Below are 89,517 nucleotides of genomic sequence, written 5' to 3' on the forward strand. Positions count from 1 at the left end.
GCCGAGAATCCGCTGCGCCCCTCCGGTTCCGTCCCGGCAAAGCGTCCGGGCGTCCCCGCCGAGCGTCCCGGCGTCATCCTGCTCAAGGCCCGCGGGGTGGACCTCGCCGCGGCCGGTGGCGTCGCCGGCGGGCCGTGGGACGGCGGGCCCGAGCGCGTCAGCGTCTGGTCGGACCCGGAAGAGGGCCGCTACTGCAAGATGGTCACGGTGGGCGGCGTCCTGACGGGGTTTTTGGCGGTCGGGATGCCCCGGACGGCTGCGGAGCTGGTGCTGCTGTACGAGCGCGGAAGCGAGCTCCCGGCGGACCGCACCACGCTCTTCCGCCTCGACGACGCCGCACTGCCCGCCGCGGCACCTCCGGTAGGGGAGCACGACGTGCTCTGCCGCTGCAGCGGGGCGACCCACGGGGAGGTCACGGCCGCCGTGGACTCCGGCAGCGACTCGGTCGACGCCGTGGGTAGGGCCTGCCGGGCGGGGACGGGATGCGGCGGCTGCCGGGACCGGATCGAGGAGATGCTCGCGAGGGTGGCCGTTGCCGCGGCCAGATGAGGCGACAAATTACGACACATTGCCTTTGCGTTGTTCTTTCAGGTGCCCCTAAGCTCGTATCCTTGGATACGTCACCCGGCGGCGCGCCCGACGTCACTTCCATGCGCCCCTCCGCCGGATCCCCTTCCGGAAAGTCCGTCCATGAGCACGTCCGCCCTCACCCGCCCCGCGTCGGCAACCGTCGCACCCTTGGCCACCGCCGCGTCCCCGGGCCCCACCGAGCCGCCGCCCGCCACGCTCCGCGGAGTCCCCTTCGCGCAGCGCCTGGCGCACTTCGGCGCGCGCGCCGCCGTCGTGCTCCCGGACCGTACGGTGGACTACACGGAGCTCGCCCGACAGGTCGACGACGTGGCCGCGCGCCTGGGTCCGGATCCGCGGCTCGCGGTGCTCGCGGCGGACAACACGCTGGGCTCGCTAGTCGCGTATCTGGCGTGCCTCGCCACGGGACACCCGCTCGCCGTCGTCCCCGCGGACAAGCCCGAGACCCTCGAGGCGCTGGTCGCGGCCTACGCCCCGGACGTGGTCCTGCGCGGCGGCGGCGAAGCCACTCTGATCGAGGCACGGCACCCCGGGTCGGCACACGACCGGCACCCGGAGCTCGCCTTGCTCATGAGCACGTCCGGTTCGACGGGCTCACCGAAGCTGGTGCGCCTCTCCGCCGCGAACGTGCAGGCCAACGCGGAATCCATCGCCGAATACCTGCGCATCGGCCCCGGCGACCGCGCCGCCACCACGCTGCCGCTGTCCTACTGCTACGGTCTCTCGGTGGTCAATAGCCACCTCCTTCGTGGCGCGTCGCTCGTGCTCACCGAACTGTCCGTCGTGGACCCGTGCTTCTGGGAGGCGTTCCGGGCTGCGGGCGCCACGTCCTTCGCCGCCGTGCCGTACACGTTCGAGCTGCTGGAGCGCGTCGGGTTCGGGGCCATGGACCTGCCATCGCTGCGCTGTGTCACCCAGGCCGGGGGGCGGCTAGCGCCGGAGGTGGTGCGCCGGTACGCGCGCCTGGGCGCAGCCGACGGCTGGGAACTTTTCGTCATGTACGGGCAGACGGAGGCGACGGCGCGCATGGCGTACCTGCCACCACAGCTGGCCGCGGAGCGCCCCGACGCCATCGGCGTTCCGGTGCCGGGAGGGACCTTCCGGATCGAACCGGTGGACGGGCTGGAGGACGGCGAGCTGGTCTACAGCGGCCCCAACACGATGCTCGGCTACGCCGAATCCCCGGCGGACCTCGCCCTCGGCCGGGTCGTCGACGAGCTGCGGACCGGAGACCTGGCGCGCCTGGGCGACGACGGCCTCTACCGGATCGTCGGGCGGCGGAGCCGTTTCGTCAAGATCGTCGGGCTGCGGGTGGACTTGGGCCGGGTCGAGGCACTCCTGGCGGATCTGGGCGTGGACGCCGCCGCCACCGGCGCGGACGAACGGCTCGTCGTGGCCGCCGCCGGGGAGCATGACGGCGGCCTGCTCGCCAAGGACCTCGCCGGGCGGCTGGGGTTGCCCCGCCGTTCGGTCGCCGTGCATCCGGTCGTTGATCTTCCCCGGCTGTCGAACGGCAAGATCGACTACCCGGCGGTGCGGGCGCTGGACGCGCCCTTGTCCGCCCGCCCATGGTCGGCGGGCCCGTCCGACGCCGGATTCGGCTCCCGAGGCGGAGGTCCGGCGGCGCTCGGCCCAGCGGGCCCCGCTGCCGTCGCGTCCGGCCCCGAGGACGTCCGGTCCGTCTTCGCCGACACGCTCGACGTCGATCCACACTCTGTCAAGGACGGCGACTCGTTCGTCTCACTCGGGGGCGACTCGCTTTCCTACGTCGCCGCGTCCATCCGTCTCGAGCAGTTGCTGGGACACCTACCCGCGGATTGGCACGTCACTCCCGTCTCGCGCTTGGTACCGCTGTCGGCCCCGCCGGTGCCCGGGCGCCACCGGAACAGCGACATCGGTTCCGCGGCCGCCCGGGCGCTGCGGATGGCTCCCCTGGAATCCGGGATTGCGCTTCGGGCGGTCGCCATTGTGGCCATCGTTTCCTCGCACGTCGGCCTCTTGGATTTCCAGGGCACAGCACACGTGCTGATGGCCCTGTGCGGGTTCAATTTCGCGAGGTTCCACTTGGCCGGCGGCCGGCTGCCGCGACTGCGCCGGCAACTGGTCAGCCTGGCACGGATCGTCGTCCCGAGTGTCGCGTTCATCGGTGTTGCGGTGCTCGTCTCCCCGGACAAATACGAGTGGTACAACGTGGCGCTGCTCAACGCGTTCCTCGGGCCCACATCGATCGGCAACACCTGGAACTTCTGGTTCATCGAGCTCCTGGTGTACATCCTCGTGTGCATGGCGGCGCTGCTCGCGGTGCCGTGGGTCGATCGGACGGAGTGGCGGTTCCCGTTCGCGGTTCCGGTGGGGCTCCTGGCCATCGGGCTGGTCCCGCGATTCGGCATCCTGGACGTCCCCGCCCCGCACACCATGCCGGTGCTGTGGCTCTTCGCTTTGGGTTGGGCTGCGGCCCGGGCCCGGACCTTGCGGCACCGGCTCCTGCTCACTGCCATCGCCGCGGCCAGCACACCCAACTTCTTCGCGGACGACCCCTCCCGGAACGCCGTGATCCTCGCCGGAATCCTGGTCATGGTCTGGGTCCCCGTCTTCCATTTGCCCGCACTCCTCCACCGGCCGATCGGCGTGCTTGCGATGGCGTCCGTCTACGCCTATCTGGCGCACTGGCTGATCTATCCGCCGCTCGTGCACCATGGTGCGGCGTTGGCCGTCGCGGCGTCGCTGGTCGGAGGCATCGCGTATTGGGCAGTCTCATCGCGTGCGATGCGCCGTCTCGAGAGATTTGCCGCGCGGGCGCGGCCCACGGCCTGACGGTCGCGCCCGCGGTGTGTCAGGATGGGCGCATGTTCAGCTTCATAGTCCGCGTCATCGTCAACGCCCTCGCTCTGGCCGCGGCAGCGTGGCTCCTGCCCGGCATCACCGTCGGGTCCGAAGCCACCGCCGAAGCCACGGGAAACGACACGGCCGGGATCATCCTCGCGTACCTCTTCGTCGGGTTGATCTTCGGACTCGTGAACGCGGTGGTGCGGCCGATCATCGGCTTCCTGTCCCTGCCGATCACGTGCCTGACGCTGGGCCTGTTCGCGATCGTCATCAACGCGGGCATGCTGATGCTGACCTCGTGGATCGCCGATTTCACCCCGATCGGCTTCAACGTGGCGAGCTTCTTCTGGGACGCCATCCTGGGATCGATCATCATCAGCGTCGTCTCCGCGGTCATCGGCTGGGTGGTCCCTGGCCGCGACTAGTGCCTCGGCGCCGGCCGGGGGCGCCGCCGTTGGGGACTCCGCCGACCGGGGCGCGCCCGAGGCGAACGGTGTGCACGGTGGCCACAGCCGCTCCGGCGAACACCGTTCCGAGGGCCGCCCGCGCCTCCACCACCGCAGGGTCCTCCGAGTCCGCCAGCGCACCTGTTTGTTGGGCGTAGTTGCCCAGCCCGTGTGCCGCGCCGAAGCCGCCCGCCGCCCTGTCCGTCTCCGGAGCGTAACCGTCGAAGTACACGGTGACCTGGTTGCGCCCGTTGGGATTCGTGGCTCCGTCCGTCCCCGGCACCGGGTCGTCCACGTGCTCGAGCTGCAGGCCGCGCACCTGCGAAGGCAGCGGGGTCCCGCCCACAGGCGATCCGGCGGTGACAACGTATTCGACGTCGTAGGCCCCGGAAACGCGCGGATCGACCGCGAGGTTCGCGGCGTGGATGCCGCCTTGGCTGTAGCCCGTGAGGACCAGCCGATCCCCCGGTTCTGCTCCGACAAGTTCCAGCGCCTCCAACGCCCCGGCGGCCACGTGCTGGCTCCCGAGTCCCATGCCCTCCACCACGCCACCCCCGTCCCACGGGTTGGTTCCCTCCGCGCCGGACTCCGACTGTGTTCCCGGCAGCGTCAGCACGTGCACCGTACCCCGATCGGTGGCGACGGTGGTCACCAGCATCGCGCCATGACCGGAACGCCCGGGTTCGGCATCCGCCTGGAGGGCCAGCAAGTCGTCCATGCCGCCCCGGAACGGCACGCCCGAGCGCGAGGAATGTCCGCGGATCTCCAACGGCGCGACGCTCACCCACTCCAGGTCCGTGGCCACACCCGCGATCCGCGGGTAGAGCCGCTCCGCCACGGTGGTCTCGAACAACCCCCCGTGCGCCCGGTCGCGCAGCTTGCCGAACTGCGCAGCGACGGGATACGAGGCGGGGAACAGAATCGGCAGGATCGTGCCGACGAGCGCCGGCGACTGGTTGATGAGGTCCTCGGTCGTCGCGGTCCTGGGCCGGAATCCGTTGGTCTGCAGGTCGTGCGCCAGGATCAGCGGGAGCACGGCGGCGCGGGCCTCGTTGACCAGGCGGCGCACCCGCTGTTCGGTCTCCTCGTAGACCACGCGGCTCCGCTCGACGGCCTCGCCCAGGATGCCGGCCTGCGCCTGGGCGCCGCGGACCAGCAGCGATGCCCGCCGGAGCTGCCATTCCGCCGTCGCCGCCAAGGCGGCGTCCTCCGATGCCGCCAGCATCGCCAGGGACAGGAGCGAACCGTCGAGGCAGCCCGCGGCCTCGCCCAAGTCCGACGCCGTGCGGCCCAGAAACGTCCGCGCGCGCTCGAGCTCCGCCAGGCTGAAGTCCGCGCTGGCGACTCCGCCGCTGCTTCGGGCACTCATCGGGGTCCTGCCCCTCCCCATTCCGGCAACCCCATGCCCGGCAACAACGGCCTGGTGGCCGATTCGACCACCTGTTCGGCCGCCGCCGTCAACGCCAGATTGCGCAGGCTCCGGAGGGCAGCCGCCAAGACCCGCGCCTGTTGAACGTCATGCCGGGCCCCGTCCACGCTGCCGGACAGGAGCAGCAGCTCCGCTTGCAGCAGGGCCAGCTGCCGGTGGAATGCCACGCCCGCCGGGGAGACCCAGTCCAGCCCGTGCAGCTCCCCGAGGCTCCGCCGGGCGGCGGCAACGTACTCGTCCGCCTGCAGGGCGCGCCGCTCCATGTCCTCCCAGACCATGTCGTTCCATTCCCCGCCCATTGCCCTTGCCCGCCCCTCCGTCGGCCGTTCGAACCGGTCATCCCACGCTAGAAGGCCACGGACCGCCGCACTCGGCGACCACCCGAAATGTGGATCGCGCCATCCGGGGCGGTCGTGTGGAGGGCATGACACCGACTCTCGACGACGCCGCGGATCGTGGAAGAATGGCCGCATGGCTGATTCCGCGCGCACTTCCCTCGCTTCCGAACCCCTCGCCCTTGGCGCCCTCGACGGGCGCTACCGCGCCGCCGTCGCACCGTTGGTCGACTACCTGTCCGAGGCGGCCCTGAACCGGGACCGGGTGCATGTGGAGGTCGAGTGGTTCATCCACCTGACCGGCCAGTCCGTGCTGCCCGGCACGGAGCCGCTGACCACCGAACAGGTCGAGGGACTGCGCCGGATCGCCACCGACTTCGACGCCGCATCCGTCGCCGAACTCGCCGAGATCGAGGCCGTCACCGTCCACGACGTCAAGGCCGTGGAATACTATATCGGGCGTCGACTCGGAGGCCTCGGGCTCGAGCACCTGACCCCGCTGGTGCACTTCGGATGCACCTCCGAGGACATCAACAACCTCTCCTACGCCGTCGGCGTCCAGGGCGCCGTCGAGGACGTCTGGCTGCCGGCCGCGCGCACGCTCGTGGAACAGATCGCGGCGATGGCCGGGTCCACCCGCGAGATCCCGATGTTATCCCGCACCCACGGACAGCCGGCCACGCCGACGACCCTCGGCAAAGAGCTCGCCGTCGTCGCGTGGCGTCTGGGCCGCCAGCTGGACCGCATCGCCCGAACGGAGTTCCTGGGCAAGATCAACGGCGCCACGGGCACGTACGCCGCGCACTATGCGTCGGTGCCGTCGGCGGACTGGCAGGAGGTCGCCCGCACGTTCGTCGAGGGGCTCGGGCTTTCCTGGAACCCGCTGACGACGCAGATCGAGTCGCACGACTGGCAGGCCGAACTGTATGCCGACGTCGCCCGGTTCAACCGCATCCTCCACAACTTCTGCACGGACGTGTGGAGCTACATCTCGATCGGCTACTTCGCGCAGATCCCGGTGGCCGGTGCCACCGGTTCCTCGACGATGCCGCACAAGATCAACCCGATCCGCTTCGAGAACGCCGAGGCCAACCTCGAGATCTCCAACGGCCTGCTGGACACGCTGGGCGCGACGCTGGTGACCAGCCGGTGGCAGCGCGACCTCACCGACTCCTCCTCTCAGCGCAACATCGGCACCGCGTTCGGCCACTCACTGCTGGCGATCTCCAACGTCGCCAAGGGACTGGACCGCCTGGACGTCGCCTCGCAGGTGCTCGCCGAGGACCTCGACCAGAACTGGGAGGTGCTCGGCGAGGCCATCCAGATGGTCATGCGCGCCGAGGCCGTCGCAGGCGTCGAGGGCATGGAGAACCCGTACGAGCGGCTCAAGGACCTTACGCGAGGGCACCGGGTCGACGCCGCGCGGATGAAGGAGTTCGTCGGGGGACTCGGGCTCTCCGATGGCGCGCGCGAGCGCCTGCTGCGGTTGACCCCCGCCACGTACCACGGCATCGCGCCGGACCTGGTCGACCACCTGAAGTAGCGCATCCCAGGAGTTGTCTGCGCGGGACGCCGGTGACACAGTGGGCCGAATGAAGATCTCCGAACGCATGCGCCACGCGATGGGCGAACGCACCCTGCTGGCCGGCAAGGTGGCCCTGGCCGCGGGTACCGCTTGGGTTCTGGCGCCGTTCATGCCGGGCGTGGCCGCGGAGTTCCCGTACTACGCCCCCCTCGGCGCGGTCATCACCATGCACCCGACCTTCGTGCATTCGTTCCGGGTTGGTCTCGAGACCCTGCTGGGCATCGTATTGGGAATCCTTCTGGCGGGGGCGTTCGTCCTGCTTTCCGTGCCCCCGCTGGCCGGAATCATGTTGGTCACGGGCGTCGGGGTCTTGCTCGGCGGGCTTCCCCGCGTGGGCGCCGGTCGCGACTACCTTCCCATCTCCGCCCTGTTTGTGCTGGTGCTCGGTGGCGGCGACGCCGACGGCTACTCTTTTGGATACCTCGTCCAGATGGGGCTCGGGATACTGGTGGGGATAACGGTGAACTTCGTCGTGTTTCCGCCACTCCGCACGGCGACGGCAACGTTGGATCTGGAGCAGTTCCGGCAACGGCTGGCACGCGACCTGGACGCCATCGCCGACGACGTCGGCGACCGATGGCCGCCCGATGTGGACGTGTGGCACCAAAGGGCACAGGCCCTGCTCGACGACTCGCGACGTGTTCGGGCGGGACTGGACCTTGGCGGCGAGAGCGCCCGGGGGAATCCGCGGGCCAAGCTACTCGGCATCGACCAGAGCGACGACTACGTCACCATGAACGCCTTGGACAGCGTCTCCTTCCAGGTGCACGACCTCACGGAGCTCCTCGTCGGTCCGCTTGTCGGCGAGGGCCTGGACGGAGACTTGCCCGAATCCTTCCGCAGGCTGGTGGCCCGGTGCCTCCGCGACGCGTCGGCGCGCACGGCGGCGGACGGCGAGACGCCGGACGACGCCCCGGAGACGGGGCAGGAGCCGTTCGTCGAACTCGAGGAATGGCTGGTGTCCGAGCCGGCGGCCGGGTCAGACAACTTTCAGGTCCAAGGGTCGGTGGCGAAATGCCTGCACCGAATCCGGGACGCCCTGCACAAGGTGTAGCCCACCGCCGTTTCACCGCCATCGCCCGCGCCGAATGCGTACCCAGAGGCAGCACGGCTGGGTGGAGCCACGCCGAACGCCGTGGCATTCCGGCACCGGGTTCATGACGAAATCGCCGTTCTCGTCGACCGAAACGTGTCTCGGGTTCGGTTGGAACGCATTGAGGAAGACCTCGCACTCGCAGCAGCAGGCGCCCATTCGGGCCAACCGTCGCAGCAGGGCCGTCGACCGGGGAGCCGCCTCGTCACGGTACCTTTCCGTGAACGCGTGTCCCCGGCATCCGAAATCGAGCATCCTGTACAGGTAGCACAGTAGGCACTCCCGCGCTCGTGGACTGGTGAGTTCCGCGGACAGGGACCGCAGTTCGCCCTCCAGGTTGTTGATGTCCAGCTCACCCATGTTTCCGCTCCCTTCGCCGGCGGCTGGTCGTCGCCGTTGCCAGTGAGCATGGCAAGCCTGTTACCTCTCCGGGAATGCTGGCCCCCATTTGTGGATGACGCGGACGTCGTGCCTTCTGTGGAGGCGATACCGGTCGGAAACAGGGGGAGCCCAGATGGCGACAACCACACCCGGCGTCGGGCACCCTGTGTAAGACTGCGACGCGCGAAAGGCACTCAGGACGATGACGTCGAAGTGGCCGGGGACCATGTGGACGATCGGGCATTGGACCTGCCCGCAGGAGGCCGTGGCCAGCACGCTTGCGGCCGCCGAAATCACGCTGTTGGCGGATGTGCGCAAGATGCCGGGCTCGCGTCGGAGCCCGCAGTTCGACGCCGGGGAGATGTCTTCATGGTTGGCGGCGTCCGGGGTCGAATACCTGCACCTGACCGAGCTCGGGGGCCGGCGTCCGCGCCAACGCGGGATCGACCCGGTCGTCAACGGCGGCTGGCACAACGCGAGCTTCAAGAACTACGCGGACTACACGCTCACGCCGGAGTTCGAGCAGGGACTCGAGCGGCTCACCCGTCTGGCCGAAAACCGGAACGTCGTCGTGATGTGCGGCGAACCGATGCCGTGGCGGTGCCACAGGTTGCTCATCTCCAACGTACTGGCCGCCCGTGGGTGGCGGGTGGTGCACCTGACCGTCAACGGCCGGCCGCGCGAACACGAGTTCGGACAATGGGGAGCGACGCCAACGGTGGGCCGCGACGGCGTCGTCACCTATCCTGTCGGCGAGGAGGAAGCCTGATGAGCAGCAAATTCAAGGTAGGGGACCACGTGAGCTGGAATTCGGAGGCGGGACGGGTTTCGGGCACGATCACCAAGATCCACGTCAAGGACTTTCAGTACAAGGGACATCAACGGCACGCAAGCCCCGATGACCCGCAGTACGAGATCGAAAGCGATAAAACCAGCCACGTCGCCGCCCACAAGGAAGAAGCGCTTCGGAAGCTGAAGTAGGCGGAAGGGCCGGGCGCCGATACCGGAAATCGTGTCCGGTATCGGCGCCGCCGACGCAACGTCCCGACTACCGCGGCGTCGTGCCCCGGGGGTCCGTGGTGGGAGGCAGTTTTGCCTCCTCGCCCGGTCCGACCACGGTGATGCCCGCGGCGGGGTCCGTTTCCTCCACGACGACCGGGTCCGGGGCGACGACCGGCGTCACTGGCGGAACCGTGGCCGGCGTCGTGCTTTGGTCCGCGCCCGACTTCTTGCCCGATGCCGCTGCGGCGGCACCTGCGGCCGCTGCGACCCCGAGCCCGACCGCCGCGGCGGTTCCGGACACGCCGGCCTTGCCGCTGTCGCCGCGCGACGCGGCGGCGTCCTGCACCCCGGGGGTGGCGCCGGCTCCCTCGTTGATGGTTCCGCGCCACGCGCCGCTCGCGTAGCCCTCGGACTCGATGAACTCCTTGAAGCGGACGAGGTCCCCCTCCGCCTGCTTCTCGACGACATTGAGCTTGTCCCCGATCTTCTCGACCAGGCCTTCGGGATCGTATTCGAGGGAAAGCCGCACGGACGTCTGCCCGCCGCCGACGTCCTCGAACGTCACCACCCCCGCGTTGGTGGCGCCTTCCGTCGCGGCCCACGCGACTTTTTGGTCGGGGACCTGCTCCACGATCCGGGCTTCCCACTGCCGGCGGACCCCGCCGATCTCCGCGATCCACTCCAGGCGGTCGTCGCCGAGTTGCGTCACTTGCTTGATCGCGCCCATGAATTGGGGAAAGTCCTCGAACTGGGTCCACTGGTTGTAAACCGCGCTCACGGGCATGTTCACCATGATCTGCTTCTCAATCCTCGTGCTCACGACGTCTCCTTTGGCTAGATCCGGAATGAAACTGGGTGGCCCTGGCCACGCCGGAGACGCTACCGCCTGCTCCCACCCGTTGCCAGACAAGGAACCCGCGGTTTTCGAATCCGCCGTAACCGCCGCTTCCCTACTGCTGTTGCCCGAAGATGAACGCCTCGGCGTGCACGACGGCCTTCCGGAACGAGTCGTTCCGTAGCGCTGTATCGTCGGCGTCTTCGACGTATTGCGTGAAACCGGGCCGCAGCGCCCAAATCCCGCCGGCCGGCGGAAGGTAGAAGACAGCGAACGTCCGGTGCTCGCTCCCGTCTTCCCACACCGGCACGACGGCGACCGCCGCCCCGGTGTCGACGTTGATCCATTGCGCGCGCGGCCGCGGTTGGTTCTCGTCGTAGACACTGGGGTCCAGAAATGGTGCCGTGCCCGGGCCCCAACGCTCCTCAAACCGCTCATGAAACACGGGGAAGAGGTTGTCGTCGTAGCGGCGCCATCCGCCGCGGTCGCCGTCGCTGCGTCCACCGAACATTTTGGTCTCCTGTTCTTTCCGGCCGTCCGTGTGGCTTCAGAAAGAAATTGCATCGCGCGGCCGGACTTGTCAAGACCCTCGTATACGGCTGTCACCGCCGTCGTTCCTGGAACCTCACGATGCGTTCGACGGCCTCCAGCACGGCCTTCTGGCCCGCGGCGAAGCTCAGCCGCACAGCGCGGCGCCCGCCCACCGCGTCGAAATCAGCGCCCGGAACCAGCGCCACCCCCTCGCTTTCGAGCAGCGCGGCGCAGTACGCCGTCGAGTCCTCGAAGCCCTCCAACGCCGCACCCAGGTCGGCGTAGAGGTAGAAGGCACCGTCGGCGGGTGCCGCGTCTCCCCAGCCCAAACGCTCGAGGTTCGCCAGAAGGGCCGCGCGGGTGGCCGCGAACTCCGCGACGAAGGCCTCCGCCTCGGCGTACGCTCCCTCGCCGAACGCCTCGATCGCCGCGTACTGCGCAGGGGCCGGCGGGCACAGCGCCACGTTGCCGGCCAGCGCGTCGACCGTGGACACCAGATCGTCCGGGACGATCGCCCAGCCGAGCCGCCAGCCGGTCATCCCCCAGTACTTGGAGAAACTGGAGATGACCACCGCGCTGCGGTCCAGCTCCCACGCGCACACGCCGCGGGCGTCCTGTGTCCCAGCGTCCGCGTAGGTGATTCCGTGGTAGATCTCGTCGCTGACCAGTCGGGCGCCGCGCTCGGTGCACCACGCGGAGAGCGCGGCAAGTTCGGGGCGCGAGACCATGGTTCCGGTCGGGTTGGCGGGCGACGCGAGTACCAGTCCGGACAGCGGGCCGTGTTCGCGTTCGGCGGCGTCGAGCAACGCGGGCGTGGGTTGGTATCGGGACCCCGGTCCGCAGTCCACCTCGACGACATCGACACCCAGTGCGCGCAGGATGTTGCGGTAGGCGGGGTAGCCGGGACGGGCCAGCGCCACGCGGTCCCCCGCGTTGAAGGCGGACAGGAACGTGAGCATGAACGCGCCGGACGACCCGGTGGTGACCGCGACGTTGTGGGCGTTGACCTCGAGGCCGTACCAACTGCGGTAATGCTCCGCGATTGTCGTCCGCAGGACGGCGAGTCCCAGCGCCGGTGTGTAGGTCAGCGGCGTCCGCGAGGCATGGATGGCCTCCGCCCGCTCCGAGACGGCCGTAGGTGCTCCACCGCTCGGCTCGCCCGCGCACAGGGACACGACGTCGCGCCCCTGTGCCCGAAGTTCCGCGACCCGCTGGAGGATGTCCATCACCTGGAAGGCGGGAACCTGTGCGCGGCTGGCGACGGTGGGTTGGGGTTTCACGGAGGCACTCCTGCGGCAGAACGGCGGCGGTCGCCTCCAGCTTTCCACACCCGCCCCGCGTCACCGGTCATGCCCAGAGCCGCTTGTGTTTGTGTGCCCCCGCGGGCCTCTCGTTTCCCGAGCGCAGCCACAAGTCGCACGCCGCCGTGGAACCACGCACCACCTCGTGGCACCACGGCACCCCGTCGACCGGCTTGTGGCACGAGCAATATCCGGTCGGGTCCCAATTGGGCTCGTTGGGTCGATGAACGGAGAAAACAAGTTCCCGGTCCGTGCCGACGCCGGCGGCGAGGAGTCTCTCGATCAGGGTGGTGTCCTTGGACGCGGCGTACGTCCGGTAGAGGCCGGCTAGCTCCAACTGGCCTCCGGCGCCGTGGTTTCGCCACATGCGGTAGACGTAGCAGACGAGGCACTCGCGATGCTTCGGCGCCTTCTGGGCCAGGGGCAGTTCCGCGAGCACCTCCCGCAGTCCCACTTCGGTTGAATGGTCCTGATCTGTCATGGTTTCTCCCTTCCACGACCATGATCCCGGCAGGACGCGCCCGGTGAAGCGGGATACCGGTGATTATGGAAGGTCCGACCCTGCCCGGCTCCTGTGAAGGGAGACTCTCAGCCGCTCCCAACGCATGACGAAAGCGGGCGGGGGCCGATGCCCCCGCCCGCTTTCCTGATACCCGCCTAGCAGAGCCGCCGGTCGGCGTCATCTCCGGAATCAGCCGGTGCACCAGCGTCGGATCGCACTCGGACGTGGGTCTGGAACTCGGGATCCCTGCGGATCTCCAGGATCAGGGAAACCCCGAGCAGCCCGACAATGATCGTGAACGGCAGTGCGGAGAGCATCGCAGCCTGCTGGAGTGCGGTGAGCCCACCGACGATCAGCAGGAGTACGGCACAGGCGCCGGTCAGCACGCCCCACAAAGTCAGGACGGGCTTGGTTGGGCTCAACGCGCCCCTTGAGGAGAGCATGCTCAGGACGTACGTGTTCGCGTCCGCGCCGGAGATGAAGAACAGCGCAACGAGTAGCACGGTGACCACGGCGGTCAGCTCCGGCACCGGAAGCTGGTCCAGCATCGAGAAAAACGCTGAATTGATGTTCGCCGTCGTCGCCTCGCCGATACCGGCGCCGTCCATGTCCATCTTGATCGCCGATCCCCCGAAGATCGTGAACCACGCGAAGAACACGAGACTGGGAACACCGAGCACGCCGGCCACGAACTGGCGAACCGTGCGACCCTTGGAGATCTTGGCGAGGAAGACGCCGACGAAGGCGCCCCAACTGAGCCACCAAGCCATCATGAAGTACGTCCACCACTGCATCCACTGCAGGTCATCGGCCGTCGACGGAGTGTACAGGCTCGTGGAGAAGAAGTCGCTGGCGTATAGCCCCACGGAACGGAAGAACAGGTTGGTGATGAAATTCGTGGGTCCGGCAATGAGTACGTAAATCGCCAAAGCGACCGACAGCCCCATGGTGATCTGGCTGATGTACTTGATTCCACGATTGACTCCAGAGAGCGCCGACAGCGTGAAGAGGGCCGTGATCACGGCGATGATGCCGATCTGAACGGGAAGGGTGGTGGGCAACCCAAGGATCCGATTCAGCCCCTCTGCGATCTGCGATGCTCCCAGGCCGAGCGAAGTGGTGGTGCCGAACAGAGTGGCGATGATCGCGAAGATATCGATCGCCTTACCGAACCATCCGTCAACGAGCTTTCCCAGCACGGGCCGGAGCATCGGCGAAACCAAGCCGGGGCGGCCTTTGCGATGGGTCGAGTATCCAATGGCCAGGCCGAAGACACCGAAAATTGCCCAAGCGTGCGGACCCCAATCGAAGAAACTGAACTGCATGGCCCGCACGGCGGCATCCATGGTTTCCGGATCGGCAAGGGCATGAGGCGGTGCCATGTAGTGGGAGATAGGTTCGGCCACGCCGTAACTAATGAGGCCAATGCCCATGACCGCGGACAGAATCATGGCCAGCCACGCCCAAGTGCTGTACTCCGGGCGGCTGGTGCTTGATCCAAGCCGGATGGTCCCGTAGCGGCCAAGGGCCATGTACAGGAGCAATCCGATGCACATCAGGGGGACGACCAGGTAGCTCCAACCCACCGATGCCGCAGCCCAGTTCATGCTGGTTGTCATGACGGAACCGAGGCTGTCAGGCGATACCGCTGCCCAGACGACGAACGCGACGATAAGTCCGACTGAGAGTAGGAGTACCGCCCCGGGCCCGCTCCGCGGCACGAGTCGGGGCGTGCGGGGTTGGGGTGGAGCTGAAGGATCGAGTTGTTGCACCACGGGTTTCTCCTTTTTCCTGCGATCGGAGGGCCCGCGGGCCCAACGGCTCAAATTTGGGTGAGGTTGTCGCTGTCAAAGAAGCGACCGGCCTTGTAAACGATGGGGCTTGCTCCGGTGACCTCCGCGTGGCGGACGCGACAAATGAACACTGTGTGGGTCGTCGCCTGAAAGCGCTCGCGAATCTCCGCCTCGAGCGACGCCGGGGAACCGTCGATGAGCGGACTTCCGTGCGGACCGGCGTGCCAGTCGACCACCGCGAACTTGTTCGCGGATTTAGAAGCGAATGTGGCGACAGTCTCCCGCTGTTCGGTGCCCAGGATGTTGATGCCCAGGTGGGTGGCCGCATGTAGCGCAGGGTAGGTGGATGACGTCTTCTGAATACAAACCATCACCAGCGCGGGATCCAAGGAAACGGACGCGTAGGAATTAACGGCCAGTCCCTTCGGAACGCCGTTTTCCTGCGTGGTCACGACCGTGACGCCCGTGATGAACTGACGATTGAACGTCTTCATGATCTCGGGGTCCGGATCCCCCGACAGATCGTCGACGACGAGTTCGTCGGGCGTCCGAGCATCGCGCAGGTGGCGCACGCCAAGGCTGTTGAGCAGCTCGGAACCGTCCCAGGTGACCTCCTCGCGATCGATGCGGCCATCGACCAGGGTCACGTGGTTGCACCCCCTGGTCTCAACCCGCTTGTTCGTGGCGGGAACACCGAGGAAGGGCTCGGTGTGGGTTCCCGTCGTCGTCCAGAAGATCGCGGCCGCGTTTCCCTCGGTCACGACGGCGTCGATGGTCGTAGCGAGGTCCGGGAAGCCCGCACGGACCGAAAGAATCTCGTCCTGCAGTTGCGCGAGGGTGGATGACTGGCCGCTGGCCCGGCTGACGCGCACGTAGTCGGGGGTCACGACGGACTGCAGGGCAGCGACGTCGCCGAGATCCCATGCCTGCCGCCAAACGGTAGTAAGTGTGGATTTGAGTTCCTGTTGCATGGCACTAAAGGTAACGCACCTCACACAGCCGCGTCAACGACAGAGGTACTTATTATGTTGAATCCCTTGTTCTAGGGGATTTTGAGGCGAATCAATCCGCCGCTCTTGACGGACTCCCCACCGGGATCTACGGTTTCTTGTATGCAACAGACAACACAGCAGCTTGATGAGATGGATGACCTGACGGAGGCAACACTCCTGGACCGTGTCCGCCGGCTGGTCCTCGGCGGGGACTTTCCCCCGGGTAGTCCGCTTTCGGAGGCGGTCCTCGCGCACCAGTTCGACGTCAGCCGCACCCCCATAAGGGAGACACTCAAGCAGCTGCAGCACGAGGGGCTGGTGGAGATCCGCCCGAAGGTCGGAACCTTCGTCCGCGAACCCACCCGCCGCGAGATCGTCGAGCTCTTCCAGCTCAAGGAGGGCCTCGAGGGCCTAGCCGCCGGCCTGCTGGCGCGCCGTGGGGACGTTCCGGAACTCCGGGTGCTCGAGCGCAATATCGAGGCATCCGAGAAGGCGTCGCTACACGAGGACGCCGCGCGGTACGCGGAACTGGTCAACGAGTTCCACCGCACCATCATCATCGGCGCGGACAACCACAAGCTGATCGAGCAGTACGACCGGCTGATGAACCAGCTGGCCTACCACCGGCTGGTGCTACGGACCGCGGAGCACCCAGGACGCATCAAGACCTCGACGAACGAACACCTCGCAGTGCTGGAGATGATCAAGGCCAAGGACCACTTCGGCGCCGAAGCAGCCATGCGCAACCACGTATATGCCTCCGCACGGGAAGTCCTCACCGACTCCAGAACCGCAAATGACTCGCACAAACACTAACCATTCCGGTCGCCCAGCGGCCGCCACGAAAGGAAACCCCATGCGCTTCTCGATCTTCCACGGACTCGGTGCCCCCGGGGACCTGACCAACTACAACCAGCACATGAAAGACGCCCGCGAGTACGCCATCGCCGCGGAGAATGCCGGTTTCTGGTCGACCTGGTACACCGAGCACCACTTCGGGCACGAAGGCCAGGAGCTCACTCCGAATCCAATCATGATGGGCGTTGACATCGCCGCTCGCACCGAAAAGATCCGGATCGGCCAGGCGGCGGCCATCGTCACCTTCTGGAACCCCTTGCGCCTCGCCGAGGACCTCGCGCTCCTCGACCAGCTCTCCGACGGGCGCCTCGAGGTCGGTGTCGGGCGCGGCCTCTATGGACGCGAAGCACTGAACCTCAACCCGATCGCCAATCCGCGCGACCAGGAACAAAACCGTGCCCTCTTCGAGGAGACCATGGAGGTGCTCGACAAGGCTTGGAACAACGAGTTCTTCAGCCACAAGGGCCGTTTCTTCGAATATCCCGCCCCCGGAGTCAAGTGGAACCACCCGCTGTCCCCCGCCACACCGGAATTCACTAATGAAGACGGGGAAATCACCAAGCTGGCATTGGTGCCGCGCCCATACCAGCAGGACGGCCCGGGCCTTTGGCAGGTCATCGACACCCCGCGTTCGATCACCAACGCCGCCAAGGCCGGCGTCCAAGGCATCTTCTGGCTGCCCCCAGTCTCCGCGCTGAAGGGCCGATTCGAGCTTTACCAAGAAAACGCCTCCGCGGCACAAGGCCGCGAGGTCCCGCTGGGCGAAGGCATTGCCCTGGTCCGCGACGTCTACGTCGCCGACACCATGGAGCAGGCCCGCGAGGAGTTCGAGGCGGCCGTCATGAACACCTACAAGTGGATCACCCACTGGCGCGGCCTCTCCAACCTCATGGAGGAAGGCGAGGAACTCACCGACGAACACACGCTGGACTTCGACATGCTCATGGACCGCAACATGCTGGTCGGTACGCCCGAGTACGTCACCGAAAAGATCCAGGAACTCGAGCGGGAGGTCGGCCTGGAGCACATGATGCTCTGGACCACCCACCCGGGCCTCAAGCACGAGCACGCCATGCGCAGCCTCGAGTTGTTCTCCGAGAAAGTGATGCCCCACTTCGACCGCACGCCGTCCTTGGCCGGCAAGCGGTGACGGCACACGGGGCGGAGACCGCCCACGCCATCCGGAAGATCGTCTATTACCAGGAGGAGGTCCTCCTGGAGAACGGTCTCGGGCCCGCAGTGCCCGCCGTGCGCGCCAGCGTCGCCGCCGTCGTGGCGAACCCCTGGGTCGGGACGTCGCCGTCCACCGATCTGTCCCCCGCCACCGAACTCCTCGCGCCGCAACTGGCACACGCACTCACGGACCGGCTGATGCAGGGCCTCGGCGGCCCCGATCGCATCGAGGCGTTCGGCAAGGCCGCCATCGTCGGGACCGACGGCGAAATCGAGCACGCCAGCGCCCTGATCCACACGCCCTACTTCGGCAACCTAGTCCGCGAGTTCCTCGAGGGCACCTCGATCATCTGCTTCGCCGACGACCGAGCCGACGCCGGCCAGCCTCTGGTAGTACCCCTGTGGCACAAGACGCACGCGGCCACTCGCAGCCACTACCAGACCGTGACCACCCGAGTCAGCGACGGGCCGCGCGCCGACGAGATCGTCGTTGTCGTCGCTGCGTCCACCGGCCCGCGGCCGCACCCCCGCATCGGGGACCGCGCCACGGACCCGGCCGTCACTTCCACCGTCCTTGAAAGGATTCCCGCATGAACCCCCGCAAGATCGTCACGATCGTCGAAGAAATCCTCACCGAGGGCGGTCGGCCAGTCGAGCCCGCAGCCCGCGTCGTCGTCGTCGCCGCCATCATCGACAACCCGTGGGACGGTCAGGGCTTCGTCGACGACCTGAATCCCGGCATCGACGCCACCGCCTCGGATCTCGGCGCGCTGCTCGCGCCCCGCGTCGTCGAGGCACTCGGCGCACCGGTTGAGGCCTACGGCAAGGCGGCTATTGTGGGCCTCAACGGGGAGATCGAGCACGGCTCGGCCCTGATCCACACGCTCAAGTTCGGCGACCACTTCCGCAACGCGGCGTCCGCCACCACGCTGCTTCCGGCCGTCGAGAAGCGCGGACCCGCGGGCACCACGTTCGACATTCCGCTGAAGCACATCACCGACGCGACCATCCGCTCCCACCATCAGAGCCTCGAGGTCCGTCTGGCGGACGCGCCGCACCCGGGGGAGATCGTCGTAGCGCTTGCGGCCGCGGCCCAGGGGCGCCCCCAGCAGCGCCTCGCCACGCTGAGCACGGAACTGTGAGCATGGCCCGACAGCTGCCGATCGTCTTGCTCCATGGCGTGGGACTGGACCACACCATGTGGGAGCCGTTCCGCACCGCTCTGGGCCGCCTCACCGAGGCTCCCGTCGTGGCCCTGGATCTCCCGGGCCACGGCGGGCTGCCACCCCTCACGGGACCGACCAGTCTGGCCGACATGGCCGACGACGTCGCCGCGCGCCTTCCGGGGCGCGCGCATCTGGTCGGGTTCTCACTGGGCGCGCTCGTCGCACAGCACCTGGCCCGCCACCGCGCGGAGCTCGTGGCGTCTCTGGCCAGCGTCAGTTCCGTGTGCCAACGGACACCCGAGGAGGCAGCGTCGGTACAGGCCCGACTCGAGAACGCCGGGACGGACTTCCAGGGAAGCGTGGACGCCTCCCTCCAGCGGTGGTATCCGACGGAAAGCGCGGTCGACCCGCAGCTCGTCGCCAGCACGCAGACGACCCTCCTGGCCAACAGCGTCGAGTCCTACCTCCACGCGTACAACGTGTTCGCCACGGGCGACGCCGAGCTCGGTTCGGAACTGGGCCAGATCACCGTGCCGTCGCTCGCAGTGACCGGGGAACTGGACCCCGGATCGACGCCGGACATGACCCGGCGCCTCGGCGAGGCGATCCCCGGCACGCGCACCGCCGTCGTGCCCGGCGCCCGGCACATGCTGCCCGTCACCGAACCCGGTGAACTGGCCGCCATCATCTACCACTTCATCGAAGAAACGAGACGCGATCCCCATGCCTAAGCGATACGACCACTTCATCAATGGCCAGTACGCCGCACCGGCGGAGAGCCAGTACTTCGACAGCACCAATCCCGCCACTCTGGAGGTCCTCTACGAGGCGGCCCGCGGGACCGCCCCGGACATCGACGCAGCCGTTGCCGCCGCGGCGCAGGCCTTCAACAACCGGCTGTGGCGCGGCCTGTCCCCCACTCGACGCGGCCATCTTCTGCGCGGGCTCGCGGACCTCGTCGGGGAGAATGCCGACGAACTCGCGACCATGGAAACCCAGGACAATGGCAAGCTGCTGCGGGAGATGCGCGGACAGATGGCCACGCTCCCGGAGTACCTCTACTACTACGCGGGCATGGCCGACAAGGTCCAAGGCAGCCAGATCCCCACCAATTCGCCGCTCATGTTGAACTACACGCAGCGGGAACCGCTCGGGGTGGTCGGAGCCATCACGCCGTGGAACTCCCCTCTGACGTTGACGACGTCGAAACTCGCCCCAGCCCTCGCCGCCGGCAACACGCTGGTCATCAAACCGTCCGAGTACACCTCCCGGACGGTGCTGCGCCTGGCCGAGCTCGCCGTCGAGGCCGGCTTCCCGGACGGCGTGATCAACGTGGTCACCGGCTACGGCAAGGAAGCCGGTGCGCCGCTGGTCGCGCACCGCGGCATCGCCAAGATCTCGTTCACCGGGTCCACGGCCACCGGCTCGGCGATCGCCGCCTCCGCCGCCTCACGCTTCATCGGATGCACGCTGGAGCTCGGCGGTAAGAGCCCCAACATCGTCTTCGATGACGCCGACGTCGGCAACGCCGCCATGGGCGTCATCGCGGGCATCTTCGCTGCCTCCGGACAGACCTGCATCGCGGGCAGCCGCGTGTTCGCGCACCGCTCCGTGTACGACGAGCTGCTGGAGAAGGTCGCCGAGCGGGCCCGCAGCATCGTCATCGGCGACCCGTTGCTGGACGCCACCGAAATGGGGCCGCTGGCTTTCGGCGACCAGCAGGACAAGGTCGACTCCTACGTACGGCTCGGCGTCTCCGAGGGCGCCACGGTGCTCACCGGCGGCGGCCGTCCCAGCGTGGACCTGCCCGGATACTTCTACGCACCGACCGTCCTGACCGACGTTAACAACTCGATGCGCGTGACCCGCGAGGAGATCTTCGGCCCCGTAGCGGCGATCATGCCCTTCGACACCGAGGACGAGGTCTTGGCCCTGGCCAACGACACCGACTACGGCCTGGCTGCCGGGATCTGGACCCAGAATCTGGCCCGCGCCCACCGAATGGCCCGCCGCCTGGACGCCGGAACCGTGTGGGTGAACACCTACCGTGCCATGTCCCCGATGTCCCCGCGGCAGGGCTTCAAGAACAGCGGCGTAGGTATCGAGCACGGTTTGGAGTCCATGAACGAGTACACGCGCCTGAAGAGCGTGTGGATCAATACCGACGAGGATCCGGTCGCGGACCCCTTCGTCATGCGCGGCTAAGGGAACGCCATGCCCCTGATCGACGTGTCCATCGCCGCCGGCCGCACCCCCGAGCAACTGCGCGCCCTCGTTTCCGCCCTCCACCGCGCCGCCGAGGAAACCGTGGGCGCGCTGCCCGAGAACACCACGGTCATCATCCGCGAGGTGCTGGCGACACACTGGTCCAAGGCGGACCGGACCATCGCCGAAAGGACCGGCGCCGCCGGATCCTGAGTGCCGCGGCCCTCAGGGCCACCGGAGATAGTAGCGCATCGGGGCGTGCCGGATGGCTTCCGGCAGCCGGGGATAGACGACGGCGGTCGCGGAAAGGACCGCGCGGAACACCCGGTCCCGGGCCGCGGACCACGGCAGGCCGAAGGCCGTCCGCAACTCCGGCGTCAGCAACCCGGCGGTCAACAGCCGAGCCAGCGGCATCAGGAGGCGCGCCCATAGTGGGGCGTTCCGGGCGGCCAGCAGCTCGCGCGCGGCCGAGGCGACGGCGTCGTCCACGCGGAGCGTCGGCAGCATGCCCGCCATGTAGGACGCGAAGGCCTCTCGCGTGGCCGGCCACAGCTCCGCCGGCATCTGCAGCGCCTTGCCCAGCACCGCGTAGTCCCGGTACAGCGCGTCCGCGGCCGCCGGAGACAGCGGCGGGAAAACCGCGCCACGGATGGCGGTCGCGGAATCGTAAAGCGTGGCCGCGACCCACAACTGCAGTTCGGGATCGCGGGCGTCGTAGGCGGGGTGGATCCCGTCCGCCGCCGCGTCCGCCCGCACCGGCCAATGGGCCCGATCGACCCAAGCTCGCGCCGCGGCGGCCTGCTCCGGCGTCCCGTTCGTCAGCGCATAGATGTATCGGAGCGTCCCGTGGAGGCGTTTCAGGGGATCGTGCGCGAACGAGCTGTGCCGGGCGACGCCGTGGCCCACCGCGGGATGCGCCAACTGCAGCAGGATCGCGCGGCCGGCGCCCGCCAACAGCACGGATTCCGGTGCGACGTCGGCAATCCCGCGCACCGGATTCATCGCACGCTCCGGGGGCCTGCGCCTCATGCCACACCCACGGACACGACGCCGCTTCGCTGCCACTCCCGTCTATTCAGCGGCGGCGAGCTGGCCGCAGGCCCCGTCGATCTCCTTGCCGCGAGTGTCGCGCAGCGTGGTCGGGATTCCGTTGTCGATCAGCCGGTTGATGAACTCGCGGGTGACGTCGCGCTCGGACGCCGTCCAGATGGAGCCCGGGGTCGGGTTCAGTGGAATCGGGTTCACGTGGACCCAGCCGCGGCCGCGCTTGTTCAGCTTCTTGGCCAGCAGCTCCGCGCGCCACGGGTGGTCGTTCATGTCCTTGATCAGCGCGTACTCGATGGACACGCGCCGTCCGGTGACGCGGTAGTAGTTGTACGCGGCGTCGAGCGCCTCGTCGACCTTCCACCGCGAGTTCACCGGGATCAGGTCGTCGCGCAACTCGTCGTCCGGCGCGTGCAGGCTCAGCGCGAACGTGACCGGGACGTTCTCCTCGGCCAGCTTGTTGATCGCCGGGACCAGCCCGACCGTGGACACCGTGATGTTCCGGGCGCTCATGCCCAGACCCTCGGGCCCCTCGGCGACCATGCGGTGAACGGCCGTCATCACGCGCTTGTAGTTCGCCAGCGGCTCGCCCATGCCCATGAAAACGATGTTGGTGACGCGCTCGGCGTCGTGCCCGCCGTCGCGCCGGGTCCCGCCGAGTCCGCCCTCGGCGATCACCCGGTTGGCCTGGACGATCTGGTCCAGGATCTCCGCTGCGGACATGTTGCGGGTCAGTCCCGCCTGTCCGGTGGCGCAGAACGGGCAGTTCATGCCGCAGCCGCACTGGCTGGACACGCACAGCGTCACGCGTCCGGGGTAGCGCATCAGCACGGACTCGACCAGCGAGCCGTCGAACAGCCGCCACAGGAACTTGACGGTGTCGCCGTTGTCCGTGGTGAGGCGCTTGATCTCGGTCAGCAGCTTCGGGAACATCGCCCCGGCAAGCTCCCCGCGGCGGTCCTTCGGGAGGTCGCTCATCACCTCCGGATCGGTGGTGTAGTGCTGGAAGTAGTGCACGGAGAGCTGCTTGGCGCGGAACGCCGGCAACCCCATCTCCTTCAGCTTCGCCTGGCGCTCCTGGAGGGAGAGATCCGCCAGGTGCTCCGGCGGCTGGGTCACCCGGGTGCGCGTGCCGAACTGCAGCTGCGGCCGTCCGTCCGGACCCATGGCCTGCTTCCAGCCCTCGGCCGTTGGCTTGACTTGGATGCGGCCGTCGCTGCGCTTCGTGGTCAGCTTCTCCGGCGTGCGCTCGGGGCGGACGGCGTGCGCCCGGGACGTGCCCGTCCGGTGGTGTCCGTCGGCGGGATGGAGGTCGGCCGGCTCGTGGACGGCCGGGGAACCCGGACCGGCGGGGGTGTGCTTCCGGTCCTCGTTGCGGTGCTGGTCTGAAGTCATTACGTCCATTCTCCCACGCGTGTCCAGCCCGGACGCGGCGGTGCGCCGGGAAGGAGGGTCAGTTCATCACGAGCCCGCCGTCGACGAACAGACAGCCGCCGGTGACGAAACCGGACCATCCACTGGCAAAGAACAGCACGGCGCCGGCCACGTCCTCCGGGGTGGCGAGCCGACGCAGCGGCGTGGCCGCCTCCAGCGCGTCGCGCTGTTCGTCGGTCGCGGCCCTGCTCGAATCTGTTGGATACACGAGCCCCGGGGCAACGCAGTTCACCGTGATGCCGAAGGGCCCCAGATCCGACGCGAGGTTGCGGGAAAACCCCCGCAGGGCCGATTTCGCGGTGCTGTAGTCGTGGTAGGCGACGCCCGGCCTTTCGATGAGGTCCGTGACCAGGTTGATGATCCGCCCGCCTCCCGCACCCTTCATCCCGGGCAACACGGCGCGGCAGAGATTGAACGCGCCGCCGACGCTGCCTTCGAACTGCGACTGGTACTCCTCCCAGGAGATGTCCCACGCCGTGCGGCGGGTCAGCGGATCGAACGTGTAGCTCCGCAGCGCGTTGTTCACCAGCAGGTTGACCGGGCCCCATCGTTCGGTGACGTCTTCGACCATCGCTGCGACGGCACTGGCGTCGGTGACATCGGAGGCGTACGCCTCCGCCCGGCCGCCCGTGGCCTCCACCTCCGCGACCACCCGGTGCGCCGCCTCGGCGTTCCGCAGGTAGTTCACGACGACGGTCGCCCCATGGGCGCCGAGCGCTCGGGCGGTCGCGGCCCCGATCCCCCGGCTGGACCCGGTGACAATCGCGACCCGGTCCGCCAGGAGGTTGCTGGTGCCCAGGGCGCGTCCCGGGCCCTCCCGGCTCACGGGCGAATCCCCTGGCTGACGTGGCGCCCAGGAAGCGTCCATTCGGCGTCGTAATGTTCCAGGGCAGCCTCGGCCGCGCCCTCGATGTCGACCCAGCGGACCAGCGACGTGAGGTTTCCGCGTCCGTCGTGGTGCCACCCGGCGGCGGGCTCCGGCATCTGCCCCACGGCACAGATCCGGTCGACGCCACACCGTCCCAGCGCCAAGGACCATGCGTCTAGACGTTCGGGCGAGCACGCGATGCCGACGCTCTGCAGGTAACGGGACAGGGGGCCCGCGAGGCGTACGACGTCCTCGATTCCGTCCACGGGATGCACCCGCAGGAGCCGGTTCAGCGGCGAGGGTTCGAACCGCACCGGCCCTTCCTCGTAGACCACGGTCCAGCTCGTTCCGGATTCGCTGGTGAACAGCCGGACCGATTCGTCCTCGTAGGCCCGGAACTCGTAGTGCGACCTGACCCGCTCGATGCCCGCGCTCTCCTCGAGGGTGAGCCGGGCGCGGGGCTTGTTGCGCTCGAACCGCCCCATTTCGGACGCCACGGCCTCCACGAACGTCCCGGGGTCCACCGCCCCGCCGCGTTCCACGAACACGCAATGCGGGGACAGGCATCCTTGCTGGTCGTACTGCGAGGCGTCGTGCGCCACGCGTCGGGCGGTCTCCGCGTAGCGGTTCAGCGCCAGGGCTTCCCGCCCGACGACGGCGAAGCTCATCTTGTGCCCGTGCGGCACGAACGGCATGCCTGCGGGAAGGCGCTTTGCGACGCTCTCGATGGCCAAGCGGCCACCGGTCGCGGTCACGGCCCCGGAGTGGGCGAAGGCCGCCTGTTCAATCGCGTCGTCCCCGCCGGGCCAGTGCAGGATGGACAGGCACGCGGCGAGGGCGGGGTCCTCCTCGGCCAGGCTGCGCGCAAAAAGCACCGCGAACAATGGTTCCCCGGACGCGGATTTTCCCAACGTCGCCGACTTCACCAGAAGCGCGCACACGAGGTTCCACACCGGCAGCCCCGGAACGTTGCCGGCGAAAAACTGCGTCGTCAGCCCCGGTCCGTAGGCGCGGGAACGTCCCTGCGCCCGGTTCGGCTGGAAGCCGTCGAGCACCAACGGGTTGTCGAAGTCCTGGGCGAGGAAACGCAGCAGTCGGTCTCGACGAAAGGTCTTGAGGTAGTCCTTGAGCCCCCGGCGCACCATGTCCGGCGAATACCCGGTCACTGTGGGCAGCAGCTCCTCGGCCTGCCGCCGCAACGGGTAGTCCGGATCCGACCATTTCGCCACTACCCGTCCGAGCACTTCGACGATCTCCATGACCGGACGCTCGGCCAGGCAATCGACCTGGGCTTGGAGGAGCCGCCGACACACGAGGTCCACCAGAGCCGGAGTCACGACCGGCATGCGGAGATCGACGGCGCCCCACGAGCGGGTTTCCCACGCGAGGCCGTCGAGCTCGGACTGGTTGAGTTGGGGCAGGAAGAAGCCATCGACGGCCGGCCCCGCGGCGGGCGGGCGGCCGGTGGGCGGCGGGACTTGCCGTTGTTCGGCGGCGGTCATGGCGATCAGCTCCGGTTCGCACCGAGGATTTCGTCCAAGGCGATCGAGCATCCGCGGGATTCGGTTCCCTCGGCACGGCCACGGAGGACGAATTCGGTCGCGGCTTCCCGACCGGGATCCGGTGCGACCAGGTGGCCGACGTCCTCGGCCAGAACCGCTAGGCACGATCCCCGGTTGGCCAGATCGTAGTGGACAATCAGGCCCCTCTGCCCAGGCTCCACGGACGCCCCGGTCTCCGGGTCCACCACACGGATCCGCGTCCACGCCGGGACGCCCTTGCGGCGGGTCCGGACGCCGGTTCCCTCCCAGCCGTCGCGGAGTGCGGTGTCGTAGTACTGGGAGCTGATCTCGGTCATCCCGTAGTAGTTGACGCACCGGGACTCGGGAAGTCCGAGGAGCCGCCCGAACCGCGCGCGCAGGTCCTCGGCGGACACCTCCCGGGAGCGTCCCTTGTACCCTCCGGTGTCCAGCAGGCGGCTCCCCGCCGGCAGGCGGAAGGCAAGTCCCTCGTTGTCGAAGGCGTCCAGCAAATGCACGTAGGCGAAGGAGGCGCCCAGCAGCGCGACGGGCTCCCCCGCTTCCTCGGCCTCCCGCAGGACCGCCGCCACGCGCCGCACGTCGAGGCGGTCGTTCTCCATGAAGTGGGTGCTGCCCGTTGCCCCGAAGAAATCAACCAGGCGGCCGAAGAAGTACGCGAGCGAGGAATGCGGCTGCTCCCCGGGGCGGGCGTTGAGCACCAGCAGGCGGATGCGTTTCCGGTCCGGCAGGAAGTAATGCTCAAATCCCGCGCGCAGCGACGCGTCGTACAAGTGGAGGTGCGGATGGTGGTTGCGCCCCCGCTGGGTGGGGTCGGTGCTGCCGCTGGTCATGAAGACCGCCGCCGCGTCCTCCGGTGGCTCGCACGCGAGAGTGAGCTGCTTGAACGCGGCCAACGGCACAGCGGGGATCTGTTCCCAGCTGGTGATCCTCCCCGGTTCCGCGCGGCGCGAGCGGCAAAAGCGCCGGTAGGCCTTGTTGTGGCGGTATTGGTGCTCGAACAACTCGAGCGCGAGTCCCCCGAATTCTGCCTCCGCGTCGCTCCCGCCGGCGCCGCCCCCGCCGCCGGTTTCCGACGGTGCGGCACCGCGTTCGACGAATGCCTGGATCCGCAGATCCAGGCTGTCGCGTTCCTCGGCCGCGGCCGGCTCCGCGTCGGCGGTCATCGGACCGTCTCCGGCGCATCGGCGGCGGATGGCCCCGGCCGTTGCGGCGACGTCAATGGCGTGGCCAACGCACCAATGCCCTCCATGTCCCGGCTCCGTCCGGACGCCAGGGAAACCACGACGGTGACCAGTGCGGAGGCGAACAGCGCGGCGAGGAACGGGGGAAGCGCGAGTCCCTCCGCGAAGGTCGCAACGGCAATGGCCTCGGGAAGGCTACCGCCGACCGCGAAACCGTACCCGAGGGCGGCCACGAGGCCGGCCACCGAACCGCTGACCGCGCCGCCCGGCGTCGAACGGCGCCACAGCCCCAGCAACGCGGGCACGATGGTGGCCGCGCAGAACAGGTCTGCTATGAGGAAAAGACGCAGCACCGAGAAGCCCTGGAACGCGACGAGTACCGGGATGACCGTGAACACTGCCGTTGCGATGCGTCCACCGGTGAGCCCCATGGAAGGGGTGTGCGTGACGGCAACCGCGGCGAGTCCGTTCTGCAGCGTGTCCACGGTGGATGCCACCAGCGCGAGGGTGAGCATGAGGACCAGCGCGAGAACCCATTGGGGCTGGAAATCCAGCAGGGCGAAGAAGGGTGCGGGCGGTTCGCCGAGGGAGACGCCATAGGCCGCCGCGAGCAGACCGACCATGCCCGCGGCGAAAACGACGGGAAAGCGCGTCACGGCCCCGAGGACCGCTCCGCGGCCCAGCGCACGCCCGTCCCGGGCCGCCCACACCCGCTGCCAGTAGCCGTTGTGGAAGAGGGTGGTTGCCGTCACCGCCACGACGAGCGTCAGTGCCGCCTCGACGCCCGTCAGGTCCACGGCGAACAACGCCGGATCCATCGGCGCGGCTTCCCGCGACAGTCCGCCGAAGAGCAGTGCGCCGACGACTATCAGCAGGGGAAACAACAGCCAGGATTGCCACCGGTCGGTCCGGATGGAGGCGCGGAGGCCCCCATAGGCCGTATAGAGAACGGTGATGAGCGCGACCGCGGCAATGCCGACCCGCGGATCCATGCTGGACAGGCGTCCGAGCACGGCGCCAACGGCGGTCAGTTCAGCTGCCAACGCCACCAGCATGTACAAGACGGAGATGCCGAGCACGTAAACGTGCATGGTGCGGCCGTAGCGGATCCGGACGAATTCGATCAGGCTGTGCCCCTCGGGAACCAGCGCCCGCAACCGCCGTCCCACGAAGACGAGGCCGAACAGGGGAACCGTGATCGCCACGGCGTACCCCAGGACGCCGGCCAGCCCCACTGAAGCGCCGACCTCGGGCGCCGCGAAGAGTATCCAGGCCCCGACGCCCGAGGCAAAAAACGACAGCCCCAGTCCAAGTCCGCCCTGGCTGCCGCGTGCCACCGTGAACTGTTCGAGGTCGCGGTCCCGGCCCACGGCCAGCCCAACCCACGCGAAAACACCGAGAACGCCCGCCAAAATTGCGATGGTCGTGGAAACACCAAGCATGAATGCTCATCCCTTCGCCGGCATTACCCGGACAGGTTCATGCGGTCGGCGACGTCGTCATTCGCCCTCTCAGCCCGGTTCGTACCCGAGCTCCCGCTCTACACGACTCGACTGTAGTCGCGCCGCTGCCCGCCTCCAAACCGGAATTCGTCAAGCGTTCGAGGCTTGGGATCGGTTCGCGGGCATGTTACTGGCCTACGCGCCGCTGGCCGTTCCCGGGGACATCGAACCCCGAAAACGGCCAGCGGGCGCACCGCCGTCGCACTGTCTAGCCCGCGGGCGTGAAGTCCCGGACTCCGATGTAGTCCGGGCGCGGCTCGGCCGCGCCGAACGGCTCCACCAGGGTGTTCTCGACGCTGTTGAACACGATGAACACGTTGGAGCGTGGGTACGGCGTCACGTTGCCGTTGGAGGCATGCATGCAGTTCGAGTCGAACATGATCGCCCCGCCGGCCTTGCCCTCGAGGACGTCGATCCCGTATTCGTCGGCGAACCGGGTCAGCGTCTCCTTGTCCGGGGTGCCGGCGCCCTGCATGACCAGCGACGCCTTGTAGTTGTCCTCCGGGGTCTCTCCCCCGCACGAGATGTACTTCTTGTGCGAACCGGGCATGATCATCAGCGGCCCGTTGTAGGAGTAGTTGTCCGTCAACGAAATCGAGACGCTCACCGCGCGCGGGGTGGGCATCCCGTCCTCGGCGTGCCAGGTCTCGAAGTCCGAGTGCCAGGAGAACTCCTTGCCCTCGAAGCCGGGCTTGAAGTTCACCCGGGACTGGTGGATGTAGACGTCCGAGCCCAGGATCTGCCGGGCGCGTTCCACCACCCGCGGGTCGTTGGCGATCTTCCGCATGACCGCGCTGGTGCGGTGCACGTCGAAGATCGAGCGCACCTCCTGCGACTTCGCCTCGACGATGGTGCGGTCGTCGGCGCGGACGGTCGGGTCCTCGGACAGCCGGCTCAGTTCGCCCCGGAGCGTCTCCAGCTCGTCGGCGGTGATGAGCTGGTCGATGGCCAGGTAGCCCTTGGACTCGAAACCCTCGAGGGTCCCCGCGTCCATGGGACCGTCGGTGGCGGATCCCCAGACCACGGGACCGGTCCGGTCCAGCACCTTGTAGTCGCTGCCTGTTCGTGTTGGATACTGGTCGTGTAGGCGACTCAGTGTCTCCGTCATGTCCGTTCCTCCTCGGTTGTTGCCGGTCTGCGCCGTACCGCGCAGACACCAATGTGCCGGACCTTTCGGGCCGGCACATCGTTGCTGCCCAGCCTTGCGGATGGGCAAATCCTTGGGGGCGCTGCCCCGGCGCGGGTTATGAGACCGGCGCGGGCTCCTCGACGATCAGCGGGTAGACGCCGTTCTCGTCGTGCACTTCGCGGCCCGTGACCGGCGGGTTGAAGACGCAGGCCATGCGCAACTCGCTGGTGGCGCGCACCGTGTGCTTCTCGTTGCCGTTCAGCAGGTACATGGTGCCGTCGCGCAGGTCGTGGACCTCGCCGGTGGTCTCATCCGTCAGCGTTCCCTCGCCCTGGACGCAGTACACGGCCTCGATGTGGTTGGCGTAGTGGAACGTCGACGTCGTGCCGGCGTAGATCACGGTGTCGTGGAACGAGAAACCGACGCCCTCCCCGGACAGCACCATGCGGCGGCTGCGCCAGGTGTCGGACTTGATGTCGCGGTCGGTGTCGTTGAGGTCGTTCAACTGGGTAACAAGCATGGTGCTCCTTTGGTTCTGGGGTTCCCGGGCCGCCGCGCGCGGCGGCCCGGGCAGGCGGGTTCCGGCGTCGTGCTAGACCGTGGCGAGCGCGGGGGCGCCCACGGCGACGCGCGTGGCGTCTGTCAGGATCTGCAGGCCGCGGTTCAGGTCGGCGTCGCTGATGGTCAGCGCCGGCATGAGCTTGAGGACCTCGTCGTCCGGTCCCGAGGTCTCCACCAGGAGACCGCGGCGGAACGACTCGGCTGCCACGAGGCCGGCGGTGGACTTGTCCGGGAAGCGCACTCCGGCGAGCAGGCCGCGTCCGCGGACGGATGCGCCTTCGACCGAGGCGGCCAACGCGTCCAGTCCGCGGTGCAGCGTGGCGATGGTGCCGGCGACCTGGTTCTGGAAGTCGTCGTTGGCCCAGTAGTTCTCCAGCGCCGCGGTGGCGGTGATGAACGCGGGGTTGTGGCCGCGGAAGGTGCCGTTGTGCTCGCCCGGGCCCCAGACGTCCAGTTCGCGGCGGAACAGGGTGAGCGCCATCGGCAGGCCGAAGCCGGAGATGGACTTGGAGAGGCACACGATGTCCGGCTCGATGCCGGCTTCCTCGAAGCTGAAGAACGTGCCCGTGCGGCCGCAGCCGGCCTGCACGTCGTCGACGATCAGCAGGATCTCGTGCTTCTTGCACAGGTCGGAGAGTCCGCGGAGCCAGCCGGCGCGCGCGGCGTTGAGGCCACCCTCGCCCTGAACGGTCTCGACGATGATGGCCGCCGGCTTGTCCACGCCCGAGCCGCTGTCCTCGAGGACGCGCTCCAGCCACAGGAAATCTGCCGTCTCGCCGTCGAAGTAGTCGTCGTACGGAATCTTGGAGCTGTTGGTCAGCGGGATGCCGGCGCCCTTGCGCTTCATCGAGTTGCCGGTGACGGACAGCGAGCCCAGCGTCATGCCGTGGAAGGCATTCGTGAAGGAGAGGATGTGCTGGCGGCCGGTGACCTTGCGGGCCAGCTTGAGGGCCGCCTCAACGGTGTTGGTCCCTGTCGGGCCGGGGAACATGACCTTGTAGTCCAGGTTGCGCGGCTCCAGGATGAGGCGCTGGAACGTCTCGAGGAACGTGCGCTTCGCCGGCGTCTTCATGTCGAGCGAATGCACGACGGCGCCGCTCGCCAGGTAGTCCATCAGCGGCGCCAGCAGCTTCGGGTTGTTGTGGCCGTAGTTGAGGGCGCCGGCTCCGGAGAAGAAGTCCAGGTAGTCGGTGCCGTCCTCGGCGGTCATGGTGCTGCCGGAGGAGTGCGTGAACACTGCCGGCCAGCTGCGGCAGTAGCCGCGGACCTCGGACTCGAGCGTCTCGAAAATGTCAGTCATGGGAAATCCCTTCGGTGGTGGTGCGAGTGGCGCCGTGGACGGTGCGGAGGCAACGGCGTCGTACGGCGGTGGTGGAGTGGACGCGTGGTGCGGTCAGCGGGCGGATGCGCCGGTCAACTGCAGTGCGCGCAGGTCCGCGTCGAGGCCGAGCGGGCCGATGCGGTACAGGTACTCGGTGTCGTGGCCGTCCGGGTAGAGATCCGGGGTGAAGAGCGGTTCGCGGTCGAAATCCGCTCCGTGCCGCTCGGCGAAACGGGTGAACAGGCGGTTGGAGGCCGCGTTGTCCGCCGTGATCGTGGTTTCCACGCGGTCGGCGCCGGCCCGGTGGGCCAGTTCGTCCAGCATGGCCGCGGCGAGGCCGCGTCCGCGCTGACTTTCGTCGACCGCGACCTGCCACACCATCAGCGTGCCGGGCTCGTCGGGGCGCATGTAGCCCGTGACGAAGCCACAGGGTTCGTCGGCCGCGGTGGCGACGATGGACGTCGCCGCGAAGTCGCGGCACCACAGGAGATAGGAGTAGGACGAGTTGAGGTCCAGGACCTCCGTGTCGCGTGCCATGCGCCAGAGCGCGTGGCCGTCGGTTGTATCTGGGTGGCGGAATTCTGCCTCGTGCCTCGGACGTGTCTGGGGTTCTTCGAGTTGGTCAGCCATCTATTCCAAGGTAGCGACCTGTGTGAGAACATCAAGCTGGGTCCGGGGTATTTGACACCATTTGGCGATATTTCGGCGGTCCGCGGCTCCGTCGAGCACCCCCGGGGATCGCCGGGTTGGCGCGGCTAGCGCGCTAGCGTAGTCACAACCCGGGCCCGCCTTCGCCATCGTTACCAAGCCGTTATATTTCGTAGCGTTCATCTTGCCGCTGGACGCCCTCACGGGGTAGCGTTCCCGCCCGCTTGCCGGGCAGAGGCGCTTACCGCGACGGCGTCCCGTCCGCCGACGCGCGGACTCGATTCGCGGCTGGTTTCGGGAACGAAAAACCCCTTTGCGTGCCACCGAAGACGCCTAGAGTGTGGGTACGGCGCACCGCCCCCACGGACGGAGTGCGCCGCCGAAGCGGGCGTGGCGCTCGCTGCACGATTCCAGGAGGAGCTATGGAACCCAACACCTCCCACATGCGCCGAGAAGAGGTCGACGTCGCCGGAACGCGGCTGTCCTACCTCGCGGCCGGCGACCCCGCCGCGCCGCCGTTGCTGCTGCTGCACGGCACATTTTGGAGCAGGGTGTGGCAGCCCGTGATGCCCCGGCTCGGGGACGCCGTGGCCTGCGTCGCGTTGGACCTGCCCGGTTTCGGGCGCAGCGACGGAGAGCTCGACGCCGGAACCGCCACCGCGGCGTCGCCCAACATCTCGCCGTCCACAGCGGGCGCGTCGACAAGCTCGTCCTGGTCAATTCGGTGATGTTCGATTCGTGGCCCGTCCCCGCGGTGGCCCGCTTCCGCGACCCGGACGTCCGCGCGGGGACCACGCCCGAGGACCTGCTCGCCGCACGGACGAAGACCATGCAAATGACCGTGGGCCGCGAGTTCAGCGGCGACGAGATAGCGGACTACACGTCCCCTTGGACGAGCCCGGCCCGCTGCCGGTCGTGGATGGCGATGGCAGGCGCAGCGGACGCGCGCTTCACCACGGATCTGGTCCCGGGTCTACTCGAGGCCGCCATCCCCACCCGCCTCGTCTGGGGACGCGACGACGACTTCCAGAAGGTCGCCTTCGCGCGCCGGTACGTCCGCGAGATACCCGGGAGCGACCTCGTGGAGGTGACTGGCCGGCACATCCCCACCGAAGACTCCCCGGAGGCCGTCGCGTCCGCCATGCTCGAACACCTCACGGACTGAAAAGGGGCACGGTGGACGACTCGACGACGAACGAGGGGGCACGGATCCGGTTGTGGTCCGCGGAGGCTTTCGCTGCGCGACTCGACCGGCCGATGGGTTTGCTCGGGGTAGTTTTCCTGTTCGTGGTGCTCGGTCAACTCCTGGTCTCGGACCCGGGCTGGAGCCGGACCTTCGCCGTCGTCGGCTGGGTGTTTTGGGCGATCTTCGTCGCTGAGTTCCTGCTACGCGCCCACATTGCGCGTTTCCAAGGCGCGTTCTGGAAGCGGAACTGGTGGCAGGTGATCTTTTTGCTCGTGCCGTTTCTGCGCTTCTTCCGCGCCCTGCAGGCCGTGCGATTGCTGCGGTTGGGTCGCCTGGCCCGGGTCGGCGGGATCCTGTCCGCCGGGGTCCGCGGGTCCCGCTCGGCGGGGCGACTGCTGTCCAACCGGATCGGGTGGCTGGCGACGATCACCGCCGTCGTGGTCTTGGCGTCCAGCCAACTGCTCTACGCCGTCGGCTCCCACGCCAACTACACCGATGCCCTCTACGAGGCCGCCCTGGCCACCATCACGGGGAGCGGGATCACGACGGACGACGCGTTCTCCAAGGTCCTGCAGATCATCCTGGCGCTCTACTCGGTGGCCGTGTTCGCCACCCTCGCCGGTTCCCTGGGCGCGTACTTCCTGCGGGAGCCGCTGGCGGGTCCGGCGCCTCCCCCGGCTCCGGGAATGCCCCGTATGCCCCCGGGAGAGGGCCTGGGAGACTCGTAGCGAGGCGGCCCGCAAGCCTGACGCCCCGCGCAGCGGGAATCGGCGCGATCCCGACAACGGAAGGAACAGCACGATGTGGTTCGACTCCTGGCCCGAGCTGATGCGGACGCTACTGGTGGGCACGGCGGCGTACGCGTGCCTCGTCGTCGTACTCCGTATTTCCGGGAAACGCACACTGGCGCAATTGAACGCCTTCGACTTCGTGGTCACGGTCGCCCTGGGCTCCACCTTGGCCACCATTCTGCTCAGCAAGGACGTGTCTTGGGCCGAGGGGCTGGCGGCCTTCGCGGTTCTGGCCGGCCTCCAATTCGTCGTGGCCTGGGCCTGCGCACGCCACCCCCGTCTCCGCGGCATCTTCACATCCGAGCCCGTGCTCCTACTCGCCAACGGGGTCATCCAGCCCGCCGCGATGGCACGCAACCGTCTCGCCGAATCCGAACTGCGCCAGGCCGTGCGGCTTCAGGGCCTCGGCGATCCCTCCGCGGCCAAGGCGGTGGTCCTGGAGTCCAACGGCAAGCTCAGCGTCATCACGCCCGCGAAATACGGCGACGGGTCCGCACTTCGCGGCGTGCGCGGAAGCGAGGTCTTGTAACCGGCTCCCGCGATGGGCGCACCCTCCACGGTACCGGGGCCGCGGTTCAGCCGTGGCGGGGCTGGTGGCGGCCGGGGAACGGGTCGGCGCCGAACCGGTTGCCGATCCATATTTTGGCGATGGACCAGCCGACTGCGGCCACCGGCACCGCAAGAATGGCGCCGGTGATTCCGGCGAGGACGGTCCCGGCGGTCAGGGACACCAGGATGACCAGCGGGTGGATGTTGAGGGTCTTGCCCATCACGACCGGTTGGAGAAGATTTCCCTCGAGCTGGTTCACGGCGACGATGACGCCGACGACGATCAGTGCCGCCAGCGGGCCGTTAGCCACCAGCGCGACGACCGCCGCGAGGACACCGGCGAAGGTCGCGCCGATCAGTGGGATGAAGGCCCCCACGAAGACCACGGCCGCAAGGGGTAGCGCCAGCGGGACCTGCAGTATCCACAGGGCGATCCCGATCAGCACGGAGTCGACCAGTGCCACGATGGCCGTGCCCCGGACGTAACCACCCAGGACCTCGATGCTGCGGATCCCGGCGAGCCGCGTTTTCGCCCGCTGCCGGCCCGTGAAGGGTTGAAGGCAAAACACCCACATCCTCCTGCCGTCCTTGAGGAAGAAGAACAGGATGACCGCCATGAGGACGAAGCCGGCGGCGAACTCCGTGGCGGCGAAGATGCCGTCCACGGCGGGGTTCCCCGCGCCGGCGCTGGTGGCGAAGTCCATCGCGGACTCGCGGGCGTCTTGGACCATGACATCGTCCACGGGCAGGGGTCCCTGCCTCAGGAGCGCGTACAGCTGGTCGAACCCCTCCCCCGCTTTGGCGACCAGGGAGTCCCATTGGCTGCGAACGGTCACGACAATACCCGCGACCACTGCCCCGAACACCGTCAGGAGCGCGATAAACGCCGTACCGGTCGCCAGCGCATCAGGCCACCCCCTGCGGCGAAGCCAATTGACCAGCGGGACGATGGCCGCAGCCAGGATCAGGGCCAGCAGGAACGGGATGACCACGAGCCTGACCTGCAACAGCACGAAGATGGCGACGGCCACCAGCGCGAGCACCCACAGAAGTTGGCGGGAGCGTTCCCCGGCCCGGCTTAGGCTGTCTGGCCACCGCATCCCCTCACCGGGGTCCTGCTTGATCTGTGCCACGCGCGCCCTTCCTCTCTGGGGCAGGTCGCGGAACCACGACTCTTGAAGCCCAAACCCGTCAACGGCAACCACCAGCCTACCGATGCTCGGGACGCGGCATTGCCCGGCATCGGTATCGGCAGCAGCCTCCGGGCCTCCAACGCGGACCCGGCTTCAGCGCGCATTCGCTGACGTCCAGCTTCGGTTCAGACAGAAGTGCCGACCACGCCGTTGGCGACCTCGTGCGACTGCGCATACGCCAGCAGCGCGGAGGTGGTCCGTTCATCCGGGAGTGGGGATGGCGCGTCGCGTTCGGCATCGGCGGCGTGCTGGGCGCCTTCGCGCTGTACCTCCGCCGTCGGCTCGATCATGTTCTACACCTGGCTGATCTTCATGCCCACCTACGCTCGGCTCCACCATGGGCAGGACCCGTTCAGCGAGCTCACCACAAGCCTGATCGCGCAGGTCTACTTCCTGGGCGCCGGGCGGCTCGGCGACCGGATCGGGCGCAGGCCCATGGTCATCACGTTCGGCATCGCCTTCGTCCTGCTGACCATCCCGATCCAAGGTCTGGCCGACGGCAGCTTCGGCCGCCTGCTGCTGGCGATGCTTGCGTCGCTGACGATCATGGCACTGCTCTTTGGCGTCAACGGCGCCGTGTGGGCTGAAGTGTTCCCGACCCGGGTCCGCGCGGTCGGCGTCGCGGGACCGCTGTCCCTGGCGACGGCGATCTTCGGCGGAACCGCTCCTCACATCAACGCCGCCCTGTCGCAGGCCGGACACCAGAACTGGTTCCTCTTCTACCTGATCGCCGTTGCGGCGATCACGCTGGCCACCGGCGTCCTCATGAAGGAAACCAAGGACAGCGCGCTCATTCGCGAAAACTGACGATGCCGGGGCGCCCCACGGCGCCCCGGCATCTCCCCCCGGCCGCGGCCCGGTCCCGCGCTCCCCCGGCGCGGGGCCCGGGCCGCCTCGGCGTCAGCCCTGCTTGAAGGCGGCGTCGAAGGACAGGGCCGACGCCGGAAAGTCGAACCTCTTGAGCGCGGCCAGTGCCTCCGGCGCGCCGTGAAAGCGGTCCATCCCGGCGTCCTCCCACTCGACCGAAATCGGTCCCGCGTAGCCGGCCGCCGCGAGGGCCCGGAACGCGTCCTCCCAGGGCACGTCGCCGCGTCCGGCGGAGACGAAGTCCCAGCCGCGCCGAGGGTCGCCCCACGGCAGGTGCGAGCCGAGGATACCGTTGCGTCCCCCGCCCATCCGCATCCGCGTGTCCTTGCAGTCCACGTGGTAGATCCGGTCGGCGAAGTCGGAGATGAACGCCACCGGGTCGATCCCCTGCCACATCATGTGGCTCGGGTCCCAGTTCAACCCGAACGCCTCGCGGTGCCCGATTGCCTCCAGTGTTCTGACAGTGGACCAGTGGTCGTAGGCGATCTCGGACGGATGAACCTCGTGAGCGAAACGCACCCCGCACTCGTCGAACACGTCCAGGATGGGATTCCAACGGTCCGCGAAGTCCCGGTAGCCGGCATCGATGGTCTCCGCCGGGACCGGCGGAAACATCGCCACGTACTGCCAGATGGACGATCCGGTGAATCCGACGACGGTGTCCACGCCGAGCTTCTTCGCCAGCCGCGCGGTGTGCTTGAGTTCCTCGGCCGCGCGCCGCCGCACGCCCTCGGCGTCGCCATCGCCCCAGACGCGTTCCCCGACGATCCCCTGGTGCCGGAAGTCGATCGGGTCGTCGCAGACCGCCTGGCCCTTGAGGTGGTTGGAGATGGCCCAGACCTTCAGCCCGTGGCGTTCGAGGATCTCGAGGCGTCCGGCGACGTACTCGTCGTCGTCCCACCGCCACGCGTCCAGGTGTTCGCCGGAGACCGCGATCTCCAACCCGTCGTAGCCCCAGCCGGCGGCGAGTCGGGCCACCTCCTCCAGCGGCAGGTCCGCCCACTGTCCGGTGAACAGCGTGAAGTTGCGTGCCATAGTCATGCTCCAATCCGAGTGGTGGACCCGCCGTTGCCAGCGCTTGTCTCGATCGCCTCCAGCACCTGTTGCACGACCAAGCCGTCCGCGAACGACGGCGACGCGGGGCGTCCGTCCGCGATCGCACCGAGGAAGTCGGCCGCCTGGTGCGTGAACGCGTGCTCCCAGCCGAGCACGTGGCCTGGGGGCCACCATGCATTTACATAGGGGTGGCCGGGCTCGGTGACAACGACGCGACGGTAACCGGACTCCTCCGCCGGGTTGGCGCCGTCCAGAAACTGCAGTTCGTTGGGGCGTTCGAGGTCGAACGAGAGCGCGCCGGCGCTCCCGTAGACCTCGATCCGCAGTGCATTCTTCCGTCCCAACGCCACACGGGACACGTCGACGCTCGCCACGGCGCCGCCGTCGAGCCCCAACGTCGCCCAAGCGGCGTCGTCGACTGTCACCGGCTCCGGGCCGTCCGGGCCCGGACGCTCCGGGACGAACGTGTGCAGTGTGCCCGAGGCCGTCGTCACCTTCTGCCCGGTGAGGTACTGGACCTGGTCCACCGCGTGGGAGGCAATGTCCCCCAGCGCGCCCGAGCCGGCAGTCTCCTTGCGCAGGCGCCAGGTCATCGGGGCGCCGGCGTCCGCGAGCCAGTCCTGCAGATAATCGGCGCGGACTTGCCGCACGGTGCCCAGCCGTCCTGAATGGATGAGATCGCGGGCATAGGCCAGCGCGGGCACGCGGCGGTACGTGAATCCGACCATCGACACCTGATTCGGCGCCGCCTCCGCGGCGGCAACCATCGCGCGGGCCTCGGGGAGGGTGTTGGACAGCGGCTTCTCGACGAGTACGTGCTGGCCGGCCTCGAGCGCCGCGATCGCGATCTCCGCATGCAGCCAGCCGGGGGCGCAGATGTCGATAATGTCGATGTCGTCCCGCCCCACCACATCCCGCCAGTCCGTGGCTGTCTCCGCCCAGCCGTGACGCCGTGCGGCCTCTTTGGTGGCGGCGGGGTCGCGACCCACCAGAACAGCCTGCCGCACGTCAGGGACGTCGAAGTAGGCGCCCACGTTGCGCCAGGCGTTCGAGTGCGCCCGTCCCATGAAGGCGTAGCCGACGGTGGCAACCCGCAGTTCTTTCATTTCCACGCCCCAGCCGCAGTTTTCCGGAGGACCGCGCGGTCGCGGTTGCCTCCGCACCAGCATGGACCGCAAGTCTTCAAGTTGCCACACGCTTCCGCGACCCGCGGCTCATAACGGTGCGCGCCCGGCGCCGGCGCCCCGTCGCGTCGACGCCGCCCCTGTTCCCCCTTCCTATCCCGTGGGTTAGGGTCGGCCGCGGGGGCCCTTTCGGACCCCGTCGGAGGACGACACCTCGCCCCAAACGAAGGAGAGACCGATGACGCACCACATTGCCGCCATGATCGACACCCACCCCCGCGCCGCGGCAACGCCCGACGCCGACAAGCTCGCCGCCTGCATTGCCGCGTGCTTCGAATGCGCCGCCACGTGCACCGCATGCGCGGACGCCTGCCTGGGCGAGGACATGGTGTCCGGCCTGACCAAATGCATCCGGCTGAACGCCGACTGCGCCGACGTCTGCGCGGCGACCGGGGCGGTGCTCTCCCGACAAACCGAACGGGACGCCGGCGTGGTACGCGCCCTCCTCGAGGCCTGCCGCGCGGCCTGCAAGGCGTGCGGCGACGAGTGCGCGGGCCACGCGGAAATGCACGAGCACTGCCGCGTCTGCGCGGACGCCTGCCGCCGCTGCGAGGAAGCCTGCGCCGAGCTGCTGGCCCTACTCCCCTGAGGCCCCCGGGGCCCTCGCGTTCCCCCGGCGCCAGCGCGGCAGGTCGGGGGTACGCAACAGGTACTCGAGCGGCCCCGTCTTGAACCACTTCAGCCACAGCACGGCGAAGACTATGGAGCCGACGGAGAGAACCGTGGTGATCAGGATCCCGTCGTAAAGGGTGTGCGGCTCGGGCCTCACGAGCGCGGCGAGCACGCCCAGGTGCACGACGTAGATGGTCAGGGACAACCTCCCCGCGGCGATCAGCGCCCCGAGTCGACGGGCCACGAAACGCTCTGCCAGCATGAAGATACCGAGCACGAAGGCCGCGCTGCCCAAGCCGGACACCAGCCACAACGGCATCTGCGAATGGTCCACCGCGGAAACGAGGTGGTCCCACCCCATGCGGTCCGGTGGCTCGCCGAACGCCAGGATGAGCAGCCGGGAGACCACGTAGCCCGCCACCGCCGCGACCGCGCCCCACAGGACCAAACGCTTGTGGAGCGCCCGGCTCCTCAGATCGGCGCGCCCCAGCAGGAGCCCCACGAGGAACGGCGCGGCCCACACCACCACCGGATAGGACCCCGACAGGAACGTCCCACCGAGGACGTCGGCGGGGGTGTCGAGAAGCGTCGGCTGGATGAACCGGTAGGTGTCGCCGGCCGCCACCTGCGCGCCTACCCACAGGAGCGGTCCGGCAACAGTGACCATGCCGGCCGTCCAGGCCAGGACGCGTGCCCGGGCCCGCAGCAACGGAAGGCAGAGCAGGAAGAGCATCCCGTAGGTCGCCAGGATCACGCTGACCTCGTGGTCCAGGAGCTGGAGGGCGAGCCCGGAGACGAAGAGCAGCCCGGCGCGCCAGAGCACGGAGGTCCAGGGGAGCCGTCCCCCGGGCCGGCGCGCGCGGCGCGAGAGGATGGACATCCCGATTCCGGCGAGCATCATGAACAACAGGGACGCGCGTCCGACAGGCAACCCGTAGAGCACCGCGAGCAGTCCGCCGCCGTCCTCCCGCGGGCCGACGTTGACCGCGATCATGCCCACGATCGCCGCCGCGCGGGCAGCGTCCAGGGCCACGATGCGGCCGCCTCCGGCGGGGCGCTCCTCGGGGGACACGGGAACGGGTTCGGTGGCTTGCGCCATGTTCGGCGTCACGCCCCTTCACATGCGGGCGCGGAAACGAAGATGGGGTCGAATGTCACGGTATCCGCACCTCCTCGAAGGTGCCGTCGGCTTCGACAACCCAGACGGTGACCTCCCCGGCGTCGTCCCGGGTCCCGGTCACGGCGGCGGGCTGGCCGCCGCTAGCCCCGGTCTCCGCCCACGTTTCTCCTGAGTCGTCGCTGATGTACACGGCGCCGTCCGGCGCGACGCCGGCCACGGTCCGGGCGTCCACGAAGGCCGCGGTGAGCAGGACGGGCCCGCCGGAGGGCGGAGACCACGAGGCTCCCCCGTCCTCCGATCTCCAGAGGCCATCCTCGGTGGTCGCCAGCACCACGCGGCCCTCCGGAGTGCCGGCCAGCGCGTAGGGCTTCGGCGCGTTCCGGACGGTCTCCCACGCGGTGCCGTCCGCGCTGGTGCGAAGTTCGCCGTCGAATCCGACGATCCCGTCCCGGGTGGTGGTGAGCGCGTGGAAATCGGACTCGCCCTGGCGGGAGAGAGGATCCCAGGTTTCTCCCCCGTCCGTCGACTTCAGGAGTCCCACGGGGTTGGGAAGGTCGACGCCGGGCCCCGGGTGGCCCGAGGCGTAGAAAGTCCCGTTGCCGTCGCCGGTGAAGCCCATGAGATCGACCTCCGGACCTATCCGCTCCGCGGGTTCCCGGGTGGCGTCGAAGAGGCCGTGGTGGGAGGCCAGCAGCAACTTCCCCGTGTCGGGGTCGGCGTGGGCACCATGTACGTGGGCGAGACCGCCGTCGGTCTCGGCGTCACCGGGCGTCGGCTCCGCCGGCTGCGCGGAGCATCCGGCGATGGCGAGCGCGAGGATGGCCCCCGCGGCCGCGCCGACCAGCGCGCGCGGCGCGCCGGGTACGCGTCTCCGCCGGACGGGACGTAACGGGAGAAAAGGCATGATTCGCTTTCTTGGGCCGAGGCCGACGCTACCGGAAATCCGGCAGCATCTCTTGCATGGCCTTGATCTCGGCCTGTTGGTCTTCGACGACCTGCTCGGCGAGCTCCACGGCCTCGGGGTTCGATCCTTCGGCGATCTGGTTCTCCGCCATCTCGACGGCCCCCTCGTGGTGCTCGATCATCCGGGTCAGGAACAGCTCGGCCGCCGCGTCCCCCTCCGCGGAATCGAGGGCGTCCAGATCCTCGTCGGTCATCATGCCTTCCATGGAGTGGCCCATGGATTCGGCTTCCACGGGCTCCCCCCAAGCGCCCAACCATTCGGTCATCGTCGCGATCTCCGGCGCCTGGGCGGCCTTGATCTTGTTCGCCAGGTCCAGGATGCGCGGATCCAATCCGTCCTTGGCGAGCATGATCTCGCTCATCTCCACCGCCTGCTCGTGGTGGGGGATCATCATCTGGGCGAACATCGTGTCCGCCGGCCCGTGCTCCGCGGCGTCGTCCGGCGAAGACTCCGCTGAAGCCGACATGGAACCGTGGTCCATGCCGGATCCGGCGCCCGGGTCGGTTCCGGCGGCGCAGCCGGTCAGCGCGAGCGTGGCGGCCAGCAGGGTGGCGGCGAGTGCTTGGTCTTTCTTCATGGTGTTTTTCCTTCGAGTGCATGCGGATTCACTGGCATTGATCCGCCGTCCGGGGAGCGGCGGGCGCGGCGAAGCACGAACCGAACCCCTGAAGGGTGCGGTCCGTGCGCATTTTTAGGTGCGACTGATCGACAGACGAACCAGCGAAGGTCCCGTGCGGACGGCGGGGATTGGCCTCCAGAGCCGCACCGGCGGAGGTCCGCGCCGGACCAGCGGGGAAGCATTGCGGTAGACCCGGCGGAGGATCAGGCCGCCGGCGAGGAGGGCGATCAGGCACAACCCCGCCATCGCCATCGTCAGGCCACAGCCTTCGCCCACGCACGATCCGGCGTCGTGCCCGTCCGCGGCCAGCGAATCCGACGCGGGCGCGGACGAAGCTGAGAGCGACGCCGGCGCGGCCGCCTCGGACGCGGCCGTGCCGTGTCGATGTGCATCCGCAGGGGAGGAATGCGTCGCGGCCTGGGTGTGGGCCGCATGCGTGGCGGGAACGTGGTCCCCGCCGACGACGTGCACTAGGAGCAGCCCCAACAACAGGAGAACCTTGCCCAGCGCGAGCGTGGCTCCGGACAGCCGGCCGTGCGCTGCGGCGGGGCTGCTGGTCACGGTCGGCCTCCTTCCCAAGGCAATCCCCGTGCGCATCGCTTCGGTGTGCACTCGGCGGGGTGGTGGGTTTTTCAAGATCTACGGTCCATTTTAGATCACTACGCCGCGGTTATCCCGGCGAGGCGCCGTTCCCGGACCGTTCTCCCGCGGGCTACGGTTCGGCGGTCGCGAAGTCCGCCTCCCGCCGGGTGTCCTTGGCGCCGATGATCTTCCCCGTTTCGTAGTCGATCTCCAGCGCCTGCACGGAGCCGAACACGGCCTCCTCGCGCTGCGTGCGCTGCAGTTCCCAGCCCTTGGAGTCCACGAATCCCGTCAGTCCGGCGGACGGATCCCGCTCGACGGCGAGGACGCCGTCCTGCAGGTGGTAGCGGGGCGAATCGATCGCCTCCTGGAGCGGCGCGTCCTGCAGGGCCCACGGCACCAGCACGCCCGCGAGGATGTTCGGGATCTGGTGTCCACCCGGGCTGCCGAGGCCCATGACCACGCGGTCCTCGCCGTCCATGACCAGCGACGGCGCGGCCCAGCTCACGGATTTGCGGCCCGGTTCGGGCTGGTTGTTCGGGGTGTCCAGCGAAGCGAACCGGGAGAGTTGGTTGTTGAGGAAGAACCCGCCGACGCTTTCGGTCTTTCCCCCGCCCCAGAAGTTGGTGATGGTGTTGGTCATGGAGACGGTGAATCCGCTGGAGTCGACCACCGTGAGGTGCGTGGTGTTGCCCGCCTCGATCGGTCCGCCCGCCTGCGGCGCGTCGACGGTCTCCGCGTCGGCGCCGCTGGCCTGCGCGTTGTCGCCCAGCTCCGCGTTCGCCTCGGGGTCGGTGATCCGATCGACCGGCACGTCCACGAACCGGGGGTCGCCGAAGTGCTCGGTCACCGTGGAGTCGGCCACGGACCAGGCCTTGGTCATCCGGTCCACGTACGGCGCGGATCCCGGGGCGGAGTCGGCGATGCCGAGTCCCTCGGCCACCTGAAGCAACTGCACGACGGCGGGGCCGGGCAGCGCGGGCGGAACGGAAACGACGTCGTACTCGCCGAACGCGCCGCGCGCCGGCTTGAGCCGCTCGGGCTTGTAGTCGGCCAGCGAGGCGGCGTCGATGCCGTCGACCTTCGTGAGGTCGGCGACGAGGCTGCCCGTGTAGAACGCCTCGGGGCCCTCGTCGGCGAGCGTGCGCATGGTGGCGGCGAGGTCCTCCTGCACCAGTTCGTCGCCCGACTTCAGCAGCCCGATGCCGGCGAAGGCCTTGAACTGGCCGAGCCCGTCGAGCGCTGCCGGGCCGGCGTCGCTCTTCATGCGCAGGGCGAGGAAGTCGGTGATGGGAAAGCCGTTCTCCGCGAGGTCGATCGCGGGCACCAGGAGCGCCTTCCACTCCAGGGAGCCGTGGTCCTCATGGATGCGGGCGAGGCCCGAGACGAATCCCGGGATGCCCGTGCCGGACTCGGGGATGACGCCGTCGTTGGCGACCACCTCGCGGTAGTCGTAGGCGACGGGGTCGGCTCCGGCCTCGGCGAGCACCGCGGAGCCGCCGCCGCCGATGCCGGAGGCGAAGGGCTCCACCACGGCGACCGCGAACGCCACGGCGACGGCCGCGTCCGCCGCGTTGCCGCCCTGGTCCAGGATCTTCATGCCGGCGTCGACGGCGGCCGGATGCGCGGCCGAGACCCCGTGCTGCCCGAGCAGGGATTCCGCCTCCGCGTCCGGCGTGGTGCTGGCCTCGGCCGAAGCGCTGGGCGAGGGGCTCGCGGAAAAACTCGGGGCAGAACTCGACGGCGCTTCGCTGCTGGATTCGGTCGGTTGCGCCGGTTGCGGCGCGGTGCAGGCGGTCAGTGTCAACAGGGCGGCGGCCAAAGCGGCGGCGGCCCGCATTCCTACGATCGTCATGGTGCGCTCCACGCTACCGGCAATAGCGCGGCGGCCCAACGGGGCTGCGACTTCGCGAGCATGTCCAGATGAGGCACGCACCCCATTTCGCGAGCATCTCCACTGAGTCAACGCGCGACCTGTGCAATCCCAAGTAACGGAGTTACAGTGCATCTACGGTTCCGTTGAGTGCATGACTTTCCATGCTGGAGCCCCGTTGTCCAGACCGGAAACCCCGTCACAGGTGCTATATCGGTTACGGATGGATCGTCTCAGGCATCAGGGAATGCCTTCGCTGGGAGACGGCACAGCGAACAGCTTCCTCCACGGGTCGTCAGGACCCACGAGTGAGGACATGGACATGCTGCACAAGAGAGGATCTTTGGCCATCGCGGCCATCCTGCTGGGCGCCCTGCTCCCTGGCATGATCACTGCAACGCCGGCGGAAGCTGCCGTCTCCGTTTCCAGGGCCGAGGTCGATGGTTCTGATCTGCGGATCGAGGGAACAGCTATCGCCTCCCGGGACATCAGCGTGGACAACGTGGTGATGGGCCGCAGCGACAGCTCGGGCAAGTTCCGCATCGGGCGTGCCTCGTACACAGCACCCGCAGACTGCACCGTGGATCTGCGGGACGGTTCGGCGACGGTGACCACCAGGAGCCTGTCGGGGTGCACCGTGACCCAGACGCCGCCGACGGACACCACCCCTCCCAGTGCACCCACCAACCTCACCGCGTCACTTTCGGGCACCACCGCGAACCTCGCGTGGACAGCCAGCAGCGACAATGTTGGGGTCGTCGGGTATCGCGTGGTCCGCAACGGAACCGTGCTTACGGGCACCGTCACGGGCACGACTTTCGCCAACTCGGGCCTTGCGGCAGGAACCTACACCTACACCGTGGCCGCGATCGACGGCGCCGGCAATGTTTCGGCGGCAAGCAACAGCGCATCGGTGACAGTGCCCCCGCCGACGTCCGACTCCACCGCCCCCAGCGTGCCCGCCAACCTGACCGCGACACTCTCAGGCACCACGGCAGATCTCGCCTGGACCGCCAGCACGGACAACGTGGGCGTTACCGGGTACAGGGTGACCCGCAACGGCGTCGTCATCACCACCGTGCTCAACACCTTCTACAACGACAGCAACCGCACCCCCGGCACGTACACCTACACCGTGGCGGCGGTCGACGGCGCCGGCAACGCGTCCGGCCCCAGCAACAGCGCGTCGGTGACGGTCCCGGAGCCACCCGGATCGGACACCACCGCCCCCACGGCCCCGACGAACCTGGTCACCACCATCGTCGGCACAACCGTCAGCCTCAGTTGGGGAGCCAGCACGGATGACACGCGGGTGGCCGGTTACCGGGTCACCCGCAACGGGTCCCTTTTGGGCACCACGGATTCGGCCAGCTTCATCGACTCCGGCCTCGCCGCCGGCACCTACACCTACACCGTGGTCGCTTTCGACGCCGCTGAAAACACATCCGCCCCGTCCAACAGCGCTTCAGCCACGGTGCAGGGCTCCGAGGAACTAGCCTTCCTTACCCCGGCGCAAATGCCCGACGCGACCGTGGGACAGGCCTATCTGGGTTACATCGTGTGTAGCGATCCTCCCGGCCCCTCCACCTTCAAGTTCAGTCTGGTCTCCGGGAGCGTTCCCGATGGGACGCGCTTCGTCAGAAACACCCTCGAAAACAGGCCCGAGGCCCGGGTCACAGGCACACCGACGCGGGCCGGGACGTTCACTTTCACCGTGGAGGTCAAGGACAACAGCGGCGCGCAGGCACGCAGAACCTTCACGATTCGGGTCCTGCCCGCATAGCGCGGCGCGCGCCACCGGATCTTCCTGGTTAGGCTAAGCGGATGCGCATCTGGAGCCTCCATCCGCGGTACCTGGATTCCAAGGGCCTGGTGGCGTGCTGGCGCGAGACGCTGCTGGCCCAAAAGGTGCTCCAGGGCGCGACGGCGGGCTACCGCAACCACCCGCAACTGGTCCGCTTCCGCGCCTGTCCCGAACCCGTCGCCGCCATCGGCGCCTACCTCGCGGGCATGGCCGACGAGGCAGCTGCGCGCGGCTACAACTTCAACCGGTCCCTCATCGTCGTACCGCCGGCCGGCGTCGAACCCGGCGCGGCGTCGGCCGGCGGCCCGGATTTCCTGACGGTCACGCGCGGACAGATGGACTACGAACGCGCCCACCTGTCCGCGAAACTGGCCGTCCGCGACCCGGAACGGCTCCCCACCTTGGAGTCCGCCGCGCCGGATCCGCACCCACTCTTCAGGGTGGTCGAGGGTGAGATCGAACCCTGGGAAATCCTGGGCTGAACCTCCCGAACCACACGCCCCTTGTCTTCAAGTACTTGAAGTTCCTATCGTTGAGGGAGTGAGCGCACCAACCATCCGGCGGACCTACACGATCAAGGAAGCGGCGGCGATGACCGGCCTTCCGGCCAGCACCCTGCGCTATTACGAGTCAATCGGAGTGATCGCGCCGATCGGTCGCGACGCCAGCAGCAAACACCGGGTCTACACGGAGGACAACCTGGACCTGTTGACCTGGGTGGCATGCCTCAACGCGACGGGAATGTCGGTCGGCGACATGCGCCGCTACGTCGCAAACGGCCAGCACGGTGCGGCCGCCGCGGCCGCGCAAATCGACCTGCTCAGGACGCAACAGGAGCAGCTGTCCACGGAGGCGAAGTGGATCGCCCTGCGGAAGCGCTACGTCGCCCTGAAGATCGACTACTGGGAAGCGGTCCAGGCCGGCGACACCGACGCGGCCGCGCACCTGGCGGCCGAGGCGCGATCCTTGGCCGACGCCCTCAAGAAGACCAAGAAGCAGTAGACGCCACGCACCCCGCGGTCCGCGGATCGGTCGCGCCCCCAAACCCCTCAAGAAGGAGAATCACCATGACCACCACCGTCAACGCCTACGCGTCCCCCTCGGCCGACGGGGACCTGGTTCCCACCACCATCGAACGCCGCGACGTCGGTCCCCACGACGTCCTGATCGACATCAAGTACGCCGGCATTTGCCACTCCGACATCCACACCGTGCGCGGGGACTGGGGCCCGCAGCCGTACCCGCTGGTCCCCGGGCACGAGATCGCGGGCATCGTCGCGGAGATCGGATCCGAGGTGACCACACACGCCGTCGGCGACCGGGTCGGCGTGGGCTGCATGGTCAACTCCTGCGGGGACTGCAGGAACTGTGCGGCGGGAGACGAGCAGTACTGCCTCAACGGAACGGTGGGGACCTACGGCGCCACCGACCGCGACGGGACGACCACCCAGGGCGGCTACTCGACGCACGTCGTCGTCACCGAGGACTTCGTGCTCCGGATCCCCGAGGGCATCGAGCTCGACGTCGCCGCTCCCCTTCTCTGCGCGGGCATCACCACCTACTCGCCCCTCCAGCGCTGGGGCGCCGGGCCCGGAAGGAAGGTCGCCGTCGTCGGACTCGGCGGCCTCGGCCACATGGCCGTCAAGATCGCACACGCGATGGGCGCCGAGGTCACCGTGCTCTCGCAGTCCCTCAAGAAGCAGGAGGACGGCCTGCGCCTCGGCGCGGACCACTACTACGCGACCAGCGACGAATCCACGTTCACCGACTTGGCCGGTTCGTTTGACCTCATCATCAACACGGTCAGCGCCGCGGTCGACGTCAGCGCCTTCCTGGGGCTCCTGACGGTCGGCGGCGCCATGGTCAATGTGGGGGCGCCGGCGGAACCGTTGCCGGTCAACGCGATGGCGCTCATCGGCGGTCGCCGGTCGTTCGCGGGCTCCATGATCGGCGGCGTCGCCGAAACCCAGGAGATGCTCGATTTCTGCGCGCACCACGGCATCGGCTCGGAGATCGAGGTCATCCCGGCCGACAAGATCAACGACGCCTACGAGCGCGTCCTCGCCTCCGACGTGCGCTACCGCTTCGTCATCGACACCGCCACGCTCGGCTAACCGCCCGGCGGGCCTACTCGGCCAGGACCTCGAGGTCCCGGCTGGTTTCCGGCCGGCGATCCTCGACCCACTCGGCCAGCATGCTGAACGCCTTGCCGAGCAACAACGACACGGCGATCGCGAGCACGACGGCGAATTCCGTGGAGACCTGCGGCCAGATGCCGGACATCGCACCCACGCCCACGGAATACACGGACCACACGGCCCCCGCCACGCAGGCGTGGACCAGGAACCTGTTCCACGGGACCGGCGTCAGGGACGAGGCCAGGTTCATGGTCAGCCGGCCCAGCGGGATGTAGCGGGAGCTCATCACCAGCGGCAGTCCGTCGTGTGCTAGGCGCCGCCGTGCGGAATCCAGCGCGGACTGGCGTTTCCGCCCCCGCATGAGGCTCCAGGAGGCCATGTCGAACCGTCGGGCCAGCGCGTAGGTCGCGGCGTCGCCCGCCAGCGCGCCGGCGAACATCGCGGCGGCCAGCAGGTAGGGGTCCAGGGCGTCCGAGCTGGCGGAGACCGCGCCCAGTCCCACGAAGAGCGTGGTGCTGGGCACCGGGGGGACCATCGCGGACAACGTGACGATGAGCGCGCCGAGGGGATATACCCACAACGGATCGAGTCCACGCAGGAGCTCGCCCCACTGGTCCACGGCTTCCCTTTCCCACGATCGACGGCGGCTCCGCACCGGCGCGCGGACGCCGACGGCGTACCACTATGATACCGGGCCGGGCCATGCCCGGAGCCTCCGAAAAGGGGTCTGTTCAGCCGACCTCCGGCTCGATGATCTGGCTGCGGATCAGGAACCGCTTGCCCTCCGGGGCCTCCACGGAGAACCCCGCCCCGCGGCCGGTCACCACGTCCACGGTGAGGTGCGTGTGCCGCCAGTACTCGAACTGTTCCCGGGACATCCAGAAGCCGATCTCCCCCAGGGGCGCACCGGCGTCGTCCGCCAAATCAAAGACGCCCAGGAGGAGGTCCGATCCCCCGGTCTTGAAGTCCCCCTCGGGGAAGCACATCGGCGACGAGCCGTCGCAGCACCCGCCCGACTGGTGGAACATCAGCGGTCCGTGCCGGTCCCACAGCCGGCGCAGCAGCGCCGCCGCCTCCCCGGTCAGCGCGACGCGCGAGCGCGTCTCGCCCTCGATTGCGGGCCGGGCGTCGAGTGTCGCGTCCATGGTGTTCTCCCTGTTATTGGTGCGGTGGCGGCCCGGCCCGGAAGCGCGCGGTCTGCGCTCGTCCGGACCGGTCTCGCTCTGGTCCCCTGCTAGGCGGGTAGTCTCAAGCGGCGCTTCCCACGAAGTCGATGACCACGCGCCCGTCGATCTTGGCGTGCCGCATCTCGTCGAAGACCGCATTCACATCCTCTAGGGGGCGGGTGTGGAACGTGGGCTTGATCTTGCCGGCCGCGTAGAATTCCAGCGCCTCAACCATGTCTTGCCGGGTGCCGACGATCGAACCGCGGATGGTCAGCCCTTTAAGCACAATGTCGAAAATCGGCGCCGGGAACTCGCCCGGGGGCAGGCCGTTGAAGACAATCGTGCCGCCGCGGCGGGTCATCCCGATCGCCTGGCCGAACGCCGCCGGGTGCACGGCCGTGACGAGCACTCCGTGCGCACCGCCTGTGGCCTGCTGGATGGCCTCCGCCGGATCGACGGCGAATGCGTTGACTGTGACCTCGGCACCGTGGCTGCGGGCCAGGGCCAGCTTCTCCTCAGCGACGTCGACGGCGGCGACGCGCATGCCCATGGCGACGGCGTATTGGACCGCGATGTGGCCCAGGCCTCCGATTCCCGATATGACGACCCACTGACCGGGCTTCACCTCGCTCCGCTTGAGGCCCTTGTAGACCGTGACGCCGGCGCACAGCACCGGGGCGATCTCGTAGGGGTCCGCGCCGTCGGGGATGAGAGCGGCGAACTTCGCGTCCACCAGCATGTACTCGCCGAAGGAACCGTTGACGGAATAACCGCCGTTGGACTGGGATTCGCAGAGCGTCTCCCAGCCTGTGCCGCAGAACTCGCAGCTTCCGCAGGCGTTGGCCAGCCAGGCGTTGCCGACGAGGTCACCCACCTTTAGCTCGGTGACGCCCTCGCCGAGCTGCTGGACCGTGCCCACGCCCTCGTGGCCGGGAATGAGCGGGAGGCTCGGCCTGACGGGCCAGTCGCCCCCTGCGGCGTGCAGGTCGGTGTGGCAGACTCCGGAGGCGATGAGCTTGACCAGCACCTGGCCTGGGCCGGGCGTGGGGACTTCCGTCGTACCGACGTCGAGTTCCTCGCCGAAGGCGCGAACGATCGCGGCTTTCATGGTGCTCATGGTTTTGCCTATCTGTTGGGATCGCGTGCGCGCCCCGGCGACGTTGCCGGTGCGCGCCCACGACCTGTGAATGGCGAATCCCGTGTTTGGCATTCGATGGTGCGGGTGGGGCGCGGGATGCGCGCTCCGGGTTTAGAAGAAGCCGAGCTTGTCCTCCGAGTAGGAGACCAGCAGGTTCTTGGTCTGCTGGTAGTGGTCCAGCATCATCAGGTGGTTCTCGCGCCCGATCCCGGAGGACTTGTATCCCCCGAACGCCGAGTGCGCGGGGTACGCGTGGTACTGGTTGACCCACACGCGTCCGGCCTGGATGTCCCGGCCCGCCCGGTACGCGGCGTTGCCGTTGCGGCTCCAGACGCCTGCGCCGAGTCCGTAGAGGGTGTCGTTGGCGATGGACATGGCGTCCGCGTAGTCGGAGAACGTGGTCACCGAGACCACCGGACCGAAGATCTCCTCCTGGAAGACGCGCATCTTGTTGTGGCCCTTGAAGATCGTGGGCTGCACGTAGTAGCCGTTCGTGAAATCGCCTCCGAGGTCGGCGCGCCCGCCGCCGGTGAGCACCTCGGCGCCCTCCTGCCGGCCGATGTCCAGGTAGGAGAGGATCTTCTCCAGCTGGTCGTTGGAGGCCTGCGCGCCCATCATCGTGTCCGTGTCCAGCGGGTTGCCCTGCGTGATGGCCTCCGTGCGCTTGACGACGTCGCCGATGAACTGGTCGTAGATGGACTCCTGGATCAGCGCGCGGGACGGGCACGTGCAGACCTCGCCCTGGTTGAGGGCGAACATCGTGAAGCCCTCCTGCGCCTTGTCGTAGAAGGCGTCGTCTTTGGCGGCGATGTCCTCGAAGAAGATGTTGGGGCTCTTGCCGCCGAGCTCCAGCGTGACGGGGATCAGGTTCTCCGACGCGTACTGCATGATCAGGCGGCCGGTGGTGGTCTCACCGGTGAACGCGATCTTGCGGATGCGCTTGTTCGAGGCCAGCGGCTTGCCGGCCTCCAGCCCGAACCCGTTAACGATGTTCAGCACGCCGGCCGGGAGCAGGTCGCCGATGAGCTCGGCGAGGACCAGGATCGACGCCGGGGTCTGCTCTGCCGGCTTCAGCACGACGGCGTTGCCCGCCGCCAGCGCGGGAGCCAGCTTCCAGACGGCCATGAGGATCGGGAAGTTCCACGGGATGATCTGCCCCACGACGCCGAGCGGCTCGTGGAAGTGGTAGGCGGTGGTGTTCTCGTCGATCTGGGAGAGGCCGCCCTCCTGCGCGCGGATGGCGCCGGCGAAGTAGCGGAAGTGGTCGATCGCCAGGGGCATGTCCGCGTTGAGCGTCTCGCGGACGGCCTTGCCGTTGTCCCAGGACTCGGCGACGGCGAGCATCTCCAGGTTCTGCTCCATGCGGTCGGCGATCTTGTTGAGGATCACGGCGCGGTCGGCCGGGCTGGTGCGGCCCCAGGCCGGGGCGGCGGCGTGGGCGGCGTCGAGCGCGGCCTCGATGTCCTCGGCGGTTCCGCGGCCGACCTCGCAGAAGCCCTTGCCCGTCACCGGCGTGATGTTCTCGAAGTATTCGCCCTTGATCGGGGCCTTCCATTCGCCTCCGATGTAGTGCTCGTAGCGGGTCTTGAACGTGACGGGCGATCCCTCGGTTCCCGGGACGGCATAGACGGTCATGGCAACTCCTTTGTTGGCGCGTGTTCGCTGCTGGTGGGTGTGACGCTACGCCCGGGGACGTTGCACCCGGGTTGCACCGGGCCGTCGTGAGCGGCTTTGCGCGTGCTGCCACGGAAATGCGCTAGCCACAGCGGGCCACACGCGGCAAAGCCGCTCAGGAAGGTCCAAAGCCGCTCACGAGGGTCCGGGGTGCCGGCCGGGGATCAGGCGAGCTCGGTTTCCAGCCGTTCCAACCGGTCGACGACGACGGCGCGGCGCGGCGACCGCGGCGGTAGCACCTGCAACGCGGTGTGCAGCGCCTCCGCGTCCCGGGCCGCCTCCGGCAGCTCCAGGTAGTCCATCAACACGTCGGCGCCGGCGTCCTGAAGCATCCCCTGGCGCAATCCGCCGGAGACCTCGGCGCGGATCGCCTCGATTCCGGGCGCGGAGGACCGGGGCAGCACGGGTCCCCGGTAGGCCGCCAGGGCGCGGCGGTGTTGGCCTCGGGCCACGAGATCCAGCACGTCGCGGGCATCCAGCGCGGGACGGGGCTCCAACCGGTAGGGGCGCGAGACCAGCGACGGCGACGAATCATGGCCGGCGAGCGCGCGGCGGAGCCTGACCATCTCCGCGCGCAGCGTCGACCGCTGCCCGGAGTCGCCCAGGACGGCGTCGGTGAGCGCGTCGGCGTCGAGCCCTGACCGGTGCCACGCCAGCAGTGTCAGGATCTCGGCGTGCCGTCCGCCGAGCGCGAGCGGGGTCCCGCCCGAGGTGAGGACTCCGGCGTCGTGCCCCAGGACGGCGAGGCCCGCCCCCGCCGGACGGACGGCGGCGCGTGCGGCGACGCGTGGGGTGGAGCGCCGCGGGGCTCGTCCCCTGGCAGCGCCGAATCTGAGGTCCGCCTCGGCGGCGGCCACGGCCGCGTGCAGCAGCGACAGGGAGTGCGCGGCGACGGCGTCTGCGTTGCCGGTGAGATCCACGACGCCGATGAGGCGCCCCGTCACGGGGTCGTGCACGGGGACGGCCGTGCAGCTCCACCGGTGCGCCTGCCGGCTGTAGTGCTCCGCGCCGCTGACCTGGACACCGCGGCCGGTGGCGAGCGCCGTGCCGGGCGCCGAGGTGCCGACGGACCGCTCGGACCAGTCGGCGCCGGGAACGAACGCCATGCCCTCTGCCCGGCGCCGGGCGGACGAATCGCCCTCCACCCAGAGCAGGCGGCCGAATTCGTCGCCGACCGCCACCAGCAGACCGGTGTCTCGCGCCGGCTGCACCAGGAGACGATCGATCACCGGCATGACGACGGCGAGCGGATGGGCGCGGCGGTAGGCCTCCAGTTCGGTGCCGGCCAGGCCGGGACCCGGTTGGACGCGATCCGGGTCGGGGAGGAAATCGAGCGAGCGGAGCCAGGAGTCGTGGACCACCGGGCGCAGGCTGGAGAGCGGCGAGCCCTCCGCCGTCGTGTCCGGCCTGCCATGCCCCAGGACGGCGTGGGCGGCGCGCGCGTGGCGCTGCAGCGTCCGGGAGGCGGGCGTCGTCGACCCCATTTAGGTCACCATCCGTCGAAGGGCGCCGGGATCCCGGCATGTGGCGTGGAACACAGTCTAGTCTTAAGGCACGCGCCGGCGGGGCGGACCGCCGGGCCCAAAGACAAGGACACAAGCCATGGGTCGCATGATCTTCGTCAACCTGCCCACCCGGGACCTGGACGCCGCCAACGCGTTCTACGGGGCGCTGGGCTTCGAACGGAACGCGGCGTTCTCCAACGACGACGCCACCGCCTGGATGGTCACGCCGGACATCTGGGTGATGTCGCTCCAGGAGCCGTTTTTCGCGGGCTTCCTTCGCGGCGGCGACCAGGCGTCGTTCGGCGAGGGCGCGAAGCAGATGCTCAACGCACTCAGCTGCGACTCGTCCGACCACGTGGACGAACTGACGCGGATGGCCGCCGCCAACGGCGGTTCAGTCTACCGGGAGGCGGAATCCGAGTTCCCGGGGATATACGGCTCCGCCGTCACGGACCCGGACGGGCACGTGTGGGAGCTGATCTGGATAGAGCAGCCTGAGGACGCGACGCCCACCGAGGCGACGGGCGAATAGCCGACGCTATCCGGTGCAGGCCTCGTTGGAGCAGCCCGCGTCGCGCGGAACCCAATGCGCATCGCCGCCCCCCTTGTCCTCCCAAGTCATGTGCCGATGCTGTCCGCACCGATCGCAGGCCGGGGCCACGTAGGAGGCCTTTTCGCTGTCCGTGTACGCGCGGTACTCGCCCATTGCCATCTCCCTCATCGAGTGTCAGGTAGCGTCACTCTACGCCCGGGCATCGGCGGCCGGAACCCCGGCGGTGGCAGGATGGGGGACATCCGACTCGTCCTCGTCCGCCACGGTCAAACGACCTCCAACGTGGGGCAGAACCTCGACACCGCCGCACCCGGCGCCGACCTGACTGACCTCGGGCGCGAGCAGGCGATGGCGCTGCCGGCGGCCCTCGGCGGCGTGGGCATCGAGACCCTGTACGCGCCCAACCTCGTCAGGACCCAGCAGACCGCGGCCCCGCTCGCCCGGGAGCTGGGGCTGGACGCGAGCGAACTCTATGCAAAGTTGAATCTGGGCACTTTGCTCATGAAACTGGGCAAGACGGAAGAAGGCGCTGCATGGATCCGCAGCGGAGCTGAGGGGGGAGACCGGAAATCCGAGAAAGTGCTAAAGCGAATGAAGAAGAAAGAGTAAAGAGTGCAGACAGTAGGCGAGGAATCTAACCAGAATGTGTGCCCCCGCTCAGGTGGAGTTTGCCTCGACACCGTAAGGGTCAGTGTTCTGATCACGCTGCAGTGAGTTCTGGGAGTGAAATCGCCTCCTCGATCGGTGCGGTGGTGGTCTCATCCATGGCCTTGAGTTCGGCCATGGAGGCCTCCGAGAGATAGCGGCGGTCTCCGGCTTCCCATTCATCGTGTTGCTCGACGAGGACCGCGCCGGCGAGTCTGAGCAGGGCGGCGGGGTTGGGAAAACCCCTACGACATCCGCGGCGGCGAAGGCATTAAAGACGTGCGTCTCGGCTCATCGAGCGCCCCGAACCGGGATGCCGGGTTCACGGTCGGCCCCCGAGCCAGCGCCACCTGCATATCGTCTCGCTACATCAAGGCTTAGGAAGTCCGGCCAACCTCGATTCGATCTGTTCCTGGGCCGACCACCTGTCTTGCAACCGGCCGCTTGCAAGACACCACGTCGAGACACTTCCGCTCCCCTGAAAACTAAACGGTCCCACTGTCTTGCTACCATGTCTCACAAGGTGTCAGAAGAAATCGGGTACTCAACCACTGTTGCGAGACAGTATTAAGGGAGCGAATGGGCAAGCTCATCGGATACGCGAGGGTCTCCACTCGGGGCCAGGGCACCGACCGGCAAACAGTAGATCTGTTGGCCGCCGGTGTCCGCCGCGACGACCTTTACGTCGACCACGGGATCAGCGGGGCGCGCGCTAAACGGCCAGCCTTCGACAGTGCGCTCGAGGCTCTGCAGGAGGGTGACACCCTGGTCGTCACGACCCTGGACCGGCTCGGGCGCTCCACCGCGAACATGCTCACCCTCGCCGAAAAGCTCCGGCAGCGCGGCATCAACCTGCGCGTGCTCAACCTCGGCGGCGGGGACGTGGACACCGGAACCCCCATGGGCGGCATGCTCTTCACCCTCACCGCAGCCCTGGCCCAGATGGAACTGGAGATCAAACGCGAACGCATCACCGACTCCGTGGCCAAACGCCGCGCCGCCGGCCACGACCTCGGCGGCCGCCGCGCCGCCTACACCGACAGTCAGATCGCCAACGCCCGACGCCTCATCGACTCCGGTCAACCAGCCGCCCACGTCGCCCGGGACCTCGGCATGTCCCGCGCGACGCTGTACCGCAGGGTCGCCGACTTTGAGGCGAAGGAATAGATCAAGGCCCAGCCGAAATAGCCTCCCTGAACCGTGGCAAGTGGTCTAGGCCCCGCACGAGGGAAACAACCGCCGATCGCGAGCCGCCACCCGTTCGCTACCTTTCCTCGAACTCGCGGGACGCCCACATAAAGAAAGTACGTCGTAATCTAGCGCTCCATGCGGCGTCCGCCACCGTGTCGGAGTCGTTGTGAAGGCAGTCCAGGGACACCCTTAGCCGGCACTGGAGGTCCCCCTTGGTCGTTGGGCGCTGAGTCGGCGCGCGGCGTCAACGAGCATTGCCGTCATGGCAGACTCAGCTGCCGTGGGTTGGCTGTCTTTCATGCGCCCGAGGAGGATCCGTCGCTGCGGAGCTTCTCCAGAAAGTGGGATAACCCGTACGTCATCGCGCAGCACGGTCAGCGCGAGACGGGGCACGAGTGCGATGCCTACCCCGACGGCAACCATTGCCTGGGCCTCTTGGTAGTCGTTGGCCTCATAGGCCACTCGGGGTGCGAATCCGATGGAGTTGGCCGCCCGGATGAGCACTTCGATCATGGGGTGCTCTTCTGTGCGCACCACCCACATCTCGTCGAGCAGCTCGGACATGGCGACGGATTCTCGGGAGGCGAGGCGGTGCGACACCGAGACCACGAGGTCCGTGGGGTCATCGAGGAGATGCTGGAATTCGACCTCCGCTGCCTCCAGGCGGGACCACTCGTAGTCCCATAGGAGGCTCATCGAGATCTCCCGCGTGGAAAGCATCTTCAGCAGGGCGTCCAGTCGCGTGCTTCGGACCGTCAGGTTGATGAGTGGGTGCTCGCGGGCGAACTTGCTGATGGCAAGAGGTACCAGAGAGGATCCGGCGGTAGGGAAAGTGCCCATTCGAAGCGTCCCTGCGCGGAGACCGGCTATGTCGTCGAGGGAGTGCTGGAGCGACACGAGACGCCCCCGGATCTGCTCGGCATGCTTAACAATCGCCCGTCCGGCATCGGTTAACACGATGCCGCGACTGTGCCTCTGAAGTAGCGGCTTCCCGGCTTCGGCCTCGAGCTTGCGCAGCTGTTGAGATATGGCCGAAACCGAGTAACCCAGCGCTTCAGCGGCCAGGGTCATCGTGCCGAAGGAGGCAACATCGGCGAGGAGCAGGACTCTCTCTGTGCTGGAAGGCTTGATCATGATTGAAGTATAGCTTAACTAGCGTTCCAGAACTTTGCTATTGCTTAACTTTCTCGCGCCCGGAACACTGAAAGTGTCGAAGATCTCATCGGGAGGTCGGGCAACCGGGAGGGTTTTACTCATGCAGATTCCATCGGTCGTGATGCGCGGAGGTACCAGTAAGGCGCTGTTCTTCCACGAGAAGGACCTGCCGTTGGACCCCGCACTGCGCGACGCGTTCATTCTGGCCGCCATGGGCAGTCCAGACCCGTATCGGCGGCAGATCGACGGGCTCGGCGGGGCGGTGTCCACGACGAGCAAGGTGGCGATCATTGGTGAGGGCAAGCCTTTCGGTGTGGACGTCACCTACGAATTCTGTCAGGTGAGCCTTGACCAGGCATTGGTCGATCGGAGGAGCAACTGCGGCAACATTTCCTCCGCAGTAGGACCCTTCGCTGTCGACGAAGGGCTGGTGGAGGCCACCGATCCCATGACCACCGTTAAGTTCCTGAACACGAATACGAACAAGGTCATCGTCGCCCATGTTCCGACGAAGAACGGGCGATTCGACCCCACCGGTAAGTTCGAACTGGCCGGGGTGCCCGGTTACGCGTCAAAGGTGCAAATGGATTTCGTCAGCCCGGCCGGGGCCGTGACCGGCAAACTCTTGCCTACCGGTTCCGTGCTGGACGACCTGACGGTGCCGGGGTGGGGAACAATCCCCGTGTCCATCGTTGACGCAGCCGCTCCGCTGGTGTTTGTTCGGTGGGAGGATCTGGGCCTGACCGGCCTGGAACTGCCGACTGAACTGGACGCCGACCCCGAACTGCTGGGCAGGATGGAGGCGGTGCGGGCACATGCCTCCGTTCTCGCGGGCATCACGAGCAGCGTGGAGCAGGCCACACACGAGGCCCCTTCCGTGCCAAAGCTGTCGTTGGTCGGTGCGCCGCGCGACTACACGGCGACCAACGGAACGAGGATCCTCGCCGGGGCAACTAGTGTGCGGGCGTTGATGATGTCGATGGGCCGGGTCCACAACTCTTATCCGTTGACCGGGGCCATCGCGACGACCGTCGCGGCGCACCTGCCCGGCACCCTGGTCCACGACGCTGCAACCGCCCACGACACGGAATTCGTCATCGGTCATCCCGCAGGTCTACTGGTGATGGCCGGGGACGTTTCCCACGACGGGCAGGAGTGGCAGGTCAACAGCGTCTCCGGCTTCCGGACGTCACGCCGGCTGATGGAAGGCCATGTGCTCGTTCCTGACGAATGGCTGGCCAAGTAGCACATTCTTCGAGACCAGAAACACTAAGCACCGGCGGCGCCGAAGCCGCCTCCTACACAAGAGGGACAGATCGTGAACATGAAGATCAAGAAGCGCACCATTGCGGCCATGGCCGCCGCGTCGACTCTGCTGCTCGGAGCATGCAGTGCTCCCAACCAGAATGTCGCCGGCGCAGAAGGGGACGGAGGCATGCCGTCCACCGTCACCATGAACGTACCGTACTCTGCCGGCGGTGGAACCGACACCTGGGCGAGGTTCATGGCGCCGTACCTGGAGAAGCACATCGAGGACAATCCCCGGTTCCTCGTCGAAAATGTGCCAGGTGGCGAATCGGTCACGGGGAGCAATGAATTCGTGCATTCCGGGGGGACCGATGGTGAATCCATCCTCGTCACTTCGGGCACGACCTACTTCCAAGCACTCCTCGGACAGCCCGAGGTCAAGTTCGACTTCGCGGAGATGCGCCCACTGATGCTCAACGGCACGGGCGGAGTGGTGTACGTCAGTTCCAAAACCGGGATCGAGAGCGCGGAAGACCTTGCGGACTACGGCGAAACCCTGACCTACGGCGGGATCAGTGCCACTGGCCTGGATCTGACCCTGCTACAGGCCATGGACGTGCTCGACATCGACATCGACGCGACTTTCGGTTTCGAAGGCCGAGGCCCCGCCCGGCTGGCTCTGGAGCGCGGTGAGGTGAACCTCGACTACCAGACGACCTCTGCCTACAAGACGCAGGTCGAGCCCATGGTGGAAGCCGGAACTGCAGTCCCGCTGTTCAGCTTCGGAATCCTTGAGGACGGTGAGATTGTGCGCGATCCCGCACTGCCCGACCTCCCGACCCTGGAAGAAGTCTACGAGTCGATCCATGGGGGCGCCCCCGACGGGGAGGCCTATGAGGCCTACCGGTCCTTCCTGGTTCCCGGCTACGTGTACCAGAAGGGGATCTGGGCCAACGCAGGCACGCCCGACGAGCTCGTCGATGCCTATCGTGACGCGGTCAGCAAAATCGCCGAGGACGAGGAGTTCATCAGCACCAGCGAAGAGGTCCTCGGCGGGTACCCGATCGTAGCCGGTGACGTCGCAGAGGAGGATCTGCGCGAATCCTTCGAAATCCCCGACGCAGTCCGCAAGTACACGCTGGAAATGCTCGAAAGCGAGCACGGTGTGACGGTGGACAGCAAGTAGACGCCAGAAGTGCGACCGGTCCGGGCGGCCATGCCCGGACCGGTTTGCGGCCAGCTTCTCCCCTCTTGTCCACGAACCAGACCCTACGGGCGACGGAGCTCCGCCTGAGTCGCATCCCTGCACGTCAGAGTCACCGGGAACCTGTTGCCGGTGCTAAAGAGGGCGTGATCGGCACCGCTGATGCCATCAGTACCACGTCCGCCCAGAACACAACCACAGGGGCCACACCATGAAACCGACGGCACTGATCATCGACGACCGGGAAGGCCTGCTCGGGCAATCGCCCGGCGCTGCGCGCCTGCGCGAACTCGCGGAGCTCCGGGTCGTCCACGGTTCTCTCGATAACCTGAGCGACGACTACCTGCGCACCGTGCAGGTGCTGATGGCGGTTCGTGAGCGCACCACCTTGGATGCGGGCTCCCTCGAGAGGCTGCCCGCACTGGAAGTCCTGTTGCAATCGGGCGGGCACGCCTACCACGTGGACCCCGTTCATCTGGCCGAACGGGGAATCCCGGTTGCGCTCATGCGCAGAGCGGTCGGGCCCAAGGCCGCGGTCCCGGAACTGACGTTCGCCCTGGCAGTTGCGGCGCTGCGCATGATTCCGGAGGCGCACGCCTCCATGGTCGCTGGGCAGTGGCGACCGTTCACCGGTCGGACCCTCAAGGGCAGAACAATGGGCATCCTCGGATACGGTCGCCACGGGGCCAATGTGGCTCGAATCGCCCGGGCCTACGGCATGGACGTCGTCGTCTGGAGGAGGACCCCCGACAAGACCGTGCTCGAGGACGCGAACCTGGCTGACCTGGACACTGTCCTCAAGGTCAGCGATGTTCTCAGTGTGCACCTGAAACTCAGCGACGAGTCACGAGGGTTGCTCAACGCCCGACGACTGCAGCAGATGAAGCCAGGTTCCATCCTGGTCAACACCTCACGCGGTGCCGTCGTCGACGAAGCCGCACTGATCGACGCCCTGGTCTCCGGTCCCTTGTCGGCTGCCGGTCTGGATGTCTTCTCGCAGGAACCGTTGCCCCACGACTCTCCGCTGCGGAGCCTGCCCAACACCGTGCTCACACCACACATCGGCTGGACCGTGGAGGAAGTGCTGACCGAGTTCGCCGAGATCGCCGCAGCTCATCTGGAGGCATTCCTCACAACCGGTCTGGACAGGAACGAGCTGCTCGACCCCGCCGTCGCGCTCCGGAAAAGCTCCATCGGGTCACTGCGGTGAGGACAGGACCCCTCGGATCAATGCGACGGACGCGGTGAGCCGAAGGCCCGGCGCGCGGGCTTGGGGGATCGACTGCTTCAAGAGTGCCGCCCTGCTTCTCATGGGCGGTTTCCTGGGTGCCAGCGTGCTGACTTTGCTGCACATACCCGCCGGTGCCCTGATCGGGGCTGTGAGTGGCGCCATGGCGGTGAACGCCTTGTCCGAAAGGCGCTTTCCGCGCCGAAAGAGGCACCGCCGGGCCGCTAGGACGCACAGCCGAGCCCTCCCGAGGCCACTGCGTATCACCGGCCAAGTGTTGCTGGGGGTCATCGCAGGCTCCCAGTTGACCGCGGACACTCTGGGACTTCTGCTCGGCGCCCTCGCCCCCGTCCTTGGCTATGTTGCCGTCCTCCTCGGCAGCACCGTGCTGCTGGCCCGATACCTGTTCACCAGGCACCGGATCGACCCGTTGACCGCGGTCATGTCAGCGGCACCGGGAGGCGTCAGCGAGCTCCTCATCTCCGCCCAGCGCCAAGGGGCGGATCTTCACGTTGTGCTCACCATCCACATGTTCCGTGTGCTGGTGGTCGTGCTGGTCGTCCTGCCAGTGCTGATCCTAACCCTGGAGACCGGATGAGCCCCGAACTTCTGGTACTTCTCGCCGGCGGAATGGCCGGCGCCGCAGCGGGACGCCTGGTGCGACTCCCGATGTGGCCGATCACGGGAGCGATCGTGGGATCCGCGGCCACGACCATGATGCTTACCGTGACCGCCACTGTGCCGTCAGGCCTCAGTTTCGTCGCCCAGGTGCTCGTCGGCACCGCGGTCGGGGCAACTGTGCTGCCGGGGTTCATGAAGCAACTGCGTGTCCTGGTCCTGCCGGCGGTGATCATCACGGTTTTGCTGATTTCCGTGGGCATCGGTGGTGCCGCAGTGGTCATCGCACTCGGGCTGCTGGAACCGCGCGCAGCTCTGCTGGGCATGGTGCCCGGTGGCGTAGGCGAAATGGTTGCCGCCAGTACCGGGCTCAAGGCGGACAGCGCCCTGGTCGCGGGTCTGCACATCGTGCGGCTTCTGCTGAGCCTATGGGCGCTTCCTCTCCTGATCCGGTGGGCTTCTACCTGGAAGCCTCCCCGCCCTCCGGACGATCTCTAGCAGAGTGAAGTTTAGCTTCACCCAGGTCACCACAAGTGGGGCAATCAAGCGAGGACCCACTCGTGGTGGATTCGTGCCTCTAGAGACAGAACCTAGGCGTAGTTCGCCTGCCCTATCATCACGCCTTATCCCCAATGATCCTGCTGACCCCACTCCGTGGAATGAAGTGTTTCTTCACGGTATTTGCAGTAAGTCGCATCTACTTAAGTCACAAAGATAGGGTGAAGCTCGTTACTGTTAGCTGAGTCACTAGCCTCCAACCCCAGTGACTCGGCCCTGAAAGGAAAAACGATGGGACCCACTATGACCCCAATGCAGGCCCGTGGATCTGTGCTCACGCAAAGTACCCGGAGCGCGCCAGGCCGTCAGGGGTTGCCCCGTGAGTGGCAGGCTGCACGCATGCGTGAACAGCCGGGCGGCCCCGGCCCGCAGGCGTATTCCTGGGACACGGTTACCGCCACCGGAGACCTCTCCAAGCTCGTGGGGGAGGCGCGCTCATGGTAGATGCAGCCCTTGCCGCACTGGAGGCGTTCCTAGACCCGAGCATGTTGCTCTTTCTCTTGATCGGCGTTGTCGCGGGACTTGTCATCGGCGTCATTCCGGGACTTGGAGGCACCGGTGCCGTCGCGGTGCTGCTTCCCTTTGTGTTCGTGCTTGATCCGGCGCAGGCCATGGCATTGATTATCGGTGCCGTCGCAGTCGTCCACACTTCGGATGCCGTTACCTCCATTCTCATAGGTATCCCCGGTTCGGCTTCGGCTTCCGTTCTGCTCCTCGACGCCCATCAGATGGCCCGCAAGGGCCAGGGGGCGAGGGCACTATCGATCTCATTCCTGTCCTCGATGATCGGTGGTCTCATCGGCGTCGTTACCCTGACGCTGGCCATCCCGATCGCGCGCCCGCTGGTACTGTCTCTGGGCTCGCCCGAGATCTTCATGTTGACCGTGCTGGGTGTTGCATTGACGGCCATGCTGTCCAAGGGCCACGTACTCAAAGGACTCATCGCGGGCCTGTTCGGCATTCTTTTGGCGCAGATCGGCGGGGCGCCGACCTCACCGGAGTACAGGTACACCTTCGGTTCCCTCTACCTCACCGAGGGGCTGGGGCTTGTCGCCGTCGCCTTGGGAATTTTCGGGGTTGCGGAAATCATTTCTCTGGTGGCCCGCAAGGGTGCCATCTCCAGCGTGGAGGACCTCGGATCCGGCTGGGGAGAAGGAGCCAGGGATGTCGTCAAGCACTGGTTCCACGTTGTGCGCGCGTCCATGATCGGCGTACTGGTTGGCATCCTGCCGGGTGTGGGTGCGACCGCCGGCTCCTGGATGGCATACGGGCAGGCTCAAGCGACCTCTCGCGGGAAGAACAAGGGCAACTTCGGCAGCGGTGATCCCCGCGGGGTCATCGCCCCGTCCGCCGCCGGAAACGCGGTAGAGGCCGGTGCACTGATCCCGACCCTCCTCTTCGGCATCCCCGGCGCCGCTCCCTTCGCACTGCTCCTGGGCGCCCTGTTGATCTTCGGCATCGAGCCGGGTCCCCGAATCCTCACGAACAACCTCGATATCGTCTACGTCATCGTGTGGTCGTTCGCCATCGCGAGCGTGGTCGGTGCCCTGTTCTGCTTCCTTCTAGCCAAGCCCCTGGCCAAGCTAAGCTTCGTCCGCTTTCCGTTGCTTGCGGCGGCGATCATTCCGGTCCTGTTCATGAGTGGCTTCCAGGAACCCCTCGAGCTACAGGTCTTTTGGGTGATGTTGCTGTTGGGCGTGGCGGGCTGGGTCATGAAGACCTTCGACGTGCCTCGCGCCCCGTTCCTCATCGGATTCGTTCTTGCCATTCCGCTCGAACGCTATTACTTCCTCACCGCCAATCTGTATGACTTCACCGAATGGGTCACCCGTCCCGCGGTCCTAGTCATGATCGCGATCCTGGTCGTTCCGGCCGTGGTCAGCCTGGTCCAAAAACTGCGAGGAAAGGGTGAACCGGAGGGAACGATCCGTGAAGGAGCTGAGACCGGGGACTCGGTGGCCCCAACGTTCCTGTACCCGGTGGTTACTGCAGCGCTCCTGGCCCTGTTCCTCACAGGATTCGTCCTGGCGCAGTCCTTCTCAGAGGCAGCCGGACTGTTTCCGAAACTAGTCGGGGGGATCGGTGCGATCCTGTGCATCATCGCCCTCATGGTCGACATCCGGAAGCACCGAGCCGCCAAGCGGCTCGAAAGCAACCCGGACAGAAGCGCATGGCACCAGATGCTGCGCACAGTGGCCATCTCCCTGCTGTGGATCCTCGGCTACATCATGATCGTCTACGTCTTCGGAATGCTGGTCGGAACCATCATCTATGTGCCGGTGTTCCTGTGGCTGGTGGCCAGAGCGCGCATTCGCACGATTATCGTCTACCCGATCGTGCTCCTGGGGTTCCTTCTGGTCCTGCAGGAATACGCCCAGATCGTCATGCCCGTCGGTTACATCTATCTGGGCATCTGACCAGGATCGAAAAGGAAGAACATGAATTCATCCGACATCACCGTTGCCGTCCCGGTCGGCAACCAGCCGCGCGAACTCAACGTGGCCGTCATGCCCGGGGATGGGATCGGCCCCGAGCTCGTCCGCAGTGCGGTCCGGATCATGCAGGCCGCTTGCGCGATGACCGGTCTCACGCTCCATACCAGCGAAGAACGAGCAGGCGCCGAGTTGTACCGTGAGACCGGTTCGGCGCTGCTCCCCGGCGCTCTCGATCGGCTCCGCTCCGCGGACGGTGTGCTCAAGGGCCCCGTCGGTTTGCCCGAGGTGCGCAAACCCGACGGCACCGAGGGCGGCCTCCTGGGCGGCATCCTCCGGATCGAGTTGGACACCTTCGCCAACGTACGCCCGGTGCGACTCCTGCCCGGCGTTCGGGCTGCCACCACGGCCGAGCCCGGCTCCATCGACTATGTGATCGTGCGAGAGAACACCGAGGGGCTCTACCTGTCGCGCGGAGCCGGCGTGCGCAACTACCACGCGGCCTCGGATCAGATGCTGATCACCCGTGCCGGCACCGAGAGGGTTGTCCGCTTCGCGTTCGAGACTGCCCTGCGAAGGACCGGCGCCCCCCGTGATGGCGTCCGCCGGGTGACCTGCGTGGACAAGAGCAATGTCCTGCGCAGTTTCGCCCTGTTCCGGGAAGTCTTCGACGAGATGGCCACCGAGTACCCACAGGTCGAGGCCGACCACTGCTACGCCGACGCGGCCGCACACGCGCTCGTCACCGAGCCGGACCGTTTTGACGTGCTGGTAATGGAGAACTTCCTCGGCGACATCCTGAGCGACCTGGGCGCTGGAACCGTCGGCGGACTGGGCATGTGCCCCTCGGGGAACATCGGCGCAGACGCCGCCTACTTCGAACCCATCCACGGCAGCGCCCCGCTCATTGCCGGTCGCAACCTCGCTAACCCTGTGTCCCAGATACTTAGCGGCGCGATGCTCCTCAACCATTGTGGCCATCCCGGAGCCGCACAAAGCATCGAGTTGGCGGTCGAAACAGCCTTCGCCGACGGCCACATACCCATCCTGCCCACGGGATCCCCCACAACGGGAACCGAAGCAGTCACGGAAACCGTACTCGGATACCTACCATCCGCTGGACAGTGCATTCGGGATGAATCCCAAAATAAGAATCCCCGAAAGGAACCCTGATGAGCATCGTTCTGGCATATGTGCCACATACCCGCGGCGAAGCGGCCCTTCTGTTCGCAATCAAAGAAGCCTCCCTTCACCACACACAGCTGATAGTGGTGAACTCATCCCGCGGCGGGGCGCTCGGGGACCCGCACTTGGCTTCGGCCGAACAGTTGGACGCACTACGCGATCTGGGGGAAAAAGCGGGAATCGAGGTCGAGATCGAGCAACCAATCCGAAACGAGGACCCCGACTTTGAAGTGCTTGAGGCTGCCAAGAGGCATGGGGCGACCATGATCGTCCTTGCCACGCGTCGCCGCTCGACGGTGGGCAAATTCGTGTTGGGCAGCACGGCCCAGCGAATCATTATGAACGCCGACGTTCCAGTCGTCACCGTGAAACCAGCCCGTCCCTAAGTCCTTTACCCGAGAGCCATGCGCTCGCCTCACCGCGAACAGACAAGAATAGGAAACGCCCATGACCAGCAATCAGACCCATCAAATCACTCACGCCGACGTGATCGTCGTCGGAGGGGGCAACGCCGGCTTCTCGGCCGCCCACGCAGCGGCCGAGCGAGGCCGCTCGGTGGTACTCCTCGAGAAGGGAGAGGCGGACATGGCAGGCGGCAACAGCTACTACACCGCCGGGGCCACCCGCATCTCCCACGACGGCTTCGAAGGCATTCGCGATGTGGTGGAGCCCGACGACCGCCATCCACTGACCGAGGTGCCGCCGTATTCGCCCGAGGAGTACGCCGCAGATCTGGCCAAAGTGACCAACGGTAAGAACTATTCGGATCTGACGCAGGTGCTCGTCACAGAGAGCCAGCCGACTCTTCGATGGCTACACGGACTCGGGCTCAAGTACCGGCTGATGTACGAGCGCCAGGCCTACGAGCGGCCGGACGGCGGCTACCTGTTCTGGGGTGGTCTGCACATCGGCAACGTCGGCGGAGGCGAAGGCCTCATCGCCGACCACACCCGGGTGGCGCACGAGCTGGGCATCGACGTCCGCTACGGCCATGACGTGACCGGTCTGCTGGTCGAGAACGGCAAGGTGGTGGGCGCCGAGTTCACGGACTCCAACGGGCAGGCCGGGCAGCTCAGGTCCGAATCGGTGGTCCTGGCTGCCGGCGGCTTCGAGACGAACCCCGAGCTCCGCCGCGAACACCTAGGTGAGGGATGGGAGAACGCGAAAGTGCGAGGCACCCCCTACAACAACGGATCGCTCCTCCAGGCGGCACTCGATCTGGGGGCCGCTCCGGGAGGGGACTGGAGCACCTGCCACAGTGTCCAGTGGGACGCCTTCACCGAAAAGAACGAAAGCAACCGCGAACTCACCAACCGGCTCACGCGAGGGGGCTACCCGCTCGGCATCATCGTGAACACCGAGGGGAGGCGTTTCCTCGACGAGGGCGCCGACTTCCGCAACTACACCTACGCCAAGTACGGGGCCGAGATCCTCAAACAGCCCGGATCGATCGCGTACCAAGTCTTCGACGCCTCGCAGCGCGCCCTCCTGCGGAGCGAAGAGTACGACATGCCGGGCATCTCCGTGGAGAGCGCCGACTCGATCGAGGAACTCGCACGCAAGATCAATGTGGACCCCTCACATCTGGCCGCCACCGTCGAGGCATTCAACTCCTCTATCGACCTCAACATTGCCTGGGACCCCACCGTGAAGGACGGCCGGAAGGCCGAGGTCGAGCCGCCCAAGAGCAACTGGGCCGCCCCCTTGGAAACGGGCCCCTTCTACGCCTTCGCCGTCACCTGCGGAATTACCTTCACCTTCGGAGGCTTGAAGGCTGATACCCACGGCCGAGTCCTGAGGGCGGACGGGGAGGCCATAGATGGGCTCTACGTCTGCGGTGAGATGCTAGGTGGTCTCTTCAGCGAGAACTACCCGGGCGGGACAGGTTTGGCCGCCGGCATGGTGTTCGGTCGACGGGCGGGGCAACTAGCCTAAAGTTGGCCTCCCAATGCCTCGAACTGGAACGTGCGACCGCACCACAAGGCCCCAACGCAGGCCATGTGGTGCGGTCGCGGGATTATCCCGACAACCCGAAACCGACTAGTGGCGAATATGCCGGCGGATGGCCGCTGGCCGGGGACTCCCCTCTTGCGCAGGGCGTTCCCGGGTGCGCTGAGATCCATGAGCATGACGCCATGCCTTCCTACAAGGAAGAACCACGTCGTGCCTTCCGCGGTGCATTTCCCGCTCAGGCTCATCTTTGGTCGGAGGGCGCTCCGCGGGAATCGCGAAGATTCTCGACGGCGGGGGTGACACCTACTTCGCTGACCGCAACAGGACCAAGATTGGGGTCCTCCTCGTCTGGACCGAGGTCTTCTCGACTTGGGAAGAGCGGAGCGTCATCCGTCGTCTCGGAGTCCGCTTCAGTGGTCCCCGCGGAGGTATCGGCTGGATCCGGAAAATCTTCTGATGAACCGCCCATGTGTTGTCCTTTCGGTGCGTGGTGACGAGAGGAGTTACCTAACCACGATTCTGGTCGCTTAGGAGCCATTCCCCGATCCGGTTTGGACTGCCTGCCAGCGCTGACCCATTCGTTCTTAGAGTCTGCACGCGGCCGAGCCAGAATCCAAGCTCAGGGGAGGCCGCACCGTGGCGACACGTCCTCCCAGCTCGCCGACGCCTGCAATGGCCCGGGCTGAGCCAATCGGGCGGACGCACGGGAGTTTCCTGGGACTGTCAGGCTGTTTATGTCGAATCATCAGCCGTTGACTGTCAGGATGAACTCTAAAACCTTGCGCGACGGGTGTCCAGAATCGAGAAAACTGATCCTAACCTGACGCGATTTGAAGGCGTCCCTGACGTCAGGCTGGGGCGTACTCCATCCTGACGCCCACCCGTTGGGGCTATGCCGATAGGTGACGGGCGCCGAGGAGTAGGTTCGTGGTGCGCCGACCAATTCTCCCGTCATTCCAGAGTCCTCGCATTCCCGTATGGCCCGCCCGTAAAACTGCCACCTCATCGACCTGGCCGCAGGAGTACGTCGCGATGAGCTCCATATTGATCTGATCTCACCGGGCGTCCGGCCCCCGACCTCGCGGCCCCAGTTCGACCAGGCACTCGACGCGCTGGTCGATGGCCGGGCCGCCGTAACGGCAACTTGGGTCTAAACGGGCTAATCAGACGGCAAATAGACGTATGCCCAAAGGTCCTCCGAGACCTTAAAAAGCCGTGCGCCGATTTCATCAAGCTCGTCTAGTCCAAGCAAACTGGACTCCCAGACCGGACTCCGCCCATCCGGCGCGGGTCCGTTTTTCCGTCGGCGAGAGAAGACCGTTTTGCCTCCGAACATGAGTTCTCCCACGCTCGCATGCAGGATCCGATTACGTTGCACTAGGGCTGCCCTTGCTTCCGTGAGCATTGCCAGGACTTCGACCCTGTCCTTGTCGATGGTTGTCGTTGAGTCAGTGACCAATTTCCTTACAAGTTCGATTACCGCTGACGCACTCATGTTTGCAGTCACGGCGTATCCAATTTCGTAGTCGTCGGTGTTGATTAACCGGGCACACAGGTGCACAAGGTTCTGTTCCACGCTCGCGGCCCAGATAGCGATGCGGCCTACAGCGGCTTCTCCCTCGGAGGTCGTGCCGACGTACGCGCGGTGCCCCTGCATTTCCGTCATTGCTGGGTCTGTACTCATTGCTCGGGCGCACCTTCCTCGGTTGCCTTCTTAAGCCGTAGCAGATTCGGGTTGGGCTGTATCAAGACGCTTGTGAATGTAGGAGAACAGAGACATGGCGTCGAGGAAGTCGTTCAGGTCCTCTTCTCGATGGATCCGGTTGGAATGCGCTCGGGGGTTGCGATAGTGGCCGTGAACGCCGACTAGGAGACTACGGAACCCTTCGTGCTCGATTTGGTCAGATTCGGTGAGGTAGTCGTTGATGAACAGTCGTGGGGCGGTTCGGTTTTTGCCGTCTCGGTGTCCGAACGCTGCGTTGTACAGGGCCCAGCCATCACCGATCAAGCCCGTCATTTCGCGGACCCTGTTGGGAATGCTCTTTGCGGCTTCGCTGATCGCGTGGAACAGGGACTTGTTCACGAGTTCTTCTGAGCAGTAGGTGAAGAGCAAGTCGTGGACGGCCCGGTGTCGTAGTTCCGTGTGAAGGCGCCCGGCCAGTTTTGCACCTTCGCTTAGTGTGGTCGCCTTAGCCAAGGCGCGGGCTATCCGTCCTTTTTCGTTGACCACGAGCTTGTGGAAGATCATCACCTCGTTCAGCTGCTGCCGAAGATCCTCAAACCGTTGCCGGTCTTTAACGTAGCGTTCCGGGGCCATGGCGCGGGTGATAAACCGGATAAAGATCCTGCCGTCGAGGCGCTGCGCTCCATACAGTGCGTCGAAGAGGCCTGTCCGCTTGTTGACGTTGCGATCCCGGGCCTCTGTCCCAATGCTGCCGAGCAGCTTGTCGATCTCAGCGCCAGAGAGTCCTGGCTCCTGGGTTTGCCCGAGAACATCGCAGACCGCTTGGACCAGGCCGTAGGAGTATCCTTCTGTCGGTTCCGAGCTCAATTCAGGCCACCCGCGATCCGGACGTGGTACTACCGGCGACCGCGGCGCTCTGGGCCAGGAGGCCGAGATAGCGGTACACCGTGGCCCGGCTGATGCCCAGCAGCTTCGCGATCTCCGGCGGCGTCAACCCGGCCTCCCGGTATTGGCCGGCCTGCCGCACCTTCTCGCTTTCGGGCGTGACGCCGGGCCGTCCGCCCCTGCGGCCTCGTTCGGCCGCCGCCGCAAGTCCGGCGCGGGTGCGTTCGGCGAGCTGGTCGCGCTCGAGCTGCGCGAACGCGGACATGATCGTCAGCATCGCCTTGCCCATCGGGCCGGTGGTTGCGATCCCCTCCGTGAGGGACCGGAAGTGGACGCCCCGGGATTCGAGCGAGTCCACGAGTTCGAGCAGGTGACGAGTGCTCCGTCCGAGCCGGTCGAGCTTCCACACCACCAGCTCGTCCCCAGTCCTGGCGTTCTCCAGCAGCTTGTCCAGCTGCGGTCGTCTTGCTTGGGTGCCGCTGACCCCGTGGTCCGTGTAGACCTTCAGGCACCCGGCGCCGTCGAGCGCCCGCGTCTGCAGGTCCGCGTTCTGTTCTAACGTGCTCACGCGTGCGTACCCCAAACTTGCCACTGTGCCCCGTCTCAATAACTCGATCAATTCCGTCTAGTTGAGACGTTAGCGAATGAGACAGTGTATTGAGACGCGACGCGCTGATCCGATCGGCAGCGGATGGCGGAGATGGCGCGGATCCGGGTTTCGCCGGGCGGCTCCTCCATATGCACCGCTACGATGTCTCATCAAACGAACGTTTTCTGAGACCAAGAAAAGTCCGCGAACAGGAAGTGACAGGGCTTCCTCTCTACTTGTGAGGTACCGCAACAGAAACTAAGCCAGAAACGAGACACTTCAGCTCCCCCGGATACTCAGGAGACCGTCCCTGAAGCGCGGTAGATGCTGGGCCGCCACTGCCGCCATCACTACCGGCATCCCCTTGCCCGCGTGGGCCATCAAAAGTAACCGTGCTCCTCGGCGATGTACTCCAGCGCCGGTCTGGTTGGCCTCGTGACACTTGGTGTCGGCCGTTGCTTGGTGACGTTCAAAGTTGGCCCGCCCTCACCTCGAGTGTTATCCTCACCACACTCCGGCCGCTTTGCCCCTAAGCGGCCTGCCGTCTGCAAAGGGAGTACCAGTGACGACGATGTCCACGGTCAGCAATGAGATGGTTAACGACTTCTCGACGAGCCATCTTCCGTGGCGACTGAACGTCCGGCGCGACGCCGTGTTGGAGCATAAGACCGTGCTGCTCGGAGGACCATGGGCCGTGGATTGCCGGTTGGGCGGAATGACCGGCCGCCGCGATTCCAGGGAGATCGAACGCACTGACGGCGAGTACGTCGCCGTCCTCCTGGTGCGGCAAGGTCGCGAGACGTTCACGCAGAGCGGCCGGGCAGCCGAGATCGCTCCCGGCTACGCGGCCCTCTGGGACGGGGTCCGGCCCAGCGAGTGCTTCAGCAACGGGACGCTCGTTAAGACCACCTTGTTCCTGCCCCGCGACCTCTGCCGCGACGCAGTGCCCCAGCTGGAGACGCTGGTCGCCCGCCCCTTGCCACCATCCCCGAGCCTCCGGCTCCTCTTCGACTGGCTGCGGACCTTGAAGACGATGAAAGGACTGGACGGCGACGCAGCTGCCACCGCGGGACGCGTCGCCATCGACCTGCTGTCCTCGGCCATCGGCGCCTCGCCCGGCCTGACATTGGATACACGGGCCATCCGGTTGATGGAGGTCAAGGCCTTTATCGACGCGAATCTCGGCGACGCCCAGCTCACCGTGGACGACATAGCCCGCGCCAACGCGGTGTCCACCAGGTATTTGCACATGTTGTTCCAAGGCAGCGGGGAAACCTGCCGCCAATACCTGATGTGCCGGCGTCGCGAAACGGCCAACCGGCTCCTTCAGTCGAGCGGTCCGCTGTCCATCACGGAGATCGCACACCGGACCGGCTTCGACAACCCCTCGTCCTTCAGCCGCGCCTACCGCGCGGCCTACGGTCGATCGCCGCGGGAGGCCCGAGGCGCGCGCAGCTGAATGTGAGCCGCGCAACACTCTGCGCGCGGGGCACACTGTTGTGCGCACCGCGACAAGTTCCGCGCCCGGATTCCTTCGATACTTGCTAGCAACCGAGGAAACGTCTCCCCGTATCGAAGGAGCCCCCATGTTGCCCACGACCATCACCACCAGCGGCCCCGTCAAGCACGGCGCCCTGTTCCAGCCCGGGCGGATCGGGCGGATGGCGCTCAAGAACCGCTTCGTGCAGTCGCCGATCTTCACCCAATACGCCGGGACGTCCGGGGAGGTGACCGACCGGCTCATCGAGTATTTCCGGGAGCGGGCACGCGGCGGGGCCGCCCTGCTCATCACGGAGAACACGTCCGTCGACTGGGAGGTCGGCCGCACGGTGGGCCACCCGATCCGGATCGACCACGACCGGTTCCGGTCCGGCCTGGCTGACCTGGTGGAGGCCGTGCACAACGAAGGCTCGAAAATCGCCGTCCAGTTGCACCACACGGGCCGGCAGAACTCGCAGGGAAACACCGAGGGCAACGTGCCGCCGATCGCTCCGACGGCGGACATCACCAGCGCCTTCGGAACGGCGCCGCGCGCCATCGAGCTCCACGAGATCCCGGGCCTGATCGAGAAGTACGCCCACGGAGCCCGCCGTGCGAAGGAGGTGGGTTTCGACGCGGTCGAGCTCCATGGGGCGCACGGGTACCTCCTCCAGCAGTTCCTCTCCCCCAAGACCAACAAGCGCACCGACGAGTACGGCGGCTCGCTGGAGAACCGTGCCCGCTTCGCGCTCGAGGTCGTGCGCGCTGTCCGCGAGCAGGTCGGACCCGACTACCCGGTGATCTACCGGTACAGCGTCGAGGAACCCTACGAGGGCGGACTGTCCATGGAGGACGGCCTCGCGTTCGCCGGGATGCTGGAGGAATACGTCGACGCCCTCGACGTCTCGGCGGGCAACTACGACACCGCGGCCACGCTGCTGCCGATGGTCCCTCCGGGCAACCTCCTGCACTACGCCAAGGCCGTCAAAAAGCGCGTGTCCGTCCCCGTCATCGGCGTCGGACGCCTCGTCTGGCTCTTGGACGAGCTGAACGCCGACGTCGCCGCCGGGGAACTGGACTTCGTCGCCATGGGACGCGCGGCGCTGGCCGACCCGACCATCGTTGACAAGACCCGCCGCGGCGAGACCGCGCACATCCGCCGGTGCCTCGCGGTCAACGAGTGCATCTCCCGGTGGATGTTCAACGGGCAGCGCACCCAGTGCGTCATCAACCCCGCCCTGTCGCAGGAGAAGCGGGCAGCGGAGGCCCGCCGCCCGGCGCCAGTCGCCAAGCGGGTCCTCGTCGTCGGCGCCGGTCCCTCCGGATGCGAGGCGGCCATCCTGGCCGCCGATCGCGGCCACGCCGTGACGCTGGTGGACCGCGCGGAGGAGATCGGCGGCCAACTCCGGGCATGGGCCGCGGCCGAGGTCCTGAACACGGAAATCTCCACGCTGATCGCGTTCTACAGCGCCGAACTGCAACGCACCGGTGTGGAACTGCGCCTCGGAGACGAGGTTGGCGAGGCCGACCTCGCCGGATACGACGCCGTGCTGCTGGCCACCGGAACCACGGCCGACCAGGCGCCCGAGGGGTCCATCGACGCAGTGGAGATGCTGTCCACGCGCCGGGCGCCCGACGCAGAGCGGATCACCGTCCACGGCGACACCGAGATCGCCCTGTTCGCCTCGCTCTGGCTCGCCGAACAGGGCCGTGACGTGACGTTGAGTTCCCCGGGAAGCGACGTCGGCGTGGACACGAACGACATGCAACGCACCTACCTGAGCGAACTGCTCGCGGCCAGGAACGTCGCCATCCTCACCGACCAGCCGGCCCCCTCGGGTCCGGGGGTGGTCTGGGCACAGGACCGCGTGTCCAGCGACGTCATGTCCGGGGCCGTGGACGACCACCGCGTGCGCACCATCGGCACCCGGGCGCGGGGCGGCCGGATGTACGAGGCAACCCAGTCCGGCTTCTGGTCCGCGGCCCAGGTATAGAGGAGATCACATGAGCATCCGAGCCATTGAGCACATCGGCATCACCGTACCGGACCTCGAGCAGGCCACCCGCTTCTTCGCCGACGCCTTCGGGGCCGAGAAGATCTACGACATGCTGGACGAGCCGCTGGCCGGTCCCGCAGTCGAAGCCGGACTGGGCATTCCCGCCGGCGCAAGGATCGAGGCGATCCGCATGCTTCGCCTGGGAGAGGGGCCGAACCTCGAACTCTTCACCTACTCCGGCACCGACCAGAGAGAACCCGTCGTCCCCAGCGACTACGGTCTGCAGCACTTCTGCGTCTATGTCGACGACATCGACGCGGCCGCCGAGCGGCTGCAGGCCGCCGGCGGGCGGCTGCTGGGTCCGCCCGCCGACCTCCCGGGCGGCGATGCCGGACAGGGCAACCGGTACCTCTATGCGCGCACCCCGTGGGGCAGCACCGTGGAACTCGTGACCTACCCTTCCGCGCAGGCCTACGAGGCCCGCACACCGCTGAGGCGGTGGCGGCCCCGCGCAGACGCCGACGCCACACGGCAGGAAGGGTAGCGGACAGTCGATCCTGGTCCACGGCGGCATGGTCTCCAATTGATATGTAGTTTGCTTCCTGTCAAGGGGGCATGGGTGGGCGCCGCTGGACGAAGGTGTGGTCGAAGCGCCCACTCCCGAGCAGGACGGACACGAAAACGGGCGGTCCCAGGCAAACCAGCCTGGGACGACATCGACAACGCCATGGTGCTCGGCCACAAGCACCCCACCGGACCGCTGCGGACCACCGACATCGTGGGCCTGGACATGCGCCTGGGCATCGCCGAGTACCTGCACTCCACCCTCGGGGACCGCTTCGCCCCGCCCCGGATCCTCCGCGGCAAGGTCGCCCGCGGCGAACTCGGCCGCAAGACCGGCCAGGGCTTCTTCGACTGGAGCTAAAGGACAACTCTCCGCCCTCCGGGGTGGCGATAACCGCATATATGACCACTGCCCTCTCGGACCTCTGGAGGTGTGCACTAGCTTTGGTCAAAAACGCGGCGGGCCGACCAAGCCAGACCATCTGGCACGCCGGCGCTCCGATCTCACCGCTGACATCCCTGAGCTACGAAAAGCCGTGGAACATGAAAGGCCATATCTCGCCGCTGGCTGTGGTGAGTTCGTACATCGGGCGACGGCGGATTCGGGTCTTGGTCGGCATCATGATCGCCCGGCCGTCGCAGAGGCGCCGGACTTCCCGCAGCGCCTCGGTGGCGAACCCAGCGAGCTCCTCGTCGACGTCCATGATGAAGTCCATGTAGACGAAGTCTTGCCGGTAGAACAGCTCGAAGACGTCACCTCGGGACAGCATGCGGAAGTGATCGCCGACGGCGGAGGTCGTCTCCAACAAGACCTCAGGGTGAACGATGGTGACCTCATAGGGCAGGTCGCCGAGCTCGGCCACGGCCGCCGCACGGAACGTGTCGGCGACGAACTGGTGGTACCGCTCGGCATCCTTCATCCCTTGCCCTCGTTTCCTGGCGCGGCGGAGCCAACCTGGCATAGGAATCAGCCCGATTGGGGCCTCCCAGCCGCTCGAGTCAACCACCGTGCCGTCATCGAGTTCGACGTCAAGGTGCTTGCGTCCGGGAGCACTGTATTGCTTCCACCTGCCGGCGCACACGGCCTGTGCAATCCGTTCGATCATCACGAGGGAGTCATCGTTCCAGTCCAACTCCCACCGATTGGCGCCGTCCCCGAAGCTCAGCAGCAGTTCGTTCCCGTCGATGCAGAGCAGGAAAAGCTGTGGTTCGCTCCCCTTTGCAGGCTGGAACTCGGCCCCAGCAAATACCGGCGCGTCGGCCGCGGTGGACCGATGAGTCTCCACGACATTTGCCTCGCCGTCGAGACTGGAGCGGAGGCCCTCAAGGAGGGATTCCCACCTGACGGCGACCTCATCCAATGCACACTCCAGAGCGCCGCTTCTCGACCGTCGTGCTGTTCATGAGGTCACGCTACCTTGGCCCAGAATTCTTGCAGTACCAGAGGCAAGCCCCGCCAGCTTCATCCGCCAGACGTACCAGTAGTTGTGATCGTACGCAGTCACCGAGACGCCTTTCCGGCATTAGTTCTGGAACGCGGATCATAGGCGCGTCGCGTCTTGCCGCCACCCCGCGCAGGGCGTCCTACAACCAAGGAACTGGAACACCCGTATCGGCATTAGGGATGGGGAATTGCATTCGGTTTCTGGAAACTGCGGCGACATGCCGTCGGTGTCACCGGTTCAGAACACTCGCGTCATTGCGGAAGGAATCTACGCGGATTCACTGTGGTTGTGGGTCGTCTGCGAGCATCACGCAGCGACTGGTACGAGTCCTTGAAGGAATACGCGGATAACGTCAGAATTTACGTCCAATTCGTCTGCAGCCTCACGGATCCTGACTCGGCCACTACCGCCGAAGAGCGCCTTCTTGAGCAGCTGAGAGCTTTCCCTTACGATGCCTCCGGGCTCGCTTGACCGGTAGCCGGCATCCGATAGTGAGATACACATCGTGCGATACTGCCAATCGCTGAGGAGGTGCAGTTCATGCAGGCGGTGAGTCATCGCCATAGCCGAGACCTTCCAGTAGGAACGGGCTGCCAGCACACGCTCAAGGCTCGCACTGGCCATTGACTGGGCATATACGGCACTTCTCGGCATCAACAGACTTGCTGCGAAACGGTTGGCTTCCATCTCCCGGACTTTTGACTCGCTTGCCTCCATATTGTCTTCCGAATGAAGCACCAAGTGCCCAAGTTCATGAGCCGCGTCATAGCGCTGCCTTTCCCCGGATTTGGATGTATTCAAGAAGATGTACGGAACGCGATCGCGGGAAAAACAAAAGGCATCTATGTCACTGTGCTCATGCCTCAAGGCGACCACCCGCACACCTTTGGCCTCGAGCAGGTGGATCAAATTGGCTATGGGCCGATCGCTTAGATTCCAGGCACGCCGCAGAAAATCGGCCGCATGCTCCGGAGAAAGGTTCTCGATCGGTGGAATGTCTGGATCGGGAAGTTTGAACCGCGACTCTAGGAGGCCAAAGAACTCGACAGCCAGACTCGCATCGGCGAGCACGGCATCGCGCTTGGTTGCCGTGGTCCTGCTGAGCTTGCGGAAACTCGCCGACATGGTTGAAACGGGATCAATTGATTCTCGCTCGAAGAACGCTGGCGGAAGAGCGAGCGCATCCGCCAGCCTTTGTAGATTCTCGGGCGTGGGCGGGAACTTGCCGCTTTCATAATTGGTCAGGGAGCGCAGCGAGACTCCACTTTCGTTCGCCAGCTTGGTCAGACTTAGTCCAAGGCGCTGACGAGCCAGGCGAAGGCGGGAAGGGTTGAACATCTGTAATGCCTTAATACCTAGCGAGGCTCCACGGGAACATCGACTCCGAGTGTCTCGTCATCAGGCGAGTCGAAAACCGACATGTCATCGAACGGGAGGAAGGGAATCGAGATGCGATCGCTCCAATCATTGACGATGCCAGCGGGGGACATTGATTGTGGACGTAGTAGTTCGAGCTTGAGGCCTTGGTCCGTCTTTTCGTGGACCAACATCCAGAATGGCGCCGCCTCCGCGGCGGCCACTAGCTCATGATTGCCTCCCGTGTCGCCAATCTCGAAAAGGGCCGGCCAGCTCTCGGCGGCATCCAGCGAAGCGCGCGTTGCCTTTCCCTTCCGGCCGGTCCTCGGCTTCTTGCGGGGGTGCCGCTCTCCCACGTTCGTAGCAGCCGCCAGCGTGAACGAGATTAGTCCTTCCGGGTGGAGCAGTCTTGGCTGATGGTCGACGTAAACGAGCTGCCATCCGTCTTGCGACAACCTAAGCGCGAACTGTTCCATGCCGTTGTGATAAAGGTCGGTGCCTGGCGTCGATCGCAGAGCAAGGCGACTACGACCATTCGCCGTTGAAAGTGCCGGACGAAAGGCATCGTGAATCATGGTTGCCGACAGTCCCAGCAGCTCGAGGCGTTCGTCCTCGGAGTGTGGTTCGGCAACGAGCAAGAGCGTCTTTCCGGCCATGTGGCTTCATCCCCTTTATTGCGCATAAACCTACCACACTTGTGGTCGGAAAACGCGCAACACCTAGGGCACCAACCTGCGGCAGGGGATTCAGTCGCGGGATGGAAGGCTCGGTGTTGTCCAAGAGGGCGATCCAGCCTGTTCGAGATCGACAAGCCGGTAACGCTTACGGCGACGACGGATCCATGTGTCGTCGCCATAAATCTCCTCCGACGCAATTAGAAGACCCAGTTCCATCAGTTCCCGTGTGGCACGCGTCCAGGTGTCGTCGGACATCCCATACTGACGCTTGCGGTGCCCGTCCATGACCTCTCCTATGGGCTTACCCCCCGTTAGCTCACGCAAAGCGACGTAGACGGCAAGTGAGCGTCCGTTGAGCCTGAGGATCCACCCGTCCGACCAAAGCTCGATGGGCAAGGTCATATAGCGACGTTCATACCCCTTGGCCCATTCTTCGCCGGTTCCATCGGGCGAGAGAAGCCGGAAGCTGGGCGCCTTCCCGGGCTCTTGATCGCGAACAAGGAGCCGGTTCCTTTCAAGCCACCTAAGGGCTGCGGCTACCTGGCGCGGCCCCGTGTCGATTGGCAATGAAAGCATGCGCGCCAAGCTCAGCGACGTCCTGGCGGGAAGCGTGTAAGGGTGTTTCGTGGCCTGCATCGCAAGGGTCAAGTAGAGACGCAGGCGGACTTCGCCACCCCGCCCTCCTTTCATCAACCGGGCCAGCGGCGGGAGATCCCCGTCGGAGCGCACGAAGGACACGGGAAACTGGACTGACGACTTTCGCTTGGCCTTCTTTACAGCGCGTCTTAGGGACGCCAGGGCGTCAATAGGTTCCTGCACGGATTCTCCAAAAGTCGTTGTCGCTTGTAGCGGACTGACCAGATATACCGGGGGTCCCTGGGATACTGGGGGTCCTAGTATTACTTCCTTTAATACAATCCGCCAAAAACGTCTCCTGAATCCGCTGCAAAGGCCTTATCGACCCGCTTGTAACAGCACTTATATCCGCTTCAAACGCGCGCTGTATCCGCTCCGTACGTGGGGGTCTCCAACTTGTCTCCCCAGTCGCCAAGCCGGATGATTGACGACGGGTCACGGAGGACACGCCCAATACTCAGGTGTTGCCGCCGGGACCGATTCGACAATAAGCGGCACGTCCGTGCAGCCTTGGGCGTGCATAGGGTCGCGGAGAAGCAGGGGACATGGAAGAAGCATCAAGCGAGAGTCACGCAATCGTCGCGTGGGGCGACGAGAGTATGCGCACCGTCGGAGTTAAGACCCCCCTGTACCTTCTTGGCGCCGCCCTGGCCGATGCCCCTAGTGCAGACATCGCGCGCGAATCCATGCGCGGCGTCCACAAATCGGGCCTCAAGCTACATTGGAGGGAACTGGAGCACAAGGACAAACTGCAGTCCGTCCAAGCCATCGCGAATCTGAGACTCGACCATATTGTCATCGCTGCCAGCCCGCTAGATCCCAAGCGTCAGGAACGCGCTCGCGCCAAGTGCTTGGAACGCCTCTGTTGGGAGATCGAAGGCCGTGGCGGGAAGAGTCTTTTCCTGGAAGCTCGAACAGACTCGCTTAACAAGCGGGACCGCGCTCTCATACCTAGGCTCCGTGGAGCACAGGCTCTCCCGGTTGGGCTCCACGTTGATTGGCTTTTGGGATCGTCCGATCCCATGCTGTGGATCGCAGACCAAGTCGTTGGAGCCTATGGTGATGCACTTGCCGGCAATGACGAGTATCTGGAAGTCGTGAAGAAGGACGTCCTCATCGTGCCCATCGGCATATAAAACGCGAAAGCCAGGTCCCGTCACAACGGCGGGGGTCCTGGCTCCACTTCTTCCACCCCGCAGGATGGAAGCTCAAGAACAGTGTAGAGGCAAGAACAACCAACATCAATCGATAGGCCGTCGGCCACCGAGCTGGACCCCTGGCTCGGACGCTTCTGACATCCGGCGAATCCAGGTCCTTCCCGTGGGTCAGAATCTGTCCGCCACGTCCGACGTTCGCGGACTCGAAGCACGCCCCGCTGGAGGGACCAGTCGCGCGCACCCCTTCCAGTCATACTAAGTCTCCGTGGCCTCATATACTCGTTTTATGAAAGCTTTGACGCCAGCTGAAGTGTTCATTCCAGGTGGTATGCCCCAAGTGACATACGTGTCACGCGAACACCTCGGGATCGAAGGTCAAGTGGCCGAATGGGCGAACGGCGCACATACGTCGCTGCTATCCGTATCAGGACCAACCAAAACCGGTAAGACCGTCCTATTGAAGCGGTTCTTCCGCGAAGGGATCTGGCTGTCCGGGGGGGCCTTGGAGACCGCTGATGAGTTCTGGGCTTCCATCTGCGACGAGTTGGAGGTCTTCACCGATATCGACCTCTCGGCCGGCAGTTCCAAACAACACACTGCCGGTCTCGAGGGTGGCCTCAACGGCGGTTTCGTCAGCGGTAGCGGCACGGTTGGTGACACCACTAGTACTCAGCGCGACGTCTCCCGCGGCCGAACACGCTCGACAAAGTCGGCCGCTCGGGATGCCCTACTAGACAATAAGCCGTTCGTCATTGTCGACGACTTCCACTACGTGCCGCAAACGGAACAGGCCAAGATCGTCCGCGGCCTGAAGGACCTAGTCTTCGAGGGGCTGCCGGTCATGCTAATTGCCGTTCCCCACCGCGCCTACGACGCGGTGCGCGTCGAGAAGGAGATGACTGGGCGCGTAGACAGCGTTTCGCTCGGGCAGTGGGAGGAAGAGGATCTCGTTCAGATTGCCACCCTCGGCTTCGATACTCTCTCACTGGACATTTCGAACTCAATTGCAAAGCGTTTAGCGGCGGAGAGTTTCGGCAGCCCCCATCTCATGCAGGCGCACTGCCTTGCCCTCGTTCGAACGGTCCCGCAAGGCAGCTCTAAGGTGAGTGAACCGGACTGGGAAAAGTTCTTCCGTGCCCGCGCCGCGGCCGCTTCCAAGACCGCCTTCGACCTTCTCAAAAACGGACCCCGGCAGAGGAACGACCGAAACATCCGCCTGTTGAAGGACGGACTGGAAACCGATATCTACGGCGCGGTCCTAGCGGCAATCGCCAGCACGGGTCCGCGCACCTCGTTGCAGTACGAGGATGTTCGTGCTGCACTGAAGAACGTTTTGGACTCCGACCTGCCGCAGCGCCATGAAATTACAAACATCCTGGACCAGATGACCAAGATTGCTCGTGACAGGATTGAGGGCGAACCGGTCCTTGAGTACGACAACGAATATTCAATGCTCTATATCGCGGACCCGTTTTTCGCCTACTACCTTCGATGGGCACCGGAATCATTGAAAGAGTTGAGCGTTCGCCCGAAGTAAGTGACATCGGACCGGGGGCGCGTTCCCTCGGTGGCTTAGGTGACGGCGCCAGTCGTGCGGCGCTTCGTCGTCGCCGCCACCCCGGTCAACCGACACAAGGAAGCACGCCGCCGCATGAAGGAAGCGCCGCCAGTTGCGCCCGTGACACGGACGGCCTGACGCCGCCGATTCCTCGATCGTCCCATGCGGGCTCCATTCCGTCGGTTCCGGCGCATAAGCTCCGGCCATGACCGAACAACTACTCGCGTTCGTCGTTGCCTGGATGGACACCCCCATGGGCGTAACCGTGGTCGGCGCGATCATCGTCTTCATTGCAGTGAGCACTATCAAATGGGCGACCACGAGCGTTCATGCCCTCTTCACGGGCATACCCAAGAGGTTCGAACGATGGCTCAACCGCCAACAGAACATGCTCTAGTGCCAGAGGTCAGACACGCACGGAGGGAAATCCGCTCGGCCCCGACAACCGGCCCTGGTACCAGGTCGCCTTTGCGGAAATCAGGACCGGGCACATCCTGGCATCGCTCGCTCCCGAATGGGCGGTTCTGCACGCCGTCCCGGTCGGCGCCGGCACCGCGGACATCGACCATGTGCTGATCGGTCCGGCAGGAGTCTTCACGCTCAACACCAAGGACCACAACAACAGAGCGTCTGGGTAGCGGCTGCAACAGCATCTATGACGTTGCAGCCGCTCGAGGCGCTTTCGTGCGCGGCGGCGTTCGTTCCAGCCGCTTGATAATGTGAGGCTCATCCTATTGAAAGGCAGCTGTGGCGCGTCGACGAGGTTTCCTGGCAGAAATGCAGCACCAGAACAGGCTGGCCGAGCAACGCCAGCGTGCCGCCGCGCGGGAACGCGCGGCGGCGGTGCGGCGCAGCGAGCAGGCGCACAGGGCCGAAGAGCGAGCCATGCTCGCAGCGGGACGCGCCTCCGAGGCCGACCGCAAGCGCCTGGAAAAGGAGGCCGCCGCCGCGCACGTAGCTTCCCGGCAGGCCGAGGTCGAGGAGCTCAACGCCGAACTGGCCGCCACGTTCGACAGCGTCGACACGCTCCTCGAGGCGACCCTGGACGTGGACGACTACGTTGACCTCAAGGACCTGCGCCGGACCGTCGAGCACCCGCCGTTCCCCCGTGGAGACCTGAGAAACCCCGTCCCGGCGCCCACGCTCATCCCCGACCCCCTCCCGCCGGTCCTCCAGCCTCCGGCCCCGCCGACCGGGATCTTCGGTCGGAAAAAGAAGCTCGCCGAGGCACAGGCGCAGTCCGAGGCGGAGTACGAGCAGGCCCACGCCGCTTGGGACCACGAGATGCAGCAGCTTCCCGGCAGGCGTCAACAGCTGGCAGACCAGCACGACGCCCAGGAACGGGCACGCCAACAGGCGCTGAAGGTCGAGGTCGACCGCTACAAGGAAGAATGCGCGCAGCGCGAGCGGGAAACCTCCGAACACAACGCCTCGCTCGAGCAGTTCATGGCGAACCTCAGCTACGGGGCCGTCGACGCGGTGCAGGAGTACATCGGGATCGTTCTGGCGAACTCCGTGTACCCGGACGGTTTCACCGTGGAGCACGAGGCCCAGTTCGATCCGGAGAACGCCGAACTCTCCCTGCGGGTCCTGATCCCGGGCCCGGACACAATCCCCGCGATCAAGTCCTACCGCTACGTCAAGGCCAGCGACGAGATCACCCCGGTCTCCCTTTCCCAGAAGGACGCGAAGGACCGCTACGCGGGTGTCGTCCACCAGGTCGCCCTCCGGACCCTGCACGAGGTCTTCGAATCGGACCGCCGCGGACTCGTCCAGAGCATCGCTCTCGAAGTCGGCACCGAGACGGTCAACCCGGCCACCGGCCGGGAAACCTACATCCCGCTGGCAGCGGTGGGCGCCCCCCGCGACACGTTCTCCGAACTCGACCTGTCCGCGGTCGTCCCGGCTGCCACACTGGAACACCTCGGCGCCTCCGTCTCGAAGAACCCGCTCGGCCTCGTCCCGGCCAACAGCACCGGCGTTCGCCGCTCCTGATGGCAGCCACCGAACAAGCCCTGGTGTTCAACCCACCCCCGGGCTGGCCCCAGCCGCCCCGCGGCTGGCGGCCTCCCGTGGGGTGGACCCCGGACCCAGCGTGGCCCGACCCGCCGGAGGACTGGCAGCTGTGGCTGCCGCCCGAGGGCTCCGTACCCGCCGAAGCTGCCACAGACCCGGCCCCCTCCGTGCCCGCCCGTCCGGGCACCCCGCCCGAGTCCGCCAGAATCGCGCTGCTGGAGGCGGAGAACGCCGCGCTGCGGCAGCGGCTTTCCGAAGCCAACGCCACCACCGGGGACTACGTCGAACTCGACGATGCGCGGGTACTGCAAGAAGTCGGGATCTACCGCTACCACCACCCCCTGGAGAACGCCGCGTCGTTCCGGGACCGCCTCGACGAGATCGAGGCCCGGATCGCCGAGCTCGTGAAACTCGGCGGCGCGATCGTGAAGTCCAACCTCTTCACTTTCGACAACTCGCTGGCCAAGGGCCGACGGATGTCCGAGGACCTGGCCAAGCTCATGCTCCGCGCCTACAACGCCGAGGCCGACAACAGCATCCGGTCGCTGAAGGTCGGGAACGTCGTGACCGCCAAACGCCGGCTCGAAGCCTCCCGGACCGCCATCGCGAAGCTCGGCGCCATGATGGAAATGCGCATCAGCGACGACTTCCACCACCTGCGCAACGAAGAGATTGAGCTCACCGCCGACTGGCTGATGAAGAAGCAGGAGGAAAAGGAAGCCGAGCGCGAAGAGCGGGCCCGGCTGCGCGAGGAACGCCGTGTCGAACGCGAACTGGCGGAGGAACGCGCCCGGCTCGATAAGGAACGCAGCCACATCCTGAACACACTGAACGCGCTGCGCGCCGCGGGTCAGGCAGACAGCGACTTGGAGCAGCGCCTGGCGAGCATCGACGACGCGATCACGCAGAACGACTTCCGGGCGGCGAACATCCGCGCCGGCTACATCTACGTGATCTCCAACCGCGGAGCCTTCGGCGAGGACGTCGTCAAGATCGGCCTCACACGACGTCTCGAGCCCACCGAACGCGTCACCGAACTCGGCGGAGCGTCCGTGCCGTTCCGCTTCGACATCCACACGCTGTTCTTCTCCGAGGACGCCGTGACACTCGAGAACGAACTCCACAAACACTTCGCCGCCAGACGACTCAACCAGGCCAATTCCCGCAAGGAATTCTTCTTCGCCACCCCGTCCGAGGTGCGCGAGGTCCTGCTGGAGAAGGTGGGGAACCTGCTGGAGTTCAACGAGGACGCCGCGGCAACGGAATATCTGCAATCGCTCAACCAGTGGCCAGCGCGACCGGGCCAAACGGCGGGAATCCAGGCCTAACCGGATTTAGGTTTGCGCATGCTTCGGCCTGTGCCGCACCAACAACGGACAGTCCCGGCCGGGGCGCCGCGATCTACGAGGGGAACCAGACATGGCATCGAGTGGTTTGGCATCGCTGCAAGGCGAAGCGCGCGACAAGTTGGACCGTTACACGTCCACAACCCGGGGCTACGCGTTCAACACCTACGACAACCAAGGCGCCATCGATGCCCCTCTAACGCCGTCCGACGTGCTGATGGCCAACCTCCTGAGCCTGCAGCTCAGCGCGCGGGACGTCATTCCCCTTTTCACCGACGACAGCGGGCCCGCACAACGCCTCCGCGCGTCATTGGACCAGGCATTGGCCGAGCTGAGGGACGTTCGGCCATTCGAGTCCTACGAGGATCTCTCCTCGCTGGAGGAAGCGGTCGAAGGTCTTGCCGCGGCCAACACGGCCGCCATCCCGGTCAAATGGTGGACTGCCGTGACCGTATCCAAGGTCCTCCACCGGCGCCGGCCGCACATCGTCCCCCTGATCGATTCCCGAGTCCACCAGTTTTACGGAACTAAACGTCCGGAGGCGCTCCGAAAGGCGCTGTGGGAAGACATCCGCGACAACACGTCCTGGATGACCGATCTCGCCTCCACCAAAACCACCCCTGACGGGCGTCCCCTCTCCCTTTTGCGCCTGGCAGACATTCTGATCTGGATGCCCTGAGTGCACGCATCAACGACCCCTGCCCCACGCTGTACCCAGTGGCCCAGCTGCTTCTCCAGTTCATGGGTCTCCGCGAACGCCGATAACGGCGCATACGTCACCAGTACTCCCCCACGAACTCATGGACCTGGACGCCATCCTCGAGCCGGGGATGCTTGCATTACTTGCATTGCAAGCACCACACGGGACCTCGTCCGTGTGACTGCCCGAAACAGGACCCCGGCGTTCCACGGGTGCGGTCGCGGTCTCCGAAACCGGTGAGGCGGCTGTCTCCCATGTCTCCCCACCGGCCCGTCCCTGGGCCAGAATCGCCTCGGAGGAACACGGCACGAACACCAGCTGCGGGAAGCAGGGGACCGGACAGTGGACATAGACGAAGACTGCCAGCGCCGGACGCTGCTCGACGCGCTGCACGCGGCCCAAATCGGCCACGACGAACTCGCCTATCTGGGCGCGCGACCATGGGTGGGATCATCGTCACGTGGATTCCGGGGAGTATCGGCAGAGTTTTGCCTACCTTTTCGCAGCACCCTCGGGGCTCAAATCCCCCTACCTCCCGTGTGGCGGGTGAGCAGGGAGTCACTTTCTGAGTTTTATTTTTAAAACTCTTAGAAGACCCCACGTATAGATGTAGTACCTAGTCACGCACGATTCAGCGGTTCCGTCGGCGCCCGACTGACTCAACAGGCATTGCGATTGCTGTGCTTTTTAACACAGGGTGTGTGAATTTAAGCCAATCTAATGATAAATTTCGCCCAGGGCGAAGGTCCGGCACGACGTGGCCGGTTCTTTCCTCCCTGCTGGCCATCCGGCCGGCATCCCGGTTTCATTAGCAAAGGTCTCTCCCATGCGTAACATCGTTCGCACATCCCTGGTCGTTATCGGCTCTGCCGCCCTCGTCGGCACCATGGCCCTTCCCGCGTCCGCCGCGGACGTCATAGAGGGCACCAACACCGCCACCGTCGAGATCCAGTCGGGCTTCCTGGTCCTGGACACCACGGCCGCCGCCCTGACTCTGACCCACTCGGGGGCATCGGCTACTACCTCGACGGCCACCGGAGAGCTCACCGGGGTGAACGTGTCCGACATGAACAGCGACGGCCTCGGCTGGGATAGCACCGCTGTCCTCACGGACCTCACGGACGCGGCCACCGGGGTCATCGATACCTCCTTGGCGGAGTACACGAGCACGGTGACGGCGTCCGAGGGAACCATTCCGACCGGAGCAGGCAACACAGTGACCGCGGCCGACGGTGGAAACAACACGGCCACCTGGAACACATCCATCGTCGTCAACGTCCCGAACACCACCACCGGCGGCACCTACACGGGCACCCTCACGCACTCGCTGAGCTAACGACCGGGTGGGGACGGTGCCCTTCATGGCCGTCCCCACCTCGTGGTTCACGATTCGCAAAACCCTACCCCCCTTACAGAGGCCCCCCTGTTGCGTTCCCGGCTCACCGTCTTTGCCCTACTGCTTTTTGTCCTCCTGCCGGCAGCCGCGGCGCACGCCGCGGCGAACACCGGCACGGTCCCAGCCTCCCGGACCGCGCCGCTGGAGGAACCCGGGATCGGCCTGCGCCTCCTCGACGTTCCGGCCGCCACCCAGGACGACCCCCGCGCCCGCTCCTACATCGTGGACCACCTGAACCCCGGCACCACGATCGAACGGCGCATCCAAATCGCCAACGGGACGGACGAGACACGGGACTTCCGGCTCTACCCCTCCGCCGCCACCGTCCAGGACAACGCCTTCAGCCCCGCAACCGGACAGGTCCACAGCGAACTAACCACGTGGACCTCCGTCGACCGGCCCGCCCTCGCCCTCGAACCGGGGACCAGCACGGAGGTCCTGGTCACCGTCGACGTTCCACCGGACGCCCCGGAAGGCGAACAATACGCGGTCGTGTGGGCAGAGGTGCGGTCATCGAACGACGCAGCGAAGGGCATCGTCAACGCCAGCAGGGTCGGCGTGCGCGTGTACCTCTCCGTGGGTCCCGGCAACGGGCCGCCCGCGGACTTCAGCATCGACAGGCTGACCCCCAGCCGCAACCCGGACGGCGCCCCCGAACTCGCCACCACGGTCACCAACACGGGAGGTAGGGCCCTGGACATCACGGGTTCCCTCCAGCTCGACGGCGGCCCCGCGGGTCTCTCCGCCGGACCCAACCCCATCGACAAGGGCACAACCATCGCCCCCGGGGACAGTGCCCCCGTCCGCGTGACCCTGCCTTCCGAACTTCCCAACGGGCCCTGGCAGGCAACCCTCGAACTCAAAAGCGGCCTGGTCTCCCACGAGGCCACGGCCACCATCGTCTTCCCCGACGCCGGCCAAGGGGTAGCCGTCGACGCCGACGAGGGAGCCAACCCCATCTTCGTCGCTGCGGTGGCCGTGGGAATCGTACTGGTCCTCGCCGGGCTCGCCCTCTGGTGGCTTCGCCGCCGAAAAACGGTCCGGGCCTGGGCGCGGATCCCCCCGGGACCCAACGGATAGCCCCACCAAACGGAGGGCAGCGCACACATCGCCCCTCGGAACCGGGAAGTTCCGGCCCGACAGGGCGTCGGGCCTACCCGTGCCCGCCTGGCCACGTCATCCCGACCCATCGGCAGCCGGCATCCCCGGGTTCCCCCCCCCAGCGACTGGCGTGGACGTGCCCGCCGAACCATTTAGTCTCACCCCGAGGACGCCGCGACTGGGGGGTAGTCTCGGCAAAATAGCAACATCTGTCAAAGATATCCACGCACGGCAGATCCCCTGATGGGAGACATGAAATTGCCAATTGACCTGCGAGGCAGCCACCCGGGCGCGCACCCGGGACCACGCACACGTGCGACCAGATCCTTCGCGGTCACGGCCGTAGATCGGGGCACGGCGAGACCCCGCGCCCACCCCTGGCCTGAATTCCCGCACGCCTCAAGCCCGTTTGCCCACCGGCGTCCGCGTGAGAGCCGACCGAACGGTGTCGGCGCCAAATCATCCAGGACCCGGTAATGGTGCGGGAGAGCGGAACCGTATCAGTGGACTACGAGGCGTTGTTCCGGTCCGCTCCCACCGGCTGTGTGCTGACCCTTGTCGACGGAACGGTCGTGGAGGCGAACGACACACTGCTGCGATGGGCGGGACTGACGCGCGAACGACTGCTCGGAACAAACCTGTTGGGCCTGTTCACGAACGGAAGCCGCGA

General features: G+C 66.7%; 91 protein-coding genes, 2 pseudogenes and 1 riboswitch (1 of these 94 running past the window's edge). Of the genes and pseudogenes, 50 read left to right on the forward strand and 43 right to left on the reverse strand.

Annotation, left to right across the window (positions count from 1 at the left end; genetic code table 11):
* The 3 genes from ACHAAJ_RS09355 to ACHAAJ_RS09365 form a co-directional block, all read left to right on the forward strand.
* A protein-coding gene (locus ACHAAJ_RS09355) for an FAD-dependent oxidoreductase (protein WP_435727818.1) crosses the window boundary here: on the forward strand, positions 1-549 show its 3' portion. The gene continues 996 nt to the left of window position 1, outside the view; only the last 549 of its 1,545 coding nucleotides appear in the window; its start codon lies beyond the left edge, outside the window; it ends in the stop codon at positions 547-549.
* Between the two features lie 141 nt (positions 550-690).
* Positions 691-3,402, forward strand: a complete 2,712-nt coding sequence (locus ACHAAJ_RS09360; protein WP_435727819.1) for an AMP-binding protein — start codon at positions 691-693, stop codon at positions 3,400-3,402.
* Positions 3,403-3,434: 32 nt separating this feature from the next.
* Positions 3,435-3,839 (forward strand): phage holin family protein, encoded by a 405-nt coding sequence (locus tag ACHAAJ_RS09365; protein WP_435727820.1) that lies wholly within the window; start codon positions 3,435-3,437, stop codon positions 3,837-3,839.
* Here the strand turns inward: ACHAAJ_RS09365 and ACHAAJ_RS09370 are convergent.
* Entirely contained in the window at positions 3,808-5,229 is a 1,422-nt protein-coding gene (locus tag ACHAAJ_RS09370) for a hypothetical protein (RefSeq protein WP_435727821.1), read from the reverse strand. The two genes, ACHAAJ_RS09365 and ACHAAJ_RS09370, sit on opposite strands and share 32 nt — an antisense overlap.
* Positions 5,226-5,567: a hypothetical protein gene (locus ACHAAJ_RS09375; RefSeq protein ID WP_435727822.1), complete on the reverse strand. Its 342-nt coding sequence runs from the start codon at positions 5,565-5,567 to the stop codon at positions 5,226-5,228. Before ACHAAJ_RS09375 ends, ACHAAJ_RS09370 begins: the two co-directional genes overlap by 4 nt.
* Positions 5,568-5,760: 193 nt before the next feature.
* On the opposite strand from ACHAAJ_RS09375, the gene purB reads away from it, so the two are divergent.
* Both purB and ACHAAJ_RS09385 read left to right on the forward strand, forming a co-directional pair.
* Positions 5,761-7,167 carry an adenylosuccinate lyase gene (gene purB / locus ACHAAJ_RS09380; protein ID WP_435727823.1) on the forward strand — a complete coding sequence of 469 codons (1,407 nt, stop codon included), beginning with the start codon at positions 5,761-5,763 and terminating at the stop codon, positions 7,165-7,167.
* 49 nt (positions 7,168-7,216) lie between these two features.
* Complete coding sequence (locus tag ACHAAJ_RS09385; protein ID WP_435727824.1) at positions 7,217-8,263, forward strand: FUSC family protein; 1,047 nt, start codon at positions 7,217-7,219, stop codon at positions 8,261-8,263.
* 12 nt (positions 8,264-8,275) lie between these two features.
* Here ACHAAJ_RS09385 and ACHAAJ_RS09390 read toward each other — a convergent pair whose 3' ends face one another.
* Positions 8,276-8,662 carry a DUF2695 domain-containing protein gene (locus ACHAAJ_RS09390; RefSeq protein ID WP_435727825.1) on the reverse strand — a complete coding sequence of 129 codons (387 nt, stop codon included), beginning with the start codon at positions 8,660-8,662 and terminating at the stop codon, positions 8,276-8,278.
* Between the two features lie 223 nt (positions 8,663-8,885).
* On the opposite strand from ACHAAJ_RS09390, the gene ACHAAJ_RS09395 reads away from it, so the two are divergent.
* A complete protein-coding gene (locus tag ACHAAJ_RS09395; RefSeq protein ID WP_435727826.1) occupies positions 8,886-9,452 on the forward strand; it encodes a DUF488 domain-containing protein in 567 nt (188 codons plus the stop codon).
* Positions 9,452-9,664 carry a hypervirulence associated TUDOR domain-containing protein gene (locus ACHAAJ_RS09400; protein WP_435727827.1) on the forward strand — a complete coding sequence of 71 codons (213 nt, stop codon included), beginning with the start codon at positions 9,452-9,454 and terminating at the stop codon, positions 9,662-9,664. Before ACHAAJ_RS09395 ends, ACHAAJ_RS09400 begins: the two co-directional genes overlap by 1 nt.
* A 67-nt stretch (positions 9,665-9,731) precedes the next feature.
* Here the strand turns inward: ACHAAJ_RS09400 and ACHAAJ_RS09405 are convergent, their stop codons facing one another.
* The 6 genes from ACHAAJ_RS09405 to ACHAAJ_RS09430 all read right to left on the reverse strand — a co-directional run bounded on the left by ACHAAJ_RS09405 (position 9,732) and on the right by ACHAAJ_RS09430 (position 15,618).
* Positions 9,732-10,505 carry an SRPBCC family protein gene (locus tag ACHAAJ_RS09405; RefSeq protein WP_435727828.1) on the reverse strand — a complete coding sequence of 258 codons (774 nt, stop codon included), beginning with the start codon at positions 10,503-10,505 and terminating at the stop codon, positions 9,732-9,734.
* A 130-nt stretch (positions 10,506-10,635) separates the two neighbouring features.
* On the reverse strand, positions 10,636-11,031 hold the full coding sequence (locus ACHAAJ_RS09410) for a hypothetical protein (RefSeq protein WP_435727829.1): 396 nt from the start codon (positions 11,029-11,031) through the stop codon (positions 10,636-10,638).
* Positions 11,032-11,122: 91 nt separating this feature from the next.
* Positions 11,123-12,331, reverse strand: a complete 1,209-nt coding sequence (locus tag ACHAAJ_RS09415; RefSeq protein WP_435727830.1) for an aminotransferase class I/II-fold pyridoxal phosphate-dependent enzyme — start codon at positions 12,329-12,331, stop codon at positions 11,123-11,125.
* Between the two features lie 67 nt (positions 12,332-12,398).
* Positions 12,399-12,833: a hypothetical protein gene (locus tag ACHAAJ_RS09420; RefSeq protein ID WP_435727831.1), complete on the reverse strand. Its 435-nt coding sequence runs from the start codon at positions 12,831-12,833 to the stop codon at positions 12,399-12,401.
* Positions 12,834-13,009: 176 nt separating this feature from the next.
* A complete protein-coding gene (locus ACHAAJ_RS09425; protein ID WP_435727914.1) occupies positions 13,010-14,575 on the reverse strand; it encodes a BCCT family transporter in 1,566 nt (521 codons plus the stop codon).
* Between the two features lie 101 nt (positions 14,576-14,676).
* On the reverse strand, positions 14,677-15,618 hold the full coding sequence (locus ACHAAJ_RS09430) for a flavin reductase (protein WP_435727832.1): 942 nt from the start codon (positions 15,616-15,618) through the stop codon (positions 14,677-14,679).
* 141 nt (positions 15,619-15,759) lie between these two features.
* On the opposite strand from ACHAAJ_RS09430, the gene ACHAAJ_RS09435 reads away from it, so the two are divergent.
* From ACHAAJ_RS09435 to ACHAAJ_RS09465, 7 genes are read left to right on the forward strand one after another with little or no spacing between them, the layout of a single operon-like run.
* On the forward strand, positions 15,760-16,455 hold the full coding sequence (locus ACHAAJ_RS09435; protein ID WP_435727833.1) for a GntR family transcriptional regulator: 696 nt from the start codon (positions 15,760-15,762) through the stop codon (positions 16,453-16,455).
* Between the two features lie 40 nt (positions 16,456-16,495).
* On the forward strand, positions 16,496-17,647 hold the full coding sequence (locus ACHAAJ_RS09440; protein WP_435727834.1) for an LLM class flavin-dependent oxidoreductase: 1,152 nt from the start codon (positions 16,496-16,498) through the stop codon (positions 17,645-17,647).
* Positions 17,644-18,264 (forward strand): amino acid synthesis family protein, encoded by a 621-nt coding sequence (locus tag ACHAAJ_RS09445; RefSeq protein WP_435727835.1) that lies wholly within the window; start codon positions 17,644-17,646, stop codon positions 18,262-18,264. The genes ACHAAJ_RS09440 and ACHAAJ_RS09445 overlap by 4 nt, the downstream gene beginning before the upstream one ends.
* Positions 18,261-18,812 carry an amino acid synthesis family protein gene (locus ACHAAJ_RS09450; RefSeq protein ID WP_435727836.1) on the forward strand — a complete coding sequence of 184 codons (552 nt, stop codon included), beginning with the start codon at positions 18,261-18,263 and terminating at the stop codon, positions 18,810-18,812. The genes ACHAAJ_RS09445 and ACHAAJ_RS09450 overlap by 4 nt, the downstream gene beginning before the upstream one ends.
* Before the next feature lie 2 nt (positions 18,813-18,814).
* Positions 18,815-19,567, forward strand: coding sequence for an alpha/beta fold hydrolase (locus ACHAAJ_RS09455; RefSeq protein ID WP_435727837.1), 753 nt, complete (start codon positions 18,815-18,817; stop codon positions 19,565-19,567).
* Positions 19,560-21,041: an aldehyde dehydrogenase gene (locus ACHAAJ_RS09460; RefSeq protein ID WP_435727838.1), complete on the forward strand. Its 1,482-nt coding sequence runs from the start codon at positions 19,560-19,562 to the stop codon at positions 21,039-21,041. Before ACHAAJ_RS09455 ends, ACHAAJ_RS09460 begins: the two co-directional genes overlap by 8 nt.
* Positions 21,042-21,050: 9 nt before the next feature.
* Positions 21,051-21,254: a tautomerase family protein gene (locus ACHAAJ_RS09465; protein ID WP_435727839.1), complete on the forward strand. Its 204-nt coding sequence runs from the start codon at positions 21,051-21,053 to the stop codon at positions 21,252-21,254.
* A gap of 12 nt (positions 21,255-21,266) precedes the next feature.
* On the opposite strand, the gene ACHAAJ_RS09470 is transcribed toward ACHAAJ_RS09465, so the two are convergent.
* The 10 genes from ACHAAJ_RS09470 to ectA form a co-directional block, all read right to left on the reverse strand.
* Positions 21,267-22,070: an oxygenase MpaB family protein gene (locus ACHAAJ_RS09470; protein WP_435727840.1), complete on the reverse strand. Its 804-nt coding sequence runs from the start codon at positions 22,068-22,070 to the stop codon at positions 21,267-21,269.
* Between the two features lie 42 nt (positions 22,071-22,112).
* Positions 22,113-23,480, reverse strand: coding sequence for a dual-specificity RNA methyltransferase RlmN (gene rlmN, locus ACHAAJ_RS09475; RefSeq protein WP_435727841.1), 1,368 nt, complete (start codon positions 23,478-23,480; stop codon positions 22,113-22,115).
* Between the two features lie 58 nt (positions 23,481-23,538).
* Positions 23,539-24,345 carry an SDR family oxidoreductase gene (locus ACHAAJ_RS09480; RefSeq protein ID WP_435727842.1) on the reverse strand — a complete coding sequence of 269 codons (807 nt, stop codon included), beginning with the start codon at positions 24,343-24,345 and terminating at the stop codon, positions 23,539-23,541.
* Positions 24,342-25,889 (reverse strand): acyl-CoA reductase, encoded by a 1,548-nt coding sequence (locus ACHAAJ_RS09485; RefSeq protein WP_435727843.1) that lies wholly within the window; start codon positions 25,887-25,889, stop codon positions 24,342-24,344. Before ACHAAJ_RS09485 ends, ACHAAJ_RS09480 begins: the two co-directional genes overlap by 4 nt.
* Positions 25,890-25,894: 5 nt before the next feature.
* Positions 25,895-27,091, reverse strand: coding sequence for a LuxE/PaaK family acyltransferase (locus ACHAAJ_RS09490; RefSeq protein ID WP_435727844.1), 1,197 nt, complete (start codon positions 27,089-27,091; stop codon positions 25,895-25,897).
* Complete coding sequence (locus tag ACHAAJ_RS09495) at positions 27,088-28,551, reverse strand: sodium:solute symporter family transporter (protein ID WP_435727845.1); 1,464 nt, start codon at positions 28,549-28,551, stop codon at positions 27,088-27,090. The genes ACHAAJ_RS09490 and ACHAAJ_RS09495 overlap by 4 nt, the downstream gene beginning before the upstream one ends.
* Positions 28,544-28,658: riboswitch (TPP riboswitch) on the reverse strand. (Overlaps the previous gene by 8 nt.)
* 161 nt (positions 28,659-28,819) lie before the next feature.
* Complete coding sequence (gene thpD, locus ACHAAJ_RS09500; RefSeq protein WP_435727846.1) at positions 28,820-29,719, reverse strand: ectoine hydroxylase; 900 nt, start codon at positions 29,717-29,719, stop codon at positions 28,820-28,822.
* Between the two features lie 136 nt (positions 29,720-29,855).
* Entirely contained in the window at positions 29,856-30,260 is a 405-nt protein-coding gene (locus tag ACHAAJ_RS09505) for an ectoine synthase (protein WP_435727847.1), read from the reverse strand.
* Positions 30,261-30,332: 72 nt separating this feature from the next.
* Complete coding sequence (gene ectB / locus ACHAAJ_RS09510) at positions 30,333-31,601, reverse strand: diaminobutyrate--2-oxoglutarate transaminase (protein ID WP_435727848.1); 1,269 nt, start codon at positions 31,599-31,601, stop codon at positions 30,333-30,335.
* 93 nt (positions 31,602-31,694) lie between these two features.
* On the reverse strand, positions 31,695-32,252 hold the full coding sequence (gene ectA, locus ACHAAJ_RS09515) for a diaminobutyrate acetyltransferase (protein WP_435727849.1): 558 nt from the start codon (positions 32,250-32,252) through the stop codon (positions 31,695-31,697).
* Positions 32,253-32,692: 440 nt separating this feature from the next.
* On the opposite strand from ectA, the gene ACHAAJ_RS09520 reads away from it, so the two are divergent.
* From ACHAAJ_RS09520 to ACHAAJ_RS09535, 4 genes are all read left to right on the forward strand, one after another.
* Positions 32,693-32,998, forward strand: a complete 306-nt coding sequence (locus ACHAAJ_RS09520; RefSeq protein WP_435727850.1) for an alpha/beta fold hydrolase — start codon at positions 32,693-32,695, stop codon at positions 32,996-32,998.
* A complete protein-coding gene (locus ACHAAJ_RS09525; protein ID WP_435727851.1) occupies positions 32,998-33,435 on the forward strand; it encodes an alpha/beta fold hydrolase in 438 nt (145 codons plus the stop codon). Before ACHAAJ_RS09520 ends, ACHAAJ_RS09525 begins: the two co-directional genes overlap by 1 nt.
* Positions 33,436-33,446: 11 nt before the next feature.
* Entirely contained in the window at positions 33,447-34,184 is a 738-nt protein-coding gene (locus ACHAAJ_RS09530; protein ID WP_435727852.1) for a hypothetical protein, read from the forward strand.
* A 73-nt stretch (positions 34,185-34,257) separates the two neighbouring features.
* A complete protein-coding gene (locus tag ACHAAJ_RS09535) occupies positions 34,258-34,776 on the forward strand; it encodes a DUF421 domain-containing protein (protein ID WP_435727853.1) in 519 nt (172 codons plus the stop codon).
* Between the two features lie 46 nt (positions 34,777-34,822).
* Here ACHAAJ_RS09535 and ACHAAJ_RS09540 read toward each other — a convergent pair whose 3' ends face one another.
* Positions 34,823-35,929, reverse strand: coding sequence for an AI-2E family transporter (locus tag ACHAAJ_RS09540; RefSeq protein WP_435727854.1), 1,107 nt, complete (start codon positions 35,927-35,929; stop codon positions 34,823-34,825).
* A gap of 185 nt (positions 35,930-36,114) precedes the next feature.
* The gene (locus ACHAAJ_RS09545) at positions 36,115-36,279 is read right to left on the reverse strand and encodes a hypothetical protein (RefSeq protein ID WP_435727855.1); all 165 of its coding nucleotides are present in this window, start codon (positions 36,277-36,279) and stop codon (positions 36,115-36,117) included.
* Between ACHAAJ_RS09545 and ACHAAJ_RS09550 the strand changes: the two genes are divergently transcribed.
* Positions 36,278-36,796, forward strand: a complete 519-nt coding sequence (locus ACHAAJ_RS09550; RefSeq protein WP_435727856.1) for an MFS transporter — start codon at positions 36,278-36,280, stop codon at positions 36,794-36,796. The two genes, ACHAAJ_RS09545 and ACHAAJ_RS09550, sit on opposite strands and share 2 nt — an antisense overlap.
* A gap of 93 nt (positions 36,797-36,889) precedes the next feature.
* Here ACHAAJ_RS09550 and ACHAAJ_RS09555 read toward each other — a convergent pair whose 3' ends face one another.
* On the reverse strand, positions 36,890-37,891 hold the full coding sequence (locus ACHAAJ_RS09555) for a sugar phosphate isomerase/epimerase family protein (RefSeq protein WP_435727915.1): 1,002 nt from the start codon (positions 37,889-37,891) through the stop codon (positions 36,890-36,892).
* A 2-nt stretch (positions 37,892-37,893) separates the two neighbouring features.
* Positions 37,894-39,018 (reverse strand): Gfo/Idh/MocA family protein, encoded by a 1,125-nt coding sequence (locus tag ACHAAJ_RS09560; protein ID WP_435727916.1) that lies wholly within the window; start codon positions 39,016-39,018, stop codon positions 37,894-37,896.
* Positions 39,019-39,274: 256 nt separating this feature from the next.
* Between ACHAAJ_RS09560 and ACHAAJ_RS09565 the strand changes: the two genes are divergently transcribed.
* Complete coding sequence (locus tag ACHAAJ_RS09565; protein WP_435727857.1) at positions 39,275-39,685, forward strand: four-helix bundle copper-binding protein; 411 nt, start codon at positions 39,275-39,277, stop codon at positions 39,683-39,685.
* Here the strand turns inward: ACHAAJ_RS09565 and ACHAAJ_RS09570 are convergent.
* From ACHAAJ_RS09570 to ACHAAJ_RS09590, 5 genes are all read right to left on the reverse strand, one after another.
* A complete protein-coding gene (locus ACHAAJ_RS09570; RefSeq protein ID WP_435727858.1) occupies positions 39,674-40,807 on the reverse strand; it encodes a DUF418 domain-containing protein in 1,134 nt (377 codons plus the stop codon). The genes ACHAAJ_RS09565 and ACHAAJ_RS09570 overlap by 12 nt on opposite strands.
* Positions 40,808-40,862: 55 nt before the next feature.
* Positions 40,863-41,732, reverse strand: coding sequence for a F510_1955 family glycosylhydrolase (locus ACHAAJ_RS09575; RefSeq protein ID WP_435727859.1), 870 nt, complete (start codon positions 41,730-41,732; stop codon positions 40,863-40,865).
* 28 nt (positions 41,733-41,760) lie between these two features.
* Entirely contained in the window at positions 41,761-42,369 is a 609-nt protein-coding gene (locus ACHAAJ_RS09580; protein WP_435727860.1) for a DUF305 domain-containing protein, read from the reverse strand.
* A gap of 114 nt (positions 42,370-42,483) precedes the next feature.
* Positions 42,484-42,972, reverse strand: coding sequence for a hypothetical protein (locus ACHAAJ_RS09585; protein WP_435727861.1), 489 nt, complete (start codon positions 42,970-42,972; stop codon positions 42,484-42,486).
* A 151-nt stretch (positions 42,973-43,123) separates the two neighbouring features.
* On the reverse strand, positions 43,124-44,848 hold the full coding sequence (locus tag ACHAAJ_RS09590) for a gamma-glutamyltransferase (protein WP_435727862.1): 1,725 nt from the start codon (positions 44,846-44,848) through the stop codon (positions 43,124-43,126).
* Positions 44,849-45,188: 340 nt separating this feature from the next.
* On the opposite strand from ACHAAJ_RS09590, the gene ACHAAJ_RS09595 reads away from it, so the two are divergent.
* From ACHAAJ_RS09595 to ACHAAJ_RS09610, 4 genes are all read left to right on the forward strand, one after another.
* Positions 45,189-46,649 carry a fibronectin type III domain-containing protein gene (locus ACHAAJ_RS09595; protein WP_435727863.1) on the forward strand — a complete coding sequence of 487 codons (1,461 nt, stop codon included), beginning with the start codon at positions 45,189-45,191 and terminating at the stop codon, positions 46,647-46,649.
* Positions 46,650-46,690: 41 nt separating this feature from the next.
* Positions 46,691-47,152, forward strand: coding sequence for a pyrimidine dimer DNA glycosylase/endonuclease V (locus ACHAAJ_RS09600; RefSeq protein WP_435727864.1), 462 nt, complete (start codon positions 46,691-46,693; stop codon positions 47,150-47,152).
* Positions 47,153-47,210: 58 nt separating this feature from the next.
* Complete coding sequence (locus tag ACHAAJ_RS09605; protein WP_435727865.1) at positions 47,211-47,672, forward strand: MerR family transcriptional regulator; 462 nt, start codon at positions 47,211-47,213, stop codon at positions 47,670-47,672.
* A gap of 65 nt (positions 47,673-47,737) precedes the next feature.
* Positions 47,738-48,784, forward strand: a complete 1,047-nt coding sequence (locus ACHAAJ_RS09610; protein ID WP_435727866.1) for an NAD(P)-dependent alcohol dehydrogenase — start codon at positions 47,738-47,740, stop codon at positions 48,782-48,784.
* 13 nt (positions 48,785-48,797) lie between these two features.
* Here the strand turns inward: ACHAAJ_RS09610 and ACHAAJ_RS09615 are convergent, their stop codons facing one another.
* The 5 genes from ACHAAJ_RS09615 to ACHAAJ_RS09635 all read right to left on the reverse strand — a co-directional run bounded on the left by ACHAAJ_RS09615 (position 48,798) and on the right by ACHAAJ_RS09635 (position 54,270).
* On the reverse strand, positions 48,798-49,427 hold the full coding sequence (locus tag ACHAAJ_RS09615; protein WP_435727867.1) for a DedA family protein: 630 nt from the start codon (positions 49,425-49,427) through the stop codon (positions 48,798-48,800).
* Between the two features lie 112 nt (positions 49,428-49,539).
* On the reverse strand, positions 49,540-49,953 hold the full coding sequence (locus ACHAAJ_RS09620) for a DUF779 domain-containing protein (protein ID WP_435727868.1): 414 nt from the start codon (positions 49,951-49,953) through the stop codon (positions 49,540-49,542).
* A 103-nt stretch (positions 49,954-50,056) separates the two neighbouring features.
* Entirely contained in the window at positions 50,057-51,091 is a 1,035-nt protein-coding gene (gene adhP, locus ACHAAJ_RS09625; RefSeq protein WP_435727869.1) for an alcohol dehydrogenase AdhP, read from the reverse strand.
* Between the two features lie 132 nt (positions 51,092-51,223).
* Positions 51,224-52,747 (reverse strand): aldehyde dehydrogenase, encoded by a 1,524-nt coding sequence (gene adh, locus ACHAAJ_RS09630; RefSeq protein WP_435727870.1) that lies wholly within the window; start codon positions 52,745-52,747, stop codon positions 51,224-51,226.
* A gap of 203 nt (positions 52,748-52,950) precedes the next feature.
* Entirely contained in the window at positions 52,951-54,270 is a 1,320-nt protein-coding gene (locus tag ACHAAJ_RS09635) for a GAF domain-containing protein (protein ID WP_435727871.1), read from the reverse strand.
* A 118-nt stretch (positions 54,271-54,388) separates the two neighbouring features.
* Between ACHAAJ_RS09635 and ACHAAJ_RS09640 the strand changes: the two genes are divergently transcribed.
* A complete protein-coding gene (locus ACHAAJ_RS09640; RefSeq protein WP_435727872.1) occupies positions 54,389-54,823 on the forward strand; it encodes a VOC family protein in 435 nt (144 codons plus the stop codon).
* Between the two features lie 6 nt (positions 54,824-54,829).
* On the opposite strand, the gene ACHAAJ_RS09645 is transcribed toward ACHAAJ_RS09640, so the two are convergent.
* Entirely contained in the window at positions 54,830-54,997 is a 168-nt protein-coding gene (locus tag ACHAAJ_RS09645) for a hypothetical protein (RefSeq protein ID WP_435727873.1), read from the reverse strand.
* 78 nt (positions 54,998-55,075) lie between these two features.
* Here ACHAAJ_RS09645 and ACHAAJ_RS09650 point away from each other — a divergent pair, with 78 nt between their 5' ends.
* Positions 55,076-55,453: a histidine phosphatase family protein gene (locus ACHAAJ_RS09650; RefSeq protein WP_435727874.1), complete on the forward strand. Its 378-nt coding sequence runs from the start codon at positions 55,076-55,078 to the stop codon at positions 55,451-55,453.
* A 91-nt stretch (positions 55,454-55,544) separates the two neighbouring features.
* Here ACHAAJ_RS09650 and ACHAAJ_RS09655 read toward each other — a convergent pair.
* A pseudogene (locus ACHAAJ_RS09655) lies at positions 55,545-55,730 on the reverse strand (IS256 family transposase); the annotation flags it as partial.
* A 338-nt stretch (positions 55,731-56,068) separates the two neighbouring features.
* On the opposite strand from ACHAAJ_RS09655, the gene ACHAAJ_RS09660 reads away from it, so the two are divergent.
* Positions 56,069-56,656, forward strand: a complete 588-nt coding sequence (locus tag ACHAAJ_RS09660) for a recombinase family protein (protein WP_435727875.1) — start codon at positions 56,069-56,071, stop codon at positions 56,654-56,656.
* A 213-nt stretch (positions 56,657-56,869) separates the two neighbouring features.
* On the opposite strand, the gene ACHAAJ_RS09665 is transcribed toward ACHAAJ_RS09660, so the two are convergent.
* Positions 56,870-57,814, reverse strand: a complete 945-nt coding sequence (locus tag ACHAAJ_RS09665) for a LysR family transcriptional regulator (RefSeq protein ID WP_435727876.1) — start codon at positions 57,812-57,814, stop codon at positions 56,870-56,872.
* Between the two features lie 40 nt (positions 57,815-57,854).
* On the opposite strand from ACHAAJ_RS09665, the gene ACHAAJ_RS09670 reads away from it, so the two are divergent.
* The 9 genes from ACHAAJ_RS09670 (at position 57,855) to tcuA (ending at position 68,243) form a co-directional block, all read left to right on the forward strand.
* Positions 57,855-59,081, forward strand: coding sequence for a 2-methylaconitate cis-trans isomerase PrpF family protein (locus ACHAAJ_RS09670; protein WP_435727877.1), 1,227 nt, complete (start codon positions 57,855-57,857; stop codon positions 59,079-59,081).
* A gap of 72 nt (positions 59,082-59,153) precedes the next feature.
* A complete protein-coding gene (locus tag ACHAAJ_RS09675) occupies positions 59,154-60,269 on the forward strand; it encodes a Bug family tripartite tricarboxylate transporter substrate binding protein (RefSeq protein ID WP_435727878.1) in 1,116 nt (371 codons plus the stop codon).
* Between the two features lie 229 nt (positions 60,270-60,498).
* Complete coding sequence (locus tag ACHAAJ_RS09680; protein WP_435727879.1) at positions 60,499-61,497, forward strand: NAD(P)-dependent oxidoreductase; 999 nt, start codon at positions 60,499-60,501, stop codon at positions 61,495-61,497.
* A gap of 181 nt (positions 61,498-61,678) precedes the next feature.
* Entirely contained in the window at positions 61,679-62,113 is a 435-nt protein-coding gene (locus ACHAAJ_RS09685; protein WP_435727918.1) for an AbrB family transcriptional regulator, read from the forward strand.
* Positions 62,110-62,631, forward strand: coding sequence for an AbrB family transcriptional regulator (locus ACHAAJ_RS09690; RefSeq protein ID WP_435727880.1), 522 nt, complete (start codon positions 62,110-62,112; stop codon positions 62,629-62,631). Before ACHAAJ_RS09685 ends, ACHAAJ_RS09690 begins: the two co-directional genes overlap by 4 nt.
* 497 nt (positions 62,632-63,128) lie before the next feature.
* A complete protein-coding gene (locus ACHAAJ_RS09695) occupies positions 63,129-65,108 on the forward strand; it encodes a tripartite tricarboxylate transporter permease (protein WP_435727881.1) in 1,980 nt (659 codons plus the stop codon).
* A gap of 21 nt (positions 65,109-65,129) precedes the next feature.
* A complete protein-coding gene (locus ACHAAJ_RS09700) occupies positions 65,130-66,296 on the forward strand; it encodes an isocitrate/isopropylmalate dehydrogenase family protein (RefSeq protein WP_435727882.1) in 1,167 nt (388 codons plus the stop codon).
* Positions 66,296-66,694: a universal stress protein gene (locus tag ACHAAJ_RS09705; RefSeq protein ID WP_435727883.1), complete on the forward strand. Its 399-nt coding sequence runs from the start codon at positions 66,296-66,298 to the stop codon at positions 66,692-66,694. Before ACHAAJ_RS09700 ends, ACHAAJ_RS09705 begins: the two co-directional genes overlap by 1 nt.
* A 61-nt stretch (positions 66,695-66,755) precedes the next feature.
* Positions 66,756-68,243, forward strand: coding sequence for an FAD-dependent tricarballylate dehydrogenase TcuA (tcuA, locus tag ACHAAJ_RS09710; RefSeq protein ID WP_435727884.1), 1,488 nt, complete (start codon positions 66,756-66,758; stop codon positions 68,241-68,243).
* A 1,177-nt stretch (positions 68,244-69,420) separates the two neighbouring features.
* On the opposite strand, the gene ACHAAJ_RS09715 is transcribed toward tcuA, so the two are convergent.
* From ACHAAJ_RS09715 to ACHAAJ_RS09725, 3 genes are read right to left on the reverse strand one after another with little or no spacing between them, the layout of a single operon-like run.
* Entirely contained in the window at positions 69,421-69,927 is a 507-nt protein-coding gene (locus ACHAAJ_RS09715; RefSeq protein ID WP_435727885.1) for a hypothetical protein, read from the reverse strand.
* Positions 69,928-69,975: 48 nt separating this feature from the next.
* The gene (locus ACHAAJ_RS09720; RefSeq protein ID WP_435727886.1) at positions 69,976-70,812 is read right to left on the reverse strand and encodes a TIGR02391 family protein; all 837 of its coding nucleotides are present in this window, start codon (positions 70,810-70,812) and stop codon (positions 69,976-69,978) included.
* A 1-nt stretch (position 70,813) separates the two neighbouring features.
* Entirely contained in the window at positions 70,814-71,398 is a 585-nt protein-coding gene (locus ACHAAJ_RS09725) for a recombinase family protein (RefSeq protein WP_435727887.1), read from the reverse strand.
* A gap of 592 nt (positions 71,399-71,990) precedes the next feature.
* Here ACHAAJ_RS09725 and ACHAAJ_RS09730 point away from each other — a divergent pair.
* The 4 genes and pseudogenes from ACHAAJ_RS09730 to ACHAAJ_RS09745 all read left to right on the forward strand — a co-directional run.
* Complete coding sequence (locus ACHAAJ_RS09730) at positions 71,991-72,878, forward strand: helix-turn-helix domain-containing protein (protein ID WP_435727920.1); 888 nt, start codon at positions 71,991-71,993, stop codon at positions 72,876-72,878.
* A gap of 127 nt (positions 72,879-73,005) precedes the next feature.
* Complete coding sequence (locus tag ACHAAJ_RS09735) at positions 73,006-74,892, forward strand: oxidoreductase (protein ID WP_435727888.1); 1,887 nt, start codon at positions 73,006-73,008, stop codon at positions 74,890-74,892.
* Between the two features lie 10 nt (positions 74,893-74,902).
* The gene (locus ACHAAJ_RS09740; protein WP_435727889.1) at positions 74,903-75,439 is read left to right on the forward strand and encodes a VOC family protein; all 537 of its coding nucleotides are present in this window, start codon (positions 74,903-74,905) and stop codon (positions 75,437-75,439) included.
* A gap of 165 nt (positions 75,440-75,604) precedes the next feature.
* Positions 75,605-75,820: pseudogene (locus ACHAAJ_RS09745) on the forward strand (3-hydroxyacyl-CoA dehydrogenase family protein); the annotation flags it as partial.
* Positions 75,821-75,983: 163 nt separating this feature from the next.
* Here the strand turns inward: ACHAAJ_RS09745 and ACHAAJ_RS09750 are convergent.
* The 4 genes from ACHAAJ_RS09750 to ACHAAJ_RS09765 form a co-directional block, all read right to left on the reverse strand.
* The gene (locus tag ACHAAJ_RS09750; protein ID WP_435727890.1) at positions 75,984-76,820 is read right to left on the reverse strand and encodes a hypothetical protein; all 837 of its coding nucleotides are present in this window, start codon (positions 76,818-76,820) and stop codon (positions 75,984-75,986) included.
* A gap of 390 nt (positions 76,821-77,210) precedes the next feature.
* Entirely contained in the window at positions 77,211-78,242 is a 1,032-nt protein-coding gene (locus ACHAAJ_RS09755; RefSeq protein WP_435727891.1) for an XRE family transcriptional regulator, read from the reverse strand.
* A 17-nt stretch (positions 78,243-78,259) separates the two neighbouring features.
* Positions 78,260-78,916, reverse strand: a complete 657-nt coding sequence (locus tag ACHAAJ_RS09760; RefSeq protein ID WP_435727892.1) for a hypothetical protein — start codon at positions 78,914-78,916, stop codon at positions 78,260-78,262.
* Between the two features lie 90 nt (positions 78,917-79,006).
* Complete coding sequence (locus ACHAAJ_RS09765) at positions 79,007-79,756, reverse strand: hypothetical protein (protein ID WP_435727893.1); 750 nt, start codon at positions 79,754-79,756, stop codon at positions 79,007-79,009.
* A gap of 362 nt (positions 79,757-80,118) precedes the next feature.
* Here ACHAAJ_RS09765 and ACHAAJ_RS09770 point away from each other — a divergent pair, with 362 nt between their 5' ends.
* From ACHAAJ_RS09770 to ACHAAJ_RS09815, 10 genes are all read left to right on the forward strand, one after another.
* Positions 80,119-80,709, forward strand: a complete 591-nt coding sequence (locus ACHAAJ_RS09770; RefSeq protein ID WP_435727894.1) for a hypothetical protein — start codon at positions 80,119-80,121, stop codon at positions 80,707-80,709.
* Positions 80,710-81,016: 307 nt separating this feature from the next.
* Positions 81,017-82,267, forward strand: coding sequence for a hypothetical protein (locus tag ACHAAJ_RS09775; protein ID WP_435727895.1), 1,251 nt, complete (start codon positions 81,017-81,019; stop codon positions 82,265-82,267).
* 226 nt (positions 82,268-82,493) lie between these two features.
* Positions 82,494-82,685 carry a hypothetical protein gene (locus tag ACHAAJ_RS09780; protein WP_435727896.1) on the forward strand — a complete coding sequence of 64 codons (192 nt, stop codon included), beginning with the start codon at positions 82,494-82,496 and terminating at the stop codon, positions 82,683-82,685.
* Positions 82,618-82,926, forward strand: a complete 309-nt coding sequence (locus tag ACHAAJ_RS09785; protein ID WP_435727897.1) for a nuclease-related domain-containing protein — start codon at positions 82,618-82,620, stop codon at positions 82,924-82,926. The genes ACHAAJ_RS09780 and ACHAAJ_RS09785 overlap by 68 nt, the downstream gene beginning before the upstream one ends.
* Before the next feature lie 139 nt (positions 82,927-83,065).
* The gene (locus ACHAAJ_RS09790; protein ID WP_435727898.1) at positions 83,066-84,283 is read left to right on the forward strand and encodes a hypothetical protein; all 1,218 of its coding nucleotides are present in this window, start codon (positions 83,066-83,068) and stop codon (positions 84,281-84,283) included.
* Positions 84,283-85,632: an SNIPE associated domain-containing protein gene (locus ACHAAJ_RS09795; protein ID WP_435727900.1), complete on the forward strand. Its 1,350-nt coding sequence runs from the start codon at positions 84,283-84,285 to the stop codon at positions 85,630-85,632. Before ACHAAJ_RS09790 ends, ACHAAJ_RS09795 begins: the two co-directional genes overlap by 1 nt.
* Before the next feature lie 91 nt (positions 85,633-85,723).
* Positions 85,724-86,329 carry a DUF6308 family protein gene (locus tag ACHAAJ_RS09800; RefSeq protein WP_435727902.1) on the forward strand — a complete coding sequence of 202 codons (606 nt, stop codon included), beginning with the start codon at positions 85,724-85,726 and terminating at the stop codon, positions 86,327-86,329.
* Positions 86,330-87,176: 847 nt separating this feature from the next.
* A complete protein-coding gene (locus tag ACHAAJ_RS09805; protein WP_435727904.1) occupies positions 87,177-87,686 on the forward strand; it encodes a hypothetical protein in 510 nt (169 codons plus the stop codon).
* A 90-nt stretch (positions 87,687-87,776) separates the two neighbouring features.
* Positions 87,777-88,826 carry a COG1361 family protein gene (locus tag ACHAAJ_RS09810; RefSeq protein WP_435727905.1) on the forward strand — a complete coding sequence of 350 codons (1,050 nt, stop codon included), beginning with the start codon at positions 87,777-87,779 and terminating at the stop codon, positions 88,824-88,826.
* 497 nt (positions 88,827-89,323) lie between these two features.
* A partial coding sequence (locus ACHAAJ_RS09815) for a PAS domain-containing protein (protein ID WP_435727907.1) occupies positions 89,324-89,517 on the forward strand: 194 nt, incomplete at its 3' end.

The sequence above is a fragment of the Arthrobacter arnarulunnguaqae genome (assembly GCF_051262515.1).
Taxonomy (GTDB): Bacteria; Actinomycetota; Actinomycetes; order Actinomycetales; family Micrococcaceae; genus Arthrobacter_N.

What these genes read in the sequence shown, in the direction of transcription:
- ectB (WP_435727848.1), bottom strand. Translation starts at nt 31,601, where the DNA reads ATGACTGACATTTTCGAGACGCTCGAGTCCGAGGTCCGCGGCTACTGC.
- ACHAAJ_RS09705 (WP_435727883.1), top strand. Translation starts at nt 66,296, where the DNA reads ATGAGCATCGTTCTGGCATATGTGCCACATACCCGCGGCGAAGCGGCC.
- ACHAAJ_RS09600 (WP_435727864.1), top strand. Translation starts at nt 46,691, where the DNA reads ATGCGCATCTGGAGCCTCCATCCGCGGTACCTGGATTCCAAGGGCCTG.
- ACHAAJ_RS09450 (WP_435727836.1), top strand. Translation starts at nt 18,261, where the DNA reads ATGAACCCCCGCAAGATCGTCACGATCGTCGAAGAAATCCTCACCGAG.
- ACHAAJ_RS09775 (WP_435727895.1), top strand. Translation starts at nt 81,017, where the DNA reads ATGAAAGCTTTGACGCCAGCTGAAGTGTTCATTCCAGGTGGTATGCCC.
- ACHAAJ_RS09795 (WP_435727900.1), top strand. Translation starts at nt 84,283, where the DNA reads ATGGCAGCCACCGAACAAGCCCTGGTGTTCAACCCACCCCCGGGCTGG.
- ACHAAJ_RS09410 (WP_435727829.1), bottom strand. Translation starts at nt 11,031, where the DNA reads ATGTTCGGTGGACGCAGCGACGGCGACCGCGGCGGATGGCGCCGCTAC.
- ACHAAJ_RS09560 (WP_435727916.1), bottom strand. Translation starts at nt 39,018, where the DNA reads ATGAAAGAACTGCGGGTTGCCACCGTCGGCTACGCCTTCATGGGACGG.
- ACHAAJ_RS09780 (WP_435727896.1), top strand. Translation starts at nt 82,494, where the DNA reads ATGACCGAACAACTACTCGCGTTCGTCGTTGCCTGGATGGACACCCCC.
- adhP (WP_435727869.1), bottom strand. Translation starts at nt 51,091, where the DNA reads ATGAGCACCATGAAAGCCGCGATCGTTCGCGCCTTCGGCGAGGAACTC.
- ACHAAJ_RS09535 (WP_435727853.1), top strand. Translation starts at nt 34,258, where the DNA reads ATGTGGTTCGACTCCTGGCCCGAGCTGATGCGGACGCTACTGGTGGGC.
- ACHAAJ_RS09740 (WP_435727889.1), top strand. Translation starts at nt 74,903, where the DNA reads ATGAGCATCCGAGCCATTGAGCACATCGGCATCACCGTACCGGACCTC.
- ACHAAJ_RS09575 (WP_435727859.1), bottom strand. Translation starts at nt 41,732, where the DNA reads ATGCCTTTTCTCCCGTTACGTCCCGTCCGGCGGAGACGCGTACCCGGC.
- ACHAAJ_RS09435 (WP_435727833.1), top strand. Translation starts at nt 15,760, where the DNA reads ATGCAACAGACAACACAGCAGCTTGATGAGATGGATGACCTGACGGAG.
- ACHAAJ_RS09470 (WP_435727840.1), bottom strand. Translation starts at nt 22,070, where the DNA reads ATGAGGCGCAGGCCCCCGGAGCGTGCGATGAATCCGGTGCGCGGGATT.
- ACHAAJ_RS09685 (WP_435727918.1), top strand. Translation starts at nt 61,679, where the DNA reads ATGGCGGTGAACGCCTTGTCCGAAAGGCGCTTTCCGCGCCGAAAGAGG.
- ACHAAJ_RS09525 (WP_435727851.1), top strand. Translation starts at nt 32,998, where the DNA reads ATGTTCGATTCGTGGCCCGTCCCCGCGGTGGCCCGCTTCCGCGACCCG.
- ACHAAJ_RS09570 (WP_435727858.1), bottom strand. Translation starts at nt 40,807, where the DNA reads ATGGCGCAAGCCACCGAACCCGTTCCCGTGTCCCCCGAGGAGCGCCCC.
- ACHAAJ_RS09680 (WP_435727879.1), top strand. Translation starts at nt 60,499, where the DNA reads ATGAAACCGACGGCACTGATCATCGACGACCGGGAAGGCCTGCTCGGG.
- ACHAAJ_RS09420 (WP_435727831.1), bottom strand. Translation starts at nt 12,833, where the DNA reads ATGACAGATCAGGACCATTCAACCGAAGTGGGACTGCGGGAGGTGCTC.
- ACHAAJ_RS09715 (WP_435727885.1), bottom strand. Translation starts at nt 69,927, where the DNA reads ATGACGGAAATGCAGGGGCACCGCGCGTACGTCGGCACGACCTCCGAG.
- ACHAAJ_RS09455 (WP_435727837.1), top strand. Translation starts at nt 18,815, where the DNA reads ATGGCCCGACAGCTGCCGATCGTCTTGCTCCATGGCGTGGGACTGGAC.
- ACHAAJ_RS09360 (WP_435727819.1), top strand. Translation starts at nt 691, where the DNA reads ATGAGCACGTCCGCCCTCACCCGCCCCGCGTCGGCAACCGTCGCACCC.
- ACHAAJ_RS09495 (WP_435727845.1), bottom strand. Translation starts at nt 28,551, where the DNA reads ATGCTTGGTGTTTCCACGACCATCGCAATTTTGGCGGGCGTTCTCGGT.
- ACHAAJ_RS09665 (WP_435727876.1), bottom strand. Translation starts at nt 57,814, where the DNA reads ATGATCAAGCCTTCCAGCACAGAGAGAGTCCTGCTCCTCGCCGATGTT.
- ACHAAJ_RS09460 (WP_435727838.1), top strand. Translation starts at nt 19,560, where the DNA reads ATGCCTAAGCGATACGACCACTTCATCAATGGCCAGTACGCCGCACCG.
- ACHAAJ_RS09735 (WP_435727888.1), top strand. Translation starts at nt 73,006, where the DNA reads ATGTTGCCCACGACCATCACCACCAGCGGCCCCGTCAAGCACGGCGCC.
- ACHAAJ_RS09400 (WP_435727827.1), top strand. Translation starts at nt 9,452, where the DNA reads ATGAGCAGCAAATTCAAGGTAGGGGACCACGTGAGCTGGAATTCGGAG.
- ACHAAJ_RS09790 (WP_435727898.1), top strand. Translation starts at nt 83,066, where the DNA reads ATGCAGCACCAGAACAGGCTGGCCGAGCAACGCCAGCGTGCCGCCGCG.
- ACHAAJ_RS09700 (WP_435727882.1), top strand. Translation starts at nt 65,130, where the DNA reads ATGAATTCATCCGACATCACCGTTGCCGTCCCGGTCGGCAACCAGCCG.
- ACHAAJ_RS09690 (WP_435727880.1), top strand. Translation starts at nt 62,110, where the DNA reads ATGAGCCCCGAACTTCTGGTACTTCTCGCCGGCGGAATGGCCGGCGCC.
- adh (WP_435727870.1), bottom strand. Translation starts at nt 52,747, where the DNA reads ATGACCGTCTATGCCGTCCCGGGAACCGAGGGATCGCCCGTCACGTTC.
- ACHAAJ_RS09390 (WP_435727825.1), bottom strand. Translation starts at nt 8,662, where the DNA reads ATGGGTGAGCTGGACATCAACAACCTGGAGGGCGAACTGCGGTCCCTG.
- ACHAAJ_RS09805 (WP_435727904.1), top strand. Translation starts at nt 87,177, where the DNA reads ATGCGTAACATCGTTCGCACATCCCTGGTCGTTATCGGCTCTGCCGCC.
- ACHAAJ_RS09505 (WP_435727847.1), bottom strand. Translation starts at nt 30,260, where the DNA reads ATGCTTGTTACCCAGTTGAACGACCTCAACGACACCGACCGCGACATC.
- ACHAAJ_RS09610 (WP_435727866.1), top strand. Translation starts at nt 47,738, where the DNA reads ATGACCACCACCGTCAACGCCTACGCGTCCCCCTCGGCCGACGGGGAC.
- ACHAAJ_RS09770 (WP_435727894.1), top strand. Translation starts at nt 80,119, where the DNA reads ATGGAAGAAGCATCAAGCGAGAGTCACGCAATCGTCGCGTGGGGCGAC.
- ACHAAJ_RS09565 (WP_435727857.1), top strand. Translation starts at nt 39,275, where the DNA reads ATGACGCACCACATTGCCGCCATGATCGACACCCACCCCCGCGCCGCG.
- ACHAAJ_RS09645 (WP_435727873.1), bottom strand. Translation starts at nt 54,997, where the DNA reads ATGGGCGAGTACCGCGCGTACACGGACAGCGAAAAGGCCTCCTACGTG.
- ACHAAJ_RS09430 (WP_435727832.1), bottom strand. Translation starts at nt 15,618, where the DNA reads ATGCAACAGGAACTCAAATCCACACTTACTACCGTTTGGCGGCAGGCA.
- ACHAAJ_RS09730 (WP_435727920.1), top strand. Translation starts at nt 71,991, where the DNA reads ATGTCCACGGTCAGCAATGAGATGGTTAACGACTTCTCGACGAGCCAT.
- ACHAAJ_RS09590 (WP_435727862.1), bottom strand. Translation starts at nt 44,848, where the DNA reads ATGACGATCGTAGGAATGCGGGCCGCCGCCGCTTTGGCCGCCGCCCTG.
- ACHAAJ_RS09640 (WP_435727872.1), top strand. Translation starts at nt 54,389, where the DNA reads ATGGGTCGCATGATCTTCGTCAACCTGCCCACCCGGGACCTGGACGCC.
- ACHAAJ_RS09395 (WP_435727826.1), top strand. Translation starts at nt 8,886, where the DNA reads ATGACGTCGAAGTGGCCGGGGACCATGTGGACGATCGGGCATTGGACC.
- ACHAAJ_RS09385 (WP_435727824.1), top strand. Translation starts at nt 7,217, where the DNA reads ATGAAGATCTCCGAACGCATGCGCCACGCGATGGGCGAACGCACCCTG.
- ACHAAJ_RS09545 (WP_435727855.1), bottom strand. Translation starts at nt 36,279, where the DNA reads ATGATCGAGCCGACGGCGGAGGTACAGCGCGAAGGCGCCCAGCACGCC.
- ACHAAJ_RS09635 (WP_435727871.1), bottom strand. Translation starts at nt 54,270, where the DNA reads ATGGGGTCGACGACGCCCGCCTCCCGGACGCTGCAGCGCCACGCGCGC.
- ACHAAJ_RS09755 (WP_435727891.1), bottom strand. Translation starts at nt 78,242, where the DNA reads ATGTTCAACCCTTCCCGCCTTCGCCTGGCTCGTCAGCGCCTTGGACTA.
- ACHAAJ_RS09785 (WP_435727897.1), top strand. Translation starts at nt 82,618, where the DNA reads ATGCCCTCTTCACGGGCATACCCAAGAGGTTCGAACGATGGCTCAACC.
- ACHAAJ_RS09760 (WP_435727892.1), bottom strand. Translation starts at nt 78,916, where the DNA reads ATGGCCGGAAAGACGCTCTTGCTCGTTGCCGAACCACACTCCGAGGAC.
- ACHAAJ_RS09800 (WP_435727902.1), top strand. Translation starts at nt 85,724, where the DNA reads ATGGCATCGAGTGGTTTGGCATCGCTGCAAGGCGAAGCGCGCGACAAG.
- rlmN (WP_435727841.1), bottom strand. Translation starts at nt 23,480, where the DNA reads ATGACTTCAGACCAGCACCGCAACGAGGACCGGAAGCACACCCCCGCC.
- ACHAAJ_RS09550 (WP_435727856.1), top strand. Translation starts at nt 36,278, where the DNA reads ATGTTCTACACCTGGCTGATCTTCATGCCCACCTACGCTCGGCTCCAC.
- ACHAAJ_RS09620 (WP_435727868.1), bottom strand. Translation starts at nt 49,953, where the DNA reads ATGGACGCGACACTCGACGCCCGGCCCGCAATCGAGGGCGAGACGCGC.
- ACHAAJ_RS09465 (WP_435727839.1), top strand. Translation starts at nt 21,051, where the DNA reads ATGCCCCTGATCGACGTGTCCATCGCCGCCGGCCGCACCCCCGAGCAA.
- ACHAAJ_RS09660 (WP_435727875.1), top strand. Translation starts at nt 56,069, where the DNA reads ATGGGCAAGCTCATCGGATACGCGAGGGTCTCCACTCGGGGCCAGGGC.
- ACHAAJ_RS09485 (WP_435727843.1), bottom strand. Translation starts at nt 25,889, where the DNA reads ATGACCGCCGCCGAACAACGGCAAGTCCCGCCGCCCACCGGCCGCCCG.
- purB (WP_435727823.1), top strand. Translation starts at nt 5,761, where the DNA reads ATGGCTGATTCCGCGCGCACTTCCCTCGCTTCCGAACCCCTCGCCCTT.
- ACHAAJ_RS09490 (WP_435727844.1), bottom strand. Translation starts at nt 27,091, where the DNA reads ATGACCGCCGACGCGGAGCCGGCCGCGGCCGAGGAACGCGACAGCCTG.
- ACHAAJ_RS09365 (WP_435727820.1), top strand. Translation starts at nt 3,435, where the DNA reads ATGTTCAGCTTCATAGTCCGCGTCATCGTCAACGCCCTCGCTCTGGCC.
- ectA (WP_435727849.1), bottom strand. Translation starts at nt 32,252, where the DNA reads ATGGCTGACCAACTCGAAGAACCCCAGACACGTCCGAGGCACGAGGCA.
- ACHAAJ_RS09650 (WP_435727874.1), top strand. Translation starts at nt 55,076, where the DNA reads ATGGGGGACATCCGACTCGTCCTCGTCCGCCACGGTCAAACGACCTCC.
- tcuA (WP_435727884.1), top strand. Translation starts at nt 66,756, where the DNA reads ATGACCAGCAATCAGACCCATCAAATCACTCACGCCGACGTGATCGTC.
- ACHAAJ_RS09370 (WP_435727821.1), bottom strand. Translation starts at nt 5,229, where the DNA reads ATGAGTGCCCGAAGCAGCGGCGGAGTCGCCAGCGCGGACTTCAGCCTG.
- ACHAAJ_RS09580 (WP_435727860.1), bottom strand. Translation starts at nt 42,369, where the DNA reads ATGAAGAAAGACCAAGCACTCGCCGCCACCCTGCTGGCCGCCACGCTC.
- ACHAAJ_RS09695 (WP_435727881.1), top strand. Translation starts at nt 63,129, where the DNA reads ATGGTAGATGCAGCCCTTGCCGCACTGGAGGCGTTCCTAGACCCGAGC.
- ACHAAJ_RS09520 (WP_435727850.1), top strand. Translation starts at nt 32,693, where the DNA reads ATGGAACCCAACACCTCCCACATGCGCCGAGAAGAGGTCGACGTCGCC.
- ACHAAJ_RS09555 (WP_435727915.1), bottom strand. Translation starts at nt 37,891, where the DNA reads ATGGCACGCAACTTCACGCTGTTCACCGGACAGTGGGCGGACCTGCCG.
- ACHAAJ_RS09375 (WP_435727822.1), bottom strand. Translation starts at nt 5,567, where the DNA reads ATGGTCTGGGAGGACATGGAGCGGCGCGCCCTGCAGGCGGACGAGTAC.
- ACHAAJ_RS09440 (WP_435727834.1), top strand. Translation starts at nt 16,496, where the DNA reads ATGCGCTTCTCGATCTTCCACGGACTCGGTGCCCCCGGGGACCTGACC.
- thpD (WP_435727846.1), bottom strand. Translation starts at nt 29,719, where the DNA reads ATGACGGAGACACTGAGTCGCCTACACGACCAGTATCCAACACGAACA.
- ACHAAJ_RS09595 (WP_435727863.1), top strand. Translation starts at nt 45,189, where the DNA reads ATGCTGCACAAGAGAGGATCTTTGGCCATCGCGGCCATCCTGCTGGGC.